This is a genomic window from Tistrella arctica, from assembly GCF_039630945.1.
Lineage (GTDB): Bacteria > Pseudomonadota > Alphaproteobacteria > Tistrellales > Tistrellaceae > Tistrella > Tistrella bauzanensis.
Genome location: NZ_JBBKTV010000006.1, coordinates 112885 through 226912, shown reverse-complemented (window position 1 = coordinate 226912; position 114028 = coordinate 112885). Strand labels below are relative to the sequence as shown.

107 protein-coding genes (2 of these 107 running past the window's edge) are annotated in these 114028 nt (G+C 68.2%); 57 read left to right on the top strand and 50 right to left on the bottom strand.

Annotation, left to right across the window (positions count from 1 at the left end):
• From WG924_RS15070 to WG924_RS15045, 6 genes are all read right to left on the bottom strand, one after another.
• Positions 1-726, bottom strand: the 5' portion of a protein-coding gene (locus WG924_RS15070) for an ABC transporter ATP-binding protein (protein WP_345933871.1). 312 nt of this gene lie to the left of the window's left edge; the window shows 726 of its 1038 coding nt (coding positions 1-726); it begins with the start codon at positions 724-726; its stop codon lies off the left edge, out of view.
• Between the two features lie 69 nt (positions 727-795).
• Positions 796-1719 (bottom strand): ABC transporter permease, encoded by a 924-nt coding sequence (locus WG924_RS15065; protein WP_345933870.1) that lies wholly within the window; start codon positions 1717-1719, stop codon positions 796-798.
• Positions 1720-1742: 23 nt separating this feature from the next.
• Positions 1743-2699, bottom strand: a complete 957-nt coding sequence (locus WG924_RS15060; RefSeq protein ID WP_345933869.1) for an ABC transporter permease — start codon at positions 2697-2699, stop codon at positions 1743-1745.
• A 104-nt stretch (positions 2700-2803) separates the two neighbouring features.
• Positions 2804-4294 (bottom strand): ABC transporter substrate-binding protein, encoded by a 1491-nt coding sequence (locus WG924_RS15055; RefSeq protein WP_345933868.1) that lies wholly within the window; start codon positions 4292-4294, stop codon positions 2804-2806.
• 6 nt (positions 4295-4300) lie between these two features.
• Entirely contained in the window at positions 4301-5476 is a 1176-nt protein-coding gene (locus WG924_RS15050; RefSeq protein ID WP_345933867.1) for a P1 family peptidase, read from the bottom strand.
• 279 nt (positions 5477-5755) lie between these two features.
• On the bottom strand, positions 5756-6727 hold the full coding sequence (locus tag WG924_RS15045; RefSeq protein ID WP_345933866.1) for an NAD(P)-dependent oxidoreductase: 972 nt from the start codon (positions 6725-6727) through the stop codon (positions 5756-5758).
• Between the two features lie 136 nt (positions 6728-6863).
• On the opposite strand from WG924_RS15045, the gene WG924_RS15040 reads away from it, so the two are divergent.
• From WG924_RS15040 to WG924_RS15025, 4 genes are all read left to right on the top strand, one after another.
• Positions 6864-7478 (top strand): pyridoxamine 5'-phosphate oxidase family protein, encoded by a 615-nt coding sequence (locus WG924_RS15040; RefSeq protein WP_345933865.1) that lies wholly within the window; start codon positions 6864-6866, stop codon positions 7476-7478.
• 454 nt (positions 7479-7932) lie between these two features.
• Positions 7933-8433, top strand: a complete 501-nt coding sequence (locus WG924_RS15035; RefSeq protein WP_188581527.1) for a type III secretion system chaperone family protein — start codon at positions 7933-7935, stop codon at positions 8431-8433.
• A 5-nt stretch (positions 8434-8438) separates the two neighbouring features.
• Positions 8439-9287, top strand: a complete 849-nt coding sequence (gene proC / locus WG924_RS15030) for a pyrroline-5-carboxylate reductase (RefSeq protein WP_345933864.1) — start codon at positions 8439-8441, stop codon at positions 9285-9287.
• Positions 9288-9534: 247 nt separating this feature from the next.
• Positions 9535-10398, top strand: a complete 864-nt coding sequence (locus WG924_RS15025) for a VOC family protein (RefSeq protein WP_345933863.1) — start codon at positions 9535-9537, stop codon at positions 10396-10398.
• 56 nt (positions 10399-10454) lie between these two features.
• Here the strand turns inward: WG924_RS15025 and WG924_RS15020 are convergent, their stop codons facing one another.
• Positions 10455-11165, bottom strand: a complete 711-nt coding sequence (locus WG924_RS15020; RefSeq protein ID WP_345933862.1) for a dienelactone hydrolase family protein — start codon at positions 11163-11165, stop codon at positions 10455-10457.
• 105 nt (positions 11166-11270) lie between these two features.
• Between WG924_RS15020 and WG924_RS15015 the strand changes: the two genes are divergently transcribed.
• Both WG924_RS15015 and WG924_RS15010 read left to right on the top strand, forming a co-directional pair.
• Entirely contained in the window at positions 11271-11852 is a 582-nt protein-coding gene (locus WG924_RS15015; protein WP_345933861.1) for a hypothetical protein, read from the top strand.
• On the top strand, positions 11813-12553 hold the full coding sequence (locus WG924_RS15010; protein WP_345933860.1) for a methyl-accepting chemotaxis protein: 741 nt from the start codon (positions 11813-11815) through the stop codon (positions 12551-12553). Before WG924_RS15015 ends, WG924_RS15010 begins: the two co-directional genes overlap by 40 nt.
• Positions 12554-12604: 51 nt before the next feature.
• Here WG924_RS15010 and ychF read toward each other — a convergent pair whose 3' ends face one another.
• From ychF to lgt, 9 genes are all read right to left on the bottom strand, one after another.
• On the bottom strand, positions 12605-13705 hold the full coding sequence (ychF, locus tag WG924_RS15005; RefSeq protein WP_345933859.1) for a redox-regulated ATPase YchF: 1101 nt from the start codon (positions 13703-13705) through the stop codon (positions 12605-12607).
• Between the two features lie 4 nt (positions 13706-13709).
• Positions 13710-14360 carry an aminoacyl-tRNA hydrolase gene (pth, locus tag WG924_RS15000; protein WP_345933858.1) on the bottom strand — a complete coding sequence of 217 codons (651 nt, stop codon included), beginning with the start codon at positions 14358-14360 and terminating at the stop codon, positions 13710-13712.
• Positions 14361-14366: 6 nt separating this feature from the next.
• The gene (locus WG924_RS14995; protein WP_345933857.1) at positions 14367-14981 is read right to left on the bottom strand and encodes a 50S ribosomal protein L25/general stress protein Ctc; all 615 of its coding nucleotides are present in this window, start codon (positions 14979-14981) and stop codon (positions 14367-14369) included.
• Between the two features lie 145 nt (positions 14982-15126).
• Entirely contained in the window at positions 15127-16059 is a 933-nt protein-coding gene (locus WG924_RS14990) for a ribose-phosphate pyrophosphokinase (protein ID WP_188575689.1), read from the bottom strand.
• A gap of 348 nt (positions 16060-16407) precedes the next feature.
• Positions 16408-16896 (bottom strand): DUF2165 family protein, encoded by a 489-nt coding sequence (locus WG924_RS14985; protein WP_345934134.1) that lies wholly within the window; start codon positions 16894-16896, stop codon positions 16408-16410.
• 168 nt (positions 16897-17064) lie between these two features.
• Positions 17065-18792 (bottom strand): adenine deaminase, encoded by a 1728-nt coding sequence (gene ade, locus WG924_RS14980; RefSeq protein WP_345933856.1) that lies wholly within the window; start codon positions 18790-18792, stop codon positions 17065-17067.
• A gap of 99 nt (positions 18793-18891) precedes the next feature.
• Complete coding sequence (gene pgeF / locus WG924_RS14975; protein ID WP_345933855.1) at positions 18892-19704, bottom strand: peptidoglycan editing factor PgeF; 813 nt, start codon at positions 19702-19704, stop codon at positions 18892-18894.
• A gap of 64 nt (positions 19705-19768) precedes the next feature.
• Positions 19769-20974 (bottom strand): class I SAM-dependent methyltransferase, encoded by a 1206-nt coding sequence (locus tag WG924_RS14970; protein WP_345933854.1) that lies wholly within the window; start codon positions 20972-20974, stop codon positions 19769-19771.
• Between the two features lie 4 nt (positions 20975-20978).
• Entirely contained in the window at positions 20979-21800 is an 822-nt protein-coding gene (gene lgt, locus WG924_RS14965) for a prolipoprotein diacylglyceryl transferase (RefSeq protein ID WP_345933852.1), read from the bottom strand.
• A gap of 375 nt (positions 21801-22175) precedes the next feature.
• Between lgt and WG924_RS14960 the strand changes: the two genes are divergently transcribed.
• The 5 genes from WG924_RS14960 (at position 22176) to WG924_RS14940 (ending at position 25758) form a co-directional block, all read left to right on the top strand.
• On the top strand, positions 22176-22493 hold the full coding sequence (locus WG924_RS14960; RefSeq protein ID WP_345933851.1) for an accessory factor UbiK family protein: 318 nt from the start codon (positions 22176-22178) through the stop codon (positions 22491-22493).
• Positions 22490-23416, top strand: coding sequence for a DMT family transporter (locus WG924_RS14955; RefSeq protein ID WP_345933850.1), 927 nt, complete (start codon positions 22490-22492; stop codon positions 23414-23416). Before WG924_RS14960 ends, WG924_RS14955 begins: the two co-directional genes overlap by 4 nt.
• A gap of 148 nt (positions 23417-23564) precedes the next feature.
• Positions 23565-24386 (top strand): ArsR/SmtB family transcription factor, encoded by an 822-nt coding sequence (locus tag WG924_RS14950; RefSeq protein ID WP_188575705.1) that lies wholly within the window; start codon positions 23565-23567, stop codon positions 24384-24386.
• Between the two features lie 246 nt (positions 24387-24632).
• Positions 24633-24944, top strand: coding sequence for a 50S ribosomal protein L28 (gene rpmB, locus WG924_RS14945; protein ID WP_345933847.1), 312 nt, complete (start codon positions 24633-24635; stop codon positions 24942-24944).
• A 244-nt stretch (positions 24945-25188) separates the two neighbouring features.
• Positions 25189-25758: a queuosine precursor transporter gene (locus WG924_RS14940; RefSeq protein WP_345933846.1), complete on the top strand. Its 570-nt coding sequence runs from the start codon at positions 25189-25191 to the stop codon at positions 25756-25758.
• A gap of 45 nt (positions 25759-25803) precedes the next feature.
• On the opposite strand, the gene WG924_RS14935 is transcribed toward WG924_RS14940, so the two are convergent.
• The gene (locus WG924_RS14935; protein WP_345933845.1) at positions 25804-27789 is read right to left on the bottom strand and encodes a sigma 54-interacting transcriptional regulator; all 1986 of its coding nucleotides are present in this window, start codon (positions 27787-27789) and stop codon (positions 25804-25806) included.
• Between the two features lie 287 nt (positions 27790-28076).
• Between WG924_RS14935 and WG924_RS14930 the strand changes: the two genes are divergently transcribed.
• The 4 genes from WG924_RS14930 (at position 28077) to cynS (ending at position 31815) form a co-directional block, all read left to right on the top strand.
• The gene (locus tag WG924_RS14930) at positions 28077-29480 is read left to right on the top strand and encodes a CmpA/NrtA family ABC transporter substrate-binding protein (RefSeq protein ID WP_345933844.1); all 1404 of its coding nucleotides are present in this window, start codon (positions 28077-28079) and stop codon (positions 29478-29480) included.
• Between the two features lie 9 nt (positions 29481-29489).
• Positions 29490-30317, top strand: a complete 828-nt coding sequence (gene ntrB, locus WG924_RS14925) for a nitrate ABC transporter permease (protein ID WP_345933843.1) — start codon at positions 29490-29492, stop codon at positions 30315-30317.
• A 13-nt stretch (positions 30318-30330) separates the two neighbouring features.
• Positions 30331-31290, top strand: coding sequence for an ABC transporter ATP-binding protein (locus tag WG924_RS14920; protein WP_345933842.1), 960 nt, complete (start codon positions 30331-30333; stop codon positions 31288-31290).
• Positions 31291-31374: 84 nt separating this feature from the next.
• Positions 31375-31815: a cyanase gene (cynS, locus tag WG924_RS14915; protein WP_443316906.1), complete on the top strand. Its 441-nt coding sequence runs from the start codon at positions 31375-31377 to the stop codon at positions 31813-31815.
• On the opposite strand, the gene WG924_RS14910 is transcribed toward cynS, so the two are convergent.
• Positions 31800-32798: a MerR family transcriptional regulator gene (locus WG924_RS14910; RefSeq protein ID WP_345933839.1), complete on the bottom strand. Its 999-nt coding sequence runs from the start codon at positions 32796-32798 to the stop codon at positions 31800-31802. The two genes, cynS and WG924_RS14910, sit on opposite strands and share 16 nt — an antisense overlap.
• A gap of 191 nt (positions 32799-32989) precedes the next feature.
• On the opposite strand from WG924_RS14910, the gene WG924_RS14905 reads away from it, so the two are divergent.
• The 8 genes from WG924_RS14905 (at position 32990) to WG924_RS14870 (ending at position 40653) form a co-directional block, all read left to right on the top strand.
• Positions 32990-33652: a TetR/AcrR family transcriptional regulator gene (locus WG924_RS14905; RefSeq protein WP_345933838.1), complete on the top strand. Its 663-nt coding sequence runs from the start codon at positions 32990-32992 to the stop codon at positions 33650-33652.
• Positions 33653-33798: 146 nt separating this feature from the next.
• Positions 33799-35046 carry an ABC transporter substrate-binding protein gene (locus WG924_RS14900; RefSeq protein WP_372044857.1) on the top strand — a complete coding sequence of 416 codons (1248 nt, stop codon included), beginning with the start codon at positions 33799-33801 and terminating at the stop codon, positions 35044-35046.
• Between the two features lie 82 nt (positions 35047-35128).
• Positions 35129-36001: a branched-chain amino acid ABC transporter permease gene (locus WG924_RS14895; RefSeq protein WP_345933837.1), complete on the top strand. Its 873-nt coding sequence runs from the start codon at positions 35129-35131 to the stop codon at positions 35999-36001.
• A gap of 33 nt (positions 36002-36034) precedes the next feature.
• Entirely contained in the window at positions 36035-36928 is an 894-nt protein-coding gene (locus tag WG924_RS14890) for a branched-chain amino acid ABC transporter permease (protein WP_345933836.1), read from the top strand.
• Positions 36929-36946: 18 nt separating this feature from the next.
• Positions 36947-37750 carry an ABC transporter ATP-binding protein gene (locus WG924_RS14885; protein WP_345933835.1) on the top strand — a complete coding sequence of 268 codons (804 nt, stop codon included), beginning with the start codon at positions 36947-36949 and terminating at the stop codon, positions 37748-37750.
• Positions 37747-38448 carry an ABC transporter ATP-binding protein gene (locus tag WG924_RS14880; RefSeq protein WP_345933834.1) on the top strand — a complete coding sequence of 234 codons (702 nt, stop codon included), beginning with the start codon at positions 37747-37749 and terminating at the stop codon, positions 38446-38448. Before WG924_RS14885 ends, WG924_RS14880 begins: the two co-directional genes overlap by 4 nt.
• A 45-nt stretch (positions 38449-38493) precedes the next feature.
• Positions 38494-39723 carry a metal-dependent hydrolase family protein gene (locus tag WG924_RS14875; protein ID WP_345933833.1) on the top strand — a complete coding sequence of 410 codons (1230 nt, stop codon included), beginning with the start codon at positions 38494-38496 and terminating at the stop codon, positions 39721-39723.
• Positions 39724-39894: 171 nt separating this feature from the next.
• Complete coding sequence (locus WG924_RS14870; RefSeq protein ID WP_188575736.1) at positions 39895-40653, top strand: SDR family NAD(P)-dependent oxidoreductase; 759 nt, start codon at positions 39895-39897, stop codon at positions 40651-40653.
• 99 nt (positions 40654-40752) lie between these two features.
• Here the strand turns inward: WG924_RS14870 and cobT are convergent, their stop codons facing one another.
• The 4 genes from cobT to WG924_RS14850 all read right to left on the bottom strand — a co-directional run bounded on the left by cobT (position 40753) and on the right by WG924_RS14850 (position 44974).
• On the bottom strand, positions 40753-42621 hold the full coding sequence (gene cobT / locus WG924_RS14865; protein WP_345933832.1) for a cobaltochelatase subunit CobT: 1869 nt from the start codon (positions 42619-42621) through the stop codon (positions 40753-40755).
• 5 nt (positions 42622-42626) lie between these two features.
• Positions 42627-43625, bottom strand: coding sequence for a cobaltochelatase subunit CobS (gene cobS, locus WG924_RS14860; protein ID WP_345933831.1), 999 nt, complete (start codon positions 43623-43625; stop codon positions 42627-42629).
• A 189-nt stretch (positions 43626-43814) separates the two neighbouring features.
• Positions 43815-44426 carry a DnaJ domain-containing protein gene (locus WG924_RS14855; protein WP_345933830.1) on the bottom strand — a complete coding sequence of 204 codons (612 nt, stop codon included), beginning with the start codon at positions 44424-44426 and terminating at the stop codon, positions 43815-43817.
• Positions 44427-44605: 179 nt separating this feature from the next.
• On the bottom strand, positions 44606-44974 hold the full coding sequence (locus WG924_RS14850) for a helix-turn-helix domain-containing protein (protein ID WP_014743857.1): 369 nt from the start codon (positions 44972-44974) through the stop codon (positions 44606-44608).
• 565 nt (positions 44975-45539) lie between these two features.
• Here WG924_RS14850 and WG924_RS14845 point away from each other — a divergent pair.
• Positions 45540-45821: a BolA family protein gene (locus tag WG924_RS14845; RefSeq protein ID WP_345933829.1), complete on the top strand. Its 282-nt coding sequence runs from the start codon at positions 45540-45542 to the stop codon at positions 45819-45821.
• 163 nt (positions 45822-45984) lie between these two features.
• Positions 45985-46371 (top strand): ribbon-helix-helix domain-containing protein, encoded by a 387-nt coding sequence (locus WG924_RS14840; RefSeq protein WP_188575745.1) that lies wholly within the window; start codon positions 45985-45987, stop codon positions 46369-46371.
• On the opposite strand, the gene WG924_RS14835 is transcribed toward WG924_RS14840, so the two are convergent.
• The 5 genes from WG924_RS14835 to WG924_RS14815 all read right to left on the bottom strand — a co-directional run bounded on the left by WG924_RS14835 (position 46334) and on the right by WG924_RS14815 (position 51332).
• Complete coding sequence (locus WG924_RS14835) at positions 46334-46969, bottom strand: DUF2889 domain-containing protein (RefSeq protein WP_345933827.1); 636 nt, start codon at positions 46967-46969, stop codon at positions 46334-46336. The genes WG924_RS14840 and WG924_RS14835 overlap by 38 nt on opposite strands.
• Before the next feature lie 144 nt (positions 46970-47113).
• Positions 47114-48013, bottom strand: coding sequence for an AEC family transporter (locus WG924_RS14830; RefSeq protein WP_345933826.1), 900 nt, complete (start codon positions 48011-48013; stop codon positions 47114-47116).
• Positions 48014-48044: 31 nt separating this feature from the next.
• Positions 48045-49364, bottom strand: coding sequence for an HlyC/CorC family transporter (locus WG924_RS14825; RefSeq protein WP_345933825.1), 1320 nt, complete (start codon positions 49362-49364; stop codon positions 48045-48047).
• A 40-nt stretch (positions 49365-49404) separates the two neighbouring features.
• Entirely contained in the window at positions 49405-50640 is a 1236-nt protein-coding gene (gene aroB, locus WG924_RS14820; protein WP_345933824.1) for a 3-dehydroquinate synthase, read from the bottom strand.
• A gap of 59 nt (positions 50641-50699) precedes the next feature.
• Positions 50700-51332: a shikimate kinase gene (locus WG924_RS14815; RefSeq protein ID WP_345934129.1), complete on the bottom strand. Its 633-nt coding sequence runs from the start codon at positions 51330-51332 to the stop codon at positions 50700-50702.
• A gap of 502 nt (positions 51333-51834) precedes the next feature.
• Here WG924_RS14815 and WG924_RS14810 point away from each other — a divergent pair.
• From WG924_RS14810 to WG924_RS14800, 3 genes are read left to right on the top strand one after another with little or no spacing between them, the layout of a single operon-like run.
• Entirely contained in the window at positions 51835-51969 is a 135-nt protein-coding gene (locus WG924_RS14810) for a hypothetical protein (RefSeq protein ID WP_345933823.1), read from the top strand.
• Positions 51950-53989 carry a hypothetical protein gene (locus WG924_RS14805; protein WP_345933822.1) on the top strand — a complete coding sequence of 680 codons (2040 nt, stop codon included), beginning with the start codon at positions 51950-51952 and terminating at the stop codon, positions 53987-53989. Before WG924_RS14810 ends, WG924_RS14805 begins: the two co-directional genes overlap by 20 nt.
• A gap of 2 nt (positions 53990-53991) precedes the next feature.
• Positions 53992-54972, top strand: a complete 981-nt coding sequence (locus WG924_RS14800) for a tyrosine recombinase (protein ID WP_345933821.1) — start codon at positions 53992-53994, stop codon at positions 54970-54972.
• Positions 54973-54989: 17 nt separating this feature from the next.
• Here WG924_RS14800 and WG924_RS14795 read toward each other — a convergent pair whose 3' ends face one another.
• The 5 genes from WG924_RS14795 to WG924_RS14775 all read right to left on the bottom strand — a co-directional run bounded on the left by WG924_RS14795 (position 54990) and on the right by WG924_RS14775 (position 60053).
• Positions 54990-55592, bottom strand: coding sequence for an SAM-dependent methyltransferase (locus WG924_RS14795; RefSeq protein WP_345933820.1), 603 nt, complete (start codon positions 55590-55592; stop codon positions 54990-54992).
• Entirely contained in the window at positions 55589-56374 is a 786-nt protein-coding gene (locus tag WG924_RS14790) for a PIG-L deacetylase family protein (protein ID WP_345933819.1), read from the bottom strand. The genes WG924_RS14795 and WG924_RS14790 overlap by 4 nt, the downstream gene beginning before the upstream one ends.
• A gap of 11 nt (positions 56375-56385) precedes the next feature.
• Complete coding sequence (locus tag WG924_RS14785) at positions 56386-57549, bottom strand: acyl-CoA dehydrogenase family protein (RefSeq protein ID WP_345933817.1); 1164 nt, start codon at positions 57547-57549, stop codon at positions 56386-56388.
• A complete protein-coding gene (locus WG924_RS14780) occupies positions 57546-58622 on the bottom strand; it encodes a glycosyltransferase family 2 protein (RefSeq protein ID WP_345933816.1) in 1077 nt (358 codons plus the stop codon). The genes WG924_RS14785 and WG924_RS14780 overlap by 4 nt, the downstream gene beginning before the upstream one ends.
• 654 nt (positions 58623-59276) lie before the next feature.
• On the bottom strand, positions 59277-60053 hold the full coding sequence (locus WG924_RS14775; protein ID WP_345933815.1) for an IclR family transcriptional regulator: 777 nt from the start codon (positions 60051-60053) through the stop codon (positions 59277-59279).
• 161 nt (positions 60054-60214) lie between these two features.
• Between WG924_RS14775 and WG924_RS14770 the strand changes: the two genes are divergently transcribed.
• The 4 genes from WG924_RS14770 to WG924_RS14755 all read left to right on the top strand — a co-directional run bounded on the left by WG924_RS14770 (position 60215) and on the right by WG924_RS14755 (position 64205).
• Positions 60215-61198 carry an HpcH/HpaI aldolase/citrate lyase family protein gene (locus tag WG924_RS14770; RefSeq protein WP_345933814.1) on the top strand — a complete coding sequence of 328 codons (984 nt, stop codon included), beginning with the start codon at positions 60215-60217 and terminating at the stop codon, positions 61196-61198.
• Positions 61199-61393: 195 nt separating this feature from the next.
• Positions 61394-62350 (top strand): acetyl-CoA carboxylase carboxyltransferase subunit alpha, encoded by a 957-nt coding sequence (locus WG924_RS14765; protein ID WP_345933813.1) that lies wholly within the window; start codon positions 61394-61396, stop codon positions 62348-62350.
• A complete protein-coding gene (locus WG924_RS14760; protein WP_345933812.1) occupies positions 62347-63165 on the top strand; it encodes a ChaN family lipoprotein in 819 nt (272 codons plus the stop codon). The genes WG924_RS14765 and WG924_RS14760 overlap by 4 nt, the downstream gene beginning before the upstream one ends.
• Positions 63166-63263: 98 nt before the next feature.
• Positions 63264-64205, top strand: coding sequence for a DMT family transporter (locus WG924_RS14755; RefSeq protein WP_345933811.1), 942 nt, complete (start codon positions 63264-63266; stop codon positions 64203-64205).
• 43 nt (positions 64206-64248) lie between these two features.
• Here the strand turns inward: WG924_RS14755 and secA are convergent, their stop codons facing one another.
• Positions 64249-66927, bottom strand: coding sequence for a preprotein translocase subunit SecA (secA, locus tag WG924_RS14750; protein WP_345933810.1), 2679 nt, complete (start codon positions 66925-66927; stop codon positions 64249-64251).
• A 411-nt stretch (positions 66928-67338) separates the two neighbouring features.
• On the opposite strand from secA, the gene WG924_RS14745 reads away from it, so the two are divergent.
• The 3 genes from WG924_RS14745 to mutT all read left to right on the top strand — a co-directional run bounded on the left by WG924_RS14745 (position 67339) and on the right by mutT (position 70101).
• Complete coding sequence (locus tag WG924_RS14745; protein WP_345933809.1) at positions 67339-68268, top strand: peptidylprolyl isomerase; 930 nt, start codon at positions 67339-67341, stop codon at positions 68266-68268.
• 128 nt (positions 68269-68396) lie between these two features.
• Positions 68397-69635, top strand: coding sequence for a bifunctional glutamate N-acetyltransferase/amino-acid acetyltransferase ArgJ (argJ, locus tag WG924_RS14740; protein ID WP_345933808.1), 1239 nt, complete (start codon positions 68397-68399; stop codon positions 69633-69635).
• Between the two features lie 7 nt (positions 69636-69642).
• Positions 69643-70101: an 8-oxo-dGTP diphosphatase MutT gene (gene mutT, locus WG924_RS14735; protein WP_345933807.1), complete on the top strand. Its 459-nt coding sequence runs from the start codon at positions 69643-69645 to the stop codon at positions 70099-70101.
• A 170-nt stretch (positions 70102-70271) separates the two neighbouring features.
• On the opposite strand, the gene WG924_RS14730 is transcribed toward mutT, so the two are convergent.
• Complete coding sequence (locus WG924_RS14730) at positions 70272-71264, bottom strand: aspartate-semialdehyde dehydrogenase (RefSeq protein WP_345933805.1); 993 nt, start codon at positions 71262-71264, stop codon at positions 70272-70274.
• A 202-nt stretch (positions 71265-71466) separates the two neighbouring features.
• Positions 71467-73065 carry a gamma-glutamyltransferase family protein gene (locus tag WG924_RS14725; RefSeq protein WP_345933804.1) on the bottom strand — a complete coding sequence of 533 codons (1599 nt, stop codon included), beginning with the start codon at positions 73063-73065 and terminating at the stop codon, positions 71467-71469.
• Positions 73066-73252: 187 nt separating this feature from the next.
• On the opposite strand from WG924_RS14725, the gene zapE reads away from it, so the two are divergent.
• The 7 genes from zapE to lpdA all read left to right on the top strand — a co-directional run bounded on the left by zapE (position 73253) and on the right by lpdA (position 83829).
• Positions 73253-74425, top strand: coding sequence for a cell division protein ZapE (gene zapE / locus WG924_RS14720; protein ID WP_345933803.1), 1173 nt, complete (start codon positions 73253-73255; stop codon positions 74423-74425).
• 452 nt (positions 74426-74877) lie between these two features.
• Complete coding sequence (mdh, locus tag WG924_RS14715) at positions 74878-75822, top strand: malate dehydrogenase (protein WP_345933802.1); 945 nt, start codon at positions 74878-74880, stop codon at positions 75820-75822.
• Positions 75823-76003: 181 nt separating this feature from the next.
• Entirely contained in the window at positions 76004-77173 is a 1170-nt protein-coding gene (sucC, locus tag WG924_RS14710) for an ADP-forming succinate--CoA ligase subunit beta (protein ID WP_345933801.1), read from the top strand.
• Positions 77174-77175: 2 nt separating this feature from the next.
• Complete coding sequence (gene sucD, locus WG924_RS14705) at positions 77176-78051, top strand: succinate--CoA ligase subunit alpha (protein ID WP_345933800.1); 876 nt, start codon at positions 77176-77178, stop codon at positions 78049-78051.
• Positions 78052-78119: 68 nt separating this feature from the next.
• On the top strand, positions 78120-81017 hold the full coding sequence (locus WG924_RS14700) for a 2-oxoglutarate dehydrogenase E1 component (RefSeq protein ID WP_345933799.1): 2898 nt from the start codon (positions 78120-78122) through the stop codon (positions 81015-81017).
• A gap of 143 nt (positions 81018-81160) precedes the next feature.
• Positions 81161-82375, top strand: coding sequence for a 2-oxoglutarate dehydrogenase complex dihydrolipoyllysine-residue succinyltransferase (gene odhB, locus WG924_RS14695; protein ID WP_345934128.1), 1215 nt, complete (start codon positions 81161-81163; stop codon positions 82373-82375).
• A 41-nt stretch (positions 82376-82416) separates the two neighbouring features.
• Positions 82417-83829 carry a dihydrolipoyl dehydrogenase gene (lpdA, locus tag WG924_RS14690; RefSeq protein ID WP_345933798.1) on the top strand — a complete coding sequence of 471 codons (1413 nt, stop codon included), beginning with the start codon at positions 82417-82419 and terminating at the stop codon, positions 83827-83829.
• A gap of 143 nt (positions 83830-83972) precedes the next feature.
• On the opposite strand, the gene WG924_RS14685 is transcribed toward lpdA, so the two are convergent.
• The 4 genes from WG924_RS14685 to WG924_RS14670 all read right to left on the bottom strand — a co-directional run bounded on the left by WG924_RS14685 (position 83973) and on the right by WG924_RS14670 (position 85899).
• Positions 83973-84440: a periplasmic heavy metal sensor gene (locus WG924_RS14685; protein ID WP_345933797.1), complete on the bottom strand. Its 468-nt coding sequence runs from the start codon at positions 84438-84440 to the stop codon at positions 83973-83975.
• Entirely contained in the window at positions 84437-84886 is a 450-nt protein-coding gene (locus WG924_RS14680) for a hypothetical protein (RefSeq protein WP_345933796.1), read from the bottom strand. The genes WG924_RS14685 and WG924_RS14680 overlap by 4 nt, the downstream gene beginning before the upstream one ends.
• On the bottom strand, positions 84883-85446 hold the full coding sequence (locus tag WG924_RS14675; RefSeq protein ID WP_345933795.1) for a sigma-70 family RNA polymerase sigma factor: 564 nt from the start codon (positions 85444-85446) through the stop codon (positions 84883-84885). The genes WG924_RS14680 and WG924_RS14675 overlap by 4 nt, the downstream gene beginning before the upstream one ends.
• A 126-nt stretch (positions 85447-85572) precedes the next feature.
• Positions 85573-85899 (bottom strand): EF-hand domain-containing protein, encoded by a 327-nt coding sequence (locus WG924_RS14670; protein ID WP_345933793.1) that lies wholly within the window; start codon positions 85897-85899, stop codon positions 85573-85575.
• A 297-nt stretch (positions 85900-86196) separates the two neighbouring features.
• On the opposite strand from WG924_RS14670, the gene WG924_RS14665 reads away from it, so the two are divergent.
• The 4 genes from WG924_RS14665 to WG924_RS14650 all read left to right on the top strand — a co-directional run bounded on the left by WG924_RS14665 (position 86197) and on the right by WG924_RS14650 (position 90748).
• Entirely contained in the window at positions 86197-87372 is a 1176-nt protein-coding gene (locus WG924_RS14665) for an efflux RND transporter periplasmic adaptor subunit (protein ID WP_345933792.1), read from the top strand.
• A complete protein-coding gene (locus WG924_RS14660) occupies positions 87369-88496 on the top strand; it encodes an ABC transporter permease (protein WP_345933791.1) in 1128 nt (375 codons plus the stop codon). Before WG924_RS14665 ends, WG924_RS14660 begins: the two co-directional genes overlap by 4 nt.
• On the top strand, positions 88496-89215 hold the full coding sequence (locus WG924_RS14655) for an ABC transporter ATP-binding protein (protein WP_345933790.1): 720 nt from the start codon (positions 88496-88498) through the stop codon (positions 89213-89215). The genes WG924_RS14660 and WG924_RS14655 overlap by 1 nt, the downstream gene beginning before the upstream one ends.
• 102 nt (positions 89216-89317) lie before the next feature.
• The gene (locus WG924_RS14650) at positions 89318-90748 is read left to right on the top strand and encodes a hypothetical protein (protein ID WP_345933789.1); all 1431 of its coding nucleotides are present in this window, start codon (positions 89318-89320) and stop codon (positions 90746-90748) included.
• Between the two features lie 25 nt (positions 90749-90773).
• Here the strand turns inward: WG924_RS14650 and WG924_RS14645 are convergent, their stop codons facing one another.
• Positions 90774-91400, bottom strand: a complete 627-nt coding sequence (locus WG924_RS14645) for a TetR/AcrR family transcriptional regulator (protein ID WP_345933788.1) — start codon at positions 91398-91400, stop codon at positions 90774-90776.
• An 85-nt stretch (positions 91401-91485) separates the two neighbouring features.
• Between WG924_RS14645 and WG924_RS14640 the strand changes: the two genes are divergently transcribed.
• From WG924_RS14640 to WG924_RS14630, 3 genes are all read left to right on the top strand, one after another.
• Entirely contained in the window at positions 91486-92352 is an 867-nt protein-coding gene (locus WG924_RS14640; RefSeq protein ID WP_345933787.1) for an aldo/keto reductase family oxidoreductase, read from the top strand.
• 267 nt (positions 92353-92619) lie between these two features.
• Complete coding sequence (locus WG924_RS14635) at positions 92620-93345, top strand: Crp/Fnr family transcriptional regulator (protein WP_188575796.1); 726 nt, start codon at positions 92620-92622, stop codon at positions 93343-93345.
• A gap of 133 nt (positions 93346-93478) precedes the next feature.
• The gene (locus WG924_RS14630) at positions 93479-94807 is read left to right on the top strand and encodes a lipase family protein (protein WP_345933786.1); all 1329 of its coding nucleotides are present in this window, start codon (positions 93479-93481) and stop codon (positions 94805-94807) included.
• A 29-nt stretch (positions 94808-94836) separates the two neighbouring features.
• On the opposite strand, the gene WG924_RS14625 is transcribed toward WG924_RS14630, so the two are convergent.
• The 3 genes from WG924_RS14625 to fsa form a co-directional block, all read right to left on the bottom strand.
• Positions 94837-95925 carry a tyrosine recombinase XerC gene (locus WG924_RS14625; RefSeq protein ID WP_345933785.1) on the bottom strand — a complete coding sequence of 363 codons (1089 nt, stop codon included), beginning with the start codon at positions 95923-95925 and terminating at the stop codon, positions 94837-94839.
• Complete coding sequence (locus tag WG924_RS14620) at positions 95892-96602, bottom strand: DUF484 family protein (protein ID WP_345933784.1); 711 nt, start codon at positions 96600-96602, stop codon at positions 95892-95894. Before WG924_RS14620 ends, WG924_RS14625 begins: the two co-directional genes overlap by 34 nt.
• A 96-nt stretch (positions 96603-96698) precedes the next feature.
• Positions 96699-97355 (bottom strand): fructose-6-phosphate aldolase, encoded by a 657-nt coding sequence (fsa, locus tag WG924_RS14615; RefSeq protein ID WP_188575804.1) that lies wholly within the window; start codon positions 97353-97355, stop codon positions 96699-96701.
• A gap of 282 nt (positions 97356-97637) precedes the next feature.
• Between fsa and WG924_RS14610 the strand changes: the two genes are divergently transcribed.
• The 8 genes from WG924_RS14610 (at position 97638) to WG924_RS14575 (ending at position 106933) form a co-directional block, all read left to right on the top strand.
• A complete protein-coding gene (locus WG924_RS14610) occupies positions 97638-99929 on the top strand; it encodes a primosomal protein N' (RefSeq protein ID WP_345933783.1) in 2292 nt (763 codons plus the stop codon).
• Between the two features lie 348 nt (positions 99930-100277).
• Positions 100278-100838, top strand: coding sequence for a F0F1 ATP synthase subunit delta (locus tag WG924_RS14605; protein ID WP_188575806.1), 561 nt, complete (start codon positions 100278-100280; stop codon positions 100836-100838).
• A complete protein-coding gene (gene atpA / locus WG924_RS14600) occupies positions 100838-102370 on the top strand; it encodes a F0F1 ATP synthase subunit alpha (protein WP_188575856.1) in 1533 nt (510 codons plus the stop codon). Before WG924_RS14605 ends, atpA begins: the two co-directional genes overlap by 1 nt.
• Before the next feature lie 110 nt (positions 102371-102480).
• Entirely contained in the window at positions 102481-103371 is an 891-nt protein-coding gene (locus WG924_RS14595; protein ID WP_345933781.1) for a F0F1 ATP synthase subunit gamma, read from the top strand.
• A gap of 82 nt (positions 103372-103453) precedes the next feature.
• Positions 103454-104878, top strand: coding sequence for a F0F1 ATP synthase subunit beta (atpD, locus tag WG924_RS14590; protein ID WP_345933780.1), 1425 nt, complete (start codon positions 103454-103456; stop codon positions 104876-104878).
• 76 nt (positions 104879-104954) lie between these two features.
• Positions 104955-105356, top strand: a complete 402-nt coding sequence (gene atpC, locus WG924_RS14585; protein ID WP_188575812.1) for an ATP synthase F1 subunit epsilon — start codon at positions 104955-104957, stop codon at positions 105354-105356.
• Positions 105357-105686: 330 nt separating this feature from the next.
• Positions 105687-106502 carry a ferritin-like domain-containing protein gene (locus tag WG924_RS14580; RefSeq protein ID WP_345933779.1) on the top strand — a complete coding sequence of 272 codons (816 nt, stop codon included), beginning with the start codon at positions 105687-105689 and terminating at the stop codon, positions 106500-106502.
• 17 nt (positions 106503-106519) lie between these two features.
• Positions 106520-106933, top strand: coding sequence for a winged helix-turn-helix domain-containing protein (locus tag WG924_RS14575; protein ID WP_345933778.1), 414 nt, complete (start codon positions 106520-106522; stop codon positions 106931-106933).
• Here WG924_RS14575 and modC read toward each other — a convergent pair.
• The 7 genes from modC to WG924_RS14540 all read right to left on the bottom strand — a co-directional run.
• Entirely contained in the window at positions 106905-108044 is a 1140-nt protein-coding gene (modC, locus tag WG924_RS14570) for a molybdenum ABC transporter ATP-binding protein (RefSeq protein ID WP_345933777.1), read from the bottom strand. The genes WG924_RS14575 and modC overlap by 29 nt on opposite strands.
• Complete coding sequence (gene modB / locus WG924_RS14565; RefSeq protein ID WP_345933775.1) at positions 108041-108793, bottom strand: molybdate ABC transporter permease subunit; 753 nt, start codon at positions 108791-108793, stop codon at positions 108041-108043. The genes modC and modB overlap by 4 nt, the downstream gene beginning before the upstream one ends.
• A gap of 55 nt (positions 108794-108848) precedes the next feature.
• Entirely contained in the window at positions 108849-109634 is a 786-nt protein-coding gene (gene modA / locus WG924_RS14560; RefSeq protein ID WP_345933774.1) for a molybdate ABC transporter substrate-binding protein, read from the bottom strand.
• Between the two features lie 87 nt (positions 109635-109721).
• Complete coding sequence (locus tag WG924_RS14555) at positions 109722-110198, bottom strand: RNA pyrophosphohydrolase (protein WP_345933772.1); 477 nt, start codon at positions 110196-110198, stop codon at positions 109722-109724.
• A gap of 9 nt (positions 110199-110207) precedes the next feature.
• A complete protein-coding gene (locus WG924_RS14550) occupies positions 110208-111512 on the bottom strand; it encodes a divergent polysaccharide deacetylase family protein (protein WP_345933771.1) in 1305 nt (434 codons plus the stop codon).
• A gap of 24 nt (positions 111513-111536) precedes the next feature.
• The gene (locus tag WG924_RS14545) at positions 111537-112967 is read right to left on the bottom strand and encodes a S41 family peptidase (protein WP_345933770.1); all 1431 of its coding nucleotides are present in this window, start codon (positions 112965-112967) and stop codon (positions 111537-111539) included.
• Positions 112968-113137: 170 nt separating this feature from the next.
• Positions 113138-114028 carry the 3' portion of a murein hydrolase activator EnvC family protein gene (locus tag WG924_RS14540; protein WP_345933769.1) on the bottom strand. 519 nt of this gene lie beyond the right edge of the window, so only the last 891 of its 1410 coding nucleotides appear in the window; its start codon lies beyond the right edge, outside the window; the stop codon is at positions 113138-113140.

The window sequence follows — 114028 nt, the reverse complement described above, 5'->3', positions numbered from 1 at the left end:
GGTGGGCGCCGCCTCGACGATCGAGCCCGCATACATCACCGCGGTCATGTCGACGGTCTCGGCGATGACGCCCAGATCATGGGTGATCAGCACCAGACCCATGCCCATCTCGTCGACCAGTTCCACGATCAGGTCCAGGATCTGGGCCTGAATGGTGACGTCGAGCGCTGTGGTGGGCTCGTCGGCGATCAGCAGCTTCGGTTCGCAGGCAAGCGCCGCCGCGATCATCACCCGCTGGCGCTGACCGCCCGACAACTGATGGGGATAGAGGTCGAGCGGAAAGCGCCGGGCGTTCAGGCCCACGCGTTCCAGCAGCCGGCGCGCGCGGGCGTCACCCTCGGCGCGGCCCACGCCCAGATGCAGGCGCATGCTTTCCGAGACCTGATGACCGATGGTCTTGACCGGGTTCAGCGCGGTCATCGGCTCCTGGAAGATCATCGCCATGTTCCGGCCGCGGCGGGTGCACAGCGCGGCTTCGGTCAAGCGGGTGAGTTCCTCGCCGGCAAGGTTGATCGAGCCTTCGACCATCGCCTTGTCGGGCAGCAGGCCCATGATGGCAAGGGCTGTCATCGACTTGCCCGATCCGCTTTCGCCGACCAGGCCCAGCATCTGGCCGGGCGCCACGGTGAAGCTGACCCCGCGCAGGATCGGCGCCGGGCCGTCGGGCGTGGGCAGGGTCACCCGGAGATTGTCGATCGCGAGCAGCGGCGCGTCGGCAGCGGTCATGGGCGTGTCCGGTCCTTCAGAGGCAGGAGGGCAGAGGCTGGAGGGCGGGAAGCAGTGACGGGCGGGGCATCAGCGCGCCCGCCGGAGCTTGGGGTCGAGCACGTCGCGCAGGCCGTCGCCCAGCAGGTTCAGGCCCAGCACCGTGAACACGATCGCGAGCCCGGGAATGATCGCGAGTTGCGGCGCCATGTAGATGAAGGTCTGCGCCTCGTTCAGCATCCGGCCCCAGCTTGGTGTGGGCGGCTGGGTGCCGAGACCCAGATAGCTGAGGCCCGCTTCCGCCAGGATCGCCAGCGCGAACTGGATGGTCGCCTGCACGATGATGATCGACATGATGTTGGGCAGCACGTGGTGCAGGGTGATGCGCACGGTGCCCTTGCCGGACAGGCGCGCCGCCATGACGTATTCGCGCGACCAGATGGCCAGTGCGGCGCCACGGGTGACGCGGGCGAAGACCGGGACGTTGAAGATGCCGATCGCCAGGATCGAGTTCACGGCGCCGGGGCCCAGCAGGGCGGTGATCATCACCGCCGAGAGCAGCGCCGGAAAGGCGAAGGCGAAATCGCTGAACCGCATCACCAGTTCTTCGATCCAGCCACGCCGGGCGGCGGCGAGGCAGCCCAGCGCGGTGCCGAGCGACAGGCCGATGCCGACCGCGACCACGCCGACCAGAATCGAGTTCTGGGCGCCGGTCATGATCATCGACAGGATGTCGCGACCGAACTGGTCGGTGCCCAGAAGATTGAGGTCCGACGGCCCCTGAAGCCGCGTGCGGATGCTCATCCGGGTGGGGTCGAGCGGCGTCCAGAACAGCGAGGTCGCGGCGATGCCCAGGAAGAGCAGGGTCAGCACGCCGCCGATGACGAAATTGCGGCTGGCGACGGCCCGGCGCGCGATCTCGACCAGCGGCGATGGGCGGCGGATGGTGACGGGGCCAGGTGTGACGGGGCCAGGTGTGGTGGGGCCGGGTGTGACGGGTGCGGTCTGGCTCATGGTCTGGTGCTCCTCACGGCCCGTCACATCATGTCCCCGCCGCGCCTGAGGCGCGGGTCGAGGGCGGCATAGGACATGTCGACCAGGAAATTCACGAACACGACCACGGCCGCGATGATCACCACCAGGCTTTTCACCGTGATCAGGTCGCGCTGGGCGATGGCCTGGAAGATCAGCCGGCCGACACCGGGCAGGGCGAAGACGTTCTCGATGATGATCGTGCCGGCCAGCAGCGACGACACCTGAAGGCCCAGAATGGTGACCACCGGGATCAGGGCGTTGGGCACGGCGTGACGCCACAGCGCGGCACTGCGGTTCAGGCCCTTGGCACGGGCGGTGCGGACATAATCCTCGCGCAGCACTTCCAGCACCGACGACCGGGTCACGCGTGACAGGATGGCCGCCTGCGGCAGTGCCAGGGCGATGGCCGGCAGGGCAAGGGCCGCGATCACCGGTCCGACACCGGCGTCCCAGCCGGGAAAGCCGCCGGCCGGCGTCCAGCCCAGATTGACCGCGAACAGGATGATCAGCAGCAGGGCGAACCAGAAATTCGGCACCGCGACACCCACCTGTGAAAAGCCCATCACGCCGAAATCACCCAGCTTGTTGTGATTGCGCGCGGCATAGACGCCAAGCGGCAGGGCGATGGCGGTGGACAGCAGGATGGCAAGCAGCGCCAGCGGCACGGTGATGGCGATGCGGTCGCCGATCAGCTCCGACACCGGCACGCTATAAGTGTAGGAGCGGCCGAAATCGCCGACCAGCATGCCGCCCAGCCAGCCGAAGAACCGGTCCGCCAGCGGCTGGTCCAGCCCGAGCTGCGACCGGAGCGCCGCCACCGTGTCGGGCTCGGCGTTCAGGCCCAGCATCACCGCGGCGGGGTCGCCCGGCAGGATTTCGAGCACGACGAACACGACCGTCGCGGCGACCAGCAGGGTCAGCGCCAGGGTGATCAGCCGTCGGAACAGGAACAGGGCCATGGAGCCGGCGCGTCCTCGGATGGATGTCGGGCGGGGCGGGGCAGTCCTGGTGCGGAAACCCCGTCCGGGGCGCCCTTGGAACGGCGCCGCGGACGGGGGACTGGTCACTCGGTCCAGTGCACCTTGGTCAGATCGTTGACCTGGAACGGACGATCGGTCCACAGGCCCTCGACCTTGGCATTCCAGACACCGTATTGCGGCAACTGGAACAGGAAGGCGTTGACCGAATCCTCGGCGATCATCCGCTGGGCATCGCCATAGAGGGCGGTGCGCTCGGCCTGATCGGTGGTGGCGTCGATCTTCGCCATCAGTTCCTTGAAGGCGGCGTTGTCATAGTTGAAGTAGTAATTGTCGCGGGCATAGATGCTGATATCCATCGGCTCGGTGTGCGAGACGATGGTCATGCCATAGGCCTTGTTCTTGAAGACCTGGTCCAGCCACTGCGCCCATTCCAGCGGCACGATTTCGGCCTTGATGCCGACATCAGCCAGCATGGCCGCGATGATCTCGCCGCCACGGCGGGCATAGGGCGGGGGCGGCAGCATCAGCACGGTCTTGAAGCCGTCGGGATAGCCGGCCTCGGTCAGCAGCGCCTTGGCCGCATCGGGGTCGTAAGGATAGCGGTCGGTGAGGTCGAGATAGCCGGGCGCATGCGGGGCGAAATGGCTGCCGATCGGCGTGCCATAGCCGAACTGGCCGTCGATGACGGCCTGACGGTCGATGGCATGGGCCACGGCGCGACGCACCCGGATGTCGTTGAACGGCTTGGCGCCGTTGTTCATCGCCAGGATGGTTTCGCCCTCGGTGGTGCCGATGGCGACCTTGAAGCGCGGATCGGCTTCAAGCTGCGGCAGGTTCTCGGGCGCCGGGAAGTTCGAGAAGGCATCCAGATCGCCGGCCAGGATCGCCTGAAGGGCGGCGGCGGGATCGGCGATGAACTTGAAGGTCGCCGACGCCAGCGCCGGCTTCTCGCCCCAATAGGCGTCGTTGCGGACCAGTTCGACCCGGTCGCCCTTGACCCATTCCTTGAAGGTGAACGGCCCGGTGCCGACAGGCTTGGTCTTCTCGGCCTCGCCAGCACTCTCGGGCGCCACGATGACCGCATCGCCCCAGGTCAGGTTGAACAGAAGCTGCCCGGCGGGCTTTTCCAGTGTCAGCACCACGGTCAGCGGGTCGGGCGTCTCGATCGACTTGATCGGGGCGAACAGGCCCTTCTGCGCATTGACGCTGTTCGGCGCCACGGCGCGGCTGAAGCTGTATTTCACGTCGGCCGAATCGAAGGTCGTGCCATCGTGGAAGGTGACGCCACCATGCAGCTTGAAGGTATAGGTCAGCCCGTCATCCGAGACCGTCCAGCTTTCGGCCAGCAGCGGCTGGATCTGGCCGCGTTCGTCGAGGCGGACCAGACCTTCGAAGACGTTGATATGCACGACCTCGTCGATCGCCGCCGCGGCGCCCGCGGTGGGATCGAGATGCGGCGGCTCCAGCACCGCGCCGATCGAGAACGTATCCTTGGCGGCAAGGGCCGCGGCCGGCCCGAAGGCCACCGCCGTCCCCAGAAGTGCCGCGGCGAGCCACGGCTTGATGGTGCCCATGTCTAGTCAGCCTCCCTGCGCGGCCCGATTGAGCCGATGCCCGTGAATGGACCGATACCCGGGGTAGCGCCCCAGTGTTTCGGCCGCATAGACGCCGCGGGTCAGGGCACGGGCGACGCAGTCTGCCGCGTGCATGCCGAGCCGGGCGACATCCGCCGCCGGATCGGTGAGCGGACGCCGTCCGGTGGCGAGTACGAAGATCGTATCACCGTCGAATGGCGTGTGCATCGGGCGCACCGCGCGGGCATAGCCGTCCTGGGCCATGATCGCGATCCGCTCCGCCTCCCCGCGGGTCAGATCGGCATCGATTGCGACGATGCCGATGGTGGTGTTGCCGGCGGTTGCCGCTGCCGCCGGATCTCCGGTCGCCAGACGTCCGTCGGCATCGTCAGCCACGGCCGGCCTCTCCCCGGAGGCCGCGGCTGCGAGGTCTTCGCCCGGCACGCCGGGGCGACCGGGCGTGAAGGTGAAGTCGTGGGTGGTGGGCTTTGCCAGCAGATGCAGCGGCTGCCCGCCGAATTCACGGCCCATCTCGTGCGCCCAGGCCCAGAAGCACGGCGTGCCGGGAATGACCGGGGTGCCGAAGGCATTGCAGGCGACCAGCGCGCCCACGGTGAAGCCTTCGCCCGTCACCACCGAGGCGCTGCCCAGCCCGCCCTTATAGGCGCCGGCCTTGGCGCCATAGCCGGCACCGGCATTGCCTTCGGTGACGGTGGTGCCAAGTGCGTCCATCGCCTGATCCGCCAGCCGGCGATAGGGCGGTTCGCGGCCCCAGGCCTTGTCGCCGCCATTGACCAGATCGAACAGGATCGCCGAGGGCACGATCGGGATGATCGCGTCGCCGACCCGGTGGCCGCGTCCCTCGGCCGCCAGCCGGACCATCACCGCCGAGGCGGCGTCCAGGCCATAGGCCGAGCCCCCGGACAAGACCACCGCATGCACCTTCTGCACCATCGACGACGATTTCAGCGCATCGGTTTCCCGCGTGCCGGGGCCGCCGCCGCGCACGTCCACCGCCGCCAGCATCGGCTCGTCGGGCACGATAACGGTCACACCGCTCCACAGCCGGTCGTCATGGGCCTGCCCCACCTTGATGCCGGGCACATCGGTGATCGCGTTCAGTGGCCCTGGGTGGAATATGGCACCATCAGGTTGGGCGGCACCGGCACGGGACTGGGTCATCGGGTTGCGAAGGCTCCGGATGGTGCGGTCAAAAGGGGCGGCCTTGGGGCTGGGTGGCGATGGACGCGGCTGCCGGCCGCAGGACTGCCTAACATGTCTCGTATGACCGGCAGGATTGCCAGACGATACGGGGCAAGGCTTTCTAGACTGGCCCCCTGCTTCAACAAGTCGGGAAGCCTAGCGTTTCATTGTTTTGTGGTCAACTCTTTGGAGGAATGACCACTTGTTTCTTCTCGTGGACGTTTCGTTTCTAATATTGTCTTGATGATTTTTAGTGGTCTATCGTGCCGCGACATCATCGTCAGAGGCGCGGATGGCATCGGTCAGCAGCAGGTGCAGGGCGCTGTGGTCCAGCTCGCCGCGGCCCTGTTCCACCAGAGCCGCGAAGCAGTCGCGGACCAGGCGGGTCGCCGGCAGATCCAGCCCGTGCGCCTCGGCCAGACGGGTCGCCTGGGTCATATCCTTCAGATGGATGCGGGACTTGCCGCCCGGCACCATGTTGCCGGTGACCATGCGTTCGCCATGCTGGCGCAGGATGGTGCCATCGGCGAAACCGCCGATCATGGCGGTGCGCACGCAGGCCGGATCGGCGCCGGCGGCCTCGGCCAGGGCCAGCGCCTCGGCCACGGCCTGGATCACCACGCCGACCACGACCTGATTGGCCGCCTTGGCCACCTGACCGGCGCCGGGGCCACCGATGCGGGTGATCCGCGCACCCAGAACCTGCAGCACCGGCAGCGCCCGTGCCATCGCCGCGTCACTGCCGCCGGCCATGATCGACAGACTGGCGGCCTCGGCGCCGCGGGTGCCGCCCGAGACCGGCGCATCGACCAGCGCCGCTCCGCAGGCATCGGTCAGGCGTTGGCCGATCGCGGGGGTTGCCAACGGATCGGTGGTGCCCATATCGATCGCCAGCGCCGGTGCCGGCCGGGCCTGGGCGACACCGTCCGGGCCGAACAGCACCACCTCGACGGCGGCGGTATCGGTCACGCAGATCACCACGATATCGGCGCCGGCCGCCGCGTCGGCGGGGGAGCTGGCGACCGTGGCGCCGGTTTCGGCCGCAACCGCGGTCGCCGCCTGCGTGCTGCGGTTCCACACCCTGAGCGTCGCGCCGGCTTTCGCCAGATGCCCGGCCATAGGCCGCCCCATCAGCCCCAGCCCCAGCATGGCGATGACAAGGCCGTCGAGGCGCGGGCGCGGCGCGGCCTGGGTCTGTGCGGTATCGGTGGTGTCGGGGAAACCGGTCATCGGGGGCTTGTGCTCCGCAAGAGGGGGATGCTCCGGCTGCGGGGCGGTTTGAGCGGCGCGCCGGGGCATGATGATATAAACTCCGCTTTCATCCCACGATCCACGCCCTCGCGCCGTTCATCAAGGAAATGCCCGCATGACCGATCACATCCTGACCAGCGAGGCCGAGCTGGAGGCGCTGTATGGCGCGCCGGTGCCGGCATCCCTGACCAAGGAGGTGCCGGCGCTGACGCCGCCCTATCGCGCATTCATCGAGGCGGCGCCGTTCTTTTCCCTGGCGACGGTGGCGCCCGACGGGCTCGACTGCTCGCCCCGCGGCGACCCGGCGGGCTTCGTGCGGGTGGTGGATGATCGCATGCTGGCAATCCCCGACCGGCGCGGCAACAACCGCATCGACAGCCTGCGCAACATTCTGCGCGATCCGCGCGTGGCGCTGATGTTCCTGATCCCCGGCAAGGGTGAGGCCCTGCGCGTCAATGGCCGGGCCAGCCTGTCGGTGGCGCCCGATCTGCTGGACAGTTTCGCCATCGATGGCAAGCCGCCGCGGACCGTGATGCTGGTCGCCATCGACACGGTGTATTTCCAGTGCGCGCGGGCGCTGTTGAGGTCCGGATTGTGGACACCGGCAAGCTGGCCGCGCGCCGACACGCTGCCGACCGCCGGCGACATGCTGGCCGCCGCCCGCGACGGCTTCGATGGTGCCGCCTATGACAGCGAGGCCGGCACCCGCCTGCCACGCACCTTGTATTGAACCGGGTGCCGTATTGAGCCGGGTGCCCGGGTCTTGATCCGGGCGCCGGGCCGGTGATCGGCCGGTGCCGGGGGTGACCGGCTAGGCGTTTGATGTGGTGACATTTTTCCGCCGGAGCGAGGGCGGTGCGGAAAGACGTTGCATCTGATGCATGGATGGGGCTAAACAACGGGCCTTGCGGCTGCCGGGGGCTTCGTGCACGCTGCCGACGTAGTCGGTGTTAACCGCCTGCGCCACAAGATGTGGTAGCGGCCCTCTCATATACCGGTGGGCTGTCGCATCAATGGGGCCAGAATCGACCGTCCGGCGCCGGATCGACCGTTTGGCGGATGGCGGCCGGACGGCCATGGCACCCTCGCCCCCACCTTCGCGCCCGTCGCAGTCCTGATGTTTTCGGGGGCCTGTCGACGGGATCCGCGGCCCGCAAGCCGCCCGCCCAAGGAGGCGATCGAGCATGTCCTTCATCATCGCGGAAGCCGAAGACGTCGTGGCCAACCCTCTCGATCTCGTCGAACAGATCGTCATTGCCAATGAATGGCCGTTCGACCGTCAGACCGATGACGAAATGGCGGTGGAGATCACCGGCAAGTTCTGCGACTTCCGTCTCTGGTTCGCCTGGCGCCCTGAAACCGCCGCCCTGCATCTGTCCTGCGCGCTGGACATGAAGGTGCCGGTCGGGCGCCGTGGTGGCATCTATCCGCTGCTGGCGCAGTTGAACGAGCGCCTGTGGCTGGGCCATTTCGATCTGTGGACCGAAGAATCGGTGCCGTTGTTCCGCCACACCCTGCTGGTTCGCGGCGGCCCGCTGACCCCTGAGCATGTGGAAGAGGTGGTCGATATCGCGGTCACCGAATGCGAGCGCGCCTATCCGGCCTTTCAGTTCGTGATCTGGGGCGGCAAGACCGCCGAAGAGGCGATCACCGCCGCCATGTTCGAAACCGTCGGCGAGGCCTGATCGTCATGACCGCGAGCAGCACCGCAGCCCTGGGCCCGGCCGGCCATATTCTGGTGATCGGCGCCGGCCGCATGGGTGGTGCCATGATCGACGGCTGGCTGGCCGGCGGTCGCGCGCCGGCCACGATCACCGTGATCGAGCCATCGGCCGATGCCCGTGCCCGGCTCGGCGCCCGCGGACTGGTGGCGGCGGCCGATGCCGATGCGGTCGCGGTGCCCGATGATGGCTTCGCGGTGCTGGTGGTGGCGGTGAAGCCGCAGAGCTTCGAGGCGGCATTGCCGCCCGCGGCCCCCTTGCTGTCGGCCGGAACCCTTGTGGTGTCGGTGGCCGCCGGCAAGCCGGTCGCCACGCTTCGCAACCTGCTGGGCCACCCGCGCCTGGTGGTGCGGGCGATGCCCAACACCCCTGCGGCAATCGGTCGCGGCATCACTGGCTGCTATGCCGTGCCCGAGGTGGATGGCGCCGGCCGCGCCACCGCCGAGGGCCTGCTGTCGGCGGTGGGCGAGGTGGTGTGGATCGCGGATGAGGATCTGATCGACGCCGTCACCGGCGTGTCGGGCAGCGGCCCGGCCTATGTTTTCCATATGATCGAGGCGATGACCCAGGCTGGCGTCGCCGTGGGCCTGCCCCATGAAACCGCCCGCCGTCTGGCCCGGGCCACGGTGATCGGTGCCGCGGCCCTGGCCGATGCCTCGCCGGAGACCGAAACCGCGCTGCGCGAGGCGGTCACCAGCCCCGCCGGCACCACCGCCGCCGCTTTGGCGGTGCTGATGGACGACACCAACGGCCTGCCGTCGCTGATGACCCGTGCGGTCACCGCCGCACGCGATCGCGGCCGTGCCCTGGCCGATTGAGTCGTCGGCCAGGTGTGGGTGCAAGGCCGTGGTCACGCAAGGCGTGCCTTGACGCAGCGGTTGGGCCGCCGCGAGACCTGAGGGCGGCCCGGAGCTGCGGTTCTTCGCCGCAGCCGGCCCTGAAATATCGCAATCTGCAACGTTTTTCCGGGACCGTATGGCGGACCCGGTTGCGCAACCCTCTTGCCCCGAAGCCTGGTTCAGGTCACTAATCGGCAAAAGCCCGAACATGCGGAGCGCCGGAGAGATGACCCACGCCATTCACGGCATCGATCATGCCATCATCGGTGTCGCCGACCTGGACGCTGCACGCGATCAGTATCGGCGGCTCGGTTTCGCCGTCACCGACCGGGGCCGCCATGTCGGCTGGGGGACGGCGAATTATTGCGTCATGTTCGATCATGACTATCTGGAATTGCTGGGGTTGATCGATCCCGCTGCCTTCACGAACGGCCTGGATCGCTTCCTGGCCGATGGCGAGGGCGGGCTGGGCGTGGTGTTCGCCACCCCGGATGCCGAGGCATCGCATGCATTGCTGGGGTCCGCCGGGCTGGTGGCGCCGGAAAACGCGCTGCGCGAGCTGGGGCGGGTGATCGAGAACGGTCCCGACGGCCAGCCGGTGGACCTGTCGTTCCGCAACGTCCATCTGGCCGAGGGTGCGACGCCGGGCCTGTCGGCGTTTCTGTGCCAGCACCTGACCCCTGAAAAGATGCGTCGCCCCGACTGGATGGCCCACCCCAACACCGCCCGGGGCATCATCTCGGCCACCATCGTGATCGACGACGTGACCGGTGCGGCCGAAGCCTATAGCCGGCTGTTCGGCACCGGCGCCGTCACCCCCACCGACACGGTGATCGCGGTGCATACCGGGCGCGGCGTGCTGATGTTCGCCACCCCCTATGACCTGCCCAATCTGCATCCGGATCTGGATGACGAGCCGCGCAAGCGCGATCACGGGCTGGTGGCGCTGCAGATCGGCATTGCCGACCGCGATGCCGCGGCGGCGGTGCTGGACCGGAACGGCGTCGCCTATGAGCGCGAGCAGAATGGCGACATCATCATCGGCCCCGAGGAAGCCTGCGGCGTGCTGATCGAATTCACCGCCGCCTGACGCGGGTCATGTGGGCGGACATGCTCCGCCCACACGGCCCGCATCGCCGGACCTTGTCAGATCGCCGGGCGGCGCGGGCCCATCAGCCGGCGGTCGAGGAAACGCAGGGTGACCTCCAGGGCATAGCGGGCCTCTTCCGGCCGGTAATCGGCGCGGGCCTCGCAATTGAAGCCGTGGCCGGCCTGGGGATGGACGTAGATTTCGGCGCCCGGCACGGCCATGCGCAGTTTGTCGGCGGTGGGGCCGGCGGGGATGTGGCCGTCGCGGCCGCCCAGATGAACCAGCAGCGGCGCCTTGGACCGGATGCCCTGATCCAGATACTGCGGCACCTGGCCGCCGTAATAGCTGACCGCGGCATCGACCGGCAGTCCGGCGGCGGCCAGATAGGCCAGGCTGCCGCCCCAGCAATAGCCGACCACGCCCACCGGGAAATTGTCGCCACGGCCATCGCGCAGCCGGCGGATGGCCGCGGCGATATCGGCCAGCGCCACCTCGTCCGACACCTGACCCTTCAGCGCGATGCCGCGCTTCAGATCGCGGGCGTCATAGCCAAGCTCGATGCCGGGCTCGACATGATCGAACAGCGCCGGCGCGATCACGTCATAGCCGGGCAGGGTGAAGCGGTCGGCGACGCCGCGGATATGCGCGTTGACGCCGAAGATTTCCTGGACCACCACCAGCCCCGCGCGCGCCGGAAGCCGCGGCCGGGCATACCAGGCCGACACCGTGTTCTCGGCGGCGGGATCGAGACGGATGAACTCACCCATGTGCTGAACCTCGTGACGGAGTTGCGACGGCCGGGCCGGAACATGCCGGACCGTCTCTGAGATACCCCACGGCGCCACCGAACGGAAGCAATCAGGCGCGGCCTCGTGGATCTGCGTGAGCAGGCGAAAAGCCAGTACGAGACCATCGTCGCGACCCTGACGGCGCGGAACCTGCCCGGCGGAGACCGGATCCTTGCAGATATCGGCATCAACCCCGCACTGGTTGCCGGTGCCGCGGCGGCCCGGGCCTCCTATGACGCGACCATCACCCGGATCGACGGCGTGCTTGCGCGTCTGGATGGCGGCGGCACGCCGGCGATGACGCCCGCCGACTGGACCGCGCTGTGCCAGACGCCTTTCGAGGCACTGGAAGTCCTGTCGTTCAGTGCGCTCGACAATGCGGCGGAACGTGCCGCAGAGATGACCGCCGACGGGCGGCGCGCCCTGATCACCGATGCCGTCATCATAGCCCTGCTGGTGGTTGCGGTCGCTGTGGCGGTGCTGACCATCCGGCGCCGTTTCGCCCGGCTGTCGACCGCCATCGGTCGGTTGAGCGCCGGTGATTATGACACCCCGATCGACGCCCTGAACCATGACGGGGCTCGATCGGGCTGTTGGCCGACGGCCTTCGGAAAACCGCGGCCGGCATGCGGCGTGTCGTCGGCAGCGTCGGCGACGAGGCGGTGACCGTGGCCACATCGGCCGAACTGGCGACCGGCAATGTCCAGACCGTTGCGGCGGCGACCGAGGAATTGTCGTCGTCGATCGAGGAAATCGCCCGCCGGGTTCAGGGCAGCGCATCGACCGCGCGTGAAGCTGTGGGCCATGCCGACAAGACCAATGCGACGGTCCTGGCGTTGAGCGGGTCGGCCCAGCGCATCGGCGAGGTGGTGGAGCTGATTTCGCAGATCGAGGCCCAGACCAATCTGCTGGCGCTGAACGCGACCATCGAGGCGGCGCGGGCCGGCGACGCCGGCAAGGGCTTTGCCGTGGTCGCACAGGAGGTTAATAATCTGGCCACCCAGACCGCCCAGGCGACCGAGGATATCGGCCGGCAGGTGGCGGAAATTCAGGCGGCGACCGGCGATGCCGTCAACGACATCCGCGCCATCACCTGGTCGATCGGTGAGATCGACCAGTCCGCCTCGGCGATTGCGGCCGCGGTGCAGGAACAGCGTGCGGCCACCCAGGAGATCGCCCGCAATGTCAACGAGGCGGCATCGGGCACGAGGCGGGTGCACACCACCATCGGCAAGGTGGCCGAGGCCAGTCGCGATGCCGGTACCGCGGCGGTCGAGGTGCAGGAGGGTGTCGAGCACATGGTCGGAGATCTCATGACCCTGCGCCGTCAGGTCGACGACTTCCTCGGCAATCTGCGCACGGTCTGACGCATCGGCCCTGCCCTCGGACCGGGGGCAGGGCCGATGGCCGCGATGGGGTCAGACGTTGAACAGGAAGTGGAAGACGTCGCCGTCGCGGACCACGTATTCCTTGCCTTCCATGCGCAGCTTGCCGGCGGCGCGGGCTTCGCTTTCACCACCGCAGGTGATGTAGTCGTCATAGGCGATGGTTTCGGCGCGGATGAAGCCGCGCTCGAAATCGGTATGGATGGCGCCGGCGGCCTGGGGGGCGGTGGCGCCCTTGCGGACCGTCCAGGCGCGGGCCTCCTTGGGGCCGACCGTGAAGAAGGTCAGCAGCTCAAGCAGGCTGTATCCGGCGCGGATGACCCGGGTGAGGCCGGTTTCCTCAAGCCCCAGCGCCTCAAGGAAGTCGCGCTTCTCGGCCTCGTCGGAGAGCATGGCGACCTCGCTCTCGATCTTGGCGGAAACCACAACCGCCGCGGCGCCCTCGGCTTCGGCGCGGGCGAAGACCCGGGCCGACAGGTCATTGCCGTCGGCGGCGGCGCCCTCGTCGACATTGCAGACATAGAGCACGGGCTTGGCGGTCAGCAACTGAAGCAACTGGAAGGCGCGGCGTTCCTCGGCATCGACCTTCACGGTCCGGGCGGGGTGGCCGGCCTGAAGGGCGGTCAGCACCCGGCCCATCAGCTCCACCTGGGCCTTGGCATCCTTGTCGCCGCCCTTGGCACGCTTTTCGATGCCGGCCATGCGCTTCTCAAGGCTTTCGAGATCGGCAAGCATCAGTTCGGTCTCGATGGTCTCGGCATCACGCAGCGGATCGACGCCACCCTCGACATGGGTGATGTCGTCATCCTCGAAGCACCGCAGCACATGGGCGATGGCGTCGACTTCGCGGATATGGGCCAGGAACTGGTTGCCCAGGCCTTCGCCCCGGCTGGCGCCGCGCACCAGGCCCGCGATGTCGACGAAGTCGAGCTGGGTGGGGATGATCTGCTTCGATCCCGCAGCCGCGGCCAGCTTGTCGAGGCGCGGATCCGGCACCATCACCCGGCCGGAATTCGGCTCGATGGTGCAGAACGGATAGTTGGCAGCCTCGGCCGCGGCCGTGCTGGTGAGCGCATTGAACAGGGTCGACTTGCCGATATTCGGCATGCCGACGATGCCGCACTTGAAGCCCATGGGATCACTCCTCGGCGCCGGTGCCGCCCACAGGGGTCGTCCCCGCGGCGTCCGGCTTCGCAGGCCTTGGCGGCCGTGGTGGCTTGGGCGGACGCACGGCGTCCGCGACCTTGCTCATGAAATCGCTTGCAGCACCTGAGAGCAGCAACGGCACATGCGCCGCCACCGCGTCGATCAGGTCGCGCAGCCAGGCCTGTTCGGCCTTGGCGAAGTCGCTCAACACCCAGCCATGGACGCGGGCCTTGTCGCCCGGATGACCGATGCCCAGGCGCACGCGCACGAAATCGGCACCCAGATGGGCGGTGATGTCGCGCAGCCCGTTATGGCCGGCATGGCCGCCGCCGGTCTTGATCCGCAGCTTCGATGGCGCCAGGTCCAGTTCGTCGTGAAACACGATGATCCGGGCGGGCGGGATCTTGTGGAAGCGGGCGGCCTCGGCGACCGAGCGGCCGCTGGCATTCATATAGGTGAGCGGTTTCAGCAGGATGACGCGCTCGTCGCCGATCCGGCCTTCCGATATCTCGCCCTGGAACTTCCGCCGCCAGGGCGGAAGCCCATGGCGGCGGACGATCTCGTCCACCGCCATGAAGCCGATATTGTGGCGATGGCCGGCATATTCGGGGCCGGGATTGCCCAGACCGACCAGCAGCCACATGACCGGTCAGGCCTCGTCGCCGCTCTCGGCCGCCGCGTCCTCATCGGCCAGAACCGCGGGGGCCGCGATGGTGGCGATGGTGAAGTCGCGATCGGTGATGGCGGGGCGCACACCCTTGGGCAGTTCCACGGCGCTGATGTGGATGCTGTCGCCGATCTCGGCCTTCGCCAGATCGACCGTGATCGACTGGGGAATGGCGTCAGGGGCGCAGATCATCTCGATCTCATGGCGCACGACGTTCAGCACGCCGCCCTTCTTCACACCGGGGCAGGTCGCCTCGTTGAGGAAGTGGACAGCCACGTCGACGCGGACTTCCTGATCGCCCGACAGGCGCAGCAGGTCGACATGCAGCGGCATATCGGTCACGGGGTGCAGTTGCACGTCGCGGGCCAGAACGCGGATGCTGTCGTCACCGACCTTCACTTCCAGCACGGTCGACAGGAAGTCGGCGGTGCGGCTGTGGATCAGGTTGAACTCGCGGGCATTGAACGAGATCATCGTGGCGGGCTGCTTGCCGCCATAGATGACGCCGGGAACGAGGCCGTCGCGGCGGGCCTGACGCGCGGCCCCCTTACCGCCGCGGTCACGCACCGTCGCGTTCAGCACGGGCTGGGTGGTCATGATGGTATGCTCCTGCATGTGCCGGCGGTTCACGATCAGAAACACGCCGACGGTTGATGCCCGGTCGCTGACGGGGTGGTCCGGAAAAGCGGCAGGGCGGGCCTCCAGGGGTGCCCGCCCTTTTGAACGCTTGTGATCCGGGGTGTCAGTCGAACAGGCTGGACACGGAACTTTCATCGGCAATCCGGCGCATCGCCTCGCCGATCAGCGGCGCGATGGTCAGGCTGCGAATATTGCGGGACACGCGCATCGCCTCGGTGGCGGCGATCGAGTCGGTGACGATCAGCTCTTCCAGCGCCGAGGAGGTGACGCGGGCAACCGCGCCACCCGACAGCACGCCGTGGCTGACATAGGCCTTCACCGACCGGGCGCCATTGGCCATCAGGGCGGCGGCGGCGTTGCACAGCGTGCCGGCGCTGTCGACGATATCGTCGATCAGGATACAGTCGCGATCCTCGACATCACCGATGATGTTCATCACCTCGGACACGCCGGCACGTTCGCGCCGCTTGTCGACGATGGCGAGATCGGCATCGATGCGCTTGGCGACCGCGCGGGCACGGACCACACCGCCGACATCGGGCGAGATGACCATCAGGCTGCGACCGCTGGACGTTTCCTGGATGTCGCGCACGATCACCGGTGCTGCATACAGGTTATCGACCGGAATGTCGAAGAAACCCTGGATCTGGCCGGCATGCAGGTCCAGCGTCAGCACCCGGTCGGCGCCGGCGGTGGTGATCAGGTTGGCGACCAGCTTGGCCGAAATCGGTGTGCGCGGGCCGGGCTTGCGGTCCTGGCGGGCATAGCCGAAATACGGAATGACGGCGGTGATGCGGCGGGCGGAGGCGCGCTTCAGCGCATCCAGCGTCACCAGCAGTTCCATCAGATTGTCGTTGGCGGGGTGGCTCGTCGACTGGATGACGAACACGTCCTCGCCGCGGACGTTTTCAAGGATCTCGACGAATACTTCCATATCCGAAAACCGGCGGATGTTCGCCTTGGTCAGCGGAAGGTTGAGAAACGTCGCGATCGCTTCGGCCAGTGGCCGGTTGCTATTGCAAGCGATAACCTTCATCGACACTGCCCCGCGATGATCTGTCCGACTGCCGGATGATGAGGTGATGGACGCACGCCACCCGCGGGATCGGCTCCCGAGGCTTCGATGCCGTAGGTCAACTCAACCCAGGGTCGCGTCGACCGTCCGTGCGAACTGTGCGAGAAAAGGCCAGGGGCCGCAAGACGTTGTTGCGGGCCCGCCGGACCTGTCGACGCGGGCGCAAAATAGCAAGGCGTCTCGAAGCTGTAAACATGCAGGCGGCGAAGACCGACCGTCCGCCCCACGCATGGCATGGCGGTGCATGGCCCCGGGGCAACACCCGAAGGCTTTCGAACGCGAGATCAGCCGTCGATCGGCGGGATCATGTCAGTCCGGATCGGGCAGGCTGACATAGATCAGCACGCCCAGAATGGTCATATAGAAGCGGAAGGCCGCGTCCTGGCCGTTCCAGACGCTGGACTGCCACATGGCGAACCATTCGCCGCCGACAATCATGAAACCCACGAACCAGACCAGAAACCCCGTCGCGGCACCATAATGGACCAGCCGCTTGGCCCGCGCGAAACCGGATGCGGGGGCCGAGAGCGTGCGGAACATGGCGACCGCCGCCGCCAGGAACAGGGCACCGGTCACCCCCTCGCCGGCGATGATCAGCCAGTATCCGATGTGCCACAGGGTCGGATCGGTGATCGCGCGCCACAACAGGGCATTGTCGGGGAAGGTATCGTCCATCGACAGCACATGCGAGACGAAGGCGAAGTTCGATCCGTAATCGGTGATGTTGTTGACCGTGACGAGGATGGCGAAGGCGGCGAGCCCCAGAACCATCAAGGTCTTGGCGATGCGTGGTGCCAGCATGCCCGTGCTCCAGACCGATGCGGCACCCGATCCCGCGCCGGCGCGGGCGGCCATCACATCATGATACAGCTTGCCATCATGCCCAGAACCAGCAGCAGCGTGAAGATGATCAGATGGGGCATGGCGACGGCATCCTCGGCGGGCAGTGCGGCGGGGTCGTGGCGATCATGCCGCCAGAAGCTTGAAATGATCCACGTCGACCAGCCCGAAATCGGTGATCTTGAGATGCGGGATCACCGGCAGCGGCAGGAAGGCGAGTTGCAGGAAGGGTTCGGCCAACCGGCAGCCGAGCGCGCGGGCGGCATGGCGCAGCTCGATCAGCCGGTCGTGAACATGGGCGGCGTCGCGGTCGCTCATCAGGCCGGCGACCGGCAGGGCCAGTTCGGCCAGAACCCGGCCGTCGCGCACCACCACGAAGCCGCCGCCAAGCGTGATCAGCCGGTTCACCGCCACCGCCATGTCGGCATCACAGGCCCCCACCACGCAGAGATTGTGGCTGTCATGGCCGACCGACGATGCGATGGCCCCGGCGGGGAAGCCGAAGCCCTTCACGAAGCCGCGCCCGACATTGCGGTTGCTGCCATGGCGGGCCAGCACCGCCACCTTCAGCGCATCCTGCGACGGATCGGCGCGGCGTTCGCCCTGAACATAGGGCAGGGTCAGGGTCAGATGATCGGTGATCAGGCTGCCGGGGCGGATGCCGATCACCGGCGCGCCCGGCCCGGCGGCGGGCATGCGGAAGATGTCGGGGGTGACGGCCGGCAGCTTGACCGACCCGAACCCCACCTGCGCCGGCATGCCGGCATGATCGAAGATGCCCTCGTCCACCACCCGGCCGTCGCGGATGACGGTGGCGACGGCGCAGGTCTCAAGATCGTCCAGCACCACCAGATCGGCACGCCGGCCGGGGGCGACCAGCCCGCGATCCTTCAGCCCGAAACCCTGGGCCGCCGACCAGGTGGCGGCGCGATAGACCGCCCCGACCGGCGCACCGGCCCGGATCGCCGCCCGGATCAGGTGATCCATATGGCCTTCCTCGGCGATGTCGAGCGGGTTGCGGTCGTCGGTGCAGAAGGCGAAGAACGGCGAATTGCGCCAGTCGAGCAGCGGCGCCAGGGTCGCTACATCCTTCGACACGCTGCCATCGCGGATCAGCACCTGCATGCCCTTGCCGATCTTCTCCAGCGCCTCGGCGCGTTCGGTGCATTCATGGCAGTTGCGGATGCCGCAGGCCAGATAGGCATCCAGCTCACGCCCCGACAGCAGCGGCGAATGGCCGTCGATATGGGCGCCGTCGAAGGCCGCCAGCTTGTCGAGCACCTCGTCATCGAGATTGAGCACGCCCGGCACGTTCATGAACTCGGCCAGCCCGATCACCGAGGGATGGTCGCGAAAGGCCAGCAGATCGTCGGCGGTCAGCCGGGCGCCGGCGGTTTCAAGCGCCGTCGACGGCACGCAGGACGACAACTGCACCCGCAGATCCATGGCGGTGTGGCGGCTGGACTCCAGAAAGAACGCCAGTCCCGGAGCACCCAGCACATTGCAGATCTCGTGCGGATCGGAAATCGCCGTGGTCGTGCCGCGCGTCAGCGCCAGCCGGTCGAATTCCGCCGGCGTCACCAGGGTGCTTTCCACATGGACATGGGTGTCGATGAACCCCGGCACCACCACGCGGTTGCGGGCGTCCACCTCGACCCGGCCACGATAGCCGGGGCCGACGCCTGCGATATGATCGCCACAGATCGCGACATCGGCGAGGTCGAGCGCGCCGGTCGCCAGATTGAGCACCCGGCCGCCGCGCACCACCAGATCGGCGGCATCGCGGCCGAGCGCCTGATCGATGCGGCGCTTCAGGGTGGCTTTGGCGCGATCGCGGCTGGCGGCGCTGGTCATGCGGGTGTCTCCGGGGGCGGGTGGCCGGGCGGTGTTGTTGCCACTTGCCTGATGTGGTGGCGCGGCGATGCAGCGGCAAGCATGCGGGGGTGGGCGATGCTAGGCCAGCAGCGTGATCGCCGAGACCTGGCGGCCGTAATCGGGCTCGCCGCGATGGGTGGTGCGGCGATACGAGAACAGGGTCGTCTCGTTGACATAGGTGTCGATGCCAAGCGACGCGGCGGTGATGCCGCTCTGCCGCAGCCGGTCGAGCAGATAGCCGGGCAGATCGAACTGCAACCGGTCGGCGCGGCCGGGGGTGAAGAAGCCTGCGGCGGCGGGATCGGCGGCGATCGCGGCGGCGCGTAAGTCCGGCCCCACCTCATAGCTGGCGGCGGCGATGCACGGGCCGATGACCGCGCGGATCAGCGCGCGGCGGGCGCCGGCCGCTTCCATGGCCGCGATCACGGCATCGGTGACACCACCCACGGCGCCTTTCCAGCCGGCATGGGCGGCACCGATCACCCGCGCCTCGGGATCGGCGAACAGCACTGGGGCGCAATCGGCGGCAAGCGCGCCCAGAACCACGCCCGGGCGGGTCGCGATCATGCCATCGGCCTGCGGCCGGCTGGTGGCGCCCCGGCCGGCTTCCGGATAGAGGATGAAACCAGGGCCATCCACCGTGACCACCGCCCGGCCATGGACCTGATGATTGGTGATCAGCGGCGCCGCGCCGCCACCAGTGAGCGCGGCGGCGACCCGGGCGCGGTTGGTGGCCACGGCCGTGGCCTCGTCGTCGCTGCCCGGCCCGCAATTCAAACTGGCATGGATGCCGGCCGAGACACCGCCCCGGCGACCGAAGAAGCCGTGGGCGATGCCGGGCAGGTCGAGAAGGGGATGGCGGTCATGCGGCGGCGGGGTTGGGGCGGTCATGACGGCAAGATCCTTCACGCTGGGTACACATGGTTATGGGCGGCGCGGTGGATGGAATGTGCGATCAGGCGTCGTCGAAGCCGGGCACGGGCGCAAAGCCGGGGGGCGGGGTTGTGGCCCTGGTCAATGCCAGCACCTTGAACAGCGTGCCCATCTGGTCGGGCGCCGTCAGCCGGCGCAAGGCGGTGGCGATTGCGGCCCGCGCCGTGCCGTCGGGTGCGGCGCGGGCCAGCCGTTCGGCCCTGGCGCCGATGCCCAGCCGGCCAAGGAAGCGGCCCTGGCCGACCGGGCCATGGGCGGTGGCGCCGGCGGCGGTGGCGGCAGCCGCCAGCCGTTCGAAATCGACATGCACGGTCAGATCGGCCAGCCCCGGCCCGATCAGCGGATCGGTATGGGCATGGGCGCGCATCGCCTGGAAAGTATCGCCGGGGGCGCTGAGGCCATGGCCGTAATCGACGATCAGCGCGGCACCGCCATTGGCGGCGATCCGTGCCGCCACCCGGCCGGCAATGGCGATGGCGGCGGGCTGAACCTCGGCCAGACTGCCGGGCGGCACGGCCGCGAGCGGCGCGCCGGCGATACGCTGGGTCAACACCTGCGCCATGGGGCTTGGATCGGGGGACAGGCCATAGCGGAAATGGCCGGGTCGGTCCGGGTCCAGGTCGATCATCCGTTCCGACCACAGACCGTCGGGGCGTCGCACCAGTTGCTGCACCGGCAGGGCGTCGAAGAACTCATTGGCGATCAGCAGCACCGGCCGGTCGGCGGGCAGGTCGTCGATGTCGTCATGCCAGGTGACCGGTCGCGGCAGACCGCATTGCGACAGCATCGCGGCCTGCGCCGCTTTCAGCCGCGGGCTCTGTTCCACCAAGTGCACGTCGGCCATGTCGAGCAGGCCGGGCAGCATGCGCATGGCGCGGAGACTGTCGGCCATCAGCGTGCCGCGGCCGGGGCCGAGTTCCACCAGCAGCGGCCGCGCCGGCCGGCCGGCCTCGTCCCAGGCCACGGCCAGCCACAGCCCGACCAGTTCGCCGAACATCTGGCTGATTTCAGGCGCGGTGACGAAATCGCCGCCGGCGCCGAACGGCTCGCGGGCGGTGTAATAGCCATGCACCGGATGGCCCAGCGCCAGGGCCATGTAGCTGCCGACGGTCATCGGCCCGTCATGGGCGATACGGCCGGCGATGATGCGGCCGACCGGCGTGTCGGCCGGCAGGGGCGTTCCGGTGGCGTCGGATGGCGGCGGGACGGGATCTCCGGCGGTGGCCATGGGATCAGCCCGCCCGGCGGCCGGTGCCGGCGCCGGTGTCGCGGCCACGGGCCTGCAACACCAGATAGACCCCGATCAGGAACATCGGCAGCGACAGCAACTGGCCCATGGTCAGCCCGGCGGCCAGGAAGCCCAGGAAGGCGTCGGGCATACGGAACAACTCGGCGATGGACCGGGTGATCGCATAGCCGATCAGGAAGATGCCGGCCAGAAGCCCCGGCCGCGCCCAGGTCGACGGCTTGCGGGCGATCACCCACAGCACCGCGAACAGCAGCGCGCCTTCCAGCAGGGCTTCATAGATCTGGCTGGGATGACGCGGTTCCGGGCCGCCCATCGGAAAGATGATCCCCCAGGGCAGATCGGTGGGCCGGCCCCACAACTCGCCATTGATGAAATTGGCGATGCGGCCGAAGAACAGGCCGATCGGTGCCGCCGCCGCCACCAGATCGCCCACCGTCAGCGGTGCCACACCCTTGGCGCGGGCGAACAGATACATCGACACGGCAACACCCAGCAGCCCGCCATGGAAGGACATGCCACCCTTCCAGACCATCGGGATTTCAAGCAGGTGATCGATATAGTAATCGGGCCGGTAGAACAGGACATACCCGAAGCGCCCGCCCAGGATCACACCGAAGGTGACCCAGACCAGCAGATCGTCGATGGCGCGTTCGTCCAGGCCCAGCGGATGGCGCCGGGCCAGTGCTACCACATACCGCCAGCCCAGCAGCAGGCCCGCGATATAGGCAAGCGCGTACCAGCGGATCGCGATCGGGCCGATGGCGATGGCCACCGGGTCGATATCGGGAAAGGGCAGGCCGGTCATCGGCAGCGGGCCTCATCAGAACAGGGCAGGGCGGGAGATTGCGGGGCGGCGTGGATGCCGCGTGGATGCGGGGCAGGGCGGGTGTGGACGGTGAACGAGCCCCGTGACGGCCGGCAGTCTACGAGCGGGCGGGACGTCGCTCAAGCGCCGCCGGCCGGGACCGATCACCGCATGGCCACCCACCATATATGCAGGATGCGCCGGCCAATGTGACACTGTTAACGATCTGGCAGGCATGTTATGCATCCGGCTTGTCATGCGCCCGTGCATGAACAGTCCGTTTCCGTCATGCACACTTGCCAACATGATCCTGTTACCCTTGCCGCTGCCGCGAAGGGATCGGGCATCAGCCTTGGACGCTGTGGGAGCTTGCCGATGCAGAGCAACAACCCGTTCTTCGACGATATGGCCCGTATGGCCAGTGGTGCCATGAGCGGCTTTGCCGGTCTCCGCCAGGAGATCGACCAGTTGGTGCGCCAGCGGGTGGAGCGCATGCTGGCCGAGATGGGGGCCGTGACCCGCGACGAGGCCGATGCGCTGCGCGCGCTGGCGGCGGGGCAGGCGGACCGCATTGCCGCACTGGAAGCCCGGGTGGCGGCGCTGGAGACGCCGGTGGCCGACACCACGGGCGATACCACGGCAACCGACGCGTCCGAGGATCAGCCGGGCGCCGACGGATCCTCGGGATCTTGAGCGGGTCCACCGGCGCCGGACCGGTGCCGGCACGACCCGGCTTCGCCATCATTGCGCTCTGGCTGGGCGTGCTGGCGGTGTCGACCGGTGCCATCTTCGCCCGCATGGCCGATGCCCCGGCGCTGGTCATCGCCACCGGCCGTATGGTGATCGCAAGCCTGGTGCTGCTGCCGTTGATCGGCCTGCGGCACCGGACGGCGATCCGTGGCCTGTCGGTGCGGCATCTGGCGCTCGCCGGTGTGGCGGGTACCTTTCTGGCGCTGCATTTCGCAACCTGGATCAGTTCCCTCAGCTATACCTCGATCGCCAATTCGGTGCTGCTGGTCAACACGGTGCCGGTCTGGGTGGCGCTGGCCGGGCCGCTGGTCGGGCTGGATCGCCTGGACCGTCGGGGCTGGATCGCGGTGACGCTGGCCTTCGCCGGGGCGGCGGTGGTGTCGGCACCATCGGTCAGCCTGGAAGGCGACGGCCTGCTCGGCAATCTGCTGGCGGTGGCCGGGGCCATTGCGATGGCCGCGTATCTGCTGTGCGGACGTGCGCTCAGGGCACGGCTTGACCTGGTCCCCTATATCATGCTGGCTTATGGCGTTGCCGCACTCATCCTGCTTTTGGCGACGCTGGCGGCCGGCCTGCCGCTTCTTGGACACGGGACAGCCACATATCTGGCCCTTGTCGCGATGGCACTTATCCCCCAACTAATTGGTCACAGCACCTATAACTGGTCGCTGAAAGCTCTGCCGGCGACGGCGGTGTCGATCTCGCTTCTGGGCGAGGCCGTCTTTGCAAGTCTGTGGGGATGGTTGTTCTTCGCCGAGGGTCTGCCGCCGTCCACGCTGGCCGGTGGCGCCCTGGTTCTGGCCGGCATCGTGCTGGCCCAGACCAGCCTCGACCGAACGCGACACGCAGGGGCCGGTCAGGCCTGAGCACTGGATCCGTTGCCAACGGATATCGTGTCCTGGTCCCGACCCAACCTGCGGAAACCGCCGGCCGCGCTCTTCACCTGAGGTGGTCGTAACTTTGCCCCCTTATTGACACTTGTTCCCACAGGGTCTCGGACCCACGATCGAGCTCATGGACGACGATCTCATCTGGAAAGCGCTCTCGGACCCCAGCCGCAGGCGCATCATCGAACTTCTTCACGCGCAACCGCGTCGCACCGGCGACCTTGCGGCCTGCTTCGAGGTGACCCGCTTTGCGGTCATGAAGCATCTCGACCTTCTGGTCGAGGCAGGTCTGGTCTCGGTGGAACGTCGCGGTCGCGAGCGGTGGAACCGGCTGGCGCTCGAACGCCTCACGCCGACGGTCGCAGGCTGGCTTGCCCAGTTCGCGGTCGGGACCGAGGCCGAACAGGGCAATCTGCCCGGTGCGGTCGAGGCCATGGCGATCGAGGCGGCTGTCGAGATCGACCTGCCGCGCCGACGTGCTTATCAGCTTTTCGTCGAACAGGCGGAAAACTGGTGGCCGCGTGAAGGAGAGGGCCGTGTACGGCTCGAAGCCGCAACCGGCGGCTGGCTTTATCTCGACCGCGGTCCCGGCCGCCCCCAGATGATCTGGGCGGTGATCGGCGATGCCCGGGCGCCTGCGGCCGTCGAGCTGATCGGCGCCTGCGGACAGAAGGGCGTCGAAAGCGCCCGGACGCGCCTCGCCTTCGAGAAAGCCGGTAAAGGCCGCACAGTGGTGCATCTGCGCACCGATGCCCTCGTCACCCTGGATCAGGGTGGCAGGGAACGGTATCGCAGTTTCTGGCGCCGCCTGTTAACCGATGCCTTCGCAACATATGCCGACAGCCAGACCACGCCCGGCGACGCCGACCTCGACATCGAGGACGACGAGCATGGCGAGGCCCAGGCGGGCAGCACCGGCTGGCGCCGCGCCGTCAACGACGACGCCTGACCCCAGCCAGATATCCCGACCACCACACGCGCCGGAGCCCGGAGATGACCCGGCTCCGGCGTGCGTGTATCTGGGCCGTGTGGTCGGGCTGCCCGGTCCTGGCGGCTTTTTCCTTGACGATCGCCACGCCCTCCCCTAAAGAGACGACTTCCAAAAGGCACCCGTCCGGGGTGCCGCCATCGACGACGCCGGCGCGGCGCATCGTCTGAGGGTTCCACGAAGCGTCCGCCCGCTGAAGGTTTCATCATGGCCCGTCGTTGCGAGCTTACCGGTAAGCGTTACATGGCAGGCAACAATGTCAGCCATGCGCACAACAAGTCCCGTCGCCGTTTCAACCCGAATGTCCAGGACACCGCGGTGTATTCCGATGTCCTCGGCCGCTCGGTGCGTCTGAAGGTGGCGGTTTCGACCCTGCGCTCGATCGAGCGTCGTGGCGGTCTGGACACGTTCCTGGCCGATGCGCCCGAGGTCGACCTGTCGCTTCCCGCCCGTCGGCTGAAGAAGCTGATCGGCGACAAGCGTGCGGTCCAGGCTGCGGAGCGTGCCGCCGCGGAGTGATCCGCCAGGCCCGCGACCGATTGCCGGCGCAAGCTGCCAGTTGCATGATGAACCCGCGCCGGTCACCGGTCGCGGGTTCATCTGCGTCTGGGGCCTGATCCAACGACACCCCCGATCTTTGACCAGCCAACCCGGGAGGCGCAGTTCGTGTCGCCCCGGATTATCCGACGGCCTGTGCCGCCGTCTGGACGTCGGGCCCCGCTCAAGCCGGCCCGTGGCGTCCCTTTCAGGGAAAAGCCGCCTGATGATCACCGAACAATCGTCCCGTGCCGCCCCGCTCAGCCGCCTGTGGCTGCCGGTGCTGGCGATGACCGCCGCCATCGTCGTGTCCAACATCCTGGTCGGCTTTCCGATCAATGACTGGCTGACCTGGGGCGCCTTCAGCTATCCGCTGGCCTTTCTGGTCACCGACCTCACCAACCGTCGCTTCGGCACCGCATCGGCCCGCCGGGTGGTCTATGCCGGCTTCGCGATCGCTGTGGTGATGTCGCTGTGGCTCGCCGATCCGCGGATCGCGATCGCGTCCGGCGCCGCCTTCCTGGTGTCGCAACTGATGGATGTGGCGGTGTTCGACCGGCTGCGGCGCCGGCCCTGGTGGCAGGCGCCGCTGGTGTCGTCGTCGCTGGCTTCGGCCTTCGACACGGTGCTGTTCTTCACCATCGCTTTCCTTGGCACCGGTCTGCCCTGGATCAGTTGGGCGGTGGGCGACTGGGCCGTGAAGATGGCCATGGCGCTGGCCATGCTGGTGCCTTACCGCGCGCTGATGCGGGTGCTGCTGCCGGTACCGGATGTCGAGGCCCGGCGCGCCGGCTGATCAGCCGGCGCCGGATCAGCCGCCGCCGGATCAGCCGCCGCCGGATCAGCCGCCGACGGGCGCCTTGAACCGCCGGGCATCGATCCTCAGGGCGCGCAGGCGCGAGGCAAGGGTGGTGGGCGGCAGGTCGAGCAGCGCCGCCGCCCCCGCAGGGCCATAGATCCGGCCGCCACACCGGCTGAGAGCTGCCTCGATCGCCTGACGGTCGCGGTTGCGGCGCTCGGTCTCGGTGATGATGGCGGCACCCTCGGCGGCGGCGGCCTCGCCGGCCCCGGCCATGGGGGCGATCGCGCCCCGTGATGCCGGTCCCTGTATGGCCGGCGGCGGATCGCGCATCTCCAGGTCGAAGCGCAGCCGGCCGCCGGATGCCAGGATCGCCGCCCGCTCGATCACGTTTTCCAGCTCGCGGACATTGCCCGGCCAGTCATAACCGGTCAGCCGCTCGACATCGCCCCGGGTCAGCTTCAGTGGCGGGATGTTCAGCCGCCGGCAGGTCTGGGCCAGGAAATGGGCCGCCAGCAGCGGCACGTCGTCCAGCCGCTCGCGCAGCGGCACGCTCTCGATCGGGAACACGTTCAGGCGGAAATACAGATCCTCGCGGAACCGGCCGCGGCGGACCTGATCCTTCAGGTCACGATTGGTCGCGGCCACGATCCGGACATCGACCGCGCGGGTGCGTTCCTCGCCCACCCGCTCGAAATGTCCTTCCTGAAGCACGCGCAACAGCTTGCCCTGCAATTCCAGCGGAATTTCGCCGACCTCGTCCAGAAACAGCGTGCCGCCATCGGCCAGTTCGAACCGGCCCACCCGGTCGCGGACGGCGCCGGTGAAGGCGCCGCGGACATGGCCGAAGAATTCGCTTTCGAACAGCTCGCGCGGGATCGCCGCGCAATTCACCCGGATCAGCGGCCGATGTGACCGACGCCCGGCCTCGTGGATGGCGCGGGCGATCAACTCCTTGCCGGTGCCGCTTTCGCCGGTGATCAGCACATTGGCATCGGTCGGTGCCACCAGATCGATCTGCTGGGCGATCTTCTGGATGGCGGCATTGCGGCCGATGATGTGGTGGTGGTTGACCTCGGTGCGGATTTCCTCCAGCAGATAGGCGTTTTCGCGCTCCAGCCGTTCGCGCAGGGCATCCACCTCGGCCAGCGCCGCATGCAGCCGTTCCTCGGCCTCGCGCCGGCTGGTGACGTCGCGAAACACGATCACCGCTCCCACCACCATGCCGCGATCGCGGATCGGCGTGCTGGTGTATTCCACCCGGATCGGCCGGCCGTCACGGCACCAGAACACCTCATCCTCGACATGGCGGATCTCGCCCTCGCGGAAGGCGGCATAGATCGGGCATTCATGCTCAGGATAATGGCTGCCATCGGCATGGGTGTGGTGAACCATGCCATGCATGTCGTGCCCGACCAGTTCCTCGGCCCGCCAGCCCAGCAGCCGTTCGGCCGCCGGGTTGACGAAGGTGGTGTGGCCATCGGCGTTGATGCCATAGATGCCCTCGCCGGCGGCGCGCAGGATCAGCTGGTTCTGGCGCTCGACATCGCGGAAGAACCGCTCCACCCGCCGCCATTCGGCGATGCCGCTTTTCAGATAGGCATCGGCCTCGGCATCGACATCGCGGCGGTGGCGGTCGTCCTGGTCGGTGGCAACCAGCAGGATCAGGCTGTCGCCCGCATCGGGCGGCAGGCGGGTGCCGTCATATTCCGCCACGACGTCGCTGCCATCGGGGCGGGTGATTGTCATGCCCCGGGTCCAGGCATGGCCCTTGTCCAGCACCGCTTCGGTGAACACCACCAGCGCCGGCATCTGGCCGGCGTGAAGCTCGCTCATCCGATGTGCGGGCAGGGTGTCGGCCGGCATGCCGTACAGCCGCCCCGCCGCCGGATTGGCCAGCAGGATGCGGTCGGCGATCGGATCGAAGACCAGCATCGGCTGTGCCGCGGCCTGGAACAGCAGCCGATGTAACCCGGCGGCAAGCGGCACCGGCGGGCGGTTGACACGGGTGACGGATGTGTCGGGCATGAACGACCCCCGGAACGGCGGGTGAAGGATGGTCTGGTCGCGGGGGTATGCACAGCCTAGCACGATGTACCGGCGGATCACGAGATATCGTGACATACACCACGGAAACTCGTTGATCACGAGATGTCGTGGTGACGGACGTCATGTGATGCCGCGTTAAATATCATTCTATTTCAGTAACTTGATGTTCAGGCCACCGGTTGGCCCGCCGGTTGCAGTACAGAGGTCCATCCAAGGTGGCGCCCCCGCCCGCCGATCGCCGACCGACCATGTGCTGGGAGTGCCTCATGACCATCAAGAGCCTGGGCGATGCCTTCAACCCGGATGTCGATCTGACCCATGGCGCGGCCTGCGCCTGTGCTGCCTGCACTCCGGCCGGCCGGCGCTTCACGGCTGCGACCGTCGAGCCGGCGGTGCCCGCGGACAACGAGGCGCTGGTCGACCGGATGGTCGAGAATGCGGTGGTCCGGTCGGTATTCGGCGGCAACGAGATCGCGCGCCGGTCGTTTCTGAAGACCATCGGTGCCGGCGCCTTCGCGGCGGCCCTGGCCGGCATCATTCCGCTCGACCGGGTGAAGGCGGCGGTGAAGGACGGGATGGGTGGCGGCGGGCCGCTTGAGAAGACCAGACTGAATATCGGCTTCGTGCCGATCACCTGCGCCACCCCGATCATCATGGCCCATCCGATGGGGTTCTATGAGCGTCAGGGCCTGGACGTGCAGGTGATCAAGACCGCCGGCTGGGCGGTGGCGCGCGACAAGTCGCTGAACAAGGAATATGACGCGGCCCATATGCTGACGCCGATGCCGCTGGCCATCACCATGGGTGCCGGATCGACCGCCCAGCCCTTCGTGATGCCGGCGGTCGAGAACATCAATGGTCAGGCGATCGTGCTGCATGTCGATCACAAGGACAAGCGCGACCCGAAGCAGTGGAAGGGCTTCAAGTTCGGCGTGCCCTTCGAATATTCCATGCACAATTTCCTGCTGCGCTATTACGTCGCCGAACACGGCCTCGATCCGGATCAGGACATTCAGATCCGGGTCGTGCCGCCGCCGGAGATGGTGGCCAATCTGCGCGCCGGCAATCTGGACGGCTATCTGTCGCCCGACCCGTTCAATCAGCGCGCGGTGTGGGAGAAGGTCGGCTTCATCCATCTGCTGACCAAGGAGATCTGGGAAGGCCATCCCTGTTGTGCCTTCGCCTGCTCCAAGGCCTTTGCGGATGAGTTGCCCAACACCTATGGCGCGCTGATGATGGCGCTGCTGGAAGCCACCGCCTATGCCGCCGACCCGGCCAACCGCAAGGAAATCTCGGCGGCGATCGCGCCGGCCAACTATCTGAACCAGCCGGTGCCGGTGATCGAACAGGTGCTGACCGGCCGCTTCGCCGACGGGCTGGGCGCCGTGCAGGACGTGCCCGACCGGATCGATTTCGATCCCTTCCCCTGGCATTCGATGGGGGTGTGGATCCTGACCCAGATGAAGCGCTGGGGCTATGTTTCCGGCGATCTGGACTACAGGGCGATCGCCGAACAGGTCTATCTGGCGACCGAGACCGGCGAGCGAATGAAGGCGATGGGCCAGACCCCGCCCGAGACCACCTATCGGACCCACACGATCATGGGCAAGGTCTTCGATCCGGCCGATCCGGACGGCTATTTGTCCAGCTTCGCGATCCGGCGGGGGTGACGGATGGGCATGCCATCGCTTCGTATCCGCGCAGGCCTGCTGTCGCTCGCGGTCCTGGCCCTGATCCTGGGGGTGTGGGAGCTGTCGAACCCGGCGCCGGTCGCTGATGCGGCCCAGGATGAATATGCCCGGCTGATGGGCGGCGCCGACACCCAGGCGCGCCTGCCGGCCCCATCCGACATCCTGGGGCGCGCCTGGGAGGAACTCAGCGACCCGTTCTATGATGCCGGCCCCAACGACAAGGGCATCGGCATCCAGATCGGCTATTCGCTTTACCGGGTCGGGCTGGGCTATATCGCGGCGGCCGCCATCGCCCTGCCGCTCGGCTTCCTGATCGGCATGTCGCCGCTGGCCTACAAGGCGCTGGACCCCTTCATCCAGGTGCTGAGGCCGATATCGCCGCTGGCCTGGATGCCGCTGGCGCTGTTCGTGATCAAGGACAGTCAGGCCTCGGCGATCTTCGTCATCTTCATCTGCTCGATCTGGCCAATGCTGCTGAACACGGCCTTCGGGGTCGCCAATGTCCGCAAGGACTGGGTGAATGTGGCGCGCACCCATGAACTGGGCGCGCTCGCCACCGCCTTCCGGGTGATCCTGCCGGCGGCGGCGCCAACGATCGTCACCGGTATGCGGATCTCGATCGGCATCGCCTGGCTGGTGATCGTGGCGGCCGAGATGCTCGTGGGCGGCACCGGCATCGGCTATTACGTCTGGAACGAGTGGAACAATCTCGACCTGACCAGCGTGGTGTTCTCGATCCTGATCATCGGGATGGTGGGCATGGCGCTGGACATGATCCTGGGCGCGCTCGCCCGTGCCGTCGCCTATGCCGATTGAGGGGGGCGATCCGATGACCACCGGCACCGACACAACCCGATCCGCGACCACCACACGCCCGTTTCTTGAGGTCAGCGGCCTTGCCCGGCGCTTCCCCGCCCGGGGCGGCGGCGAGGTGACGGTGTTCGAGCATGTCGACTTCACCATGGATCGCGGCGAATTCGTCTGCGTGATCGGCCATTCCGGCTGCGGCAAGTCGACCATCCTCAACATCCTGGCCGGGCTCGACACCGCCTCGACCGGGGCGCTGGTGATGGATGGCCACGAAATCAGCGGTCCGGGCCTCGATCGCGGCGTGGTGTTCCAGAATTACAGCCTGCTGCCCTGGGCCAGCGCGCTCGACAATGTCATCTTCGGCGTCCGTGCCCGTCACCGGTCGTGGTCCAGGGCACAGATCCGTGCCCACGCGCTGGCCCATCTGGCCAAGGTCGGCCTGACCGGCGGCGCCGAGCACCGCAAGCCGTCGGAATTGTCGGGCGGCATGCGCCAGCGGGTGAGCATCGCCCGCGCCTTCGCGATCGAACCCCGGCTGCTGCTGCTGGACGAACCCTTCGGCGCGCTCGATGCCCTGACCCGCGGCACCATTCAGGACGAGTTGATCCGGATCTGGTCGGGTACCGATCAGAGCGTGTTCATGATCACCCACGACGTCGACGAGGCGATCCTGCTGGCCGACCGCATCCTGCTGATGACCAACGGCCCTCGCGCGCGCATCGCCGAAAGCGTGGTGATCGACATTCCCCGGCCGCGTGCCCGCGACACCATCCTGCATGACCCGGCCTATTACGCGATCCGCAACCATCTGGTCGAGTTCCTGACCCGGCGATCGCGTGAACTGGCCGGTGGCGACCCGGCCGGAGGCGCTGGCCACCCGCCCGCCTCGCGCACCATCCGCTTCGCCCGCAGCCCGGCCGAGGCCGGATCGAGCGGGCCGGATGGCGAGATCGTGCCGCTGATCCGCGCGGCCCGCTGAGCGTGGCCGCGGCCCGCACCCTGTCCTCCGCCTGCCCCTGTTGATATCCCGGAAGGATCGACGATCATGACCGCAGAAACCCCCCTGTCGAAGAGCGACGCCACCGCCCTGATCCTGGCCGCCAAGGCCGCGAAGGGCCTGAGCTGGGAGGCCATCGCCGAGGCCGTCGGCATGTCGCCGGTCTGGACCACATCGGCGGCGCTGGGCATGAACAGCATGAGCCCCGCCACCGCCGAGGCGCTGGTGGCGGTGCTGGATCTGCCGGCGGCGTTGGTGCCGGCGCTGGTGGCCTTCCCGACCAAGGTCTGGGACCAGACGGTGCCGACCGACCCCGCGATCTATCGGCTGTACGAAATCGTCGGCGTCTATGGCCCGACGCTGAAAGAGGTCATCCAGGAGAAATTCGGCGACGGCATCATGAGCGCCATCGACTTCACCATGGAGGTGGAGAAGGTCGAGGATCCGAAGGGCGATCGGGTGAAGGTGACGATGATCGGCAAGTTCCTGCCCTACAAGGCCTGGTGATCTGATCGCCAGGCAATGACCCCCGCGGTTCTGGCCCGCACCGCGGGGGTGGCGAGGCAGGTGGCGACCGCCTCATATCCCGGCGTGCCAGGATATGGGGCGACCCGCATCGGCGGGCTGTGATTGGCCGGGCAGAGGATGATCGCCTCGTCAGCCCCCACCGCCGCCAGATCCAGGATGGCGGATGATCGGGTCAGCATGATCAGCTTCCGGCCCCCGGGCCCCCGGCGGCGCAGATACGCGATCAGCGCCTGCTGGCTTGCCGGGTCCAGCCCCTGTTCCACCATGTCGATGACCAGAGCCTGCGGGCTGGCGGCGCCGATCGCGGCCATCAGCACGCGCAGCGCGTCGGACAGCGTGGCGCCCTCCTCTGCCAGCCAGTCGAGCGCCTCGGCCGTTGCCGTGCCGGCATCGGTCACGCGGTCGAGGCCGAGAAAGCCCGCATCGGGCAGGGCTTCGGCCAGACAGCGCGCCAGACGGGTCTTGCCGCTGCCGAGCGGGCCGGTGATGTAGGTCAGCGCCGGGATATCGCGGAACACGAAACGCTCGCCACCCCAGGGCCAGGGCAGGTCGACCGCGACCTGAAGGTCGGCATGCGGGCGCAGGATAGCGGCAAGATCGGCCGGGTCCGGTGCTTTGCCCTGCGCGAGATCGGATCTGAGCGCGCCGATCCGGGCGATGGTGGCGGCAAGATCGCCGGCCTGACGCGCCAGCGCCGCCTGATGGCGGGCCAGCACCGGCGCCAGATCGCGCGCGTCGCCATCCAGAACCCGCGCGACCTGGGTCAGACTGAGGCCCAGCGCCCGCAAGGCCACGATGTCGGCCGCCCGCGCCATCGCATCGGGACCATAGGCCCGCCACCCCGCCGCCGTGCGCGCCGGGGTGACCAGCCCCCGCTGTTCGTACAGCCGGAGTGCCTTGGGCGACACGCCAAGCCGGGCGGCGGCTTGTGATGGTGACAGGGCCGGGCTGGATGGTGGCATCGGTTGTCTCCTGAGTGTGGGCGGGCTCGAATGTTCGGCCCGGCCACCTCTCTTATCGGCCCGGCCCTTGGGTCCGGGTCAAGGGAATGATGTCGTCGCAACATTGTGGATAAAAACATTCAGTCTTGACTGTTTGTTAGTAGGCGCACACTCTTGTCACCAGAGGCGAGGCATCCGGCTAGGAGGCGGGCATGACGCAGCAGACAGGTGTCGCCATGCCGGCCAGGGCGCGGCGGACGCAGGAAATGCGCAGCGCCGAGATGCGCGACAAGCTGCTCTACGCCACCCTCGATGTGCTGATGGAAGCAGGCTATGGCCGTCTGGCGACACAGGCGGTGTGCGAACGCGCCGGCGTGTCACGCGGGGCCCTGCTGCATCATTATCCGACCCGCGCCGATCTGCTGGCGGCGGCGATCGAACGGCTGCTGGACGACGAGATCGTCGAGATCCGGGGCATGGCGGCATCGGTTCGCTCCGGCGCCATCGGGCTGGATGCCTTCGTCGACGATCTGTGGCGGCGGTTCTCGGGCCGGCTGTTCTATATCACGCTGGAGCATATCACCGCCGCCCGCACCGATCCGGACCTGCGCGACGTGCTGCTGCCGATCGTGAAGCGCTTCCATGTGGCGCTGGACCAGATGTGGACTGAATTCTTCGCGGCACGCGGCACGGCCGACCGCGCCACCACCACCGTGCTGAACCTGACGCTGTGCCTGTTGCGGGGCATGGGCGCGCAGACGGTGCTGAAGCCCGATCCGGACTATTACCAGGAGCTGTTGCGCGCCTGGAAAACGATCCTGGCGACCCTTGTCGAAGGGCGCGGGACAGGCGGCATGCCGCATCTGCCCGATTGAGGCGATGCGGCCTGCGGGAGACGCGCGACCGACCGGCCCCATGCACGGAGACCCGTGTACCAGAAGGGCTGGCGGTGGCCCCGGATATCCGGCGAGACCGGTATTCGGGATGGCGCGGATGACAGGGATGGCAAGGAGTGTCAGGGATGACAGACAAGACCGGATCGACCATGCGCCGGCTGCTGGCGGGTGGATCACTGGCGGTATTGACGGTGGCGATGGCAGCGACCGTGCCGGGCATGGCCCGGGCCGACGGCACGCCGTTCCGGATCGGGGCGTTGAACCCGGTGACCGGCGCCGGCAGCCCCTATGGGCCGGGCATGCAGAAGGCGATCGTGATGGCGGCGGAGGAGGTCAACCAGACCGGCGGCGTCTGCGGCCGCATGCTGGAGGTGACCGCCGAAGACACCCAGACCTCGCCCGACGCGGCGGTGCTGGCGGTGAAGAAGCTGATCGAGGTGAACGGCGCCCAGGTGATCATGGGGACGTGGTCGTCGGGCGTGACGCTGGCGGTGATGCCGATCACCACCGCCGCCGGCATTCCGGAGCTGAACACCTCGGGCGCGCCGGCGATTTCGATGGAAGACAAGGACGACATGGTCTGGCGCTTCCAGGCGACCAATGACCGCTTCGGTCAGGCCTTCGCCAAGATCGCCACCATGCGCGGCTTCAAGCGCCCGGCGACCATGGCCTATAACAACGCCTCCGGCATCGGCAACACCGAGGGCTTCACCAAGGCCTGGACCGCCGGTGGCGGCGAAGTGGTGAGCGCCGTGGTCTATGAACCCAAGCGGCCGAGCTATCGTTCCGAATTGCAGCAGATTCTGGCCGCCAACCCGGATGTGGTGGTGATGGGATCCTATCTTCAGGACACGACCGTGATCCTGCGGGAATGGTTCCAGAGCGGTCAGAGCCCTGATCTGAAATGGATCATTCCGGGCTGGGCCGCGAACCAGCAGTTGATCGACGCCCTGGGCCCCGAGGTCGCGGCCAGCATCATCTCGGTCGACAGCATCAGCAACGAGACCGCCCCCAGCTATGACCATTTCGCGGCAGCCTATCAGGCCGCGACCGGCAGCCCGGCATCGGGCAATGTCTATGCGGCGATGACCTATGACATGGTCATCTCGTGGGGGCTGGCCATGCAGGCCGCCTGCCCCGACACGGCCCCCAAGGCGATCAACGCGGCGATCCGCAGCATCGACAGCGCCGATGGCGAGCCGGTCTATACCTTCGCCGAGGGCAAGGCCGCGATCGAGGCCGGAAAGACCGTGAATTATGAAGGCGCGTCCAGCCGGCTGTCCTTCGACCAGTATGGCGACGTGACCCCCGATTTCAGCCTGTCCGAGATCGAGGGCACCAGCTTCGTGCGCAAGGACGTCGTCAAGTTCTGACGCTCGGCGCCGGTCCGGCGGTGTCCCGCTGCCGGACCGGCCACGCACATCCCTTGCATCACGTCCTTCGTGGAACCCGCCAATGGACACCGCCTATTACCTCAACCTCGCCTTCAACGGGGTTGTCGAAGGCTCGATCTATGCCCTGGGCGCGCTGTCGATCACGCTGGTGTTCGGCATCGCCCGCTTTCCCAATGCCGCGACCGGCGATGTCATGACGGTCGGTGCCTTCGGCGGCCTTGCCGGCACCACGCTGGGTGGTGGTGTCGTCGGCGCCATCCTGGCCGGGGTCGCCGCCTCGGCGGCGGTGGCGGTGGCGTTTTATTTTCTGCTGTTCCGGGCGCTGGCGAAACGCTCGGCGGTGGCATCGATGATCGCCTCGATCGGTCTCGCCTTTTTCCTGCGCGCGGCACTCGGCTTCTTCATGGGCCATGACCAGCGGGTCTATGACCTGCCGCTGGCGCGCGCGACGCTGGTCGGGCCGCTGCGGGTCCAGCCGGCGGATGTGCAGGTGATGGCGGCGGCGGCTGTGGCGCTGGCCGTCACCTTCGGGCTGCTGCACCTCACGCCGATCGGCCGCCGGATGCGCGCGGTGGCCGACAACCCCGATCTCGCCCGCGCCAGCGGCATCAATGCCGGCCGGGTGATGGTGGTGATGTGGCTGATGGCGGGGGCATTGGCCGGGCTCGCCGGGGTGCTGCTGGGCGTGAAGACGGTGGTGACGCCGGATATGGGTTGGGATCTGCTGCTGCCGGCGTTTGCCGCCACCATCCTCGGCACCATCGGCAATCCGGTGGGCGCGGTTCTGGGCGGCCTGCTGATCGGCGTGGCGCAGGAACTGTCGACCCCCTTCGTCGGCTTCACCTACAAGATCGGGGTCGGTTTCGCGGTGCTGCTGCTGATGCTGATGATCCGCCCGCAGGGCCTGTTCGCCCGCAACGCGCTGGTGCGCTGATCTATCTCAAGGCCCGGCTAAGGACATCGACCGATGGATATCTACCTGCTCGCGGTCGCGGTCGTCACGCTCACCTATATGCTGATGACCTTCGGCCTCAATCTTCAATATGGTTTCACCGGGCTGATCAATTTCGGTCTGGTCGGCTTCTTCGCCATCGGCGCCTATACCAGCGCCCTGCTGGTGATGGCGGGGGTGCCGCTGCTGCTGGGCTTCGCCGCGGCGGCCCTGCTGGCGGCGCTTGCCGCCTGGCCGGTGGCACTGCTGTCGCTGCGGCTGCGGATCGAGTATTTCGCGATCGTGATGCTGGGATTTTCCGAGACCATCCGCCTGATCATCACCAATGAGCGCTGGCTGACCGGCGGCGTGCAGGGGATCCCCGGCATTCCATCGGCGGCGGCGGCCCTGGGCATCACCGGCGTCGATCCTAATCTGGTGACCCTGGCGCTGCTGGTGGTGGCGGTCGTGCTGGTGCTGGCGATCAACTGGCGGCTGGTGAACAGCCCCTTCGGCCGGATGATCCAGGCGATCCGTGATGACGAGGAGGCGGTGCGCTCGCTGGGCAAGCAGCCGGGCCGGTTCAAGGTGGCGGTGTTCATGGTCGGCAGCGCCTTCGCCGGCCTGTCCGGCGCCTTCTATGCCCATTACATCACCTACATCACGCCCGAACAATTCGTGCCGCTGCTGACCTTCTATGTGTGGGTGGCGATGATCTTCGGTGGCGCCGGTCGGGTGAGCGGTGCCGCCATCGGCACCATCGTGCTGATCGGCTTTCTGGAAGGCTCGCGGTTTCTGCGCGACGTGATACCGGGGATTTCCGAGGTCGAGATGGCAAGCCTCAGGCTGGGCGTGGTGGGCGTGGCGCTGATGCTGCTGATGCGCTTCCGGCCGGATGGCATTCTGGGCGCCAGGGCGGGGAGGGCGTAGGCGATGCAGGACAGATTGATGACGGGCAGCCCGCCCGCTGCAGCAGGCCGTGACCGCTCTGGCGACCAACTGATCGTCGAGGGCATCTCCAAAAGCTTCGGCGGCGTGCGGGTGCTGGCCGATGTGGGCTTCAGCGTGCCGGTGGGCGGGCTGTCGGGGCTGATCGGCCCGAACGGTGCCGGCAAGAGCACGCTGTTTTCGGTGATCAGCGGCTTTCAGGCCGGTGATGCCGGCCGGGTGGGTTTTGCCGGCCGTGACCTGACCGGGCTGTCGGCGGTGGATCGGGTGCGCGCCGGGATGGGTCGGACCTTTCAGGTGCCAAGGGTGTTCTCCAGCCTGACGGTGCGCCAGAATCTGGCGGCGGCGGCACCGGGGCAGGCGGGGGAACATCTGGTCGACGTGTTTTTCAGGCCCGGCCGCATTCGGCGCCAGGAAGCCGATATCGCCGCCCGAGCCGATGAGATCCTGGGCTTTCTGAACCTGGCGCGGGTGGCGGACACGCCGGCCGGCGGGCTGTCGGGCGGGCAGCGCAAGCTGCTGGAACTGGGCCGGGCGCTGATGGTCCGGCCCCGGATGATCCTGCTGGACGAGCCGTTCGCCGGGGTGAACCCGGTGCTGATCGACGAGATCGCGGTGCGCATCCGCGAGATCGCCGCCGGCGGCATCGGCTTCCTGATCGTGGAACACAATCTGCCATCGCTGTCGGCGCTGGTGGAGCGGATGATCGTGATCGATCGCGGCCGGTTGCTGGCCCAGGGCACGCCGGCCGAGGTGCTGGCCGATCCGGTGGTGCGCGAAGCCTATATGGGTGGGGCGGTATGAGCCTGTTGACCGTGAACGACCTGTCGGCCGGCTATGGCGATGTCGATATCGTCACCGGCATCTCGCTGCATGTCGACCCGCTTGAGATCGTGACCATCGCCGGCACCAACGGGTCGGGCAAATCCACGCTGGTCAAGGCGTTGATGGGGCTGCTGACCCGGGTTAGGGGCGAGATGCGGATCGACGGCACCTCGCTTTTGCGGGTGGCGAGCGAGAAGCGCATCGGCCTTGGCATCGTCTATGTGCCGCAGGTGGAGAATGTGTTTCCCACCCTGACGGTCACCGAGAACCTGCAGGTGGTGGAGGGGGTGGCCGACCGGCGCCGACGGATCGACGAGATGTTTCAGCGCTTCCCGGCCCTGGCCGAACGCCGCCGCACCCGTGCCGGCAGCCTGTCGGGTGGCGAGCGCCAGCAACTGGCCTTCGCCCGCGCGCTGATGCCACAGCCCCGGCTGATGATTCTGGACGAACCGACGGCGGCACTGTCGCCGGCGCTGGTGCACGAGGTGCTGGCGCTGATCCAGGGCCTACCGGCGCTGGGGGTATCGGCCCTGCTGGTGGAACAGCGCGCGCGCCAGGCGCTGGCGATCAGCGATCGCGGCTATATCCTCGACACCGGCCGGGTGGTGATCGACGACACCGCGCCGCGATTGCTGGCCGATGAGCGGATGGCCGATCTGTATCTGGGCACCCATTGATCTTCGCACCCCGCCCGTTGAAGACCCGATAGAAGGTTTCTGTTCATGACCGAGACGATTTTCCGCAACGCCCGCGTGCTGGACGTGGTGGCCGGCGCCTATGTCGACGGCCAGTCGGTGCTGGTCGCCGATGGCCGGATCAAGGCTGTGGCCCCGGATGCCCATCGCATGGCCGGTGCCGATGCGGTGGAGATCGACGTGGCCGGCCGGGTGCTGATGCCGGGCCTGTGCGACGCCCATGTCCATGTGACCGCGATCATCCCCAACTTCGCCGAACTGGGCCAGATGGCGCCAAGCTATGTGACCGTGCACACGGCCGACGTGCTGAAGGGCATGCTGGGGCGCGGCTTCACCACCGTGCGCGATGCCGGCGGCGCCGATTGGGGGCTGGCGCGCGCGATCGCCGAAGGCTCGCTGCCGGGGCCGCGGCTGCTGTATTGCGGCAAGGCGCTGTCGCAGACCGGCGGCCATGCCGACATGCGCGGACCCGGACAACAGGAGCTGGGCGAGTGCTTCTGCTGCGCGGGGCTGGGCAAGGTTTGCGATGGTGTGCCCGAGATGCGCCGTGCCTGCCGCGACCTGATCCGCACCGGAGCCACCCATCTGAAGCTGATGGTCTCAGGCGGGGTCGCCTCGCCCACCGACCGCATCGACAGCACCCAGTTCGCGATGGAGGAATTGCGGGCGGCGGTGGAGGAGGCCGAGGCCGCCAACATCCCGGTGATGGGCCATGCCTATACCGCCCGCGCGATCAACCGGGCGCTTGAGGCCGGGCTGACCTCGATCGAGCATGGCAATCTGCTGGATCAGAGCTCGGTGGACCTGTTTGTGGCGAAAGACCGTTTCCTGGTGCCGACGCTGGCCACCTATCGCGCGTTGGCCGATGAGGGGCTGGAGGCGGGCATGCCGGCCCCCCTGCACCGCAAGGTCTATGACGTGCTGGATGCCGGCATGGATGCCCTGAGGCTGGCCCATCGGGGGGGTGTGAACATCGCCTTCGGCACCGATCTTCTGGGCATCATGCATCGCCGGCAGTTGACCGAATTCGCGCTGCGGGCCGAGGTGCAGGCGCCGATCGACATCCTGCGCTCGGCGACCATCGTGGCGGCACGGCTGTTCCGGATGCAGGACCAGATCGGTCAGGTGGCCGAAGGCTTCCGCGCCGACCTGATCATGGTCGATGGCGACGTGCTGCATGATGTGGCAGCCTGGGCCACGCCCGAGACGTCGATCCGGCTGGTGATGAAGGACGGCGCGGTGATGGTGGCGCGCTGATCGCCAGCGACCCTTCAGCGGCCTCATCCGCTCGGGTCTCCCTTGCGCAGCGACAGCCGCGATCGGCAATGGTGGAGTTGACGGCGTCTGCACTGCTATGCTGCGCCGCCGGCCCTTTATCCGTGCCGCAGATCTGCGGCCGATGCGGGTGGCCGCGATGGGAGACCTGGAATGCCCGAACAGAACGAACCGCTCAGCGCGCGCAAGACGATGCTGCTGACCGGCGCCAGCCGCGGGATCGGCCATGCCACCGTGAAGCTGTTCTATCAGAATGGATGGCGCGTGCTGACCGTGTCGCGGGCATCCTTCGATGCCGACTGCCCCTGGCCCGGCGGTCGGGAGAGCCATATCCAGGCCGATCTGTCCGATCCGGCGAGCTATGCCACGATGGCCGACGAGGTGCGCAAGCGCCTGGGCGGCGGGGGATTGAGCGCCCTGGTCAACAATGCCGCCATCTCCCCCAAGCGCCCCGGTGGTGCGCGGGCGGGGGTGGCCGAGACCGATTACGAGACCTGGCTGTCGGTGTTCAACGTCAACCTGTTCTCGGCGGCGATGCTCTCGCGGCTTCTGCTGCCGGAATTGAGTGGCGCCGGCGGCACCATCGTCAACGTCACCTCGATCGCCGGATCGCGGGTTCATCCCTTTGCCGGCGCGGCCTATGCCTGTTCGAAGGCGGCGCTGGCGGCGCTGACCCGCGAACAGGCCTTCGATTTCGGCCGGCTGGGGGTGCGGGTCAACGCGATCGCTCCCGGCGAGATCGATACCTCGATCCTGTCGCCGGGCACCGAGGAGATCGTCAAGACCCAGATCCCGATGCGCCGGCTGGGCGACCCCAAGGAAGTGGCCCGCACCATCCTGTTCCTGTGCTCGTCGGATGCGTCGTATATCAATGGCGCGGAAGTGCACATCAATGGCGGCCAGCACGTCTGATCGGGGCCTGCCATAACGGATACGCCGGAACGACAAGGGGCGGACATGATGATGTCCGCCCCTTGTCTCGTTGAGCCTGCCCTGGCCTGAAAGGGCGGATCAGTGCCGCGTGCGGCCGCGCGGGCCGGTGTCGTCCTCGAACAGCTCGGCCAACTGGTTCATCACCGTGCCGCCAAGCTGCTCGGCGTCGACGATGGTGACGGCCCGCTTGTAATAGCGGGTGACGTCGTGGCCGATGCCGATCGCCACCAGATCGACCGGTGAGCGGGTTTCGATCCAGTCGATCACCTGGCGCAGATGCCGGTCCAGATAGTTCGAGGTGTTGACCGACAGGGTGCTGTCGTCGACCGGCGCGCCATCCGAGATCACCATCAGGATGCGGCGGTTCTCGTGGCGGGCCAGCAGGCGGTTATGCGCCCACAGGATCGCCTCGCCGTCGATGTTCTCTTTCAGCAGGCCTTCGCGCAGCATAAGGCCCAGATTCTTCCGCGCCCGCCGCCACGGCCAGTCCGCCGATTTATAGACGATGTGGCGCAGATCGTTGAGCCGGCCCGGCGTCGCCTGCTTGCCGCTGTCGAGCCATTTCTTGCGCGACTGGCCACCCTTCCAGTCGCGGGTGGTGAAGCCCAGAATCTCGACCTTCACGCCGCAGCGTTCCAGCGTCCGCGCCAGGATGTCGGCGCTCATCGCCGCCACCGAGATCGGCCGGCCGCGCATCGATCCGGAATTGTCGATCAGCAGGGTGACGACGGTGTCGCGGAAATCGGTTTCGCGCTCGCGCTTATAGGTCTGGCTGTAGAGCGGCTGCACCACCACACGGGCCAGTTTGGAACTGTCGAGCAGGCCTTCGTCCAGGTCGAATTCCCAGCCGCGCGACTGCTTGGCCAGCAGGCGGCGCTGCAGACGGTTGGCAAGCTTGGTGATCACCCCATGCAGATGGGTCAACTGCTGGTCCAGAAGCCCGCGCAGGCGGTTCAACTCATCGTCGGTCGCAAGGTCGGTCGCTTCCACCACCTCGTCGAATTCGGTGGTAAAGGGACGATAGATATCGGCCGCGGACTCGTTCTCATTGCTGCCCGGCGGCACCCAGGGCCGGACCCGCGACGAGCTGTCCTCGCCGCCGGCGCCGCTTTCGGCATCGGGATCGGTCTCCGCCGCCTCGGCATCGGCCTCGCCATCGCCGGTCTCGGGCGATCCGTCGCTGGACTGGCCGCTGTCGTCGCCATCCTCGGATTTGTCGCCGCCCTCGCCATCGGGCTGATCCTGGGCTTCGGCCTCGGCCTGATCATCGGACTCGTCGGGCTCGCGATCCTCGTCGAGCTCGCCCTCGGCTTCGGTCTCGATGTCCAGATCGGCCAGCAATTCGCGGATGCCGTCGGCGAAGCGGCGCTGGTCGCCCAGCACATCGGGCAGGCGCTCAAGATCGGGGCCGGCCTTCGACTCGATCACCGGGCGCCAATGCTCGACCAGCGCCTCGGCGACCTCTGGCGTCTTCACGCCGGTCAACCGTTCACGCAGCATCAGCATCGCCGCCTCGCACAGCGATTCCGGGCTGTCATCGACCATCAGCCGCTGCGGCTGCTCGCGCAGATGATCTTCCTGAAGCCGGGCCAGATTGCCGCGCACGCCGGTCATGGCGCGGCTGCCCAGCGCCTCGATGCGGAGCTGTTCGCAAGCCTCATACAGCCGCCGCGACAGGTCGCCCTGGGGCTGGCGGGCCATGTGGACCCGGGCATCGTGGTGGCGCACGCGCAGCGCGATCTGGTCGGCCTCGCCACGGATGCGCGTCACCTGTTGTTCAGGCAGGTTGCGCATCGGCGCGCGCAGGTTCACCCGCTCGCCGCGCAGGCGGGGCGGTTCGAAGGTGAAGCCGACTTCGAGCTGCGGCGTGCCCGCCATCGCCTTGACGGTACTGGTCAGGGCACGCTTGAACTGCTCGACCGACTGCGGATCGTTGCGCTTGCGCATGGTCCTCAGCCCAGATGGCGGATGCCGGGAACGTGCAGCTCGGTGCCGAAGCAGCGCTGATAATATTCAGCGATCAGCGGCCGCTCCACCTCGTCGCACTTGTTGAGGAAGGTGAAACGGAAGGCGAGCTGGATGTCCTTGAAGATCCGATAGTTCTCGGCCCAGGTCAGCACGGTGCGCGGCGACATGACGGTCGAGATGTCGCCATTGATGAAGGCGCTGCGGGTCAGATCGGCCAGGGCCACCATCGACCGCACGGTCTTCTGGCCCTCGGCATCGTCGAAATCAGGCAGCTTCGACAGCACGATCGCGGTCTCTTCCTCGGCCGCGAGGTAGTTCAGCGTCACCACCACGTTCCAGCGGTCCATCTGGCCCTGATTGATCTGCTGGGTGCCGTGATAGAGCCCGGTGGTGTCGCCGAGACCCACGGTGTTGGCGGTGGAGAACAGGCGGAAATAGGGGTTCGGGCGGATCACCCGGTTCTGTTCCACCAGGGTCAGCTTGCCTTCGTTTTCCAGCACCCGCTGGATGACGAACATCACGTCGGCGCGGCCGGCATCGTATTCGTCGAAGACCAGGGCGGTCGGGCGCTGAAGGCAGAACGGCAGGATGCCTTCCTTGTACTCGGTCACCTGCTTGCCGTCGCGGAGCACGATGGCGTCCTTGCCGATCAGATCGATGCGGCTGATATGGCTGTCCAGGTTGACGCGGACACAAGGCCAGTTCAGCCGGGCGGCGACCTGCTCGATATGGGTCGACTTGCCGGTGCCGTGATAGCCCTGGATCATCACGCGGCGGTTGTAGGCGAAGCCGGCCAGGATGGCGAGCGTGACATCGGGCTGAAACCGATAGGTCAGGTCCAGATCCGGCACGTGTTCGCTGCGCTCGCTGAACGCCGGCACCACCATGTCGCTGTCGATGCCGAAGACCTGTCGCACAGACACCTCGATATCCGGCATCGACTGGGTGTTCATGGTGGGGGCGGCCAGGGTCTCGGAAGCCATGGGAAGGAAATCTCCGCTGGGGCAGGTGGATGCGGTCGGCCTGTGGGGTCAGGGTCGATCTGCGGTTCAGATGTGGATGGCGCGCCGGGACAGACCCGGCTTCCATCGGCATCGCCAGGCTGCGGTGGGGAGGCCGCACGCCGGACGCCCGGCACACGAACACCCCTCCGGATGTGTATCGGCGCCGGCTCAGGTCCAGTCTGACGCGCGGTGCATCAAAAAGGAATAGGCCTGGTTGACGGTTTTCATCCGTTCCTCGGATGCGGCGTCGCCCCCGGTGACGTCCGGGTGAAGCCGTTTGGCAAGTTTCTTGTAGTGGTCCTTGATCTGTGGCAGGTCGCGGGTCGGATCGATACCAAGCGTTTTGAAGGCGTGGCGTTCCTCATGGGTGAAGCGCGCCTCGGCCATCACCCGCACCCGCTCGGCGGCGCGGTTGGCGGCACCGAACATGCCGAACGGGTCGCGGGTCTGGCCGTTGCGCAGCAGTTCCGCCGCCGTCCTGGCGATTTCGTCGGCCTGATCGCGGTCGGCGCTGGCGAACGGCCAGCTCGGCCGGTGCCAGGTCATGTCGTCATGCAGATGGCGGTCGATCTCGGCCGAACTCAGGCCCTTGAAGTAGTCCCAGCCCTTGTTGTAGGCGCGGACATGCTCCATGCAGAAAAAATGATAGTCCCGCAACCGGTCGCGCGATTTCGGTGCGCGGAATGCTCCCGCCTCGCCGCAGCCCTCGCAGTCGCAGAGCCGGGTTCCGTCGGGGGCATAGGCAGCGCTACGCCGGATGCTGAAAAGCTCGATCGCCATGACGGCAGAATATGCGTTACGCGCGGCGGTGCGGCAAGTGGGGCGCCCCTGCCGGCGGCTCTAAAACCGACCGATGCCTCAAAAAGCCGAACGCCCGCGCAATCCGCAAGGCGGGATCGCACGGGCGTTTCGATGCCGGGTCGCGGCCGGCCGGGCCGCGATCGTCACCGGACCGTCGCTCAGGAGGCGTCGGCCAGGCTGCGAGCCAGGGTGCTCAGCGCTTCCTGATGCTTGCCGTTCTGGATCATCGAGAAGTTGCGTGCCAGTTCCAGGCACATGCGCTGACGGGGGGTCATCTCGACCTGACCGCCCTGCTCCAGACCTTCGAAGAAGTAGGAGATGGTGACGCCCAGCGCCTGCGCGATGTCGTAAAGGCGGCCGGCGGCGATGCGGTTGATGCCACGCTCGTACTTGTGCGCCTGCTGGTAGGTGACGCCGATCATGTCGGCCAGCTGCTGCTGGGTCAGGCCCAGCATGATGCGGCGCTCGCGGATCCGCGCGCCGACATAGCGATCGACTTCCTGAGCCCGGCTCTTGGTGGTCTTCATGGGGACGGTCCCTTCTTCGGAGGGTGTTGCAACTGCAGAGGGGGTTGTCATTGTTTCCGCACCTTCGTGATGACGTGACGACGGAGCGGGTGGGTTCCCGTTTGGCCGCCCTCGGCTTCCGCCTGAATAGAAAGCAATCGGTGTGCCAGTTTGGTTGTTCCACTCGAAAATTGCGCGCTGGTGGTATGCCGCGCGGCCGGAAAGGCACCACGACGCCCGGTTGGGTGCGGTTTCGGGCCCCGCGTACCAGGATCATCAGCGTTCGGCTTAATGTGCGCTTAACGTTTGCGGGTGGATTGGCTGCATCCTGGTCCACTTGGTTGGAAAAGCGTTTCCCATCCTGTGTTTCAACGGCATCATCGCTGTGCGGCTGTGTTCGGCAAGCTGTTTGATCGTGAAACGCTTGTCCCGATATGGCACAAACTGTCCCGCATTGATACTCAGGGGAGAGGCAGGCCGGGGCGGTGCGCGCAATAGGCTTGGGGTTTCGCGCAAGCCGCGCGCGGCATAGCCAATTGGGGTATCATCGGGATATGATCCCAGGAATACGGAGGCCTGTGCCAAAATGACAATGAAGCAGCGGATCGAAAGCAAGCTCACCCAGGCGTTCGCGCCCGAGCGGCTGGAGATCGTCGACGAGAGTGACCAGCATGCCGGTCATGCGGGGCATCGCCCAGGCGGCGAAACCCATTTCCGGGTCGATATCGTCGCTGCCGCATTCGAGGGCGAGACCCGCGTCGCGCGTCAGAGGCGGGTCTATCAGGTGCTTGCCGAGGAACTTGCCGATCGCGTTCATGCACTTGCGCTCTCGACGAGAACGCCGGAGGAAGCACGGCGCGCGCATTGAAAATACACAGGCCCGCGGCAAAGTGGCATGCGATTGCCCTTTGAAACGGGTTCGGGTCGTGTTAATACAACCTTAAATAAAAAAATAAGCAGGTTATCGCGCAAAGGTGTCGTCGGGGAAACAGCCGGCCGGGGGGCCGGACCGAAGGGGGGCGATAGGCACAATGTCCAGTTCACTGATCAATCGCAATGTCGTGGTCGATGGCCGTCGGACCAGCATCCGGCTGGAAGCCGATATGTGGGATGCGCTGACCGAGATCTGTCAGCGTGAAGGCTGCCGGATCCACGAGCTGGCGACCATGGTCAACAGCACACGTCGCGAGTCGACCCTGACCGCGGCGATCCGGGTGTTCATCATGAATTACTATCGCGCCGCCGCGACCGAGCAGGGCCATGCCCGTTCCGGTCACGGCAAGGCGCTGCGTCCGGGCCGCGCCGATCGCAGCGCGATCCAGCGCCGTCTGGAGCGTCTGGCCACCGGCCGTGGCGGCGAAGACCGCGCGGCGCAGCCGGTCAGCCGCCCGTATACCACTCAGGATAATGCTGCCTGACAACCTCGCCATTGGCACTGAGCGCGTAGCAGGTGTTCAGATGTGCAGGTGGTTTCGGCGTCGGCTGCCGTGGTGTGGCCGACGCCGCATCCTGCGTGTTGGCGGCGGCGTGCGGGACATCGTCAAGCTGGGCATTGGCGAGCTGGGCGTTGGCCTGGCGGCGCTTGCGTTCCAGCGCCGGATACAGGGTCTGGAAGGCCACGGTGCCGAGCGGGCGCATCAGCTCGACCAGATGGGTGCAGCCATGCACCCCGCCCACACGCGCGCGGATCGCCTTGGTCCAGCCCGGCACGATCTTCAGCCCGACCAGTTTCTGGAAATTCGCGGCAATATCGCCGCAGATCGAATAGGGCGTGCTGTCCATCACCGCCTCGATCGCCTTGATCTCGAACCCGATGTCGATGGTCAGTCGCACCCACATGTCATGGATGGGTGTGCCGGGATCGAGCTGGCCGCGCCAGCGATTGTCGATCGGATAGGTCTTTACGTCGGTCAGATGGGCTTCGATATCCCACAGGCCATCGTCGCGTTCATAACCGCGAAGGTCGATCTGGCGGGTATGGATGTGCTGGCGGGGCGCCGGCGCAGACAATGGCATGGACGGTCTCCTGAGCGAGCCTGGATGGGGCACGGCTCTCCTGAAGGTCGGGCCGACTGGGACGAACGTTCGATCCAGGGATGTGCCGCCGGAGTATAGGGATTGTCGCCGACGTCGTCATCCCCGGCTTTTGCCTCCCCGGCCTCAGCCGCCGCCCGACAGATGGATCGCCAGCCACAACAGGCCGGGCAGGAACAGGAAGGCGAGCAGGGTGGATGTCACCACCAGCGAGGCGATGTCTTCCGGCGAGCGGTTATAGCGCTGGGCGAACAGATAATTGAACACCGCCACCGGCATCGATGCCTCGACCAGCAGCACGCCCAGCGCCACGCCTTCGAAGCCGAACACCACCCGGCCCAGAAACAGGGCGATCAGGAAGCCGCCGCCGCTGCGCAGCACCGCCAGGCCCAGCGTGCCCAGCGGCCGGGTCGCCTTCATCCGCGCCAGGCTGACGCCCAGCGTGATCAGCATCAGCGGAATGGTGAAGCCGCCGATCAGATGGGTGGTGTTGGCCAGAAACAGCGGCACGTGCAACTCGCCCAGCACGAAGATCAGCGCGGCCACCACCGACCAGGGCGCCGGCTGGCGCAGCAGGAAGCGCCCGGCGCTCTGGCCCGACAGCACCCAGGCGCCGATGGTGAACTGGGACACGGCCGAGACCGCGAAGAAGCCGATGGCGAAGCCCAGGCCTTCCTTGCCGAAGGCGAACAGGCACAGCGGCAGCCCCATATTGCCGGCATTGCCATAGATCATCGGCGTCAGATAGGTCCGCCAGGGCAGGCCGGCCATGCGCAGGATCGGCCAGGCCAGCAGCCCCATGCCGACCATGGTCAAGGCCGCCGCCAGCGCGAAGGCGCCGAAGGCGTCGGGCGCGATGGTGCCGTTGGTCAGGCTTGAGAAGATCAGCGACGGCACGCCGACATTGGTCACCAGATTGGTGATGAAGCCGGTGTCGTAGGGCTGTTTGAACACCCGGATCCAGCTGAAGCCGATGGCGGCACAGATCAGGATAGGGGCGATGATCGTCAGCAGTTCGCCGATCATCCAGGACCTCGCTGTCGCTGATCGGATGTGGTCATGACCGGTCGGGATGCCGGCCGGCGGGACGCTGGGCAAGGGCGGTTTCATCGGCCGCGCGCAGGCGCAGCTTGGTGATCCGGTTGCGGTGCCGGCGCAGCACCTCGGCCTCGATGCCGGCGATGCGGAAGCGCTGGCCGACCTCGGGGATCAGCATGGCCTCGTGAATGATCAGGCCGGCGATGGTGGCGGCCTCGTCATCGGGCAGTCGCCAGCCGGTCTCGCGGTTGATGTCGCGGATGGTCACCGTGCCATCGACCAGCAGGCTGTCATCGGGCTGGCGCTCCAGCCCCTCGATCGCGATGTCATGCTCGTCGACGATCTCGCCCACGATCTCTTCCAGAATGTCCTCCAGCGTCACCAGCCCTTGAATGGTGCCGTATTCGTCGATCACCAGGGCGAAATGGGCATGGCGCTGGCGGAAGGCATGCAACTGGTCGTGCAGGGTGGTGCTGTCGGGGATGAACCAGGGCGTGCGGGCAAGGCCGCCGACATCGATCCGCGCGGGGTCCCCCCCGGCCTGGGTCAAGGCCCGCAGCATGTCCTTGGCATGCAGCACGCCCACGATGTTGTCGGGCTCGCCGCGCCACATCGGCAGCCGGGTATGGGGGCTGGCGGTCACCTGCGCCAGAATAGCCGATGGGTCCAGATCGGCATCGATCGTGGTCATCTGGCGACGATGCACCATGATCTCGCCCACAGTCAGGTCGGCCAGATCCAGGATGCTCGCCAGCATTTCCTTTTCGGTGCGGGTCTCGGCATCGGTGGCCTCAGGGTCGTCATACATCCGGATCGCGCCGCGCAGATCATCGGCCGACACCATCATCTTGTCGTTGTCGAGCCGGATGCCGAAGATCCGCGCGATGCCGCGCACCAGCAGGCCGATCACCCGCGAGAACGGCCCCAGCACCCGCACGGTCATCGTCAGCGGTCCCGACAAGGTCAGGGCCAGACGGTCGGGATAGTGCAGCGCGATGGTCTTGGGCAGGATCTCGGCGAAGATCAGCAGCAGCAGGGTCATGCCCAGCGTGGCGATGGCGACGCCGGCATCGCCGAACAGGGTGATCAGGGCGCTGGTGGCCAGAGACGAGGCCAGGATGTTGACTGCGTTGTTGCCGAGCAGGATCGACCCGATCAGCGTTTCGCGTTTCGCGGTCAGGGCCTCGACGCGGCGGGCGCGGACGTCGCCCTCATCGGCCCGTTGGTGCATGCGGGTGCGCGAGGCTGCGGTCAGCGCGGTCTCGCTGCTGGAAAAGAACGCCGATGCGGCGATCAGAACCAGGATGGCGAGCAGGGACAGCCAGAGTTCGGCGGTCATCGGCGGGCGGGTCTCTCTCCCGGTCGGAACATCGGCCGGATCATCCGGCCGACACGATCTGGGGGCTGGCGTCTGACGTGTCTGCGTCCGTGCGGCCGGCCAGCACATCGCCGATCAGGGTCGCGACCTCGGCCGGCGCCACATCGTCGGCGATGAAGCTCCGGCCGATGCCGCGTGCCAGAATATAGCGCACCCGGCCTTCGCGGGCCTTCTTGTCCTGGGCGATGGGGGCCATCAGCCCGTCGACCGTCCAGTTGACCCCGGCCGCGTCCTGCGGGCGGACCGGCAGGCCGGCGGCGGCCAGATGCCGGGTCAGCCGTGCCAGATCGGCCGCCGGGCACAGGCCCCGGCGCACCGACAGCCGGAAGGCCAGCACCATGCCGATGGCCACCGCCTCGCCATGCAGCAGCCGGCCGTCATAGCCGGCGACCGCTTCGAAGGCGTGGCCGAAGGTGTGCCCCAGATTGAGCAGGGCGCGCTGACCGGTTTCGGTTTCATCGGCGGCGACGATCCGCGCCTTGGCGGCGCAGGACCGGGCGACCGCCTGATCGCGGGCGCCGCCGGCCGTGCTCAGCACCTCGGTGCCCCGGGTCTCAAGCCAGTCGAAGAACGGCGCATCGTCGATCGCGCCGTATTTCACCACCTCGGCATAGCCGGCGCGGAGTTCGCGGGCGGGCAGGGTGGACAGAAGATCGGTATCGGCGATCACGACCGCGGGCTGATGGAAGGCGCCGATCAGGTTCTTGCCGTGGGGTGTGTTGATGCCGGTCTTGCCGCCGACCGAGCTGTCGACCTGGGCCAGCAGGGTGGTCGGCACCTGTACGAAGCAGGTGCCACGGCGCAGCACGGCGGCCGCGAACCCCGACAGATCGCCGACCACGCCGCCGCCAAGCGCGATCACCGGCTGGCCACGCTCGATGCCGCTTGCCAGCAGCCGGTCCAGCAGGCGTTCCAACTCGCCGAACCGTTTGGTGCCCTCGCCCGGCGGCAGGATGATCGCCTGATGGTCGATGCCGGCATCGTCGAGGGCGGCGCGCAAGCGGGCCAGATGATGGGTGGCCACCGTCTCGTCGGTCACCACCGCGGCGCGGCGGGCGCCGGTCAGATCACGCACCAGCCGGCCGGTCGCGGCCAGCACGCCGCCGCCGACCATGATGTCATAGGCGCGGTCGCCCAGCGGCACATGCACCCGCCGCACCGGCGCGGCGATGCCGGGGATCGTGACCAGATCACCGGCGGGTGGCAGAGAGGCGATGGCGGATGCGGCGGCGGTCATCGGCGGATCTGGCTCCGGGGTCGCTGAGGTGAAGGCGGGGATGGTGGTCGGGCGGGGGATCATTGCGGCGCCGCCGGATCGGTATCGGGAGAGGTGGTCCTGGCGGCGTCCCCCTGCGGGCGGGGACGTTTGGTGGCGGTCAGGGCCGGCCAGGTTCTGGACAGCAGGGCGATGATGGCATCCACCGCCACCTCATGCGGTGCGTCGGTGCTGTCGATGGCCAGGTCCGCCGTGGCATAGACCGGATGGCGTTCGGCCACCAGCCGTTCCAGAGTCGCCATGGCGTCGCCTTCAGCGATCAATGGCCGGGTGTGGCGGCGTTTCATCACCCGTCTGGCGATCACCGCCACATCCGCGCGCAGCCAGATCGACACGCCGTCGGCGGCGATGCGGGCGCGGGTTTCCTCGTCCATGAAGGCCCCGCCACCGGTGGCGACGATCCGCGGCTTTTCATCCAGCAGCCGGGCCAGCACGCGGCGTTCACCGCGGCGGAATTCGGCTTCGCCATACAGCCTGAAGATCTCGGGGATCGGCAGCCCGGCCGCCTTTTCGATTTCCGTGTCGGCATCGACGAAGTCGATACCCAGTCGCTGGGCCAGCCGGCGGCCGACACTGCTTTTGCCGACCCCCATCAGACCGACCAGAACGATGGACCGGTTGATCAGCCGTCGGTCGAAGACCGGCCTGCCGATGCGTCCGGGAGCGCCCGGCCCGGTCGGCGTGCCGTCGTGGTCATCCACGTTGGCATCGTCATCCACGTTGGCATCGTCATCCAGATTGGCATCGTCATCCGGGGTGGCGTCGTCGTCCGGGGTGGCGTCGTCGTCCGCGGTGGCGGGGCTGTGGCTTGGCTGGCTGCTATCGTCGGTCAAGATGTCGAACCGGGCTCAATCAGGGGCGGGGCCGCGCCCGATCTGGAAGGCTGACGGCGGCGGAACGGCAGGATGCCGACGAAGCGCCCCACCGGCGGACAGGGTGGAGATGCCGGCAGGCGGAGGCGATGCCACGGCACGACCGGCCACGGCCCTCCGGTGTCGAGTTGAAACCCGGATGGCGAACCGATAGGCTGCCGAGCGCGCGGTGACACGCGGCCAGGCTGGAAATAAAGCACAGGTCCGGCCGTCGCGGCAATCGCGGAGGCCGGGGAGACGATCCCCGGCGGTCCCACTTCCCCCCCGATGCGAGGCGCCAGGCGTGCTGATCCGCTTCATTCTGATCCTGCTTCTCGTCGCCATCCTGGGTGGCGGCGCCTTCCTCATGACCTTCGACATGCCGGCGCCGGTGCGCGCGGTCGAGAAGGTCGTGCCCAATGACAAGCTTGTCCGCTGACCGGCGCCATCCCCGCCACCGCCCGCCGCTGAACCCGGCCGGGCGGCCCCTGCATGTGATCCTGGCCCTGTTGATGGCCGGCGGGGGGATGGTCGGGGGCGTGCTGGCGGCGATGCCTGTTGCGGCGCAGCCTCTGCGTCTGGTGCCGGACGCGCCCGCGGATGAACCGGCAGCCGACGGGCGGTCGGCGCCGCCCTCGCGCGCGGTTCTGCCGGCACCATCGGTGCAGGTGCGCCCCCCCGCCCTGTCCGGGGCGCCGGTCGCGACACCGCCGCCGGTGACCCCGCCACGCGTGCTTGCCACGCCGCCGCCGGCGCGACCGGCTGCACCGCCACCGCCACCGCCACCGCCACCGCCACCTCCGCCACCTCCGCCACCGCTTCCGCCACCCCCGCCGCCTCCGGCTGCACCCGCAGCACCGGTTGCGACCGAAACGGCGCCGGATGGCGAAGATGATGGCGATCCGGTGCCGGCCGATCTGTGGCAGGGCAGCACTGCCGCGCGGATCGATGTCGCGCTGGCGGGGCTGACCGGTCAGGCGCCCTGGGCCACGGCGCGCGGGGTGCTGCGCGATCTGCTGGCGACGGAGGGGCCGGCCCCGGCCGGGGCCGATACCGGCCGGTTCGCCGACCGCCGCGCCGCGGCCCTGCTGGCCTTGGGAGATGCCCGCGCGGCGGTGGCCGTGGCCGATGCGGCCGGCCATCCGCCCCCCGATGGCGCCCTGCTGCTGGCGGGCGACGAGGCGCGGGCCTGTGCGCCGGTGCTGCCTGCGGCCACAGCCGGCGGCACGATCGCCATATCGGCGGCGGCCGAGACCCGGCACATGCCATCGGCTTCCGATGCGGAGGCGGCCGTGCTGGCCTGTCACCTGCTGTCGGCGGGCGATGCTGCCCTGCCGGCCGGGCTGGTGTCGGCGGCTGGTGCCATATCGGGTGTGGTTGCGCGGGCGGCCGTCACGGCCGGCCCGGTCGTGATCGACGATCTGGACCCGGCGATGCTGACCCCGGCGGATCTGGCTGTGCTGGCCCGGCGCGGGATCAGCGCCGATGCGTCGGCCGACAGTGTTGCCGCACTGGCGGCGGGGCTGGGTGATGCCGGTCTGTTGCGGCTGGCCGGTGCCGGGACGGTATCGCCCTTCCACCGGCTGGTGCTGATCGAGGCGGCGGCCACGCGCGGGTTGATCGCGCCGGAGCGGCTGGCCGGCGGATGGCTCGCCGCGGCTGCGGCCGAGCGCAGTGCCGCCCTGTCGGGTGCGGCGCGTGCCGGCGAGGCGCGGCCCGAACGGCTTCGGGCGCGGCAGTTCGCCGCCGCCGCCGCCGAGCGCAACCCGGCGGCGCGACTGTTCGGCATCGCCACGCTGGTGCGTGCCGCCGCCGGCGCCGATCCGCTGATGACCGCCGCCGCCGCCGGTGCGACGGCGCCGCTGCTGGACCCGGCCGTGATCCGCGGGCTCGACCCCGACAGCCGGATCGACGCCGCGCGGCTGGCGCTGGCGGGAGGCGGCGTCGATGCGGCGGCCGCGATGCTGGGGGCGGCGGAGGACCGGCCGGCGGCGCTGACGGCGGCGCTGGCCGATGATGGCGAGTTCACCGCGCTGGCCCTGGTGGCCTTCGAGGATGCCGGCGCCGTGCTGGGGGTCGATGTCTCCCGCCTGGACATGGGCCCCTGGCTTGGCGGTCTGGCCGGGCCGGCACGCGAGGTCGCGACCGCGGCCATCGGCCTGTTCGCGCCCGAGGCCTTGCCGCTGCCGACCCCCGATGCCGGGGTGATCGAGGGCGCGATGACCCCGGTGCCGGCGGTGTGGTTCGCGCTCAGGGCCGCGGCCGATGGCGGCCGGCTGGGCGAAACCGCCGCCCTGGCGCTGATGCTGCTGGAAGCGCGGCCCGAGGCCGGCGCCATCGGTATCGCCGGCGGGCTGGAAGGCCTGCGGCTGGCCGGGCTGGATACCGAGGCGCGCCGGCTGGCGGTGGAGATGATGATCGCCGCCGGGGCCGTGTCGGGCCTGGCGCCGGGGGTGTGAGCATGCCGGCGCCAGATGAGGGCACAGGCTGTTCCCCTCCGGCCGAAAAGCCCGCGCCGCTGACGGCCGACCGGCTGCGGATCGAGGCCTTTCTTGAAATGCTGGGGGCGGAGGGTGGTGTCGCCGACAACACCCTGATCGCCTATGCGACCGATCTGGCCGATGCCGCCATCACCCTGAAGCCCGAAGGCGGGCTTGCCACCGCCGGTGCCGACGGGCTGTCGCGCTATCTGGCGGCGCTGGAAGCGCGCGGTCTGGCGCCCTGGACCCAGGCGCGGCGGCTGTCGGCCCTGCGGCGGTTCTTCCGGTTTCTGGTCAGCGACGGCCGCAGACCCGACCAGCCGACCGACCGGCTGGACGCGCCGCGCCGCCACCGGCCGCTGCCACGGATGCTGTCGGAAGACGATGTCGACCGGCTGATCAATGCCGCCCATGCCATGGAAGGCCCGGAAGGCCGCCGGCTGGCCGCGATCGTGGAACTGCTCTATGCCACCGGCCTGCGGGTGTCGGAACTGGTGACGCTGCCGGCCGCTGCCCTGATCCGCGATCCGCGGGTGCTGATGGTGCGCGGCAAGGGCGGGCGCGACCGGATCGTGCCGCTGGGCGCGCCGGCCCGTGCGGCGGCGGCCGCCTATCTGGCGGTGCGCGGCGTATTTCTGCCCGCCGATCGCAAAGCCCAGAGCTTTCTGTTCCCGTCCCGCGCCGCCGAGGGGCATCTGACCCGGCAGCGGATCGGCCAGTTGCTGAAGGCGCTGGCGCTGGATGCCGGCATCGCGCCAGAGCGGGTGTCGCCGCATGTCCTGCGCCACGCCTTTGCCAGCCATCTGTTGAGCGGCGGCGCCGATCTGCGGGTGGTGCAGCAATTGCTGGGCCATGCCGACATCACCACCACCCAGATCTATACCCATGTTCTGGATGCCGATCTGCGCCGGGCGATCGAGCGCGCCCATCCGCTGGCGGGCGCGGGCCGCCGGGGTGGGTAAGGGGCGGCGGCAGGCCATCACCGGTCGTCGGGTGAGGGTGCCCCCAGACGGATGATATCGATGCGATAGCCGTTGCCAGGCCGGGCGTCGAGGCTCTGCACGGCCGTCTGGCCGGTGATGGCATCGATGAAGGCCGCGGCGGCCTGGGCGCCGGGCAGACCGTCGGGGATCGGACCCAGATAATTGACCAGCACACAGTCGCTGTGCGGCGCGGATCGGGCGATGTGGCGGGCGAGTTGCGTGATCTCGGCCGGGCCCAGATAATACAGCACCTCGGACAGCACGATCAGGTCGGCGGCCACACCTGGCCAGTCGCGGGGCAGGTCGGCCTGCTGGAAGCGCAGGCGCGGGTCGGCGCCGTGATGCCGGCGCGCGAGCCGCAATGCGACCCCGGAGACATCCAGGCCGATCAGCCGGTCGCAGCGCCCGGCCAGGCGCGCCGACAGGGCGCCGATCGAACATCCGGCCTCGATGCCCAGGCGGTAGTGCGGCCGGGGCAGGGCGTCCAGCGTCGCCTGATATTTGGCCCGTTCATAGGGCGAGGTTGCCACCTGCCACGGATCGGGATCGCGGCGGTACAGCCGGTCGAAGCGGGCGGCACGGGGGAGGTTGCCGGTCACGGCCGGCTGCCGATGAACCGGGCGCCGATGAACAGTTCGGGCGTGTCGATGAAGTGGCGCCGGGTGGCCGCATCCATCACGAAGCCCTGCGGGTCGCCGGTGATCAGACGGGTCATCTGCGAGCGGTGGCACATCACGGCCCGGGCCTTCACCCGCCGCAGCGCGGTGGTGTGGAAGCGGTATAGCCGATCATGCGGACCGGGCACGGTTTCCGTGAACCGGCCCCAGATCGGGAACTGCCAGAGCCGCAGCCCCGGCCGCGCGGCGGCAAGCCGGCGCGCGATCGCCGCCACCCGCTGATGGTCGATATGAGGGTCGCCCTCCCAGGTCGTCCACACGGCCCGCGTGGCCGTCTGGTCGATCAGGGCGCCGATGCGGTCGTGCAGCGCCTGTGCCGCCGCATCACCGACGGCGATCCCCTGATCGCGTTCGCCCAGCGCCACCACGCGCGCGGGCGCCCGCAGACGGCTGCCGGTGAGTGTCGCCGCCGCCTTGCGCAGTTCGCGCAGCCGCAGCGCCACCAGCCGTTCCGGTGGAAAGCCGGGCGCGTCGGGATGAGATCCCCGGCCGTCGGTGACCACGGCCACAGTCACCGCCACACCCCGCCGGCTGGCGGCGGCGATGGCGGCGCCACAGCCCAGCGACTCGTCATCCGGATGCGGGGTCAGCACCAGAACCGGCCCGCCACCGGTCAACCGGTCGATATGGATCACCGGTGCCGCCGGCGCCGCGCGCAGCAGATGGCCCTGCGCGAAAGGTGTCACCCCGGGGGCCGGGGGCATCGGCCGCGCCGTCACCACAGACCCCGGCCATCGGCGGCGCGGGCGGCAAGGATCCGACCCGCCGCCAGCAGCTTGGCATCCGGTGCTGCCTGACGGATGAACAGCGACAGGTCGCGGCGCAGCCGTTCGATATCGCTGCCCCGATCATGGGCCTGCATGCCCAGCGATGCCTCCGCCAGGGCCAGCACCGCCACGCACATCTCCTCGACCGTCTGGCGGGCGAGCAGGCAGCCGGCCACCGCATGGTCGACGACCGCGATCGGGCCGCCGGCCGCGGCCTCGGCCGCGATCGCGGCCTCGCGCACAGTGGCGAGCGATGCCCGACACAGCGCCACGGCGCGGGCGAACCGGGTGAGTTGCAGTGGATCGTTCAAGCGGTCTGCCGCCGCGAGCCGGTCGTGCCAGACGCTGATCAGCGCCTCGGCGCCACCGATATGGGCGGCGCAATAGCGCCAGATCCCGCCCTCGAAATGCGGCTCGCGGCCATAGGCGCCGGGGGCGCCCAGCAGGTCGTCCGCGCCCAGCGTGACCCCGCCCAGATCGATGCGGCCCGAGACGGTGGCGCGCATGCCGGCGGCCGTCCAGGCGCCTGGATCGTGCCGCGCAGGATCGGTGACGTCGACCACCGCCAGACGGGGGGCGGCTGCGTCGGAGAGGGCTGGGCCGGGGGTGGGGCCAGCCGCCGGCCGCAGGCTGACCACCGCCAGCCCGACCAGCCCCAGCCCCGACGCGAAGCGCTTGCCGCCGGTGAGGGTGATACGACCATCCGCGCCGACGGTGCCAGTCAGCGGCGTGGCATCATCCGCCGCCCAGACCCCCATCAGGCAGCCATCGCGCACCGCCGCCGACACGCGCCCGATCATCGGGGTATCACCATAGAGCGCGACCAGCTTCACGGCGTTCATGTGGCCTTCGATCAGACGCGCCACCGGCAGACTGGCCCGGCCGATGCGGCGCAGCACCTCCATTGCCTCGACGGTGCCGGCGGCCGTCTGCCCCAGGCCCAGGGCGCGGCCCCGCTGATCGACGGGCAGGGGACCACGCAACACGCCGGCGGCGGCCAGCCGGTCGATATCGGGGCCGAGCCCCGCGGTGCCGGCATCGGCATCGGCGGCACGCGCGGCGATGGTGGCGAGCGCCGCGTCCAGCGCCGTCGGGGCAGGTGCCGCGATCATGACGCCAACCGCCGGGCCGGAAGCCGGCTGTGGCCGCAGACGAGGGACGCGAGTTGGGCGAGTTGTGGCAGATGGGCCTGAACCGCGCTCCAGCGCATCCGGGGATGGCGCAGCGACGGGCTCGCCGCGTCCAGCGCCGCCCAGGCGGCGCCGAAGCCCGGCCGCTGTCCCCAATGGCGGCGCAGGATCGCGCGCATCGACACCCGGCGCAGCAGGATGTCGGGCGGGGCGAAATCCTCGTCCGACAGCGGATCGGGTTGGGTGAGTGGTGCGGCCAGCGTTGCCGCCAGGCCGCCCGCCGCCCGTCCGGCCATCCGGCATGACGTGATGACCCGCACCCGGTCGGCATGGCGCACCGGCAGGTCATGGGCGGCCATGTGCCGGGCCAAGGCGCGATCTTCGGCCCAGGGCACCGCCGGCAGGCCGCCAACCCGGTCGTAATGGTGCCCCCGCATTGCCAGACTGGCGCCACAGGCCATGCCGTGATGTGGCCAGGGATCGGCCGGATCGGGATCGATGGCTGTGGCGATGCGCAGCGACAGCCGCCGGTACTGGCCTTCCACCACGGCCCGCCGGCGCGCCGCCGCAGGCAGCGCCGCCCATTCGGTGGCATCGAATTGCAGCCGGCCGCAGACCAGGGCGGCGCCGGCATCGAGCGCGTGGCGGGTGGCTGTCAGCCAGTCGGGTGCCGGGCGGGTGTCGGCATCGGTGGTGGCCAGCACCCCGTCGGCCGAAAGGTGGGCGCGCGCCAGATCCATCGCCAGTCGCCGCGCGCCACCGGCATGGGCATGGGCCGGCGGCAGCGAGACATCGACCAGATCGAGCGCCGGGCCGTTGCCGGGCAGACCGCGCGCCCAGGCGGCGGCACGCGCCACGGTGTCGTCGGTGGCGTTGTTGACCAGAAGCAGGATGACACCCCCGTCACCGGTGGCGTCCAGCGCGACGCGGCAGGCATCGAGGCAGCCGGTGATCTGTGCTGCCTCATCGCGCGCCGGAATGGCGATCGCATGACATGGCCGCGCGGGGCGGCCGAACAGCCATCGTCCGGTGATCCATGGGCTGGCCGTTGTCACCTTGCGCGTCCTCCCGAAAGCCATGGCCGCCCTGAGACAAGGGGCCGGCCTGAGGAAACTCTTCGGCGCCGGTTTTGTTCACCTTGAGAGGAGAGATCACAGATCGACAGGAGAAGGATCGGGCCCATGTCCGAGACCGACCATGCCCCGTATGAAACGCGCAGAGAGGCCGTCGACCGGGCGGCAAGGCAGCGCAACCGGTTCGAATATCTGGCGGGTGGCGCCGCTGCGATCCTGCTGGCGGCCTGTGCCGTGGCACTGCTCAGCCAGGGCGGCACCAGCGCCCGTCCGGCGGCCGACCGGATGATCGGCTGGGGGTTCATCGCGCTGGCGCTGGGACTGGCGGTGGCCGGCTGGCTGCTGCACCGGCAGAGCCGCGCGGCCCGCAGGGTGGACCCGGCGCTGACCGCGCGTGATGCATTGCTGGCCCGGCTTGCGGCCGAGCGCGACCTGCTGCGCAGCGCCTGGCGCTGGTATGTGCTGCCCCTGGTGCCGGGCTTCGCGCTGGTCTACGCCGGGGGTATGAGCGACCCCGATCCCGGCATGCTGTTCATGATCGCGGCAGCGGCGCTGACCGTGGCCCTGCTGGCCGGTATCGTGCTGCTGAACCGGCATGCGGCGGCGGCCTTCGACCGTGAGATCCGGGCGGTGCGGTCAGAGCGCCCGGCCGATATCGGCGGCGGCGTCGACCACCATCCGGCCCAGGGCATCGAGCCGGTCGTCGGAGATCCGGGCGGTGGGGCCGCTGATCGACAGGGCGGCGATGGGTTGAAGCCCCCGCGGCGGTGAGATCGCTGCGGCGACGCAGCGCAGGCCGACCGATTGTTCCTCGTCGTCCAGCGCCCAGCCACGGGCGGCGATGACGGCCAGTTCGGCGGCAAGCCCCTCCGATCCGGTGCCCGTGGCCTGGACCGGCAGAGGCCGGCTGCCGGCGGCCAGCAGCGCCTTGCCGACGCCGGTGGAGATCATCGGCACCCGCGCGCCGGGCCGGGCGAAGGCCCGCATCATCTCGGCGCATTCGACCTGCGCCAGATACAGCATGCGGTCGTCCGCGCGGATCGCGAGATTGACGGTTTCGCCCGAGCGTTCCATCAGCCGCTGCATCACCGGCCGCGCTGCCGCCGCCAGATGGCGCGCCGGATCGAAGGCCTGACCGGTGATGAAGGCTTCAGGCCCCACCCGCCACAGATTGTGTGCGGCATCGAAGCTGGCCCAGCCGCGGGCGGCCAGTGTGTTCAGCAGCCGGTGGGCGGTGGATGCGGCGAGCCCCGCCTTGCGCGCGGCCGGCGACAGCCCGATACCGCCGGGTGTCTCCGCCAGGATCCGGAGCAGGTCGAGGGCGCGGGTCACCGCCTGCACCGACCCGGTCGCACCGGTGGCGGCCGTGGCGGCGGGCATGGGCGTGTCGTCGGGGGTGTCATTCTGGCTCATGGTCCCTGCATAGCATGCCGGCCGGGTATTTTCCATAGAATGGAAAGCCATTCCGTTTCCTTGCGGGCGGGGCGGCGGTTTGCTATGGTGCGCCGCGACAAGAGACACCGCGAGCGCGGCCACGGAACCGGCACGCGCAGCCCAGACACCGGAGAGCGAGCATGAGCTTCACGATCGTCAAGGAGGCCACTCCGCGCCTCAACCGCAGCGAACTCGCGGTGCCGGGCTCCAGCCCCAAATTCTTCGAGAAGGCCGCCAAGGGCGACGCCGACGTGATCTTCCTGGATCTTGAGGACGCGGTCGCCCCCGACGACAAGCCGCAGGCCCGCAAGAACATCATCCAGGCCCTGAACGACATCGACTGGCGCGGCAACGGCAAGACGATGAGCGTGCGGATCAACGGGCTGGATACCCATTACATGTACCGCGACGTGGTGGATGTGGTGGAGCAGGCCGGTCACAATCTCGACCTGATCATGATCCCCAAGATCGGCACGCCCGGCGATGTGTATGCGCTGGACATGCTGGTGACCCAGATCGAGCAGGCCAAGGGCATCAAGCACCGCATCGGCTTTGAGCTGATCATCGAGACGGCGCTGGGCATGGCGAATATCAACGAGATCGCCAAGGCCAGCCCGCGGCTGGAATCGCTGCATTTCGGCGTGGCCGACTATTCCGCCTCGACCCGCGCCCGCACCACCAATATCGGCGGCGCCAACGCCAATTACGGCGTGCTGACCGAGGCCAATGCCGATGGCGCGCGCGATTATCACTGGGGCGACCAGTGGCATTACGCCCTGTCGCGGATGGTGGTTGCGGCCCGTGCCAACGGCCTGCGCCCGATCGACGGCCCGTTCGGCGACTTCTCGGATGGCGACGGCTTCCGCGCCCAGGCGCACCGCTCGGCGGCGCTGGGCTGCGAGGGCAAATGGGCGATCCATCCCTCGCAGGTCGCCCTGGCCAACGAGGTCATGTCGCCCTCCGAGGCCGATGTGAGCAAGGCCCGTCGCATTCTTGAGGCGATGGAACAGGCCCAGAAGGAAGGCAAGGGTGCCGTGACCATGGATGGCAAGCTGATCGACATCGCCTCGATCCGTCAGGCCGAAGGCATCGTCGCCAAGGCCGACCAGATCAGCCGCCGCTGATCGCGACCGGCGCGGTTTCGCGCGGATTGCGGCGTCAAGAATGGCGGTGCCGATGTGGCACCGCCGTTTTTTTTCGGCTAAGGTGCCGCCCAAGATCGGGAATATCTCTGTCTTTCGCAGGCGCACCCTTGCCGTGTTCAACCGGAAGGGGCATGTCTGACGGCGGATGTCCCTGCCACCAGCCGAGAGCCCTCCATGAACCATTTCCTGGATTTCGAGAAGCCGATCGCTGAACTCGAAGGGAAGATCAAGGAACTTCGCCATCTGTCCGGCGAGACCGGGGTCAATATCGTCGAGGAAGTCGGCAAGCTTGAGACCAAGGTCGACCGGCTGCTGCGCCAGATCTATGCCAAGCTGACCGCCTGGCAGAAGACCCAGGTTGCCCGCCATCCCGAGCGCCCGCATCTGTCGCATTACCTGAGCCGTCTGGTGACCGATTTCACCCCGCTCGCCGGTGATCGCTGCTTTGGCGAGGACGAGGCGGTGATCGGCGGTCTGGGCCGGATCGGCGATCGCGCGGTGATGGTGATCGGCCAGGAAAAGGGGCATGACGTCGAAAGCCGGGTGCGGCACAATTTCGGCATGGCGCGCCCCGAAGGCTATCGCAAGGCCCAGCGGCTGATGCGCATGGCCGACCGCTTCGGCCTGCCGGTGGTGACCTTCGTCGATACCGCCGGTGCCTATCCGGGCGTGGGGGCCGAGGAACGCGGCCAGGCCGAGGCCATCGCCCGTTCGATCGAGGTCTGCCTCGACATCCGCGTGCCGCTGGTGACGGTGGTGATCGGCGAGGGCGGCAGCGGTGGCGCCATCGCGCTCGCCGCCGCCAACAAGGTGCTGATGCTTGAGCATTCGATCTATTCGGTGATCAGCCCCGAGGGCTGCGCCTCGATCCTGTGGCGGTCGGGCGAGAATGCCAAGGATGCCGCCGAGGCGCTGAAGCTGACCGCGCAGGACATGCTGAAGGTGCGGCTGATCGACCAGATCATCGAGGAACCGCTGGGCGGCGCCCATCGCTCTCCCGACGAGGCGGTGGACAGTGTCGGCCGCGCGATCGAGGCGATGCTGAGCGAGCTTGAACCCAGGACCGGCGACGAGCTGCGCAATCTGCGTCGCGACAAGTTCATCGCCATGGGCCGCGATCTCGACGCGTGACCACCTGCCCGGCCGGCACCTGGATCGACCCCGACGACAACACGGTCATCACCGAGGCGGCGCTGGTCGCGCGGCTTGGCGATGTGCGCGTGGTGCTGGCCGGTGAACGCCATGACGTGATGGCGATCCATCTGTGGCAGGCAGATCTGGCGCGTCTGCTGCTGGCCGCCCGCGGCCGGATCGCGATCGGCTTCGAGATGTTTCCCCGTGACGTGCAGCCGGCGCTCGACGACTGGTGCGCCGGTCGCATCGCCGATGAGACGGCGTTTCTCGACGCGGTCGGCTGGTCGCAGATCTGGGGCTTCGATCCGGCGCTGTATCTGCCGCTGATCCGGCTGGGCCGGCTGGATGGCGTCAGCCTGCTGGGGCTGAACTGCCGGCGCGATCTGGTGCGGCGGGTCGGTCGCGACGGGTTCGATGCCGCAGCCGCCATGGCCGCCGAAGACGGCGTGTCGCGTCCGGCGCCAGCCAGTGCCGCCTATCGCCTGCAACTCGCCGCGATGACCGGGCGCATCATGGCCGATCCGGCGGCGGATCCCGAAGGTGCCCGACGCTTCGACCGCTTCGTCGCCGCCCAGCAGGTCTGGGACCGGGCCTTCGCCTGCAATATCGCCCGCGCGCTGGACGGTCCGGATGCACCCCCGGTGGTGCTGGGCATCATCGGTCGCGGCCATATGTCGTTCGGCAACGGCACCCCGCACCAACTGGCCGATCTGGGCATCACCGATACCGCGGTGCTGCTGACCGGCTCGGCGGAGGATCGCTTCGCCCTGACGTCCGGGTCGGCCGACGCCGTCTGGCACGTCGATACCTGATCGACGGTCGTGACATGTGCCGACCGCCTGCGGATGGCGGACGTTCGGGCCAGGGATGACAGTCGGCGACGGTTTCAATCGCCGCCGAGGTCATGCCGATGTCGCCTGTATCCACCACACCATCCGTCTCGTCTGCCCTGGACGCCAAGGCCTGGGTGCTGCTGCTCACCCTTGCAACACTCTGGGGTGGATCTTTTCTGTTCGTCGGCATCGCCGTTCGCGAGGTCGGGCCGCTGACCGTCGCGGCGCTGCGGGTCAGTCTGGCGCTGCCGGTTCTCGGCCTGCTGGCCTTGCCGGCACTCCGCCGGATGCGCGGCCGTGACGTGCCGATCCGGGCCCTCATCGTCATGGGGCTGCTCAACAACGTTCTGCCGTTCGCGCTCACCGCCTGGGCGCAGACCCGCATGACCAGCGGCATGGCGGCGACGGTGAATGCGACCACTCCCTTCCTCACCATCCTGGTGGCGCCACTCTTCGGGCTGGTCGAGACGCGGGGGGCACGGCGGGTGGCGGGTATTCTCTGCGGCATCGCCGGGGTGGCTATCGCCGTTCGCCCCTGGGATGGCGCGGCCGGCGCCGATCCGGCCGGCGTTGGCGCAGGTGTGCTTGCGGCCCTGTCCTATGCGATAGCGGCAGCCTATGCCCGACGGAGCGGGCTGGGCGATCTGACGCCCGCGATCGCGGCCTTCGGCATGGTCGCGGCGGCAGCTCTGGTGCTGGCACCGGCGGCCCTGGTGGTCGAGACGCCCCTGGCCGATCTTGCCGCCAGCGGCCATGGAACCTGGGCGGCAATTTGCGGCGTGGCACTGATCGGCACCGCCGCCGCCTATCCGGTCTATTTCCGCCTGCTCGCCCTGGCCGGCCCCGCCAACCTTCTGCTTGTCACCCTGCTGATGCCGATGATCGCCATCCTTGCCGGCGCGGTGGTGCTGGGCGAGGCGGTCGCCATGCTCATGCCCCTGGGGCTCAGCCTGGTCGCTTTCGGCCTTGTGATGGTCGATGGCCGGGTTTTCAAACGCAGACACCCGCGGCACCGGTGATGCCACGGGTGTTCTCGGGGTCTCCTGCGGTGACGGCCGATCGTCAGACCAGACGGCCGTGGCAGTGCTTGAATTTCTTGCCGGACCCGCAGGGGCAGTTGCTGTTGCGGGGCGTGCGCTCCCAGCCTTCGGGCAGGGCCGATGGCGGCGCGTCCTCGCCCGGGGCATCGGTCATCGCGGCGGCGCCGGGCAGGCTCTCGGTGGTGGGCTGCATCGGCCGTTCGGCATCGGCGGGCTGCTGGGCGCTGGCGGTGCGGATTTCCAGATGCGACAGCACCTGGGTCACCGTCTCGCGCATCCGGTCGAGCATGCCTTCAAACAGCGAGAAGGCTTCGCGCTTGTACTCGTTCAGCGGATCCTTCTGCGCATAGGCGCGCAGCACGATGCCCTGGCGGAGATAGTCGAGCTGAAGCAGATGCTCTTTCCAGTGATGGTCGATGATCTGGAGAAGCAGGCTCTTTTCGACCCGATGCATGGTCTCAAGGCCATAGGCCTCGACCTTGGTCGCCATCACCGCGTCGGAGGCCTGGGTGATCCGCTCGCGCAGCGCCTCGGGGTCGATGCCTTCCTCGGCCGCCCAGTCCTTGATCGGCAGGTCGCAAGCCAGCACCTTCTGGCAGCGCTCGGTGAGCTCGGTCACCTTCCACTGCTCAGGATAAGACTTCTCAGGGGCTGCCTCGGCGACGATCTCGGCGATGACCTCGTGGCGCATCGACAGCACAGTGTCGTCGACCCGCTCGGCATTCATCATCTCGCGGCGCTGTTCATAGACGACCTTGCGCTGGTCGTTCATGACGTCGTCATAGCGCAGCAGATTCTTGCGGATGTCGAAGTTGCGCGCCTCGACCTTCTGCTGTGCCTTTTCGAGCGCCTTGTTGATCCAGGGGTGGGTGATCGCCTCACCCTCTTCCAGACCGAGCCGCCGCAGCATGCCGTCGATGCGCTCGGACCCGAAGATCCGCATCAGGTCGTCTTCCAGCGACACAAAGAATTTCGACGCGCCGGGATCGCCCTGGCGGCCCGCACGGCCGCGCAACTGATTGTCGATGCGCCGGCTTTCATGGCGTTCGGAGCCGATGACGTAAAGCCCGCCCGCTGCCATCACCTGGGCGCGCGCCGCCTCGACCTCGGTTTCGATTTCCGCCGTCCGGCGGGCACGCTCGGCCTCGTCGGTGATGTCGGCAAGCTCGGCCTCGACCCGCATCTGGACGTTGCCGCCCAGTTGGATATCGGTGCCGCGACCGGCCATGTTGGTGGCGATGGTCACGGCACCCGGCCTGCCGGCCTGGGCGATGATCTGGGCTTCCTGCTCGTGATAGCGGGCGTTCAGCACCTGATGCGGGACGCCGCCTTCGGTGAACATCCGCGACAGAAGTTCCGATTTCTCGATCGAGACGGTGCCGATCAGGATCGGCTGGCCCTTGGCCGCCGCCTGCTTCACCTCGGTCACGATCGCCTGGATCTTCTCGCGCTCGGACCGGTAGACCTCGTCATCGGCATCCTTGCGCTGGACGTCGCGATTGGTCGGGATCGCCACGACTTCCAGCTTGTAGATCTCGGCGAATTCGCCGGCCTCGGTCAAGGCGGTGCCGGTCATGCCCGACAGCTTGGGATAGAGGCGGAAATAGTTCTGGAAGGTGATCGAGGCCAGCGTCTGGTTCTCGTTCTGGATCGTCACCTGTTCCTTGGCTTCCAGCGCCTGGTGCAGCCCTTCGGAATAGCGGCGGCCTTCCATCATCCGGCCGGTGAACTCGTCGATGATGATGACCTTGTCATCCTTGACGATATAGTCCACGTCGCGGGTGAACAGCTTGTGGGCGCGCAGCGCCTGGTTCACGTGATGGACGATCGCGACATTGTCGATGTCATAGAGCCCGCCGGTGATCAGCCCGGCCTCGCCCAGCGCCGCCTCGATCCGCTCCTGGCCGACCTCGGTCAGGATCACCGAGCGCTGCTTCTCGTCCTTCTCGAAATCATCCTCGCCCAGATCGGGGATGAAGCGGTTGATCAGCCGGTACAGCTCGGAATTGTCTTCCGTGGGACCGGAAATGATCAGCGGCGTGCGGGCTTCGTCGATCAGGATGCTGTCGACCTCGTCGACGATCGCGAAGTTGAACGGCCGCTGAACCATCTGGTCCAGGCCGTACTTCATGTTGTCGCGCAGATAGTCGAAGCCGAATTCGTTGTTGGTGCCATAGGTGATATCGGCGGCATAGGCCAGCCTGCGGCTGTAATCGTCCATGCCGGGCAGGATGGCGCCGACGGTCAGGCCCAGGAAGCGGTGCACCCGCCCCATCCATTCCGAGTCGCGTCGCGCCAGATAGTCGTTGACGGTGACGACGTGGACGCCCTTGCCTTCCAGGGCGTTCAGATAGGCGGCCAGTGTCGAGACCAGGGTCTTGCCTTCGCCGGTCTTCATCTCGGCGATGCGACCCTGATGCAGCACCATGCCGCCAACAAGCTGCACGTCGAAATGCCGCTGCCCCAGAACCCGGCGCGCCGCCTCGCGCACCGTGGCGAAGGCATCGACCAGAAGGTCGTCGAGCGGCTCGCCCTTGGCAAGACGCCCGCGAAATTCGTCGGTGCGGGCACGGAGTCCGGCATCGTCGAGAGCCTGAACCTCGGGCTCCTTGGCGTTGATCGCCTGAACCGCCCGCTGGAGCGACTTCACCGTCCGATCGTTGGCGGTACCGAAAATCCGCCGGGCTAGAGCGCCGAACATGTAATCCCCTGACCTGGCTCCCGAGCACGCGATGCCGTCCGGTCCGGAGCTTTCGGTTGGCGGACGGCGCCTGCACTCACGCGCGACAGATAACGGACAGGGCGCAGACCCTCGTCCGAGATCGTTCCTCAAATAAGCGGTCGGGGGTGCCCTGTCAATCACGCCGGCCACCTGTTCCGCACGGCGCGCCATATCGACATGCCGTCCATGTGGGCGCGGGCCGCGTGCCTGGGCCGCTCATCCGGTTTCCCGACCGACCGCATTGGTTTTCAACACTTGTGATCGCCGGCCGGCTGTGCATCATGAGCGTCCTGATCCGTCGGCCGCCTGTCAGCCGGCGACAAATCCCGGCGGGCCGGCGACCTCTGCCCGATCCCGAGCCCTGACCGATCCCCAAGGGAGAAAGTCCGTATGCTCATGCGCAGCGCGCGTCGGCCGTTCGGTGCCGCCATCGCCGCCCTGCTCCTTGCCTCCACGGTGCCGTTCGCGGCCGTGCGGGCAGCCGAGGAGCCGAAGGCCGAAGATCCGGTCGTCGCCCGCGTCGACGGTTCCGACATCCGCCGCTCGGACGTGGTCGCCGCCTATGAAACCCTGCCCCCGCCCTATCGGTCGCTGCCCTTCGAGCAGCTGTATGACACGCTGCTCGACAACGTGATCAGCAGCCGGCTGATGGTCGAGGCCGCCCGCAAGCAGGGGTTGGAGTCTGAAGACGACGTGAAGCAGCGCATCCAGCGCGCGGCCGACCGCGTTCTGACCGAGGCCTATCTGACCCGGCTGATCGACAATGCCGTCACCGACGAGGCCCTGAAGGCCGCGTATGACGACTTCAAGACCAGCTTCACGCCCGAGGAAGAGGTCCGCGCCCGCCATATTCTGGTGGCGACCGAGGACGAGGCCAAGGCGGTCAAGGCCGAACTCGACAAGGGTGGCGATTTCGCCAAGATCGCGGCCGACAAGTCGACCGATCCCGGCGCCGCCAATGGGGGCGATCTGGGCTTCTTCACCGCCGACCGGATGGTGAAGCCGTTCGCCGATGCCGCCTTCGCGATGAAGCCGGGCGAGATTTCCGACCCGGTGCAGAGCCAGTTCGGCTGGCACGTCATCAAGCTGGAAGAGCGCCGCAAGCAGCCGGTTCCGTCCTTCGAGGACAAGAAGCAGGAGCTTGAGGTGCAGTTGCAGCGCGAGGCCGTCGACGACGCGCTGGAAGCGCTGAAGGCCGATGCCGAGGTGGAGCGTCTCACCGAGACGATGCCCGAAGCTCCGGCAGCCGAAGCTCCGGCAGCCGAAGCTCCGGCAGCCGAGGCCCCGGCTGCGGAAGCCGGCGCGGCACCCAAGAGCTGACCCACCCGACCGGCCCGGCCTCTGGCGTTTCATCGCCGAAGGCCGGGCCGTTGATGTTCCAGGTCTGACCCGTACGGCGGGGGATGGCTCGCATCCTCCGCCGTCATCCCGTTCGGAGACATCGCCTGATGAGCGCTAAGACGTCGCCTCTGGCACCTGCATCCTTCCCTGATATGCCCCCGATCGCGGGTGTGCGCCTCGCCACGGGCATGACCGGGCTGAGATATAAGGGCCGTGACGACCTGCTCTGGGCGGAGTTCGCGCCCGGCACCGTGGTTGCCGGCTGCTTCACCACCACCGCCACCCGGGCGGCGCCGGTGCGCTGGTGCGAAACCGCGCTGGCCGGCGGCCGGGCGCGGGCGCTGGTGGTGAATGCCGGCAATGCCAATGCCTTCACCGGTCCGACCGGTGCCCGCTCGGTGGCGGCCGAGGTGGATGCGGCGGCGGCGGTGCTGGAGTGTGCGCGCGAAGAGGTGTTCGTCGCCTCGACCGGCGTGATCGGCGTGCCGATGGACCCCAAGCCGATCGCCGATCTGCTGCCGCAATTGTCGGGACGGGCCGGCAGCGACAATGCCGCCTGGCAGGCTGCCGCGCGGTCGATCATGACCACCGACACCTTCCCCAAGGGATCGGTCGCAACCGCGACCGTCGATGGCCGCACGGTCACGGTCGCGGGCTTCGCCAAGGGATCGGGCATGATCGCGCCGAACATGGCGACCATGCTGGGCTTCGTGTTCACCGATACGGCGATCGGCGCCACCCTGGCACAGCGGCTGCTGGCGCGCGCGGTCGACCGCTCGTTCAATGCGATCACGGTCGATGGCGACACCTCGACCAATGATTGCGTGATGATGTTCGCGACCGGCGCCGCCGGCAACCGAGTGCTGGCCGAGGAAGACGCCGATGGTGCCGCCTTCGCCGCCGCCCTGGAGGCGGTGCTGTCGGATCTGGCCCGCCAGGTGGTGCGCGATGGCGAGGGGGCGACCAAATTCGTCACCCTGACCATCACCGGCGCCGAGAATGACGCGGCCGCCCGCCGCATCGGCCTGACCGTCGCCAATTCGCCGCTGGTCAAGACCGCCATCGCCGGATCGGACGCCAACTGGGGTCGGATCGTGGCGGCGCTGGGCCGGTCGGGCGAGCGGGTGGCCGAAGACCGGCTGCGCATCCATATCGGCGGCGTGCTGGTGGCCGAGAACGGCGCCGTGCACCCCGATTACGACGAGACGGCCCATGTCGCTGACTATATGAAGGGCGAGGAGATCGAGATTGCCGTCGATGTGGGTATCGGCGAGGGGGTGGCCACGGTGTGGACCTGCGATCTGACCCATGGCTATATCGAGATCAACGCCGATTACCGGAGCTGACACCGTCATGCCCGACGACGCCGAGCTGTATGGCTGCGCCGCCGCGGCCCCTTTGCCCGCCGGGCCGGCGAAGCTGCTGCTGGTGGTTGCCGTGGCGCTGCTGGATGTCGACAACCGGGTGCTGATCGCGAAGCGCCCGGAAGGCAAGGCGATGGCGGGCTTGTGGGAATTCCCCGGCGGCAAGGTGGCGCCGGGGGAGCGCCCTGAAGCGGCGCTGGTCCGCGAGCTTCACGAAGAGCTCGGCATCGACACCAGCGCCTCATGCCTGGCGCCGGCCACCTTTGCCAGCCACGCCTATCCCGATTTTCATCTGCTGATGCCGGTCTATGTCTGCCGGCAGTGGCGCGGCACCCCCACCCCGCGTGAGGGCCAGACACTGGCCTGGGTGCGGATTTCCAGGCTGCGCGACTATCCGATGCCGCCTGCCGACCTGCCGCTGATCGCCATGCTCAGGGATATGCTGTAGAGCGGCCCACCTTTGGCGGCAATCCCGCCCTCGACCATCACGGATACTCTGGCATCTGGTTCAGAGTATCACCGTCGGCTTGCTCCAACATGAAAAACGCCGGCCTCCCAGACATGGGAGGCCGGCGTTCTCGTCGGGAAGCCGTGGGCGTCGGGAAGCCTGTGGGCGGATCAGATCAGGATTTCGGCGATCTGCACCGTGTTCAACGCCGCGCCCTTCAGCAACTGGTCGCCGCAGACGAAGAAGTCGAGGCCGGTGTCGCCGAAGACCAGGCTTTCGCGGATGCGGCCGACCTCGACGTCATATTTGGTCGAGGCGGTCAGCGGCATCGGGTAGAGCTTCGCCGCCGGGTCGTCGGTCACCTGAACGCCGGGGGTCTTGGCCAGCACGGCGCGGGCGGCGGCCGGCGTGATCGGGCGCAGGGTCTCGATGGTCACCGCCTCGGCATGGGCGCGCATGGTCGGCACCCGCACCGCCGTGCACGACAACAGCACCTCGGGCGCCTCCATGATCTTGCGGGTTTCCCACAAGACCTTCATTTCCTCACGCGTGTAGCCATTGTCCTGGAAGCTGTCGATATGCGGGATCAGGTTGAAGGCCAGCGGATGGGCGAATTTCGAGGCCGTCACCGGCTGGCCGGCCAGGAATTCGCGCGCACCCTCGGCAAGCTCGGTCATGCCTTCGGCGCCGGCGCCGCTGGCCGCCTGATAGGTGGAGACGATGGCGCGCTTCACACCGAATTCGGCATGCAGTGGCGCCAGCGCCATCAGCAGGATGGCGGTGGTGCAGTTGGGATTGGCGATCAGGGTCTGGCCCAGCGCGCGGCGGCCATTGATCTCCGGCACCACCAGCGGCACCGCGTCGTCGTAGCGGAAGGCCGAGGAATTGTCGATCACGATGGCGCCGCCGGCGCTTGAGATCGCGGGCGCGAATTCCTTGGCGAAATCGCCCGACACCGCCAGGAACACGATGTCCATCGCCCGCGTGGCCTCGACCGAGAACGCCTCGATGGTCACCGGGCCGAACGCGGTCTCGGTGGTTTTGCCGGCACTCCGCTCGGAGGCGAAGAGATGAAGCTCGGTCACGGGAAAGCGCCGGTCCTTGAGGACCTGGATCGTTTCCTGACCGACCGCGCCGGTGGCGCCGACGATACCGATCCGCATGGGATGTGTTCCTTGGGGTTTGAGCGTGTCGGGAACGACGCGCGGGCCTCGGATCATTCAGAGATGATGCCGGCCCCGCGCATCTGCAAGCGGCGCGCACGCTAACAGCTTGGTCCCCCACGCGCAACGGCCGGCGGTATACCGGGTGGCTCGGTTGAAAAGTTCTCGGGGCAGGGGCGGTTGCCGGCGATAATCCGGGGGCTCAGTATCCGAGGGCGCAGCCATCCTTGCGCGGGTCGGAACCGCCGATCAGCACGCCGCGCTCCCAGTCGATCACGATCGCCTGGGCGCCACCCAGCGGCTGGGCCGCGGCACGGACCCGGTTGCCGAGGCCGATCAACTGCGGCATCAGCGTGGGGGCCGCGCCGGTTTCCAGTTCCAGCACCCCGCCCATGGCCTGACTGCGCGGCAGGTCGATCGCCGCCTGCGGATCGAGCCCGTGGTCGAGCATCCGGGCAAGCAGGGTGGCATGGCCGATGGCCTGATACTGACCGCCCATCACGCCGAAACTCATCACCGGGCGCCGGCCATCGCCCATCATGCCGGCGACCAGGGTATGCGGCGGGCGACGCCCCGGCGTGTAGTGCCCGGGCGTTCCGGGGCGCAGACGGAAGCCGGTGCCGCGGCTGTTGAACAACACGCCCGACCGTGGGCAGGTGATGCCGCTGCCGAAGGCCGAGAAGATCGAGTTGACCATCGACACCGCGGTCTGGTCGCGATCGACCACGGTGACGTATACCGTGTCGCCGCTGCCGCCGGGTGCGCGCGGGCTGGGCGCCACCCTGGCACCGGCGGCAATCTGCGGCGCCAGGCGGCGGGCCTCGTCCATGATCCGGGTGGCGCCGCCATCCTCGTCGCCGAAGCGGTCCTCCGGGTCGGACAGATGCTGGTCGCGGAGCGCGATGGCGGCCTCGCTCGCCCGCGCGATCAGATCGTGAAAGGCCGGCCCGTCGGGGTCGAGGGCCGCGACATCGACACCCTCGATCATCGCCAGGATCGCCAGCGCGATCAGTCCCTGGCTGTTGGGCGGGGTCTCGAAGATATGACGGCCGCGATACTGCCCGGCGGCCGGGTCGGTATAGTGCCCGGCATGGCCGGCGAAATCGTCGAGACTGTGGCAGCCGCCCAGACCGCGCAGGGTCTCGACCATGTCTTCCGCGATCCAGCCCTCATAGAATGCCGCCGGGCCATCCTTGGCGATGGCCGACAATGTGCGGCACATCTGGGTCTGCGCGATCCGGGCGCCGGCCTCGGGCGCGCGGGCGCCGGCCAGGAAGCTCTGGGCGGTCACCTCGTTGCGCGACAGCAATTCGACATGACAGGCCCAGTCGGCGGCCACCCGCGGCGCCACCGGCGCGCCGGCACGGGCAAGGTCGATCGCCGGTGCCAGCACCCGGTCGAGCCCCAGCCGGCCGTGATCGGCCGACAACCGCGCCCAGGCTTCCACCGCCCCCGGCACGGTCACGGCCAGCGGATCGGTCTGGGGCACGGCGGTGGCGCCTTCGGCCAACAGCCGGTCGATGCCGGGGCCACTGGCCGCCGCCGCCCGGCCGGTGCCGTTATAACAGAGCGGCCGGGCCTCCCCGGCGCGCTGGATCAGTGCCCAGCAGTCCCCGCCCACCCCGGTCATGTGGGGTTCGAGCAGCCCCAGCACCGCGACCGCGGCGATCGCCGCATCAACCGCGTTGCCGCCGGCCTTCAACTTGTCGAGGGCAACCAGGGTCGCCAGCGGGTGCGAGGTCGCAGCCATGGCTTCGTTGGCATAGACGGCCGACCGTCCGGGCCGCTGGAAATCGCGCATCTGGGGGGCCTTTCCGCGAAGATCGCCTGAGATGCATGATCTTGGCACGAATGTGCGCGGCGCGCGAGGTCTGGCGCCCACTGCATGGCCGACCCGCAGGCTTGCGGGTTGTGCCATCGAGCCGGATGGCCCATCTTGAGCCTGCCCCCGGCCGCTATCACCCGTTCAGAACCAGAGCCCGACCACCTTGTCCGACCCGACACGAGAAGATCCGTCGAGCCAGTATGCCCGGATGGTGGCAGAGGGGCGCCTTGCCGCCGATCCGGCCCAGGCGGCAGCCGTCGAGCGGTTGAGCGCGCTGCTGCGCCGGATGAGTGCGGCACCCTCGCCATCGGCGCCGGCGTCGGCATCCCGCAAACGCGGCCTGCTTGGCCGGCTGTTCGGTGGATCGGAGGCTGATGACGGCCCGCCGCCGATGCCGGCCGGACCGCGCGGCCTGTATCTGTGGGGCGGTGTCGGGCGCGGCAAATCGATGCTGATGGACATGGCCTTCCGTGCCGCACCGGTGGCGCCGAAGCGGCGGGTGCATTTCCATGCCTTCATGCTGGATATCCACGCCCGGCTGCATGCCTGGCGTACCACCGGCGACCAGGATCGTGAACCCGACCCGTTGCCGCGGATCGCCGATGCCGTGGCCGCCGAAGCCCGGCTGCTGTGCTTCGACGAATTCCAGGTCCGCGACGTCGCCGACGCCATGATTCTGGGGCGGCTGTTCACCCATGTGCTGGCACGCGGGGTGTTCGTGATCGCGACATCGAACCGTCCGCCCGAAGATCTGTATCTCGACGGCCTGCAACGTGACCGGTTCCTGCCCTTCATCCGGCTGGTCCGCGACAGCCTGGAGGTGATGGAGCTGGCGGCCGACCGCGACTATCGTCTGGATCGACTGACGCTGATGCCGGTCTATCATGTGCCGGCCGACGCATCGGCGCGGCGGGCGCTGGACGAGGCCTTCAGCGATCTTGCCGGCGGGGCCGCGCCGGCACGCGCGGTGCTGGACGTGTCGGGGCGGCGGATCGATGTGCCGATGGCGGCGGGCGGCGTGGCGCGGTTCGGTTTCGCCGATCTGTGTGCGAAACCGCTGGGTGCCGCCGATTACATCGAGATCGCCCGTCAGCACCACACCGTGATTATCGACGGGATTCCGGCGATGGGCCCGGAAAAGCGCGACCAGGCCGCACGTTTTGTCACGCTCGTCGACGAACTATATGAACACCGGGTGAAGCTGGTCTGCTCGGCGGCGGCGTGGCCCGACGATCTGTACCCGGCGGGTGACGGATCGTTCGAGTTTGCCCGCACCGCATCGAGGCTGGCCGAGATGCAGAGCAAGGAGTATCTGGCGCTGCCGCATCTGACCTGAACGCGGCGGGCGGCACGGGCCGCGCGGCGGGGGCGCCCAACCGGGGTTGCTTGCTTCGTGACCGGAAAGAGAGTAGTTACGGCGCGAGAATTTCCGAACGGAAACACCGGGTGGACCCGGCTTCACGTTCGAATGATTGCGAGGCAGCAGGCCGCGACGCACCGGACGGTTTTTCCGGCTGTGGCGCGGCAGACCGGCCGGAACCGGCCCTTGAGCGTCGACCCCCGTCAGGGCGGGTCCGCGGGGTTCGGGTGACGGGCGGGGCGAGGTGACGGCTTTTACATCCGCACATCCGGGCCGGATCATGCCCGGATGTGCGTCGGCGGCGCGACCGGCGCGCGTGACCGTACCTGATCCGCATTCCGCCAGGGGCTTCGGCCGCTGAGGGATGGGGCAGGCCCGGCCCCGCCTGCCGGCCGACGCCAGACGCTGGACAGTCGCGAGGAAACCCGATGGCACGCAACAAGATCGCACTGGTGGGCGCCGGCAATATCGGCGGCACCCTGGCCCATCTGGCCGGGCTCAAGGAGCTTGGCGACGTCGTTCTGTTCGACGTGGTCGACGGCATGCCCCAGGGCAAGGCGCTCGACATCGCCGAATCGTCGCCGGTCGACAGCTTCGACAGCCGCCTGACCGGTGCGAACGACTATGCGGCGCTCGCCGGCGCCGATGTCGTCATCGTCACCGCCGGCATCGCCCGCAAGCCGGGCATGAGCCGCGATGACCTGCTGGCCATCAACGCCAAGATCGTCGGCCAGGTCGCAGACGGCATCAAGACCCATTGCCCCGACGCCTTCGTGATCGTGATCACGAACCCGCTCGACGTGATGGTCGGCCTGATGCAGAAGTTCTCCGGCCTCAACCCGGCGAAGGTCGTCGGCATGGCCGGCGTGCTCGACAGCGCCCGCTTCCGCTATTTCATCGCCGAGGCGCTGAACGTGTCGGTCGAGGACGTGACCGCCTTCGTGCTGGGCGGCCATGGCGACACCATGGTGCCGCTGCCGCGCTATTCCACCGTCGGCGGCATTCCGCTGCCCGATCTGGTCAAGATGGGCTGGATGACCCAGGAGAAGCTGGACCAGATCATTCAGCGCACCCGCGACGGCGGCGCCGAGATCGTCAGCCTGCTCAAGACCGGCTCGGCCTTCTATGCCCCCGCCGCCTCGGCGATCCAGATGGCGGAAGCCTATCTGAAGGACAAGAAGCGGGTCATGCCCTGCGCGGCGATGCTGACCGGCCAGTATGGCATCGACGGCCTCTATGTCGGCGTGCCGGTGGTGATCGGCGAGGGCGGCGTGGAGCGGATCGTCGAGATCGAGCTGAACGAGGAAGAGAAGGCCGCGTTCCTGCACTCGGTCGACGCGGTGAAGAAGCTCAACGAGGCGCTGTCGGTCTGATCGACGCAAGGCTCATGGTGGCCGTGTGGCAGCCCTGCCGGTTTCTGCCGGAAAAGGTGCGGTCCGCGGCCCCAAGCGCTTGACGTTGCGGGGGGCGGCGGTTGCGCACCTGCCTGCGGGTGCTATAAATGCAGGCGCCAGCGCCACCGCGGCTGATCGAGCGGTCTAGGGAAGAGGCTCAATGAATATCCACGAATACCAAGCGAAGGCCCTGCTCGCGAAATACGGGGTCGCGGTGCCCCGTGGCGGCGTTGCCTACACGCCGGAAGAGGCGGTCGACGTGGCCCGGAGCCTGGGCGGCCCGGTCTGGGTCGTGAAGGCGCAGATCCATGCCGGCGGCCGTGGCAAGGCCGGCGGCGTGAAGGTGGTGAAGTCGCTCGACGATGTGGCCGCCGCCGCCAAGGCGATGCTGGGCATGACGCTGGTGACCCACCAGACCGGCCCCGAGGGCAAGGAAGTCAAGCGGATCTATGTCGAGGACGGCTGCGACATCCGTCGCGAGCTGTATCTGGGCGTGGTGATCGACCGCGAGACCTCGTGCGTCACCTTCATGGCCTCGACCGAAGGCGGCATGGAGATCGAAGAGGTCGCCCACGCGACCCCTGAGAAGATCATCAAGGTTCCGGTCGACGTCATCACCGGCATGCAGCCCTTCCACGCCCGCAAGATCGCCTATGGCCTCGGCCTTGAAGGCAAGCAGGTGTCGGTGGCGACCAAGTTCATGCTGGCCATGTATCAGGCCGTGATCGGCACCGATGCGAGCATCGTCGAGATCAACCCGCTGGTCGTGACCGGCGCGGGCGACGTGATCGCGCTGGACGCCAAGATGAACTTCGACGACAACGCGCTGTTCCGTCACAAGGACATCGAGGATCTTCGCGACGAGAGCGAGGAAGATCCGTCGGAGCTGGAAGCGTCGCGCCACGCGCTGAACTATATCAAGCTGGATGGCAATATCGGCTGCATGGTCAATGGCGCGGGCCTGGCCATGGCGACCATGGACATCATCAAGCTGTATGGCGGCGAGCCGGCGAACTTCCTGGATGTCGGCGGCGGTGCCACGCGTGAGCGGGTGACGACGGCATTCAAGCTGATCCTGTCGGATCCGAACGTCGAAGGCATTCTTGTTAACATCTTCGGCGGTATCATGCGTTGCGACGTGATCGCCGAGGGCGTGGTCGCTGCCGCGCGTGAAATCAGCCTTCAGGTTCCGCTGGTCGTTCGTCTCGAAGGCACCAATGTCGAGAAGGGCAAGGCGATCCTGGCGAATTCGGGCCTGCCGATCATGTCCGCCGACGACCTGGCGGATGCTGCCGAAAAGATCGTGAAAGCCGTGAAGGAGGCCGCCTGACCATGGCCGTTCTCGTCAATTCTGAGACCAAGGTCATCTGCCAGGGCTTCACCGGCCAGCAGGGGACTTTCCATTCCGAGCAGGCCATTGCCTATGGCACCCGCATGGTTGGCGGCGTGACCCCGGGCAAGGGCGGCACCACCCATCTGGATCTGCCGGTGTTCGACACCGTCGCCGATGCGGTGGAGCGGACCGGGGCCGATGCCTCGGTGATCTATGTGCCGCCGCCGTATGCGGCCGATGCGATCCTTGAGGCGATCGACGCCGAGGTCCGCCTGGTCGTCTGCATCACCGAAGGCATTCCGGTGCTGGACATGGTGCGGGTGAAGCGGGCGCTGGAGCGCTCGTCGACCCGGCTGATCGGCCCCAATTGCCCCGGCGTTATCACACCCGGCGAATGCAAGATCGGTATCATGCCGGGCCACATCCACCAGCGTGGCAAGATCGGGATCGTGTCCCGCTCGGGCACGTTGACTTACGAGGCCGTGGCGCAGACCACCGCGGCGGGCCTCGGTCAGTCGACCTGCATCGGCATCGGCGGCGATCCGATCAACGGCACGAACTTCATCGACGCGCTCGACCTGTTCCTGAAAGACCCCGAGACCGAGGCGATCATCATGATCGGCGAGATCGGTGGTTCCGCGGAAGAGGATGCCGCCGAGTTCCTGAAGCAGTCCAAGGTGAAGAAGCCGACCGTCGGTTTCATCGCCGGTCGGACCGCCCCTCCCGGCCGTCGTATGGGCCATGCCGGCGCCATTATCAGCGGCGGCAAGGGTGGTGCGGACGACAAGCTCGACGCGATGCGGTCCGCCGGCATCGTCGTTGCCCAATCGCCCGCGGCGCTTGGCAGCACCATGGTTCAGGTGCTCCGAGGCTGACGGATCTGTCACGAACCAGACCCAAACCTGGAGAGGGCGCCGCGTAAGCGGCGCTCCCAATGCTCAAGATGGCTGCGCAAAGCGAGCAACTTTCGTTCCTGTTCGGGAGCAACGGCGCCTTTATCGCCGATCTCTACGCGCGTTTCGTTCAGAACCCCTCGTCGGTTGATGAAAGCTGGCAGGGGTTCTTCGCCGATCTGGGCGACGAAGCCGCGTCCGTCCTCGCCGAAGTGCGGGGCGCCCCCTGGGCGCCCGGCATGGTGCCCGCGACGGCGACCAATGGCAGTGCCGAGACCCGGGGGTTCGTCGCACCCCTGGACGGCGCGACCGAACTGCGTGTCGGTCCGCTGAACGGCCAGACCACCGAGATTTCGGGGGAACGTTCCGCGACGGTGGACAGCATCCGGCTGCTGATGCTGATCCGCGCCTATCGCGTGCGCGGCCATCTGGTGGCCAATCTGGATCCGCTGGGCCTGGAAGCGCCCACCGGCCATCCGGAACTGGACCCGGCCTCTTATGGCTTCACCGATGCCGATCTGGACCGCACCTTCTATGTCGACGGCGTTCTGGGGCTGAGCAGCGCCACGCTGCGCGAGGTGCTGAACAAGCTGAACGCGACCTATTGCCGGACGGTCGGCGTCGAGTTCATGCATATTCAGTCGCCCGAACAGAAGGCATGGCTGCAGACCCGCATCGAGGCCGACCGCCCCGATCAGGCCTTCGACACCGAGACCCGCAAGCGGATCTTCGGTCAGGTCGTGATCGCCGAGGGCTTCGAACGGTTCCTGAACATCAAATATACCGGCACCAAGCGCTTTTCGCTGGAAGGCGGCGAGGCCCTGATCCCGGCGCTGGAAGCGATTCTTGAGCGCGGGTCGGATCTGGGCTGCGAGGAAGTCGTTCTGGGCATGCCGCATCGCGGGCGCCTGAACGTGCTGACCGCGGTGATGGGCAAGTCGTTCACGGCGGTGTTCAACGAATTCAACGGCGGCTCGGCCACCCCTGAGGACGTTCAGGGCTCGGGCGACGTGAAGTATCATCTGGGCACCTCGGCCGACCGCACGCTGGCCAATGGCCGCACCGTGCATCTGTCGCTGACCGCCAATCCGTCGCATCTGGAAGCGGTGAACCCGGTCGTGGTCGGCAAGGCGCGCGCCAAGCAGATGCAGCGCGGCGACGCCGACCGTACCAAGGTGATGAGCATCCTGATGCATGGCGACGCGGCCTTCGCGGGCCAGGGCGTCGTTGCCGAATGCTTCGCGCTGTCGGAACTGAAGGGCTATCGCACCGGCGGCACGGTCCATGTGATCGTGAACAACCAGATCGGTTTCACCACCAGCCCGAAATACTCGCGCTCCTCGCCCTATCCGTCGGATGTGGCGAAGATGGTCGACGCGCCGGTGTTCCATGTGAATGGCGACGATCCGGAGGCGGTGGTCTATGTGTCGCGGCTGGCGGCCGAATTCCGCCAGACCTTCCACAAGGATGTCGTGCTCGACATCTTCTGCTATCGCCGCCATGGCCATAACGAGGCCGACGAGCCCTCGTTCACCCAGCCGCTGATGTATCGCAAGATCGCGCAGCACCCCACGCTGCTGCAGGTCTATGGCGACCGCATGGTCGGCGACGGCGTGATGACCCGCGACGAGGTCGATGGCGCGCTGAAGACCTTCCATCAGCAGCTCGAACAGGATCTGGAGCAGTCCAAGACCTATCGCCCCAACAAGGCCGACTGGTTCGAGGGCGTCTGGAAGGGCTATTCGCGCGCGCCGAACGACGACCGCCGCGGATCGACCGCCGTGTCGCTGGAACGGCTGCGCGAGATCGGTTTCAAGCTGACCGACAACCCTGAGGGCGTGAACGTCCATCGCAAGATCCTGCGCCAGCTGGGCCAGAAGCGTGACGCGATCGAGGGCGGCGAGGGGATCGACTGGGCGCTTGGCGAATCGCTCGCCTTCGGCACCCTGCTGACCGAAGGCTATCCGGTTCGCCTGTCGGGCCAGGATGTCGGGCGCGGCACCTTCTCGCACCGCCATTCGGTGCTGATCGACCAGAAGACCGAAGACCGCTATATCCCGCTGAACAATCTGGGCGCCGCGGCGTCTTACGAGGTGGTCGACAGCCTGCTGTCGGAATATGCGGTGCTGGGCTTCGAATACGGCTATTCGATGGCCGAACCGAATGCCCTGGTGGTCTGGGAAGCACAGTTCGGCGATTTCGTGAACGGCGCGCAGGTGATGATCGATCAGTTCATCTGCTCGGCGGAATCGAAATGGCTGCGCATGTCGGGCCTGGTGATGCTGCTGCCGCATGGCTATGAGGGCCAGGGGCCGGAGCATTCCTCGGCACGGCCTGAACGCTTCCTGCAGCTGTATGGCGAGGACAACATCCAGGTCGCCAACTGCACCACGCCGTCGAACTATTTCCACATCCTGCGCCGGCAGATCCACCGCAAGTTCCGCAAGCCGCTGATCATGATGACGCCGAAATCGCTGCTGCGTCACAAGCTGGCGGTGTCGAAGCTGTCGGATATGGGCCCCGGCTCCAGCTTCCATCGGGTGCTGGGCGAAGTGGACCGGCTGCGTCATTCCGACAAGGTCCGTCGCGTGGTGCTGTGCACCGGCAAGCTCTATTACGACCTGCTGGAAGAGCGCCGCAACCGCGAGATCGACGATGTCGCGATCATCCGTGTGGAGCAGCTTGCCCCGTTCCCGGCAACCTCGATCGCCGAGGAACTGCGCCGCTATCCGAACGCGGATCTGGTCTGGGCGCAGGAAGAGCCGAAGAATCAGGGCTACTGGTTCTTCATGAGCCCGCGTCTGGACGACCTGATCGACAGCATGGGTGCGACCGGCAAGCGCGTGCGCTATGCCGGGCGGCCCGAGGCGGCGGCCCCGGCCACCGGCTCGCACCACAAGCATGTTGCAGAGCAAAAGGCGCTGATCGACGACGCATTGGCAGGCTGATCGATGCAAGGCCGGGCCGCATGACTGTCATGCGGCCCGGTTTGTGCGTTAATGCCTTGTCATCTGTGCGTGGATACGCCACCTAACCCACGTGTGTAGCTTCCCGGCCACAAGGCCGGGACATGAACGAAATCGGGATCGTGATGAGCGTCGAGATCAAAGTTCCGAGCCTGGGCGAGTCGGTTACCGAAGCCACCATTGGCCAGTGGTTCAAGAAGGTCGGTGACCGCATCGAGGCCGACGAGCCGCTTGTGGAGCTGGAGACCGACAAGGTCACGCTCGAAGTCAATGCGCCGTCAGCTGGCGTGCTGACCGAGATCATGGCCGAGGAAGGCGCCGACGTCGAAGTCGGTGCGCTGCTGGGCGTGATCGGCGAGGGTGACGGCGCTGCCGCCAAGCCGGCCGAGGCCCCGAAGAAGGCCGAGACCCCGAAGGCCGAGGCCCCCAAGCCTGCCCCGGCTGCCGAGCCCGCGCCGGCTCAGGGTGAGAAGATCCTGTCGCCCGCCGCCCGCAAGGCCGCCGGTGATGCCGGCATCGATGCCGGCGAGGTCGAAGGCACCGGCCGTGATGGCCGGGTGATGAAGGACGATGTGCAGCGCGCTGCTGCGGCGAAGCCCGCTGCCAGCCCGGCCGCCGCCGCGGCTCCCCGGCCGGCCGGCGAGCGCGAGACCCGCGTGCGCATGACCAAGCTGCGCCGCCGCATCGCCGAGCGCTTGAAGGATGCCCAGAACACCGCCGCGATCCTGACCACCTATAATGAGGTGGACATGACCCAGGTGATGGCGCTGCGCAGCCGCTATAAGGACGGGTTCGAGAAGAAGCACGGCGTGAAGCTGGGCTTCATGTCGTTCTTCGTGAAGGCCTCGATTGCGGCGCTGAAGGAATATCCGGCGGTCAACGCGCAGATCGACGGCGACGAACTGGTCTACAAGAACCATTACGACGTCGGCGTGGCGGTGGGCACCGAACAGGGCCTGGTCGTGCCGGTGGTCCGCGATGCCGATCAGCTGTCTTTCGCCGGCGTGGAAGCCACCATCAACGCGCTGGGCGTGAAGGCGCGCGACGGCAAGCTGACCATGGAAGATCTGACCGGCGGCACCTTCACCATCTCGAATGGTGGTGTCTATGGCTCGCTGATGTCGTCGCCGATCCTGAACCCGCCGCAGTCGGGCATTCTGGGCATGCACAAGATCCAGGACCGCCCGATGGCCGAGAAGGGCCAGGTGGTGATCCGTCCGATGATGTATCTGGCGCTGTCCTATGACCACCGGGTGATCGACGGCAAGGAAGCGGTCAGCTTCCTGGTGCGCGTGAAGGAGTGCATCGAGAACCCGGAGCGGCTGCTGTTCGATCTCTGATCGCCACGGCAAACTCCGCGACCGTATGAAGGATGCATGACATGAGCGACGCTCAGACCTATGACGTCGTCGTCATCGGCGGCGGCCCCGGTGGCTATATCGGCGCGATCCGCGCCGGCCAGCTTGGCCTGAAGGTGGCCTGCGTTGAGAAGCGCGGTGCCCTGGGCGGCACCTGCCTGAATGTCGGCTGCATTCCGTCGAAGGCCTTGCTGCAATCGTCGGAACTCTATGTCGAAGCCGGCAAGGGCATGGCCGAGCACGGCGTCAAGGTCGGCGGGGTCGAACTCGACCTCGCCGCCATGATGGCGCGCAAGACCAAGGTCGTTACCCAACTGACCGGCGGTATCGAGGGCCTGTTCAAGAAGAACAAGGTCGATTACGTGAAGGGCGCCGGCCGTCTGGTCGACGCCAACACGATCGAGGTGGCGCTGGCCGATGGCGGCACCACCACGCTGAAGACCCGCGAGGTGATCATCGCCACCGGCTCGACCCATGTCGATCTGCCCGGCGTCACCGTCGACGAGACGCGGATCGTCACCTCGACCGGTGCGCTGGAGCTCGACAAGGTGCCGGGGCATCTGGTGGTGATCGGCGGCGGCGTCATCGGCCTGGAGCTGGGTTCGGTCTGGAGCCGTCTGGGCGCCAAGGTCACGGTCGTCGAGTATATGGACCGGATCACGCCTGAGATGGATGGCGAGGTCTCGAAGCAGTTGCAGCGGATTTTGGGCCGTCAGGGCCTGAAATTCCGGCTGTCGACCAAGGTCACGGCGGCGGATACCAGCGGTGACACGGTCAAGCTGACGGTCGAGCCGGCCAAGGGTGGCGAGGCCGAGACCATCGAGGCGGATGTGGTTCTGGTGTCGATCGGCCGCCGCCCCTATACCGAGGGGCTGGGGCTGGATGCGGTCGGCATCGCCACCGGCCCGCGCGGCCGGATCGAGGTCGACGACCATTTCCGCACCAATGTGCCCAACATCCGCGCCATCGGCGACGTGATCCATGGCCCGATGCTCGCCCACAAGGCCGAGGAAGAGGGTGTGATCGTCATGGAGATGATCGCCGGCCAGTCGGGGCATATCGACTACAACCTGATCCCGGGCGTGATCTACACCTGGCCGGAAGTGGCGAGTGTCGGGCGCACCGAGGAACAGTTGAAGGCCGACGGCATCGCCTATAAGCCCGGCAAGTTCCCGTTCTCGGCCAACAGCCGGGCGCGGGCGGTGGGCGATACCGACGGCTTCGTGAAGATTCTGGCCGATGCCGAGACCGATCGGATTCTGGGTGCCCATATCATCGGCCCCGATGCCGGCACGCTGATCGCCGAACTGGTTCTGGCGATGGAGTTCAAGGCCAGCGCCGAGGACATCGCCCGCACCAGCCACGCCCATCCGACGCTTGAAGAAGCGGTGAAGGAAGCGGCGCTGGCGGTGGATGGCCGCACGCTCAACATGTGACGCGGCCGGCCCCGGCGTTGGGGGCCGCACCACGACACGCACGTAAGGACACGCCCGGCAGCGGATCACCGCTGGCGGGCGTTTTCCGTTCAATGGCTGGGCTGACGGGTAGCGGGGGTCGGGCTGACGGGTAGCGGGCCCGGTCAGCGTGGCGCGCCGGCGCGGATGTCTTCGGCGATCTGGTGTCGGGTCTCGGGCGAGGCGGCGGCGATGGTGGCCACGAAGCTCTCGATCATCAGGTCGGCGGACTGCGCGCGCATGTGCCGCGCGGTCTGGAATGCCGCTCTCAGTCGGTCCATGTCGATCTCGCGTCGGTCGATTTCGGCTGTGGCATCGATCAGCGCGGCACGGAATGCCGTGTCCAGAGCGGCGAGTTCACCGGCGCGGGCGGCATGGATGGTCCGCAGCCGCTCGCCATCGGCGGTTGGCAGGCGGTTGGCGATCACCTCGATCACGCGGTCGGTTCGCAGGCCCAGATCGGCGGTCAGACGCGGGGATGGCTGCCAGGCGATCAGATAGATCGCGACCAGCAGATTGGCGGCGACCGACAGGGCGAGTGCCGCGCGCTCGACCGTGAGGTGCTGGACGATATGGCGGATGGGTCTGGTCACCGCGGATCTCCGGACAGGAAGAACAAATCGGCATCGAACAGCAGGGCTACCGCGGCGGCGCCATCGGAGGCCGGGGGCGGGGCAGGCTGAAGGCCGATCGCGACCAGGATGGCGGCGGCCCCGGCAAGGGCCGCGACCGACCAGCCAAATGCCCCGGCCTGATATGCGGCCCGACCGACACCTTGACCGGCCGGCCGTGATGCGTTCGCAGGGAGGGCTTTGACGCGCCGCTCAACCGCATCGATGGCTGCCGCGACCGCGTCCTGTGACACGTCGGGCGCGATCCGGCGGATCGATGCATCGAGGGCCGCTGCCCGGACCATCGGCACGAGCAGGTCGGGATGGCGGGCGAGGCACGCCCTGGCCGCCTGGCGGTCAGTCACGGGCCAGCGGTCGATATCGGCGCCATAGGCATCCAGGCGGCGGCGGAATCTGTCGGGGGTCATGGTGTACACCTCTCCTTCCGGCTGGTCTGCCGGTCGATCGCCCGGCGCAGGCTGCGGCGCGCCCGCGACAGCAGGCTTTCGAACGCATCGTCGCTCAGATCCAGGATCTGCGCGCAGTCATGCCCGCTGATCCCCTCGACATGAAACAGGATGATCGCGACGCGCTGCCGGTCACCCAACTGATCGAGCCCGGCGCGCAGGCTGGCATCGCGTTCGGCCCCGATCAGCCGGGCCAGCGCATCCGGCCGGTCGTCGGCGACCGCGATCCGGTCATCCAGCAGCTCGGTCACCGGCCGGCGGCGTCGATCGAGGGTCAGGTTGAGCACGATACGGCCGAACCAGGCGGTGAAGCCGCCGCGCGCGCGATCGAAGCGACCGGCATGGGTCCAGAGCCGGAGGAAGGCGTCCTGGGCGATCTCGTCGGCATCGGCGGTGTTGCGGGCAACACCACGGGCGATGCTGATGGCGCGCCGCATATGGCGCGTCATCAGCAGGGCGAATGCGGCGTGATCGCCGGCCGCCACCCGAAGCACCAGATTGTCGTCGCTGGGCTCGGTCATGGCACAGCCGGGCGGTCACGGCCGGTGATGAGCGGGATCATATCAGCGGCCCCCCGGTCGGAGCAGGTTGTAAAGGCGGGCGGAGGAGACGGGCTGGAGCCGGGGGCCATGGCCTCGATCCGCGGCTCAGTCGCGCCGGCGCGCATCCCACTCCGCCTGGGACAAGCTGCCGTCGCTGTCGCCATCGAGACCGCGGAACCGGCGGTCGAGCGCTTCGGTCCGCTTGTCCTCGGGCATCTCGGCCAGGCGCTTCGCCGCCCGGCTTTCGGCGCCCGCCATCTGATCCGAGACCATCTTGCCCCATTCCGCGCGGCTGAGCGCGCCATTGCCATCGGTATCGATCGACTGGAAGCTTGGCGGCTCGGCGGCGATGGCGGCGCCGGCGGTTCCAATCAGCAGGCAGCCGCCAGACAGTAGCGCGGCGGCAAGCCGCAGACGAGTGGATGTGATCATCACGGGGTCTCCATATCTGGATATCGGGTATGGCGGCCGCCCGGTGGCACCGGCTGCGACCGTCGATATGGCTTACGGATGGTCCTCGACCTTTCCGTCGCGGAACGTGAAGGAAAGCTGCCACCGCCGCTATAACAGGGCCGCCATCGGGAATCGCGGCCGTGAGCCGACGGAGCGCGGCCCGTGGGCGCGTAAGGGCTGATGCCTGTGTTCATCGCGAAAGCCCGCCCGATGCCGATCACCGATCCCCTTCCTCCCCGTCCTCCCCGTCCTCCCCATCCCAGGCCCGCCCATCCCGTGCCTGGCCGCCTGCTCCGGCGGATGGTGCCGTGGGTTCTTGCCGCCGGCATGATGCTGATGGCGGCGACCCTGATCCATCGCCGCTATGTCGTACCGATCGATCGGACGGGCTTCACCGCGGCCATCCGGGTCATGCCGCTGGTGGTATCGGGGCCGGGCACGCTGGACGCGACGATCCGCGCCACCCTGGCCAGCCGGGTACCCGGCCGGGTTCTGGCCCTGGGCGCCGAGCGGGGTGAGCGGGTCGAGGCCGGCCATCTGCTGATCAGGCTCGATGCCTATGACCTGACGGGCAGCCTTGCCGCCGCCGAGGCAGACCATGCCGGCGCGCGTCAGGCCGCCGATCAGGCGCGGGCGGCGCGCCACGAGGCGGTGGCATCTGCAACCGAGGCCGACCGCCGCTATCGGCGCAGCCGGACATTGAGCACCCGTGGCGCCGTGTCACCCGCGACCCTCGATGCCGACCGCGCCGCGGCCGAGAGCGGGGTGGCGGCCGTCGCCCAGGCGGATGCCATGATCCGCGAGCGCGATGCCGCGGTCGCCGCCGCGGCCGCCGCGGTCGATGCTGTCCGCGCCCGGCTGGCCGATACGGCGATTCCGGCGCCGTTCGACGGTATCGTCACCGACCGTGCCGCCGATCTGGGATCGCTGATCGGTGCCGGTGCGCCGCTGATGGATCTGGTCGATCCCCGCAGCCTGATCGTGACCGCGCGCATCGACGAGAGCCGGATGAGCGGTCTGGCACCCGGTCAGCCGGCGACGCTGATCTTCCGCTCGGACCCCGATCATGCCTGGCGGGCGGCCGTGGCCCGCGTCGGCCGCGCGGTCGATGCCGAAACGCGTGAGGTGATGGTCGATCTGGTTCCTGAGAACCTGCCGGGGCACTGGGCACTGGGCCAGCGCGTCGATGTCCAGATCCTGACGGGGGAGCGGATGGGCGTGATCTGGGTGCCGGGGGCGATGCTGGCCCCGCGACCGGGGCAGCCGGCAGGCGACAGCGGTGTGTGGCTGCTGGGCCAGGACGGCCGGGCCCGCTGGCGCCGGATAACCCTGGGTCTGGCGAGTGCCGGACGGGTGGAGGTGACCGACGGCCTGATACCCGGCGAGGTGGTTCTGGCCCCGGACGACCTGTATCCGCTGCGCCGGGTGCGGCTGGTGGAGGATGCCCGATGATGCTGGCCCTGGCCGATATCCGCCACGACCTGCTGCGCTTCGTTCTGACCGCGATCGGCATCGGCCTGCTGGCGATGGGCGCCTTCGGCATGACCGGGATCTATCGCGGCATCGTCGCCGACGCCCTGATGGTCATCGATCGGATCGGCGCCGATCTCTGGGTGGTGCAGGGCGACACACGCGGCCCCTTCGCCGAGACCTCCACGGTGCCGCTCGCGACCGAACGGCGGGTCGAGGGTGTGGACGGGGTTATCAGGGTGCGACCCTTCTTGTCGCTGACCCGCAGCCTGCGCATCGATGGGCAGTTGCGGCAGGTGAGCCTGCTCGGGCTCGACTGGCCGGATGACGATGGCGGCTGGCTGCCTCTGGCGGACGGGCTGCCGCTTGGCCAGGGGCATGACGTGGCCATCGCCGATCGCAGCCTGGGTCTTGCGATCGGCGATGTGCTGGTGGTGGGGCATCAGCATCTTCGGGTCACCGGGCTGACGCGCGGCATGGTCGACATCAATGGTGATCCGGTTCTGGCCCTGACCATTCCCGATCTGATCGAGCTGAGGGCGGGGCGCCCCTCGGAAGCGATTCTGCTGCGCCGGGCCGCGGGGAGCGCCGGCGATTACGGTGACGTCCAGGCTCTGGCGGTGGATGTCAGCCCAGGTGCCGCCGCGTCGGTGGCGGCGGCGATTGCCGGATGGGGCGATGTCGCGGTGCTCACCACCCGGGACCAGCGCGATCTTTTGCTCAATGCCCGGCTTGAACGGCTTCGCATGCAGATCCTGCTGTTCAGCCTGCTGCTGATGACCATCACCGCGGTGGTGGTGTCGCTGATCCTCTATACCGGCACGATCGAAAAGCTGCACACCATCGCCATGCTGAAGCTGATCGGGGCCGCCGACCGGCTGATCGTCGCCATGATCGCGGCCCAGGCCCTGGCCCTTGGCGTGACCGGGCTTGGGGCCGGGCTTGCGGCCGGGCGGCTGTTGTTTCCGTTGTTCCCGCGACGGGTGCTGCTGCTGGATGCCGATATCGCCCTGATCGGGGCGATGGTGCTGGCGACCTGCCTGGCCGGCAGTGCCGCGGGTATCGTAAAGGCGATGCGGGTTCGCGCGCAGGAGGTTCTGGCCTGATGGCGGCGCCGGTGCTTGAGATGCTGGGGGTTGGGCGCGATTTCCGCAGCGGCGGCGAGGTGGTGCGGGCGTTGGATGATATCGACCTTGCGCTTGCGCCCGGCGAGATGGCGGCGCTGCTTGGACCCAGCGGCTCGGGCAAATCGACCCTGCTGCTGACCGCCGGCCTGCTGGAGCCGCCGGACCGGGGCCGGGTGCGGATTGCCGGCCGCGATGCCGCCGGCCCCGACTGCTGGATGACCGCCGGCGAGCGGCGCCGGTTCAGGCGTGACCATATCGGTTTCGTGTTCCAGAAAGCCAATCTGATCCCGTTCCTGACCGCCCGGGAGAACATCCGGATCGCGCTGGACGTGGCGGGGGTGGAGAGGCTTGAGGCACGCCGCCGCACGGCGGAACTGCTCGACTGGCTCGATCTCGACCGGCGGGCGGCGGCACTGCCCGCCCGGCTGTCGGGGGGTGAGCAGCAGCGGGTGGCGATTGCCCGCGCACTGGCCAATCACCCGGTTCTGCTGCTGGCCGACGAGCCGACGGCGGCTCTGGATGCAGCACGGGCGGCGCGGGTGATGGCGCTGTTCCGCGCCATCGCCGAGACGCGGGGGGCGGCGGTGATGGTGGTGACCCATGATCATCGGGCGCTCGACCTGTTTCACCGACGGTTCACGATGCAGGACGGTCGTCTGGCACCGGCAGCACCGGCCCCTGCGGTGAAGCGCTTCTGATTTCGCGGCGAAGCAGGTATCGTCGCAGCCGGCCAGTCATCCGCGCGGGTGTAGCCATCCCGCGCGGATGACTGGGCTGGTGTGGAGAATGGGGACGACGACATGCGAACCGGCCCCCGGAATGACGACGCGGCCCGTGGCCGCCGCCTGCTGGCGGCGGTGCTGGCGGTGGCTGCCCTGATCATGGCGCCGGCGGCAGGGGCGGCAGGGGCGGCACCGGCCGGTGCCGGTGACGCGGGCATGGCTGCCGCATCGGACGGCCCGTCGGACCCGGATGCCCCGCCAGAGGACGACGGGCCGCCAGAGGAGGACATACCGGCAGAGCTGGATGTCCCCGCCGAACTGGACACACCACCGGAAGCCGGCCGGTGGTCGCGGATCGCGCCCAGGAGCGGCCGGCTGATTTTCCGCGCGGCGCGTTATGGCGTCGACACGGCGCCGGACATTGCCCGCCATTATTTGCTGCCGGATGGCGAGGTGGCGGCCGAGGGCGCCTTCTGGGCGCCGTCGACCCAGGCGGAGCCCATGGCGGGCCTGTATCTGGGGGCGGTGGCGGCGGTGGAGGCGCGCGGGCCGACCCTGACCTTCGACCAGTTGTTCAGCTTCAAGGACGATCAGGGGCCGGTCGATCTGGCGGTGACGCCGCTGGCGGTGGTGCCGAGCCGGCTGGGCCCGCTGCCGGTGGACCGCTTCCGGGTGACCGAACGCGACTGTATCGGCTTTCTGACGCCGATCGAGCCGGCGGCGTTCGGCTATGCGGTTCCGGCTGCGTCGGCGCCCCCCAGCCCCACACCTGCCGACAACGCCACACCTGCGGCTGACCCATCCGGGGCGACACCGGCCCCCGATCCGTCCGGCGACCAGTCGCAGATCGCGACCGCCATGGCGGCAGAGGCCGATGCCGGGGTGCCGCCGGCGGTGGCGGCCGGCTTCCACTGCCTTGAGCCGGGGCGGCGTTATGACGCCGATCTGGCGGCGGTGGTGGTGGGCTCGATCGGGGTTCTGGGCGAGGGGGCGCCGCCGCGCGCGCCGCTGGGTCGGCCGGTGCTGGTGGACATCGCCGTGCGGGCACTGCCGCAGATAACGGCTGGCGCCGCCGCCGGCGGTGCCGGCGACGATGCCCCACCCCCGGTGCAGGCACCGTTGGGTTTGTGGCGCGGGGTGGCCTATGTCACCGGCATCGGCATCGGCCTGCGTGCCGGGGCCGAGGGCCAGATGCTGATGCTGTTCGCCGGCCCCGATGCCGAGCGCGACGGGCCACGCCCGACCATCTGTCGTGGTAGCTGGCAGTTGGACAGCGTGGCCTATGAGCCGCCCCCGATCGGCCCGGAATGGGTGACCGATCCGCTGGACCCGATTCCGCTGACCGGCAGTTGGAGCATGCTCTGCGACGGCCTGTTCGGCGATCTTCTGGGCCAGGTGGAGGGCCGGCTGAACGGCCGGCTGCCCGACAGGCTGACGGTTGCCGGGGCCAGCGCCGCCGGCGGCCGCGGTGTCGAGTTGATGCTTCCCGAATTCACGCCCGGCCCCTGAAATCGTGCCGGCCGCACGGCAATGCTCAAAGCCGGTGGGTCTTCAGATATGCCGTCAGAAGTCGGACCAACTGGTCTTTCAGCCGGGGCTCGATATCCGCCGGAACATGTCCTTCCAGCAGGGCCCGGACCGGCCCGACCAGGGCGTTGAACGCGATCGTGCCGGTCAGGACCGGGTCGTCGAAGCGGGCATCGGGGGCGCTGGCCAGCATCGCTGCGATCGCCGCCACCATGCGCGCCTGCATGGCCTTGGCCAGGGCGGGGCCGCCGCGTTCGCGCGCCACCGCATACAGGGCCTTCGATTGCGCGGGGTCGCGCAGCTTCACGGCAAGAAAGGTGGTCACCAGGGCCGGGGCCATCTCGGCAACCGGTCTGCCGCGCTGGTCGCCGCAGCACTGTTCGATGGTGCCGGCCACGTCGTCCAGATGCCGTTCCAGAACCGCCGACAACAGCGCGTCACGGTTCGGATAATACTGATACAGGCTGCCGACCGACATGCCTGCGCGTTCGGCGATGCGGGTGGTGGTGCAGCGGCCCAGGCCATCGCGGGTCAGAACCTGAATCGTCGCGGCATGCAGGGCCGCGATCGTCGCCGCCGATCGCGCCTGAACCGGGGTTTTTCTGGGGCTTAACGCTGCTGAGGTGGGGGGCATGGAATGCGAATTCAAAAACTGAAGGATCCTTCATATACTCGGCGGCGACCTGGAAGGCAAGACGTGGCAATGAAAGTGGATCTCCATGACCAGCCTTGACGATGCCGGCACATTCCTCCTCGGCGACCGCCGCGTGAAGCGGATCGGCTATGGCGCCATGCAATTGGCGGGCCCAGGCGTCTTCGGGCCCCCCAGAGACCGCGCGGCGGCACTGGCGGTGCTGCGCGAGGCCGTCGAGGCGGGGGTCGATCATATCGACACTAGCGATTTCTATGGCCCCCATGTCACCAATCAGATCATCCGCGAGGCGCTGCACCCCTATCCCCGCGATCTGACCATCGTGACCAAGATCGGCGCCCGGCGCGGCGACGACGCCTCGTGGCAGCCTGATTTCTCGGCGCAAGCGCTGACCCGGGCGGTACACGACAATCTCCGCAATCTGGGGCTGGATGTGCTGGATGTGGTCAATCTGCGGATCATGCTCGATGCGCATGGGCCGGCCGAGGGCTCGATTGCGGAGCCGCTGACGGTTCTGGCCGGGCTGCAGCGCCAGGGGCTGGTGCGGCATATCGGTCTGAGCAACGTCACGGCCACGCAGGTGGCCGAAGCGCGCGGGATCGCGACCATCGTCTGCGTGCAGAACATGTACAACATCGCCCATCGCGGCGACGACGCCCTGATCGATCAGCTCGCCGGCGACGGTATCGCCTATGTGCCGTTCTTTCCGCTGGGTGGATTCTCGCCGCTGCAGTCATCGGTGCTGTCGGATGTGGCCGGACAGCTCGGTGCCACGCCGATGCAGGTGGCGCTGGCCTGGCTGCTCCGCCGGTCGCCCAACATCCTGCTGATTCCCGGCACCGCGTCGGTGGCGCATCTGCGTGAAAATCTGGCTGCCGCCGCGTTGGATCTGTCGGACGATATGCGCGCGGCACTCGATCGGGTGGCCGGATAGACGACGGCGGGGTGAGACGCGAAACCGGCTCTGTCTCGCAGGTGCGGGCCGGAATGACGCGCTGCGGCGCATGTTTCTGCATTGCCGCACGCGGCAGGTGGACAGGGGCCCGTCACCATGTTTAACGTGTCGGCGTATTCGCCGTCCCTGGCTGTGGTGATGTGGATTTGTCCGGCTTTTTAGCGGGCCGGTCTGGCTGCGGCGGCACGCCTTGTTGTCCATGACCTGTTCCGCCCCGTCGGACCGTTCGCGAGGAGCCTGTTGCCGATGAGTACGCTGGCTGCTGAGCTTGCCCGCATCGATCTGCTGTCGGATCTGCCGCGTACCGGCCTTGCCGCGGTGGCAGCGCAGGTGCGCACCGCGCGCCATGCCGCGGGCACCGTGGTGCTGGACGCCGATGACGGCACCAGCAATCGTGATGTTTTCCTGGTGCTCGACGGGGTGGTGGACATCATCAACTATGCCCTGACCGGCCGCGAGGTTTCGTTCGCGCGGATCGAGGCCGGGGGCTATTTCGGCGAGTTGTCGGCGATCGACGGCCTGCCGCGGTCGGCCCGGGTGGTGGCGGCGACCGATTGCCGGCTGGCGGCCCTGTCGCCGCAGTTGTTCGACCGGCTGGTGACCGAACAGCCGACGGTGGCGCGCAAGGTGATGCTGCGCCTGACCCGGATCATCCGCGCCTGCGACGAGCGGATCATGGATCTCAGCACCCTGCGGGCGGTGGAACGGGTGGCGGTGGAAATTCTGCGTCTGGCACGGCCGGTGGATGGCGGTGCCGCCATTCCCGGAAGCTGGGTGGTCGACCGCCTGCCGGCCCAGCGCGACATCGCCGCCCGCGTCGGCACCGCACGCGAAACCGTCGCGCGGGTGCTGTCGCAGCTTCAGGATGACGGGGTGGTGGAACGTCGCGGCCGCATGCTGGTGGTGCCCGATCGCATGCGCCTGCTGCGGGTTGCGGCCGGTGACCGGCCGGAAGCGCTGCTCGCCCGGTGATATGGCTGATTCTGCATCGCATAGGCCAGAAATTGATCTGAACTGCAACTTACCGTCTATATTTTGCGTGCTAGCATAACCTTGTTGCCACATGTCCCCGCGAAGCGGGACGGTTACGAGGGATGCGCTCAAGATGGCCTATGACATCAACCAGACCGTGTTCATGCTGAGCCTCGCGTCAAACGCTGTCGCCGGCATCAAGGCCACGACCTCTGGTTACAACACCGAACTTGTCGACTACATGGCCGCCGGGCTGAACGGCGGCACCTTGCAGGATCTATCGTCCACCGGTGCTTTCGCCGCCTATCAGGGGCCGGCCTGGACCGGGTTTTTCGCAAAGACCAATGCCGAACTGGCCGGTGGTGACTGGCAGGTGGTGTGGGGGCCCTGCGTGTGGGTGGCGCCCCTGAAGGCCGGCGCGAAGCTGCTGTCGCTCTATGCCACCAATTCGATGTATGTCGCCTGGAGCCCGTCGCTTGCGACTTATGTGGTGGCGATCGCCGCCACCAATGCCGCCAATCTGATGGACTGGATCGACGAGGATTTCGACGTCTACGCCCATGACACGGCGACATGGCCGCCCCAGATCCCGTTCACGGTGACGCGCCACGACGTGCTGCCGGCCACCACGCCGCAGATCTCGGCCGGCACCGCCACCGGCATCAGCGCCCTGCTGAGCATGACCGATCCGGTCCAGGGCAGCCTGAAATCCTTCCTGGCATCGAAGGCCGATGGCGGTTCGACGCTGTGGTTCACCGGCCACAGCCTGGCCGGCGCCCTGTCGCCGACGCTCGCCTTCTATCTCTATCCCGATCCGGCGACCAGCGGCTGGGGGGCGATCAATCTGTTTCCCTCGGCCGGCGCCACGCCCGGCAATCAGGCCTGGCTGGATCTGTTCACCGCCGGCTATCCCGATGCCACCGACTACGTCAATCTGCACGACGTGGTGCCGCGGGCCTGGAACATGCTGCCCAGCGTGATCGGCGACAAGGATGCCGCCGGCAACTATCCCAGCATCTTCGGCATGCTGGGGTCGGGCACGATCAGTGTCGGCTATACCGTCTCGTCTCTGGTGCATTACATGGAGCGGCGGATCAAGGACATCACCTATGCCAACATTCCGCATCAGACCTTCGGCGCCGCCGATTTCTCAAGCAACTGGGGTCTGTTCACCTATACCGAGACCACCGATGCCCAGGGCTATACGCTGAAGACCGATCCGGTCTGGAGCCCCTGGCCGGCCTTCACCGACGCCAATCCGGTGACCGCCCAGAACCCGCCGCAGCCGGGCAAGGCCACGGTGCTTGGCCAGATCGGCCGGCTGATCCTGGCCACCCATATCGATCAGTATTCGAAGGAGCTGGGGGTCAGCGCGCCGCAGCTTCTGCCGGGCGTGCCGGCGGACTGGAAGCCGCATGATCCGGATATCGACACGGTTCTGGCGCTGCTGCACGGCGATTGACACTGGCGGATGGCCTGACCGTCAATCCGTCACCGGCCCGCCCCCGTCACCGGCACGCCATCGGGCGGCGGGTCGGTGTCCTCTCCGCGATGCCGCGCGCGGGGGTGGGCGGCGGTATAGGCGGCGATCATCCGTTCGGTGGCGACGGCGGTATAGCGCTGGGTGGTGGCCAGGCTTTCATGGCCCAGCAGATCCTGGATCACCCGCAGATCGGCGCCGCCATCCAGCAGATGGGTGGCGAAGCTGTGGCGCAGGGCATGGGGCGTGGCGCTGTCGTCCAGTCCCAGCGCCCGGCGGGCCGCGGCCATATGGCGTTCGGCCACCGCCCGGTCCAGCCGGCCGCCGCGCAGGCCGGTGAAGATCGGCCGATCCGGCGTCTGAGGATGCGGACAGATGGCGCGATAGGCCTCCACCGCGTCGGTCACCGCCGCGATCAGCGGCACGCGGCGCTGCTTGCCGCCCTTGCCGCGCACGGTCAGCGCCGGCTGGCGGTCGCGCAGGCCCGGCCAGTCGCGGCCATCCAGGCCCAACGCCTCGCCGATGCGCAGCCCCGCCCCCCATAACAGGGCGAACAGCGCGCGTTCGCGGGCAGCGATCCAGGCGGCCCCCCCCTCGGCCGCCATCTCGGCGGCGAGCGTGGTCACCCGGCCGGCCTCGTCCGGCGTCATCGGCCGCGGTGCCGGGCGGGCATGTTTCGGGCTGCCGATGCCGGCCAGCCCCGGCGCCGGCAGGCCATGCACCCGATCGATCCGGCGATAGAAACCGCGCACCACCGCCAGCGCGCGGGCGGTGGAGGCAGGCTTCAACCCGGCTGAACGCCGGCTGGCCATCCAGGCGCGAAACCCCGAAATCTCGATCGCGGCCAGCGCCGGCAGATTGTCCAGCCCGCCGCTCCAGTCCTGGATGAAGGCCAGGAAGCCTTTGAGGTCGCGGTGATAGGCGTCGATGGTGTTGGCCGCGGCGCGCCGTTCGGCCACCAGCCATCGATCCCAGTCGGCCACGGCGGCGGCGATGTCGGCGGGCAGGGTCAGGGCCGACGGTACCGCACCCTTGTCGGCCGGCGGCGCATCGGTCGCGGCGCCGGTCAGCCGGCGGCGGGCCACAGCCGGGCCAGACATTGGGCGATCACCGCCGCCAGGAAATCGAGCAGGTCGCTGGCCTGGCCGTCATGCCAGGTCGCTTCGCGGCTGTCGCCCAGCACCAGCAGCATCGGCGCCATGCCGGCGCGCGGCTTCAGGCGCACGATCGCATCCGATCGCACGGTCTCGGCACCGGTCCACAGCGGCGGGCGGTCGTCATCGGCGATGCGGCCACGCAGGCGAAGGTCGCGGCCGGCGCCGACCAGACGATCGACGCTGCCGCGCGGCAGGGCCAGCATGCCGGCCGGCAGGTCGGTGGCTTCGGCTTCGGTGGCAAGAAATGCCCGCTCGATGCCCAGAGCCTGCGGCAGGGCCTGGACCAGCAGATCGTTCAACCGGCCAAGGCTGCCGGCGCCGACCAGGGCGATGACCGAGGCCCGGACCCGGGTTTCGATGTCGGCATTGGCCTGAACCGTGCCGATCAGCCGCTTCTGGGTGCTGCGGATGTCGTCGACCGTGCGCGACAGCCGCTCGATCTGGAACCGTTGCATGTCGACGACGGCGTCGCCATGGCGGCGGCCCGGCAGGGTCAGCCCTTCGAGTGCGGCCGGATGGCGCTGAAAGAAATCCGGATTGCGGGCAAGGTGTGCCAGCACGTCGGCGTCTTCGATCGGACGTCCGGTGGCGGGTGCGGCGGTATCGGAGCTGCTGGTCATCGCGGGGTGTCGGTCATCCTTGGAAGGCTCGGTCTCCGCACCGGCCCCTGTCGCCATCAGGGAGCCGGTGCGGGGTGTCTGCGGATCGGGTGCCGGTCAGAGCACGGTCTGGCCGGTCTTCTCCCAGTCGGCCATGAACGCGGCCAGGCCCTTGTCGGTCAGCGGGTGCTGATACATCTGGCGCAGCACGCTCGGCGGCACGGTGACGACATCGGCGCCCATGCGGCCGGCCTCGACCACATGCAGCGGATGGCGCACCGACGCCACCAGAACCTCGGTCTGGAAGGTGGGGTAATTGTCGTAGATCTCGACGATCTGCTCGATCAGATCCATGCCGCGCGCGCCGATATCGTCGAACCGGCCGACGAAGGGCGAGATGAAGCGGGCACCGGCCTTGGCGGCCAGGATCGCCTGCGCGGGCGAGAAGCACAGCGTGACATTGACCGGCGTGCCTTCGTCGGACAGTGCCTTGCAGGTCTTCAGCCCGTCGACGGTCAGCGGCACCTTGATGGTGACATTGGGGGCGATGCGCGCCAGATACCGGCCTTCGGCCAGCATCTTCTCGTGATCGAGCGCCGTCACCTCGGCCGAAACCGGGCCTGCGACGACGGCGCAGATCTCTTCGATCACCTCGACGAATTTGCGGCCGCTCTTGGCGATCAGCGACGGATTGGTGGTGACGCCATCGACCAGACCGGTCGCGGCAAGCTCACGGATTTCGGCGATGTCGGCGGTATCGACGAAGAACTTCATGATGCGGGCCTCGGGAGACTTGTGATCGGCGGCTAGCCGCCGGGGCTGTGATCGGCGGCTGTCCGCCATGCAGGGCGGATATTGCGGGCGCTCAGGCGGCGACATGGGCCGGGGAGAGGGCGCTGATGGCGCCCGGCCCGGTCGCCGCCGGGGTCAGGGACCGCCGGCTGCCGGTGTGACGCGGAGTTTAACGAAACCCTTGCGCGGTCGCCAGTTGCATGATGGCATCCGCGCAAACCGGCCGGCCCGGTTGCCTGCTCATTTCCGACGGTTGCTTATGCGATGACCACCCAGGATACAAGCGCCAAGCCCGCATGCGACGCCGATGCGCGGCTCTTCAGGGCCGGTGACCGGGTGGCGGTGCTGCCGCTGCAGGCCATGGGTGGCCAGCCGGGGCGTGCGGGCGGGCGGCTGGACCGGCTGGATTATCTGGTGCCGCCAGGGCTGGATCTGACCCCGGGCGCCGTGGTGCGGGTGCCGCTGGGGCCGCGCCAGATCACCGGCGTGGTCTGGGGGCCGGGAGAAGGCGATCTGGCCGCCACACGGCTGAAGCCGGTGATCGGGCGGCGCGACTGTCCGCCGGTGTCGGGGCCGCTGCGGCGGCTGGTGGATGCCGTGGCCAGCTATACCGTGTCGCCGCCGGCCGGCGTGCTGCGCATGGTGCTGCCGATCGACGAGGCGCTGGACCCGCCCCGACCCGAGGCCGGGCTGGTGCTGACCGGGGCGGCGCCACAGGGCCGGCTGACCGCCCAGCGCCGGGCGGTGCTGGAGGTGATATCGGCCGGGGCCACGGCCGGCGACACGCCGCCATCGGTGGCCGATGTCGCGCGTGCCGCCGATGTCTCGGATGGTGTGGTCCGCGGGCTGGTCGAGGCCGGGGTTCTGGCCGTGGTCGAGCGGCCCGGCGGCCGGGGGGGCGATGATGCGCCGGCACCCGACCCGGAGCGTCCCGGCCCGGTGCTCGGCCCCGACCAGACGGCGGCGGCGGCGGCCCTGGTGGATGCGGTGGCGCAGGGTTTCTCGGTCGAGGTGCTGGACGGCGTGACCGGCTCGGGCAAGACCGAGGTCTATTTCGAGGCGATCGCGGCCGCCCTGCGCCGCGGCCGGCAGGCGCTGGTTCTGGTGCCCGAAATCGCCCTGACCACCCAGTGGCTTGAACGCTTTCGCGCCCGCTTCGGTGCCGCACCCTTGAGCTGGCATTCGGAACTGGGCCATGCCCATCGCCGCCGTGCCTGGCGGGCGGTGGCGGAAGGCCGGGTGCCGGTGGTGGTGGGCGCGCGCTCGGCACTGTTCCTGCCCTTCGCCGATCTGGGGCTGATCGTGGTCGACGAAGAGCATGACGCCGCCTTCAAGCAGAAAGAAGGCGTGATCTATCATGCCCGCGACATGGCGGTGATGCGCGGCGCGCTGGAGGCGGTGCCGGTGGTGCTGGCCTCGGCGACACCGGCGCTGGAGACCCTGGCCAATGTCGAGCGCGGCCGCTATCACCGCCGCCGTCTGGCGGCGCGCCATGGCGCGGCGGTGATGCCGGCGGTGGAGGCGATCGACATGCGCGGCCAGCGGCTGCCGGCGGTGCGCTTCGTCTCGGAACCTCTGAAACAGGCGATCGTCGATGCGGCGGCGCGCGGCGAGCAGGCGATGCTGTTCATCAATCGGCGCGGCTATGCGCCGCTGACCCTGTGCCGGGCCTGCGGCCATCGCATGCGCTGCCCGTCCTGCGATGCCTGGCTGGTGGAACACCGCCTGCGCGCAGGCGGGCCGCGTCTGGTCTGCCATCATTGCGGTCATGACGAGAAACTGCCCGATGCCTGCCCGGATTGCGGCGCCGAGGACAAGTTCGCGCCCTGCGGCCCCGGTGTGGAGCGGCTGGCCGAAGAGGTGGCGGGCCTGCTGCCGGATCTGCGGGTGGCGGTGATGACCAGCGACACCATCGCCGGGCCCGAAGCGGCGGCGGAACTGATCGGGCGGATGGAGGCCGGCGCGGTGGACGTGCTGATCGGCACCCAGATGATGGCCAAGGGCTATCATTTCCCGAAGCTGACCGTGGTCGGGGTGGTGGATGCCGATCTGGGGCTGGCGGGCGGTGATCTGCGTGCGGCGGAGCGGACCTATCAACTGCTGGCCCAGGTGGCCGGCCGCGCCGGGCGCGCCGAGCGGCCCGGGCGGGTGCTGCTTCAGACCTATGACCCGGGCCACCCGGTGATCCGGGCGCTGATCGCCGGCGACCGGGATGGATTTCTTGAGGCGGAGGCGGATGCGCGGCGCCAGGCCGGCGCCCCTCCCTATGGCCGCTGGGCGGCGGTGATCGTCTCGGCGCCCGATGCCGGCGATGCCCGCGTCACGGCCGATCTGTTCGCCCGCGCGCTGCGCCGGACGCTGCCCCCGGGCGCCCGACTGCTTGGCCCGGCGCCGGCCCCGATCGGCCTGCTGCGCGGCCGCCACCGGCTGCGGCTGCTGGCGATGGCCGACCGGGCGGCGGATCTGCCGCTGGCGATGGCGCGGGCGCGGGAACTGGTGCCGGTCAGGGGCGCCATCCGCGTGCAGATCGATGTGGACCCGCAGAGTTTTCTGTGAGGCGGCCGCAACGTTCGATGACCGGCAGGTGGCCAGGCTTTCGGTGACCGGCCATCGGCCCTGATGCACGACAGAACATCGATCGCCGCGGTGCCGTCGCCGCGTGCGGCCCGAGGCGGGGGCGATGTGCGGATGCGGCCGTCGGGCACAACGGCGACAGAACGGCGATTTTCGCTGTCGCGACGCGGGTTGCGCCTCCCCGGTGCTTGTGCTAGGTATCGCCTGCCCTTGGCGTGACGGCTCTCAACAGAGGACGTCCGCCATGGCCTTGGTCCTGCTGACGTGTTCTTTGCGTGACCGCAGGGCCTCGTCGGTTTTTTTCCCACGACAGGCTTCAGGACGGTCCCAGTGGCAGGTGCGCAAGCGGATGCGACCGGACTGGCGGGGCGTTATGCGACCGCCTTGTTCGATTTGGCGCAGGAGCGTGAAGCGCTCGATGCGGTGACCGGCGATCTCGCCCGATTCAGGCAGCTGCTGGACGAGAGCGCGGAGTTCTCTCGCCTGGTGCGCAGCCCGATCGTGTCGCGAGACGACCAGGTCAAGGCGGTGACGGCGATCGCCGATACACTCGGCGTGAGCGAACTCACCCGGAATTTTGTCGGTTATGTGGCGAGCCAGCGGCGGCTGTTCTCCCTCGCGGCCATGATCCGCGCCTTCGAGGCGCTGGTCGCCCGGGCGCGCGGTGAAGTGATCGCCGAGGTCAGCTCGGCTCATGCCCTGACCGACGAGCAGAAAGGCGCGCTCGAAACCGCGCTCAAGCAGGCGGTGGGCGGTGCGGTCGCGATCCGCACGACCGTGGATCCGTCACTCATCGGCGGGCTGGTCGTGCGTGTCGGCTCACGCATGATCGACGGATCGATCCGCACCAAGCTGCACAGTCTGAAACTCGCCATGAAAGGGGTTGGATGATGGACATCCGCGCCGCTGAAATTTCGGCGATCATCAAGGAGCAGATCGCCAGCTTCGGCACCGAGGCCGAGGTTGCCGAGGTCGGGCGGGTGCTGTCCGTCGGTGACGGCATCGCGCGCGTCTACGGCCTCGACCAGGTCCAGGCTGGCGAGATGGTCGAATTCGCCGATGGCACCAAGGGTATGGCGCTGAACCTCGAAGCCGACAATGTCGGTATCGTGATCTTCGGCGAAGACCGTGCCATCAGCGAAGGCTCGCTGGTCAAGCGCACCAAGTCGATCGTGGACGTGCCGGTGGGCCGTGGCCTGCTGGGCCGCGTCATCGACGCGCTGGGCAATCCGCTCGACGGCAAGGGCCCGATCGCGTCGACCGAGCGCTCGCTGGTCGAAAGCAAGGCCCCGGGCATCATCCCGCGCCAGTCGGTGTCGGAACCGATGCAGACCGGCCTGAAGGCGATCGACGCCCTGGTGCCGGTCGGCCGTGGTCAGCGCGAGCTGATCATCGGTGACCGCCAGACCGGCAAGACCGCCGTTGCCATCGACACCATCCTGAACCAGAAGGCCGCCCACGCCGGTTCGGATGACTCGAAGAAGCTGTTCTGCATCTATGTCGCGATCGGCCAGAAGCGGTCGACCGTGGCGCAGATCGTGAAGACGCTCGAAGACAACGGCGCGATGGAATACACCGTCGTCGTGGCCGCGACCGCGTCGGAGCCCGCTCCGCTGCAGTTCCTGGCACCCTATTCGGGCTGCGCGATCGGCGAGTACTTCCGCGACAACGGCATGCATGCGCTGATCATCTATGACGATCTGTCGAAGCAGGCCGTGGCTTATCGCCAGATGTCGCTGCTGCTCCGTCGTCCTCCGGGACGTGAAGCCTATCCGGGCGACGTGTTCTATCTTCACAGCCGCCTGCTTGAGCGCGCCGCGAAGATGAGCAAGGAGCGCGGCTCGGGCTCGCTGACCGCCCTGCCGGTGATCGAGACCCAGGCGGGCGACGTGTCGGCCTATATTCCGACCAACGTGATCTCGATCACCGACGGTCAGATCTTCCTTGAGACGGGCCTGTTCTATCGCGGCATCCGTCCTGCCATCAATGTCGGCCTGTCGGTGTCCCGCGTGGGTTCTGCCGCTCAGACCAAGGCGATGAAGCAGGTCGCGGGCCGCATCAAGCTCGACCTCGCGCAGTTCCGCGAGATGGAGGCCTTCGCCCAGTTCGGTTCCGACCTCGATGCCTCGACCCAGAAGCTTCTGGCTCGTGGCGCGCGTCTGACCGAGCTGCTGAAGCAGCCCCAGTTCTCGCCGCTGAAGATGGAAGAGCAGGTCTGCGTGATCTTCGCCGGCGTGCGCGGCTATCTCGATGCGATCCCGGTCAATTCGATCGGCAAGTTCGAGGCGGCGCTGCTGGGCGATCTGCGCGGCGAGAACAAGGCGATCCTCGATGCCATCGCGACCGAGGGCAAGCTCTCGGACGAGACGGAAGCGAAGCTCGTCACTGTCGTCGGGCGTGTCGCCAAGACCTTCGCCGCCTGATCCGGCGGATGCCTCAGGGGCGCCGCCCGTATCGCCGGATGATCTCCGGATGATGCGGGCGGCGTCGTCCGGCACGCACAAGCCGATCGGGTCGATCAAGGGTCAGCCGAATGCCTAACCTGAAAAATCTCAAAGTCCGCATCGCCAGCGTCAAGGCGACGCAGAAGATCACCAAGGCCATGCAGATGGTCGCGGCGTCGAAGCTGCGTCGCGCGACCGAGCAGGTCGAGGCCTCGCGTCCCTATGCCGAGCGCATGGACCGGGTGCTGCGCTCGCTCGCCTCGCGCGTGATCGTGATCGACACGACGCCGAAGCTGCTGGCGGGCACCGGTCGCGATGACGTTCATCTGCTGATCGTCGCCACCGCCGATCGCGGGTTGTGCGGTGGTTTCAACACCAGCATCGTGCGCGCCGCCAAGCGCCAGATCCAGGTTCTGCTCGCTCAGGGCAAGACGGTGAAGGTGCTGTGCGTGGGCCGCAAGGGCCGCGACCAGCTGCGCCGCGAATACGGCCATCTGATCGTCGAGACCATCGAGGGCCTGGGCCGCAAGCGTCTGGCGTTCTCGGAAGCCCAGCAGGTGGGCGACCGGGTGATCGCGATGTACGAGGCCGGCGACTTCGACGTCGCCACCATGGTCTACAGCCAGTTCAAGTCGGCGATCACCCAGATCGTGACCTTGCAGCAGCTGGTGCCGTTCGCGGCGCCCGACGCGGCGAACGATCAGGGCGAGGCCACGGGCGGCGGTGCCGTCTATGACTATGAGCCCGAGGAGGAGGCGATCCTCGCCGACCTTCTGCCGCGCAACATCTCGATCCAGCTCTTCAAGGGCCTGCTTGAGAACGCGGCCAGCGAGCAGGGCGCGCGGATGACGGCGATGGACAACGCCACCCGCAATGCCGGCGATATGATCGGCAAGCTGACGCTGGAATACAACCGCACGCGTCAGGCGGTCATCACACGCGAGCTGATCGAAATCATTTCCGGCGCCGAGGCGCTGTAACGACGGTCCCGGGGGCGCGGTCTTGCCAGACTGCCCGGTGGCCCGCCCGCAGGTTTTAGAGAGTTCCGACGGGAGCGACAGCATGAAGAACAAGGTCGGCAAGATTACCCAGGTCATCGGTGCCGTTGTCGACGTGCAGTTCGACGGCGACCTGCCGGCGATCCAGAACGCGCTTACCACCGACAACAACGGCAACAAGCTGGTTCTGGAAGTGGCGCAGCATCTGGGTGAAAACCAGGTCCGCACCATCGCCATGGACGGCACGGAAGGCCTGATCCGCGGCCAGGACGTGGTCGACACCGGCGCCGCGATCAGCGTGCCGGTCGGTCCGGCGACGCTCGGCCGCATCCTGAACGTCATCGGCGAGCCGATCGACGAGAAGGGCCCGGTCGACGCCACCCACACCGCGCCTATCCACGCCGAGGCCCCGAGCTTCGCCGAGCAGTCGACCGAGGCCGAGATCCTGATCACCGGCATCAAGGTCATCGACCTGCTGGCGCCGTATGCCAAGGGCGGCAAGATCGGTCTGTTCGGCGGCGCCGGCGTCGGCAAGACGGTGTTGATCATGGAGCTGATCAACAACGTCGCCAAGGCGCATGGTGGTGTGTCGGTGTTCGCCGGTGTCGGCGAGCGCACCCGCGAGGGTAACGACCTCTATCACGAGATGATCGACTCAGGGGTCATCAAGCCGGACGATCTGGGGGCCTCGAAGGTCGCCCTGGTCTATGGTCAGATGAACGAGCCCCCGGGAGCCCGTGCCCGCGTGGCGCTGACCGGTCTCACCCTCGCGGAATATTTCCGCGACGAGGAAGGCCAGGACGTGCTGTTCTTCGTCGACAACATCTTCCGTTTCACCCAGGCGGGTTCGGAAGTGTCGGCGCTGCTGGGTCGTATTCCCTCGGCCGTGGGTTATCAGCCGACGCTGGCGACGGAAATGGGTCGTCTGCAGGAGCGGATCACCTCGACCCGCAAGGGTTCGATCACCTCGGTGCAGGCAATTTACGTGCCGGCCGACGACCTGACCGACCCGGCGCCGGCGGCCTCGTTCGCCCATCTGGACGCGACCACCGTGCTGTCGCGCCAGATCGCCGAGCTTGGCATCTATCCGGCGGTGGATCCGCTCGACTCGACCTCGCGCATGCTCGACCCGCGCATCGTCGGTGACGAGCACTACCGCATCGCCCGTGAGGTGCAGCGCGTTCTGCAGACCTACAAGTCGCTGCAGGACATCATCGCCATTCTGGGCATGGACGAGCTGTCGGAAGAGGACAAGCTGGTGGTTGCGCGCGCGCGCAAGATGCAGCGTTTCCTTTCGCAGCCCTTCCACGTCGCCGAAGTCTTCACCGGTTTCCCCGGCAAGCTCGTGTCGCTCGAAGAGACGATCCGTGGCTTCAAGGAGATCGTCGAAGGCAAGCATGACGATCTGCCCGAGGCGGCGTTCTACATGGTCGGCTCGATCGACGAAGCGATCGAGAAGGCCCGCGAGATGGCGAAGGCCGCGGCCTGAGGCCGTGAGCGTCACGTCATCCTGCGGCCTGCCATCCATCAGGCCTGCCATCCACGAGAAAGAAGGGCGCTGACCGATGTCGGACAAGGTCAGGTTCGAGCTGGTTTCGCCGGAGCGTCTGCTTCTGGCCCGGGATGTCGACATGGTCGTCGTCCCGGGGTCGGAAGGGCATTTCGGCGTCCTGCCCGGCCACGCACCCCTGATCGCCACCATGAGCCCGGGGGTGATCGAGGTCTATGAGGGCCAGACGGTCGCCGATCGTCTGTTCGTCGCCGGTGGCATGGTCGAGGTCACCGAGGTGAGCTGCATCGTGCTCGCCGAGGATGCCCTCAACCTCAAGGATGTCAGCCGCGCCGACGCCGAGGCCCGCGCCAAATCGGCCCGCGAGGATTTCTCACTGGCCCGTGACGACGCCGAGCGTGCGACAGCCGAGCGCAAGGTTCTGGAAGCCGAGGCTCTGATTCAGGCGGTTGCCTGATCGGATCCGGGGCAGCGCGCCGGTCCCCGATCGCGGGCGACCGGGCAGTGCCGCCCCGAACCAGACAGAAACAGCCACATGCCGCATCGGTTCCCGAGGCGGCATGTGATCAAGGAGCGGCCGCCCGCAGGGGTTGGTCGCTCTTTTTTTGTCACCCGCAACAACCGCTGCATCGCCGAGAATGGGATTAGATGATGTGGCCTTGAACGCCGGCCCATGTTCACCAATTGTTAAGGACGCGCCGGCAGCGCTCCGCATGCGACCGACCGGGAAGGGCCGAAAGCTGCCTTTCCCGGCCCACCGTCAACCGGACTGACGCGGGTATCCCCAATGAAACACTGGACGATCGAGGATATCGCCTGGGACCACTTCGATCCGTCGAAGGTCGATCCCGAAATACTGAAGGCCGTGAAGGCAGCGGCTCTGGTCGAGCATAACGGCTATGATTATGCTGCCTATCTGTGCAGCGTCTTCGCCGACGACCCTGAGTTCTGCCTGGAGGCGAAGAACTGGGCGGAGGAAGAGGTGCAGCACGGTCGCGCCCTGCGGCGCTGGGCCGAGCATGCCGATCCGGCATTCGATTTCGATACCGCCTTCACCCGTTTCACCCGTGAGGTGACCCTGCCGCTGGATGCCAAACAGTCGGTGCGCGGGTCACGCTCGGGCGAGTTGGTGGCACGCTGTATCGTCGAGGTCGGCACCTCGTCCTTCTATGGCGCGATGGCGGCGGCAACCGACGAACCGGTGCTGAAGTCGATCGCGATGCGCATCCGCGCCGACGAATTGCGCCACTACAAGCTGTTCCTCAACCATCTGAACCGGTATCTGGAGCGTGAGCAACTGGGCCCGACCCGGCGGCTGATGATTGCGCTTGGCCGTATCCGCGAGACCGAGGATGACGAGCTGGCCTATGCCTTTCACTGTGCCAACCAGTTGCCCGAGCCTTACGACCGCAATGGCTGCATCGCCGCCTATAGCAAGCGCGCCTATGGCATGTACAAGCGCCCGCATGTGGAGCGCGCGGTGATGATGACCTGCAAGGCCGCCGGTATCGACCCGCAGAGCCGGGTGGCGCGGTTGCTGAGCGATGCATCCTGGTGGTTGGTGCGCCGCAAGGTCGGCTGGCTGGAACGCCGGGCGGCCTGATCCAGATGCCGCCGGTCGTGCCGCCCCGCCCACCCGCCGCCCGGCCGACGCTGTCGGTGCGCATCGATCTGCCCGATGGCCGGCGGTTCGGCCCCGGTAAGGCATCGCTGCTGCGCCACGTGGCGGAGGAAGGCTCGATCGCGGCGGCCGGCCGGGAAATGGGCATGTCTTATGCTCGCGCATGGCGCCTGATCGAGGCGATGAACCGCGACTTCCCCGACAGGCTGGTCACCCGCCAGACCGGCGGTGCCGGCGGTGGCGGCGCCGTTCTGACCGAGACAGGCCGGCAGGTGCTGGCCGCCTATGATGCCGCACTGGCGGCCGCGTCCGCCGCTGCCGCCGATGCGGCGGCCATGATCGCCGCTCTGGCGGGACCGGCCATCGAGGCTCCGGCCACAGCGGTTATACCGGCCCCAGAGCCAGACTCTTGATCAGGGCCAGCACCGGCAGCCCGGGCTGAAGCCCCAGATCGCGCGCCGCCGCCGGCGTGATCCGCGCCAGCAGCACATCGTCGCGGCGTCCGGCTCCCGCTTCCGCCAGATCCAGCGTCACCGCCACCAGACCGTCGGCTTCCGTGATCACCGACCGCACCAGACAGGGCAGGCGGTTGCGGATGCTGACCCCGGCCCGGTCGAGTGCGGCAGCATCCAGCGCCAGGGCCACGTCGCGCGCGGCGATTCTGAGCCGCACCGCCGTGCCGGGTGCCGGCGGGGCGCCACCGGCCGCCAGATGCAGTGTTGAATCGTCACCATCATGTATGATCTGCGGGCGCAGCGGCAGCAGCCCGTCGCTGTCGGGCGGACCCGCGACCACCAGATGCAGCATGCCACCACGTGCTGCCTCGCCGGCGATCGCCGCCAGCATCGGATGGCTGGCCACCTGGGCGATCGGGCCGCTGGCCAGGGCATGGCCATGGTCCATCAGCACCAGATGGCCCGCCAGCCGCATCACCTCGTCGAGCGCGTGGCTGACATAGAGGATCGGCACCCCGCCTTCGCGGGTCAGACGATCGAGGAAGGGCAGGATCTCGTCCTTGCGCGCGCCGTCGAGTGCCGCCAGGGGTTCATCCAGCAGCAGCAGCCGCGGGCTGGCCAGCAGCGCACGCCCCAGCGCGACACGCTGGGCCTCTCCACCCGACAAGGTCCGTGGCCGCCGCGCCAGCAAGGGGGCCAGCCCCAGCAGATCGACCACCGCGTCGAAGCGGCCGGGTTCCGGACGGGCGGGGCCGTGGCGGCGGGGATAATCCAGATTGCCGTGCACAGTGAGGTGGGGAAACAGCCGCGCGTCCTGGAACACCACCGCGATCCGGCGGCGATGGGCGGCGACACACAGACGTTGATCACTGTCGACAACCGGCTCGCCATTGATGGCGATGTAGCCGATATCCGGGGTGATCAGCCCGGACAGGGCGGCGAGCAGGGTGGATTTGCCGGCGCCGGATCGGCCGACGACAGCGGTGACCCCGCGCGACGGTAAGGTCAGCGACACATCCAGCGCGAAATCCTCCGCGACCTGATGATGCAGTCGGATATCGATCGTCATGCCAGCCGCCGTGGTCTGGAGGGGGGCACGGCACTCAGCCCCAGCCGGCGACGCATGGATTGGGTGACAATCTCGGCCAGCACCAGCGCCCCGATCGCGATCACGATCCCGACCATCGCCAGCCGCAAGGCCGGACCGTCGCCCCCCGGCGCCGACAGCAGCGTTTGTACGGCCAGCGACAGGGTCCGGGTCTCGCCTGGAATGTTGGAAACGAAGGTTACGGTGGCACCGAATTCGCCCAGACATTTGGCGAAGCCCAGAATGGTGCCGGCCAGAATGCCGGGCAGGGCCAGCGGCAGGGTGATGGTCAGGAAGGCGCGCCAGGGGGCGACGCCCAGCCCGGCTGCCGCCTGATTGAGCCGTGGGTCCGCGGCTTCGAAGGCCAGCCGGATCGGCCGCACCACCAGCGGCAGCGCCATCACCGCCGCCGCCAGCGCGGCTCCCGTCCAGCGAAAGGCGAAGACCAGCCCGAAGAGCTGGTCGAGCAGGCTGCCGATGGCACCTTTGCGCCCGAAGGCCAGCAGCAGCAGATAGCCGGTCACCACCGGCGGCATCACCAGCGGCAGATGCACGGCCACATCCAGCACGATCCGCGCCCGCGACCGCCAGCGCGCCAGCACCCAGCCAAGCAGGATCGATATGGGCAGCAGCCCTGCCAGCGCGGTTGCGGCAACCTGAAGGCTGAGGCCGATGGCGTCGCGCTCGGCGACACCCAGCCAGCCCAGGCCCAGCCAGCTCAAATCAGTCAACAGTGGCGCGGTCCTCGGCTGGGTATGGCGTCGTGGGCGGCCGCGGGCATGGGGATCAGCGGTCGATTGGCTCAAGCCCGTGGCGACGCAGGATCTTAGCGCCCTCAGGCCCGGTCAGATAGTCGAGAAACGCTGCGGCGTCGGCGGAGACATCGGCGCCGTCGGCTGTGATCAACGCCGCCGGATAGCGGACTGGCGCATGCAGCCGTTCAGGCAGCGCCGCCAGCACGGCGACCCCCGGCTCGGCCGCGGCGTCCGAGGCATAGACGATGCCGGCCGGGGCCTCGCCCCGTGCCACCAGCGCCAGTGCCACGCGGACATTCTCGACGGGGGCGGTGCGCGGTTCAATCCTTTGCCAGATGCCAAGGCTGGTCAGTGCGTCGCTGGCATACTGGCCGGCCGGAACGCTTGCCGGATCGCCGATCGCCAGCCGGCCATCCTTGCCCAGCACCCGGTCGATGGTGGCAATGATCGCGGCGTCACCATCGTCGGCCGGAGCGGGCACGGCAGATCCCGCCGGTACCACCAGCACGATACGATTGGCGGCATAGGGCCGGGTTTCGGCAACCAGCCCGGCTTTTTCCACCTCGGACACCCATTTCGGATGGGCCGAGATGAACAGCGTCGCGGGTGCGCCGGCAATGATCTGGCGGGCCAGGGTGCCGGAGCCGGCCAGTGACACCTTGGGCGCGGTACCCCCGGCCCTGGTGAATCCATCGCTCGCGTCCGCCATCACCTCGGCGAGACTGGCGGCGGCGAAGACCAGCAATGGCCGGTCGGCGGCGGCCGATGGTTGAAGGTGCAGCAGCAGAAGGACAAGGCCGGCGAACAGCGCTTTCATGGGCATTCTCGTTATATCTGTGTGGATATAACGGTGAACGCAAACCATCCCGCCGTCAACCGCGGTCTCGCCCGGTCGCGGCTGCGATCAGGGCAACAGGTGGCTGAAGGCGGTCAGCACCTGACGATAGAGGTCACGCTTGAACGGCACGATCATCGAGGGCAGGTCGCGGGCCGGCAGCCAGCGCCAGCGATTGAATTCCGGATGAGCGGTCTGAAGGTTGATCTCGTCATCCCCGCCCAGAAACTCCATCGCGAACCATTTCTGGCGCTGGCCGCGATAGCGCCCGCCCCAGACCTTGCCGATCAGCTCGTCCGGCAGGTCATAGGTCAGCCAGTCGGGGGTTTCGGCCAGGATGCGGGCATTGTTGGTGCCGATCTCCTCGGCCAGTTCGCGCATGGCCGTCACCTCGGGCGTCTCGCCCGGATCGATGCCGCCCTGGGGCATCTGCCAGGCCTCGGCGGTGGTGTCGATCCGCTGGCCCACGAAGACCTCGCGGGCCGGGTTGAGCAGCATCACGCCCACACAGGGGCGATAGGGCAGATCGGCGGGGTTCGCGGCCATGGATCTCGCTCAGTGTTGGTTGCCGGGGCTGTGGCCGGCGGCGGTGCTGTCGGAAGCGGGTGGTGGGCCGGCCGGTGTCTGGGGGGCCGGTGTCTGGGTGGGCGCCGTCTGGCCGGGAGGAGGCGGCACGGCGCCGCCATCGGGCGCCAGGCCCGGTGCATCGGCAAGGGCTGTTGCCGGCGCGAAGGCGAAGCCGCGGGCTTCGATCGTGGCGATCCAGTTGGCGATGCGCTCCAGCGACACCGGCCAGGCTTCGGCCACTGCCAGCGCCTTGCCGTCGCGCCGCGCCAGCGCCTCCAGCGCGTTCAGCCGCTGGTCGATCGCCTGCGGGGTCGCCACGGCATCCACCGTGAACCGTGCCAGCGCCCGGGGCACACCGATCTCGCGAGCCAGCGCCACGCCGATATCGGTCGCCTCGTTCTCCTGCGCGACGATCATGATGCCGCGTTCCTGCATTTCATCCAGAACCGGCCGCAGATGCTGGGGCGAGCGCAGGAAACGGTCACCCATCAGCGGCTTCACGCCGACATAGCCGGTGGCCCGGCTGAGCGTCCAGTGCAGCCGTTCGCGGTTGCGGTCGGGCTCCAGCGTGGTCAGGAGAGCGGCGGGGCCGGCATCGTTGCGCGGATAGCCATCGGGCTCCATCGGCAGTTCCAGCATCACCTCGTGGCCCGCCTTCCGCGCCCGCTCGATCCAGCGTTTCAGTTCCGGCGCATAGGGCGAGAAGGCGAGGGTGACCGCACCGGGCAGGTCGATCGCGGCCTGGGTGGTTGCCTCCGAGAAGCCCAGCCCGCCAACCACCAGTGCCAGCCGGGGCCGGGCGTCGCCGCGGTCGAAGGGGCGGGCATAGACCTGCCAGGGCGCACGGCCGTCGCTGGCCACCACCGGCAACGGTCCCTGGTCGCTTTCCTGGCTGAGACCGGGGGCGGGATTTGCCGACATCACCACCGGCGTGTCCGGGCCGGTCGGTGGTGGCGGCGCGGCCGGGGCCGGCGGAGCCGCCTGCGCCGCCGCGCGGGCTTCTTCCAGCGCCGCACGGGCACGGGCCTCGTCGGCGCTCTCGGTGATGGTGGCGGCGCGGGGCTCGGCGTCCTGGAACACCGGCATCGGCATCACCACCTGGGCCTGCGCCATATCGTCGGCGGCCGTGTCGGGGGCGTCGCCCAGCGAGGCCGCCAGCGCGATCAGCGCCGCCGCCGCCAGCCCTGCCAGCGCCAGCAGGCCGGTGATCGTCCAGATCGTCCGCGATCCCGACCCGGCCGGAGCCGCCCCGCGGGGCGGGTCATCGGTCCTGCGGATGCGCAATGCCGCCATGATGCCCTGTCCCGCCCCCGGCCGTCAGCGGTTCAGGGCAAGAGAGCTGCCCGGACGGCTGAACAGTGCCACGCCACGTAGCAGTTCCAGCGCCCGCTGCAACTGATAGTCTTCCTGGCTGCCCGGCGTCGGCGCCGTGCCGATCGCCGCCGGCGGAATGCCGCCATCCGGCGCCGGTTCGGTCCCCGGCTGACCTGCGCCCGGCTGGCCCTCACCCGGCTGGCCCTCACCCGGCACGGTGCCAACCGGCCCGTCGGGTTTCGCCTCGGCCGGTACCGCGTCGGCGGGGCTGGCCGCGGGTTCCTGGTCGTTTTCCAGATGACCGCGCAGATCGGCCTCGCTGCGCGGCTTCACCACCGCGCCGGAGGGCGAGATGATCGCCTGTTCCACCAGGATGTCGGGCTCGATGCCCTTGGCCTGGATGGAACGCCCCGACGGCGTGTAATAGCGCGAGGTGGTCAGCCGCATGGCGCCATGCCCCGGCAGCGGGATCAGGGTCTGCACCGAGCCCTTGCCGAAGGATTTGGTGCCCAGCACCACGGCGCGGCCATGATCCTGCAAGGCGCCGGCGACGATTTCCGACGCGGATGCCGAGCCGCCATTGATCAGCACCACCATCGGCATGCCGTCGACGACGTCGCCGCCACGCGCCTGGAAGCGCTGCACGGCATTCTGGTCGCGGCCACGGGTGGAGACGATCTCGCCGCGTTCGAGGAACGAATCCGACACGGCGACCGCCTGATCGAGCAGGCCGCCCGGATTGTTGCGCAGATCCAGCACCAGCCCGGTCATCGGGCCGCCGATCTCGCGCCGGAGCTTCTCGATACCGTCTTCCAGTTGTTCGTCGGTGCGCTCGTTGAAGCTGCGCAGCCGGACATAGCCGATCGACCCCTTGGGCTCGACCCTGACCGCGTCGACCGGGATCACCGCGCGTGTGATGGTGACGTCGAATTCCTTGGGCGCGCCCTCGCGCCGCAAGGTCACCACGATGGTACTGCCGGCGGGGCCGCGCATGCGCTCCACCGCGTCGGCCAGCGTCAGGCCCTGAACCTGCTCGCCATCGATCGCCACGATCAGGTCGTTCGGCTGCACGCCGGCCTTGTCGGCCGGGCTGCCGTCGATCGGCGAGATGACCCGCACCAGACCCAACTGGGTGTCCATGGTGACCTCGATCCCCAACCCGCCGAATTCACCGCGGGTCTGGACCTGCATGTCACGATATGCCTTGCCATCGAGATAGCTGGAATGCGGATCCAGTGACTGAAGCATGCCATTGATGGCGGCCTCGATCAGCTTCGCATCATCGACCGGCTCGACATAGTCGCGGCGGATGCGTTCGAACACCTCACCGAACAGGTTGAGCTGGTTATAGCTGTCCCGGTTGGCGGCGCTGCCCACCAGGGGCAGGGAGAGGACCACGAGGCTGACCAGCCCCGTGACGAATCCGCGTCGCATCTTCGTCTCGACCTTTCCTGTCGACCGTCTGCCGCCTGCCGGCTGTCCGGCGGTGCCCTTCGCGGCCCTGTTCTGTATGGCCCTGTGCTGCCCGGCCATATGTTGCCCGGCGTTGCCCCGCCCGGCTGTGTGCTGTGGTCGCCGCGTGTGTATCTCAGCCGCCATGGCGGTCAGCCTCCATTGGCGCGTGCGAGCAGTGGGGCCGGATCGACCGGATCTCCGCCGCGGCGAACCTCTAGGTAAAGATAGGCTGTTCCACCGCCGTCGGCCATGGCGCCAACCGGATCGCCGGCGGTGACGCGATCGCCGACGCGGGCGTCCAGCCGGCCGAAGCCGGCAAGAAGGGTATGATATCCGTCGCCGTGTTCCACGATCAAGAGCAGCCCATAATGCCGGAACGGACCGGCAAAGGCCACGCGTCCGGCAAAGGGGGTGAGAACAGTGGCGCCGGCGGGGGTTTCATAGGTGATGCCGGAGCGTTCCACGCCCTCGCGCGGTTCGCCGAACCGGGCGATGATCCGGCCCGAAACCGGCAGACGCCGCACCATGCCGGCACCGGGTGCCGGCGGTGGCAGTGCCGCCACCTGCCGCTCCACCGGCGCGCCGGCGACCCGCGGCATCAGCGGATCGCGCGGCGGAGGGCCGGTGTCGGTGGCGGATGGCGCCGGGGGGGGCGGCGGAGGCGGGGCCGTGCGTGCCACCTGCACCGGCGCCGGAGGCGGTGGAGGGGGCGGTGGCGGCGGAGGTTTGGGCTTGGCGCGTGGTACGACGACCGCGCGTTCCTCTGGCGTTGCGGGCTTCACCACCGGCGCCCGCGCCACCCGATCGGCCTCCAGGGCGACCAGCAGATCGCGGATACCGTTGGCACGCTCGGCCAGATCGCGGGCGCGGGCGGCTTCCTGCGTGGCCTCGCTGTCGAGCGAGCTGGCGCGGGTCTGACGGTCCTCGATCAATTGCGCCAGACGCAGGCGCTCGCCTTCCAGCATGGTGCGGGTGGCGTCGATCCGGCCGCGCTGACGCTCGGCCTCGGTGCGGGACCGGGCCAGTTCTTCAAGCGCCTC

Coding starts and splice junctions, on each gene's coding strand:
- proC (WP_345933864.1), top strand. CDS start 8,439: ATGACCGCGAGCAGCACCGCAGCCCTGGGCCCGGCCGGCCATATTCTG.
- WG924_RS15065 (WP_345933870.1), bottom strand. CDS start 1,719: ATGAGCCAGACCGCACCCGTCACACCCGGCCCCACCACACCTGGCCCC.
- sucD (WP_345933800.1), top strand. CDS start 77,176: ATGGCCGTTCTCGTCAATTCTGAGACCAAGGTCATCTGCCAGGGCTTC.
- WG924_RS15055 (WP_345933868.1), bottom strand. CDS start 4,294: ATGGGCACCATCAAGCCGTGGCTCGCCGCGGCACTTCTGGGGACGGCG.
- secA (WP_345933810.1), bottom strand. CDS start 66,927: ATGTTCGGCGCTCTAGCCCGGCGGATTTTCGGTACCGCCAACGATCGG.
- WG924_RS14555 (WP_345933772.1), bottom strand. CDS start 110,198: ATGGCCGCGAACCCCGCCGATCTGCCCTATCGCCCCTGTGTGGGCGTG.
- cobT (WP_345933832.1), bottom strand. CDS start 42,621: ATGCGCAAGCGCAACGATCCGCAGTCGGTCGAGCAGTTCAAGCGTGCC.
- WG924_RS14905 (WP_345933838.1), top strand. CDS start 32,990: ATGACGCAGCAGACAGGTGTCGCCATGCCGGCCAGGGCGCGGCGGACG.
- WG924_RS14995 (WP_345933857.1), bottom strand. CDS start 14,981: ATGACCACCCAGCCCGTGCTGAACGCGACGGTGCGTGACCGCGGCGGT.
- mdh (WP_345933802.1), top strand. CDS start 74,878: ATGGCACGCAACAAGATCGCACTGGTGGGCGCCGGCAATATCGGCGGC.
- WG924_RS14890 (WP_345933836.1), top strand. CDS start 36,035: ATGGATATCTACCTGCTCGCGGTCGCGGTCGTCACGCTCACCTATATG.
- WG924_RS14790 (WP_345933819.1), bottom strand. CDS start 56,374: ATGCCCCCGGCCCCCGGGGTGACACCTTTCGCGCAGGGCCATCTGCTG.
- WG924_RS14880 (WP_345933834.1), top strand. CDS start 37,747: ATGAGCCTGTTGACCGTGAACGACCTGTCGGCCGGCTATGGCGATGTC.
- WG924_RS15050 (WP_345933867.1), bottom strand. CDS start 5,476: ATGACCCAGTCCCGTGCCGGTGCCGCCCAACCTGATGGTGCCATATTC.
- WG924_RS14670 (WP_345933793.1), bottom strand. CDS start 85,899: ATGATCACATCCACTCGTCTGCGGCTTGCCGCCGCGCTACTGTCTGGC.
- WG924_RS14640 (WP_345933787.1), top strand. CDS start 91,486: ATGACCAGCCTTGACGATGCCGGCACATTCCTCCTCGGCGACCGCCGC.
- WG924_RS14940 (WP_345933846.1), top strand. CDS start 25,189: ATGATCACCGAACAATCGTCCCGTGCCGCCCCGCTCAGCCGCCTGTGG.
- cobS (WP_345933831.1), bottom strand. CDS start 43,625: ATGGCTTCCGAGACCCTGGCCGCCCCCACCATGAACACCCAGTCGATG.
- WG924_RS14630 (WP_345933786.1), top strand. CDS start 93,479: ATGGCCTATGACATCAACCAGACCGTGTTCATGCTGAGCCTCGCGTCA.
- WG924_RS15045 (WP_345933866.1), bottom strand. CDS start 6,727: ATGACCGGTTTCCCCGACACCACCGATACCGCACAGACCCAGGCCGCG.
- atpC (WP_188575812.1), top strand. CDS start 104,955: ATGTCGGACAAGGTCAGGTTCGAGCTGGTTTCGCCGGAGCGTCTGCTT.
- rpmB (WP_345933847.1), top strand. CDS start 24,633: ATGGCCCGTCGTTGCGAGCTTACCGGTAAGCGTTACATGGCAGGCAAC.
- lpdA (WP_345933798.1), top strand. CDS start 82,417: ATGAGCGACGCTCAGACCTATGACGTCGTCGTCATCGGCGGCGGCCCC.
- WG924_RS14830 (WP_345933826.1), bottom strand. CDS start 48,013: ATGATCGGCGAACTGCTGACGATCATCGCCCCTATCCTGATCTGTGCC.
- WG924_RS14680 (WP_345933796.1), bottom strand. CDS start 84,886: ATGACCCCCGACAGATTCCGCCGCCGCCTGGATGCCTATGGCGCCGAT.
- odhB (WP_345934128.1), top strand. CDS start 81,161: ATGAGCGTCGAGATCAAAGTTCCGAGCCTGGGCGAGTCGGTTACCGAA.
- WG924_RS14785 (WP_345933817.1), bottom strand. CDS start 57,549: ATGATCGCGGCACCTGCCCCGACGGCGCTGGACGCGGCGCTCGCCACC.
- sucC (WP_345933801.1), top strand. CDS start 76,004: ATGAATATCCACGAATACCAAGCGAAGGCCCTGCTCGCGAAATACGGG.
- WG924_RS14930 (WP_345933844.1), top strand. CDS start 28,077: ATGACCATCAAGAGCCTGGGCGATGCCTTCAACCCGGATGTCGATCTG.
- ntrB (WP_345933843.1), top strand. CDS start 29,490: ATGCCATCGCTTCGTATCCGCGCAGGCCTGCTGTCGCTCGCGGTCCTG.
- WG924_RS15035 (WP_188581527.1), top strand. CDS start 7,933: ATGTCCTTCATCATCGCGGAAGCCGAAGACGTCGTGGCCAACCCTCTC.
- modC (WP_345933777.1), bottom strand. CDS start 108,044: ATGACGATCGATATCCGACTGCATCATCAGGTCGCGGAGGATTTCGCG.
- WG924_RS14970 (WP_345933854.1), bottom strand. CDS start 20,974: ATGGCCACCGCCGGAGATCCCGTCCCGCCGCCATCCGACGCCACCGGA.
- WG924_RS14855 (WP_345933830.1), bottom strand. CDS start 44,426: ATGGCGATCGAGCTTTTCAGCATCCGGCGTAGCGCTGCCTATGCCCCC.
- WG924_RS14635 (WP_188575796.1), top strand. CDS start 92,620: ATGAGTACGCTGGCTGCTGAGCTTGCCCGCATCGATCTGCTGTCGGAT.
- WG924_RS14725 (WP_345933804.1), bottom strand. CDS start 73,065: ATGCGCGATTTCCAGCGGCCCGGACGGTCGGCCGTCTATGCCAACGAA.
- WG924_RS14825 (WP_345933825.1), bottom strand. CDS start 49,364: ATGACCGCCGAACTCTGGCTGTCCCTGCTCGCCATCCTGGTTCTGATC.
- atpA (WP_188575856.1), top strand. CDS start 100,838: ATGGACATCCGCGCCGCTGAAATTTCGGCGATCATCAAGGAGCAGATC.
- WG924_RS14960 (WP_345933851.1), top strand. CDS start 22,176: ATGCAGAGCAACAACCCGTTCTTCGACGATATGGCCCGTATGGCCAGT.
- WG924_RS14700 (WP_345933799.1), top strand. CDS start 78,120: ATGGCTGCGCAAAGCGAGCAACTTTCGTTCCTGTTCGGGAGCAACGGC.
- ade (WP_345933856.1), bottom strand. CDS start 18,792: ATGACCAGCGCCGCCAGCCGCGATCGCGCCAAAGCCACCCTGAAGCGC.
- WG924_RS15040 (WP_345933865.1), top strand. CDS start 6,864: ATGACCGATCACATCCTGACCAGCGAGGCCGAGCTGGAGGCGCTGTAT.
- WG924_RS14900 (WP_372044857.1), top strand. CDS start 33,799: ATGACAGACAAGACCGGATCGACCATGCGCCGGCTGCTGGCGGGTGGA.
- ychF (WP_345933859.1), bottom strand. CDS start 13,705: ATGGGCTTCAAGTGCGGCATCGTCGGCATGCCGAATATCGGCAAGTCG.
- WG924_RS14885 (WP_345933835.1), top strand. CDS start 36,947: ATGACGGGCAGCCCGCCCGCTGCAGCAGGCCGTGACCGCTCTGGCGAC.
- WG924_RS14845 (WP_345933829.1), top strand. CDS start 45,540: ATGACAATGAAGCAGCGGATCGAAAGCAAGCTCACCCAGGCGTTCGCG.
- WG924_RS14745 (WP_345933809.1), top strand. CDS start 67,339: ATGCTCATGCGCAGCGCGCGTCGGCCGTTCGGTGCCGCCATCGCCGCC.
- fsa (WP_188575804.1), bottom strand. CDS start 97,355: ATGAAGTTCTTCGTCGATACCGCCGACATCGCCGAAATCCGTGAGCTT.
- WG924_RS14595 (WP_345933781.1), top strand. CDS start 102,481: ATGCCTAACCTGAAAAATCTCAAAGTCCGCATCGCCAGCGTCAAGGCG.
- mutT (WP_345933807.1), top strand. CDS start 69,643: ATGCCCGACGACGCCGAGCTGTATGGCTGCGCCGCCGCGGCCCCTTTG.
- WG924_RS14990 (WP_188575689.1), bottom strand. CDS start 16,059: ATGAAGGTTATCGCTTGCAATAGCAACCGGCCACTGGCCGAAGCGATC.
- WG924_RS14675 (WP_345933795.1), bottom strand. CDS start 85,446: ATGACCGAGCCCAGCGACGACAATCTGGTGCTTCGGGTGGCGGCCGGC.
- modA (WP_345933774.1), bottom strand. CDS start 109,634: ATGAAAGCGCTGTTCGCCGGCCTTGTCCTTCTGCTGCTGCACCTTCAA.
- WG924_RS14835 (WP_345933827.1), bottom strand. CDS start 46,969: ATGCCATTGTCTGCGCCGGCGCCCCGCCAGCACATCCATACCCGCCAG.
- pth (WP_345933858.1), bottom strand. CDS start 14,360: ATGTGGCTGCTGGTCGGTCTGGGCAATCCCGGCCCCGAATATGCCGGC.
- lgt (WP_345933852.1), bottom strand. CDS start 21,800: ATGACCGGCCTGCCCTTTCCCGATATCGACCCGGTGGCCATCGCCATC.
- WG924_RS14850 (WP_014743857.1), bottom strand. CDS start 44,974: ATGAAGACCACCAAGAGCCGGGCTCAGGAAGTCGATCGCTATGTCGGC.
- WG924_RS14730 (WP_345933805.1), bottom strand. CDS start 71,264: ATGCGGATCGGTATCGTCGGCGCCACCGGCGCGGTCGGTCAGGAAACG.
- WG924_RS14775 (WP_345933815.1), bottom strand. CDS start 60,053: ATGAGCCAGAATGACACCCCCGACGACACGCCCATGCCCGCCGCCACG.
- WG924_RS14755 (WP_345933811.1), top strand. CDS start 63,264: ATGTCGCCTGTATCCACCACACCATCCGTCTCGTCTGCCCTGGACGCC.
- WG924_RS14765 (WP_345933813.1), top strand. CDS start 61,394: ATGAACCATTTCCTGGATTTCGAGAAGCCGATCGCTGAACTCGAAGGG.
- WG924_RS14550 (WP_345933771.1), bottom strand. CDS start 111,512: ATGGCGGCATTGCGCATCCGCAGGACCGATGACCCGCCCCGCGGGGCG.
- WG924_RS14950 (WP_188575705.1), top strand. CDS start 23,565: ATGGACGACGATCTCATCTGGAAAGCGCTCTCGGACCCCAGCCGCAGG.
- WG924_RS14655 (WP_345933790.1), top strand. CDS start 88,496: ATGGCGGCGCCGGTGCTTGAGATGCTGGGGGTTGGGCGCGATTTCCGC.
- WG924_RS14895 (WP_345933837.1), top strand. CDS start 35,129: ATGGACACCGCCTATTACCTCAACCTCGCCTTCAACGGGGTTGTCGAA.
- WG924_RS15020 (WP_345933862.1), bottom strand. CDS start 11,165: ATGGGTGAGTTCATCCGTCTCGATCCCGCCGCCGAGAACACGGTGTCG.
- pgeF (WP_345933855.1), bottom strand. CDS start 19,704: ATGACCGCCCCAACCCCGCCGCCGCATGACCGCCATCCCCTTCTCGAC.
- WG924_RS14840 (WP_188575745.1), top strand. CDS start 45,985: ATGTCCAGTTCACTGATCAATCGCAATGTCGTGGTCGATGGCCGTCGG.
- WG924_RS14545 (WP_345933770.1), bottom strand. CDS start 112,967: ATGCGACGCGGATTCGTCACGGGGCTGGTCAGCCTCGTGGTCCTCTCC.
- WG924_RS14610 (WP_345933783.1), top strand. CDS start 97,638: ATGACCACCCAGGATACAAGCGCCAAGCCCGCATGCGACGCCGATGCG.
- WG924_RS15060 (WP_345933869.1), bottom strand. CDS start 2,699: ATGGCCCTGTTCCTGTTCCGACGGCTGATCACCCTGGCGCTGACCCTG.
- WG924_RS15025 (WP_345933863.1), top strand. CDS start 9,535: ATGACCCACGCCATTCACGGCATCGATCATGCCATCATCGGTGTCGCC.
- WG924_RS14650 (WP_345933789.1), top strand. CDS start 89,318: ATGCGAACCGGCCCCCGGAATGACGACGCGGCCCGTGGCCGCCGCCTG.
- argJ (WP_345933808.1), top strand. CDS start 68,397: ATGAGCGCTAAGACGTCGCCTCTGGCACCTGCATCCTTCCCTGATATG.
- WG924_RS14870 (WP_188575736.1), top strand. CDS start 39,895: ATGCCCGAACAGAACGAACCGCTCAGCGCGCGCAAGACGATGCTGCTG.
- WG924_RS14645 (WP_345933788.1), bottom strand. CDS start 91,400: ATGCCCCCCACCTCAGCAGCGTTAAGCCCCAGAAAAACCCCGGTTCAG.
- WG924_RS14660 (WP_345933791.1), top strand. CDS start 87,369: ATGATGCTGGCCCTGGCCGATATCCGCCACGACCTGCTGCGCTTCGTT.
- WG924_RS15010 (WP_345933860.1), top strand. CDS start 11,813: ATGCGGCGTGTCGTCGGCAGCGTCGGCGACGAGGCGGTGACCGTGGCC.
- WG924_RS14580 (WP_345933779.1), top strand. CDS start 105,687: ATGAAACACTGGACGATCGAGGATATCGCCTGGGACCACTTCGATCCG.
- WG924_RS14935 (WP_345933845.1), bottom strand. CDS start 27,789: ATGCCCGACACATCCGTCACCCGTGTCAACCGCCCGCCGGTGCCGCTT.
- aroB (WP_345933824.1), bottom strand. CDS start 50,640: ATGACCGCCGCCGCATCCGCCATCGCCTCTCTGCCACCCGCCGGTGAT.
- WG924_RS14800 (WP_345933821.1), top strand. CDS start 53,992: ATGCCGGCGCCAGATGAGGGCACAGGCTGTTCCCCTCCGGCCGAAAAG.
- WG924_RS14910 (WP_345933839.1), bottom strand. CDS start 32,798: ATGCCACCATCCAGCCCGGCCCTGTCACCATCACAAGCCGCCGCCCGG.
- WG924_RS14620 (WP_345933784.1), bottom strand. CDS start 96,602: ATGACCAGCAGCTCCGATACCGCCGCACCCGCCACCGGACGTCCGATC.
- atpD (WP_345933780.1), top strand. CDS start 103,454: ATGAAGAACAAGGTCGGCAAGATTACCCAGGTCATCGGTGCCGTTGTC.
- WG924_RS14875 (WP_345933833.1), top strand. CDS start 38,494: ATGACCGAGACGATTTTCCGCAACGCCCGCGTGCTGGACGTGGTGGCC.
- WG924_RS14625 (WP_345933785.1), bottom strand. CDS start 95,925: ATGTCTGGCCCGGCTGTGGCCCGCCGCCGGCTGACCGGCGCCGCGACC.
- WG924_RS14805 (WP_345933822.1), top strand. CDS start 51,950: ATGACAAGCTTGTCCGCTGACCGGCGCCATCCCCGCCACCGCCCGCCG.
- WG924_RS14770 (WP_345933814.1), top strand. CDS start 60,215: ATGAGCTTCACGATCGTCAAGGAGGCCACTCCGCGCCTCAACCGCAGC.
- WG924_RS14920 (WP_345933842.1), top strand. CDS start 30,331: ATGACCACCGGCACCGACACAACCCGATCCGCGACCACCACACGCCCG.